Below are 114,440 nucleotides of genomic sequence, written 5' to 3'. Positions count from 1 at the left end.
AGCATGAACACCGGCAAGTCGGCGCAACCCGGCACACCGCGAATCTGGCAGCACAGCGACGCGCCGTTCTGCGCCGGCAACTGGCAATCGAGCAGCACCGCGTCGAAGCGCTCGCGTTCCAATAGCTGCAACGCAGTCGCGGCGCTGTCAGCGGTACGCACGCGAAAGCCGAGTTTCAGCAGCATGCCGCGCATGACCAATTGATTGACGCCGCTGTCATCGACCAGCAACACCGTGCAGTCCTGCGGCAACCGCGAACGCGGCAAATCGCGGCTCATGTACGGTGCCGGCGCGGATTCGACCACGGGCAATTCGACTTCTATATCCAGTTGAAAACGGCTGCCGCTGCCCGGCTCGGAACGATGGGTCAGTCGGCCGCCAAGCAATTCGACCAGTTGCCGACAAATCGCCAGGCCCACGCCGAGGCCGCCATATTCGCGAGTCATCGAACCGTCGAGCTGGAAGAAGCGCTGATACAGGGTGGCCTCGCCCAGATCGGTGAAACCAATGCCGGTGTCGATCACCGCAAAGGACAGCGCCATGCGCCCGGTTTCCAGCGGTTTGCCGCTGACCCGCAGCGCAACGCCGCCGACGCGGGTGAACTTGATTGCGTTGTCGAGCAGGCATTCAAGGCATTGCGCGAGCTTGCTGCTGTCGCCGATCAAACGGTCCGGCAGGCCCGGCGTGACATCGACTTTCAGATCGAGGGATTTGCCCGAGGCATTGCCGTCGAACTGCACGCGCAAGGCTTCGACCACACCGCGCAAACTGAAAGTCGCCGCAGACGCCTTGAGCTTGCCGGCCTGCAATTCGGTGAGCGTGAGAATGCCGTTGACCATGCGCATCATGTCCCGCGCCGAACCGGCGGCGGTTTGCTGGTATTGCTCCAGTTCCGGGTCCATCTCGACGGTTTGCATCAACTCCAGCGAACCGATCACGCCATTCATTGGCGTGCGCAATTCGTGGGTCAGGGTGGCGAGGAATTCGTCTTTGAGCTTGTTGCTGCGCGCCAGTTGCTGGTTGAGCACTTCAAGCTTTTGCCCGGCATCGAACAGCGTTTGCGCCTGTTGCTCGCGCATGGCGTTGATGCGGTCGGCCAGCGCCAGCGACAGCAGCGCCACTTCAATGGCCGAGCCGATCTGGCTGGCGTACATGGTCAGGAACACGTTCGGCAGGTAACCCAGGACCATCAGCGTATTGACGATGCCGCCGAGCAAAAACGCCGACCAGGCAATGATGAAATACCGCGCCACCCGCAAGCCGCGCAGCCAGACCAGAATACCGGCGGCGAAAATCACCACGGTAAACAGCAGCGCCAGGGTCGTCGCCAACCGCAGCGCCAGCGCATAACTGGTCATCAGCGACAACCCGACCACCACCGCGCCAAACGCGATCAGCCCCAGCAACAAGCGATCGAGCCAGCGACTGTGCTGGGCGGTTTGCAGGAAGCTGCGGGCAAACTGGCTGCCGAACAGCCCCGCGCAACCAATGAAAAACGGCGTCGCGGCGTTGGCCCACCACGGGTAGTTCGGCCAGAAATACTCGACCGCCGCGCCGTTCACTGACAGCTGATACAAGCCGAATGAGGCGATATAGAAGATGTAATAGAGGTAACTGGTGTCGCGCACGCTGAGGAAGATGAACAGGTTGTAAACCACCATCCCCAGCAGCACGCCATAGATCAGCCCGAGCACATAGAGGCGCACCGGCTGTTCTTCGAGGTATGCGGTGCTCGACCATAAAGTCACCGGCGCCTGAATCGAACCTTGGCTTTGCAGGCGCAGGTAAACGGTGCGCGCCTGTTCGGGTTTGAAGTTCAGATTGAACAGGTAATTGTTCTGGCGAATTTCGCGGCTGTCGAACGGCAGCGCATCGCCGGTACGACGGCTGAGCTGATAGTCGCCGGCGGCATCGGGCAGGTACAGGTCGAGGTGATCGAGCGGCGGATACGCCAGTTCGAGCAACCAGGTGCGACGCGCTTCGGGGTTGGTCGGACGATAAAGCAGGTCGATTTTCAGCCAGAACACCGAACGCGAATAACCGGCGTTGAGCGTGGCTTTGTCGTGGGGTTTGAAATTTCCAGCAGCATCTTGCGCGCGAATATCGGCAATGGTCGCCTGACCGTCCGCGTCCTCGAACACCTGCATGTCCCGACCCAGGGGCAGGCTCTGGGTGAACTCATCAAATTCAACGGCACTCGCCAGGAGGGGCAAGCACAACAGCAACATCAGCAAATAGCGCATTTAAGCCCCAGCGTGGCCTGTCCGGTCCTGTCAGGAAGCCCCCCATTCCTTTTGAGTAGACGTAAAACCGGTAATACCTGTTATTAGTTTGGATCCACTCTAGCATAGCCGTTGATGGCCATTGAGCACCATTGAAATTTTTCCTACAAGGGCTCTAGCACGGGCGTTCCAGCGCTATGCATTGAGATAGAGCCGTCGGCATGCCGCCGGGAGTTCGCTTGAGTATGTAGCAGCTGCCGAGGTACGAGGCTGCGTTCGGCTGCGAAGCAGTCGTGAAATCAGGCGATGCGGTGTATCAGGAAGACCGCGTACTCAGGTTTGACGACTGCTGCGCAGCCGAACGCAGCCTCGTGCCTCGGCAGCTGCTACGGGGTGCTTTGCCGTTGTACTGGGCGCTCATGACTCGCTGGTCGTCTGGTGGTAAGCTCGCGCACCATGAATATCTACAGCTCTCGCCCCGTTGTCCTCTGTCTCTCCGGCCACGACCCAAGTGGTGGCGCCGGCTTGCAGGCAGATATCGAAGCCCTGCTCGCTCAGGGTTGTCATGCGGCCCCGGCCGTCACTGCGCTGACTGTGCAAGACACGGTCAACGTCACTGACTTCCGCGTCCTCGACCGCGAGTGGGTGTTGGCTCAGGCCAATGCCGTGCTCAACGACTCCGAAGTCGCGGCAGTGAAACTGGGCATGCTCGGTTCGCTGGCCATGGTCGACACCGTGGTCGAGCTGCTCTCGGCGCATCCGCATTTGCCAGTGGTCTGCGACCCGGTGCTGCGGGCCGGTGGCGGCGGACGCCTGGGCAAGGACGAGGTCGGCTACGCCATGCGCGAACGCCTGCTGCCGCTGTCGATCATTGCCACGCCCAACCTGCCCGAAGCGCGGATCCTCGCTGAACTGCCTGAAGGCACCGCCGACGAGTGCGCGGAAAAACTCCTGCCGTTCGTCAAAAACCTGCTGATCACCGGCGGCCATGGCGATGAGCTGGAAATCCACAATCGCCTGTACAGCCGCGACGGTCGCCGCGAAACCTTCACCTGCCAGCGTTTGCCCGGCAGTTATCACGGTTCCGGTTGCACCTTGGCCAGCGCATTGGCCGGTCGTCTGGCCCAGGGCGAAAACCTCGCCAGCGCCGTGCAGACCGCGCTTAACTACACGTGGCGGACCCTGCGCGATGCCGAGCAACTGGGCAAAGGCCAGTTCGTGCCGCGCCGCTTGCCGCTGGATTTCTGTTCATAACGCTGGTTCGCCAATGCGTTCGAAACAGCTTGTTCGACACTTTGATGCGTAAAGCGCAGAGGCTTGCCCGATGAAACTACGTGGCCTGTACGCCATTACCGACAGCCAGCTGCTGGCCGGTAAATTCCTGTCCTACGTCGAGGCGGCGCTGGAAGGTGGCGTCACCCTGCTGCAATACCGCGACAAAAGCAGCGATGACGCCCGCCGCTTGCGTGAGGCCGAAGCGCTGCGCGAGTTGTGTGATCGCTACAAGACAACTTTGATCATCAACGACGACGCCGAACTCGCCGCGCGCCTTAACGTCGGCGTGCACCTGGGCCAGACCGACGGCCCGCTGACGCCGGCACGCGCCTTGCTCGGACGCCAGGCGATCATCGGCTCGACGTGCCACGCGCAACTCGAACTCGCCGAGCAAGCGGCCAAAGAAGGCGCCAGTTATGTCGCGTTCGGGCGCTTTTTCAATTCCAATACCAAACCCGGCGCGCCGACCTGCAGCCTCGACTTGCTCGACCAGGCGCGCAGCAAACTGCACCTGCCGATCTGCGCGATCGGCGGCATCACCCTCGACAACGCCGCGCCGCTGGTGGCCCACGGTGTCGATCTGCTGGCGGTGGTGCATGGCCTGTTTGGCGCCGAGAGCACGGCTGAAGTGACCCGCCGCGCCCGCGCCTTCAACGAACTGCTTTGCATTAAGTAGCTTAAAAATTCTGATTAGAGAGCCCAACATGTCTCGTTCCGAAACGCTGTTTGCCAATGCCCAGAAACACATCCCCGGTGGCGTCAACTCGCCGGTCCGCGCGTTCAAGAGCGTGGGTGGCACGCCGCTGTTTTTCAAACACGCTGAAGGCGCCTACGTCACCGACGAAGACGACAAGCGTTATGTCGATTACGTCGGCTCGTGGGGCCCGATGATCCTCGGCCACAGCCATCCGGACGTGCTGGAAGCGGTGCGCAAACAACTGGAACACGGCTTGTCCTACGGCGCGCCGACGGCGATGGAAACCGAGATGGCCGACCTGGTCTGCTCGATCGTGCCGTCGATGGAAATGGTACGCATGGTCAGCTCCGGCACCGAAGCGACCATGAGCGCGATTCGCCTGGCCCGTGGTTTCACCGGCCGCGACGCCATTATCAAATTCGAAGGCTGCTACCACGGCCACTCCGACAGCCTGTTGGTCAAGGCCGGTTCGGGCCTGCTGACCCAGGGCGTTCCGAGCTCGGCAGGTGTGCCGGCGGACTTCGCCAAACACACGCTGACCCTGCCGTTCAACGACATCGACGCAGTCGAAACCATGCTCGGCGAAGTGGGCCAGGACGTGGCGTGCATCATCGTCGAGCCCGTCGCTGGCAACATGAACTGCGTGCCGCCGGCGCCAGGTTTCCTCGAAGGTTTGCGGACTCTGTGCGACAAGCACGGCGTGGTGCTGATTTTCGACGAAGTGATGACCGGTTTCCGTGTTGCTCTTGGCGGTGCCCAGGCGCACTTCGGCGTGACGCCAGACCTGAGCACGTTCGGCAAGATCATTGGTGGCGGGATGCCGGTCGGCTGTTTCGGCGGCAAACGCGAAATCATGTCGCACATTGCGCCGCTGGGCCCGGTCTATCAGGCCGGCACCTTGTCGGGTAACCCGCTGGCGATGGCCGCTGGCCTGACCACGCTGCGCCTGATCAGCCGTCCGGGTTTCCATGACGAGCTGACCGACTACACCACTCGCCTGCTCGATGGCCTGCAGCAACGCGCCGATGCCGCGGGCATTCCGTTCGTGACCACGCAAGCGGGTGGCATGTTCGGTCTGTACTTCAGCGGCGCCGACGACATCGTGACCTTCGAGGACGTGATGTCCAGCGACGCCAATCTGTTCAAGCGCTTCTTCCACTTGATGCTGGAAGGCGGCGTGTACCTGGCGCCGAGTGCGTTCGAAGCCGGTTTCACCTCGATTGCCCACGGCGAAACCGAGTTGCAACTGACGCTGGACGCTGCCGAACGCGCCTTCGCCGCATTGAAATAAAGCTGTGCCGCTGACGTTGGCGATTGCCAGCGTCAGCATTTACCTACATTTGCCGGTCTTTTCCTGTGCGTGTGCCGATAATCTTCCACAAACTGGACGATATATTCCCCACGCAGCAGAAAAACGAGTAAAGACTTTGTAAGGTTGGCCCTGCTTATTTCATAATGCGCGCTTATTGGATCCCTCGATGGGTCCGCGCGCCCTTCAGAGGTAAGTCGATTCCCATGAACCGCACCGGCCGCACCCTTGCATTGGGCTGCCTGTTGCTCCTTCAGCCCCTGCTCGCGCACGCACAAGCAGGCGGCAACTCGTTGTTGATCCCAGCGATGGGTCGCTGCACCCTCAATACTCAGCCGCAAGACCTGACGCAAGCGCTTGCCGCCTGCCAGAAAGCGGCGGATGAAGGGGATGCGCAAGCGCAATACGAGTTGGGTGAGTTCTACTACGACGGCCAAAATGCGCCGCGTGACCTCGATAAAGCGCTGAAATTTTTCGAAAAGGCCTCGCTGCAAGGTCACGCCCAGGCGCAATACAAACTCGGCAGCATGTTTTTCCACGGCGAAGGCGTACCGGCCAATAACGTTCAGGCGTATATCGTGCTGAAAATGGCGGCGGTCAATGGCGCCGAAGATGCGCTGGACACGGCTGACGAAGTCGCCGAGAAAATGCCCCGCGAAGATCTGGAAGTTGCCACGCAAGTGCTGGGGCAAATCTTCCGTAAATACCTGATGGAATTGCAAAGCGCGGATGGGCGAACGCCGTTTTCGCCATTGCCTTAAATCTTCTTCGCCTCTTCAGACGCTTTCGCGGGCAAGCCTCGCTCCTACAGGTTTGATGTGCGCCGTGAAAACGATGCGTATCTGTAGGAGCGAGGCTTGCCCGCGAAAGGAGCGACGCGGTCTTATTTCTCAGGCATCGGCATCGGGAACGGCATGACGTTGCCGACTGCACCGCGGGCTTCGCTGATTTTCGGCGTGCCGAGGCGCTCGACTTCATCGATGCGCACAATCGAATGCATCGGTACAAAACTGCGCACCACGCCTTCGAACTGAGCCTTGAGTTTTTCTTCGCTCGGGTCGACGACCACTTGTGTGCGCTCGCCAAAGACGAACTCTTCCACTTCCAGAAAACCCCACAGATCACTTTGATAGATCTGCTTGGCATACATTTCGTACACCTGGCCCTGGTTGAGGAAAATCACCTTATAGATTGGGGCTTCACGTTTGGTCATGGTGGGCGGGCAACACATCGGGGATAAAAATGAGGGCGCGAACTATAGCATAGCCACCGGACGCACAGCGGTAGGAACCTTGGGACATGTTCCCTATAATGCGCGGTTCTTTGAATCACGTGATGACTCTTTCCATGGCCAAGAAGCTTTACATCGAAACCCACGGTTGCCAGATGAACGAGTACGACAGCTCGCGTATGGTCGATCTGCTGGGCGAACATCAGGCCCTGGAAGTCACCGCTCGCGCTGAAGATGCCGACGTGATCCTGCTCAATACCTGCTCCATCCGCGAGCGCGCCCAGGATCGGGTGTACTCGCAGCTAGGCCGCTGGCGCGAACTGAAACTGGCCAACCCGGACATGGTGATCGCCGTCGGCGGTTGCGTGGCCAGCCAGGAAGGCGCGGCGATCCGCGACCGCGCACCGTACGTCGACGTGGTCTTCGGCCCGCAAACCCTGCATCGCCTGCCGGAAATGATCGACGCCGCGCGCGCCACCAAGCTGCCGCAAGTCGACGTCTCGTTCCCGGAAATCGAAAAATTCGACCACTTGCCCGAGCCGCGTATCGACGGCCCGAGCGCTTATGTGTCGGTGATGGAAGGCTGCAGCAAATACTGCACGTTCTGCGTAGTGCCTTACACGCGTGGCGAAGAAGTCAGCCGGCCATTCGACGACGTGATTGCCGAGATCATTCACCTCGCCGAAAACGGCGTGCGCGAAGTGACCCTGCTCGGGCAGAACGTCAACGGCTATCGCGGGACCACCCACGACGGGCGTCTGGCGGACCTTGCCGAGCTGATCCGCGTCGTCGCCGCCGTCGATGGCATCGACCGGATTCGCTACACCACCTCGCACCCGCTGGAGTTTTCCGACAGCCTGATTCAGGCGCACGCCGACGTTCCGGAACTGGTGAAACACCTGCATTTGCCGGTGCAATCGGGTTCGGACCGCATTCTATCGGCAATGAAGCGCAACCACACTGCGCTCGAATACAAGTCGAAACTGCGCAAACTGCGCGCCGCCGTGCCGGGGATTTGCATCAGTTCGGACTTCATCGTCGGGTTCCCCGGCGAAACCGAGAAAGACTTTGAGCAGACCATGAAGCTGATCGAAGACGTCGGTTTCGACTTCTCCTATTCCTTCGTTTATAGCCAGCGCCCGGGCACACCCGCAGCTGACCTGGCCGACGAAACGCCGGAAGCGCTGAAAAAGGAACGCTTGAACGCGCTGCAACATCGCTTGAACCAGCAGGGTTTCGAGATCAGCCGACAAATGGTCGGGTCGACTCAGCGCATTCTGGTCACCGATTATTCGAAAAAAGACCCGGGCGAGCTGCAGGGGCGGACCGAGAATAACCGCATCGTCAACTTCCGCTGCGACAACCCGACGTTGATCGGCCAGTTCGCCGATGTGCACATCGACGCCGCGCAACCGCACTCGCTGCGGGGCTCATTGATCCAATAATCACCACCATTACCTGTGGGCGCGGGCCACTGTGGCGAGGGGGCTTGCCCCCGTTCGGCTGCGAAGCAGTCGCAAATTATTTGGGACCGCTTCGCGATCCAACGGGGGCAAGCCCCCTCGCCACAGGTTGAGGGCAAAAATCAGCATCTTATTTAAGAGCTTTCGCACCCAGCCCTCTGGCGTTATCCTTGATTTCATCTTAATTGCCCCAGGGCGGCTAAATACGACCTTGAACGCACCCATCGAACCACATCGTTTTATTCTCGAGCCCTTTGAGGCTCGCCGCTTCGCCAATCTGTGCGGGCAATTCGACGAGCATTTGCGCTTGATCGAACAGCGCCTGACCATCGAGATCCGCAATCGCGGAAACCAGTTCGAGCTGATCGGCGACCCCAAGCACACCACTTCCGCGGAAAATCTGATTCGCCGCTTGTACCGGGAAACCAAAGGTACCGAGCTGTCGCCGGATATGGTTCACCTGTTCCTGCAGGAATCGGCCGTCGAGGAAATGGACAACGTCTCCCCCGCCGAACCGTCCGTCGCGCTGCGCACCAAAAAAGGCATGATTCGCCCTCGCGGCTTGAATCAGCTGCGCTACGTGAAGGAAATCCTCGGTAACGACATCAATTTCGGCATCGGCCCCGCCGGTACCGGCAAGACCTATCTGGCCGTTGCCTGTGCGGTGGATGCGCTGGAACGCGAGCAGATCCGCCGCATCCTGCTGGTGCGTCCGGCGGTTGAGGCCGGCGAAAAGCTCGGTTTCCTGCCCGGCGATCTGTCGCAGAAGATCGACCCGTACCTGCGCCCGCTCTACGACGCACTCTACGAAATGCTCGGCTTCGAATACGTGGCCAAGCTGATCGAGCGTCAGGTCATCGAAGTCGCGCCGCTGGCCTACATGCGCGGTCGCACGCTGAACAACAGCTTCATCATTCTCGACGAGAGCCAGAACACCACCGTCGAGCAAATGAAAATGTTCCTGACCCGGATCGGCTTCGGCTCCACAGCCGTGATCACCGGTGACATCACCCAGGTCGACCTGCCGAAAGGCACCAAGTCCGGGCTGCACCATGTGATCGAAGTGCTCAAAGACGTGCCGGGGATCAGCTTCACCCACTTCATGCCTAAAGACGTCGTGCGCCATCCACTGGTGCAGCGCATCGTCGAAGCCTACGAGCGCTTCGAGAATCGTATCGACGATCAAGCGCCGAAGGACAAACGCCACGATGCTTGAGCTTGATCTGCAACTGGCCACCGAAGCGCCTGCGCCCAGCGAAGCCGAGTTCCGCCAATGGTGCGAACTGGCGCTGCGCCAGCGCACGGCGGATTCGGAAATGACCATTCGTTTGGTCGATGAAGAAGAGGCGCGCGAGCTCAATTCGACGTGGCGGCAGAAAGACTACGCGACCAATGTGTTGTCGTTCCCGGCCGATGTGCCCGATGAGTTTCTCGACATTCCACTGCTCGGCGATCTGGTGATCTGCGTGGCAGTGGTCGAGCGCGAAGCGGCGGAACAAGGCAAGGAACTAAAAGCGCACTGGGCGCATCTGGTCATTCACGGCTGCTTGCATCTGCTTGGTTACGACCATATAGATGACGAGGAAGCCGAGGAAATGGAAGCACTGGAACGAACGTTGCTTGCCGAGTTGGGCTATCCCGACCCTTACGCCGACGACGAAACCGACACCCCCCCTATCGTTACAACAAAGGATTCAGAGTAATCGCTATGAGCGAAGATCGATCGAGCAACGGGCAGAAGTCATGGCTGGGTAAGCTCACCCAGGCTTTTGCCCACGAGCCGAAGAACCGCCAGGAGCTGCTGGAGCTGCTGCGCGACGCACACCAGAACAAACTGTTGGACAGCGAAGCGCTGGCCATCGTCGAAGGCGCCATCCAGGTCGCTGACCTGCAAGTACGGGACATCATGGTCCCGCGCTCGCAGATGATCAGCATCAAGGCGACCCAGACACCTCGCGAGTTCCTGCCCGCCGTGGTCGATTCGGCCCACTCCCGGTACCCGGTGATCGGCGAAAGCCACGATGACGTGATGGGCGTGTTGCTGGCCAAGGACTTGCTGCCGTTGATCCTCAAGGAAAACGGCGACAGCTTCAACATCAAGGATCTGCTGCGCCCGGCCACTTTCGTGCCGGAGTCCAAGCGCCTGAATGTGCTGCTGCGTGAATTCCGCGCCAACCACAATCACATGGCCATCGTCATCGACGAATACGGCGGCGTGGCCGGCCTGGTGACGATTGAAGACGTGCTGGAACAGATCGTCGGCGACATCGAAGACGAACACGACGTCGAAGAAGACAGCTACATCAAGCCACTGCCCAGCGGTGATTTCCTGATCAAGGCACTGACGCCGATCGAGAACTTCAACGAGTTCTTCGACAGCGAATTCTCCGACGACGAGTTCGACACGGTGGGCGGCCTGGTGATGAGCGCGTTCGGGCACTTGCCGAAACGCAACGAAATCACAGAAATCGGGCCGTACCGTTTTCGCATCCTGAACGCCGACAGCCGTCGGATTCACCTGCTGCGCCTGACTCCAATTGCCCGGTAACTCCTAAGGATTGAAATGCACCGTCTGACCCGTCCCGGCTGGCCCGGTAATCTGCTGGCCGTGGTGGCCGGTGCACTCACTACCCTGGCGTTGGCGCCTTACGATATCTGGCCGTTGGCATTGCTTGCGGTCGGCTTCTTCTATGCCGGTTTGCGTGAACTGAGCCCGCGTCAGGCCTTGGGCCGTGGCTGGTGTTTCGGTTTCGGTCTGTTCGGTGCCGGCACCAGTTGGATCTATTACAGCATTCACCACTTCGGCGGCGCCTCGGTGCTGCTGGCCGGTTTGCTGATGCTGATCTTCACCGCCGCGATTGCCTGGTTCTTCGCCCTGCCCGCCTGGCTCTGGGCGCGCTGGTTGCGCCGTAACGAAGCGCCGCTGGCGGATGCCTTGGCGTTTGCCGCGTTGTGGGTCGGCCAGGAAGCGTTTCGCGGCTGGTTCCTCACCGGTTTCCCGTGGCTCTATTCCGGTTACAGCCAACTCGACGGCCCGTTGTCCGGGCTGGCGCCGCTGGGTGGCATGTGGCTGATTTCCTTTGCGCTGGCGCTGACGGCTGCGCTGCTCTGGAATGCTCCGCGCCTGCTCCGCACAGGGCGCAAAGGCTTTATGGCTGCTGGCGTATTGCTGCTGGTCGGGCCGTGGGCCGCCGGTATCGCGCTCAAAGAACACGCCTGGACCAGCCCGGCCGGTGCGCCTCTGAGTGTCGCGGCGATTCAGGGCAATATCGAACAAAGCATGAAGTGGGACCCGGCGCAGCTCAATTCGCAGTTGGCGCTGTACCGCGACATGAGTTTCAGCGCCAAACGCGTCGACCTGCTGATCTGGCCGGAAACCGCGGTGCCGGTGCTCAAGGAGTCCGCCGAGGCTTACCTGAGCATGATGGGCACCTTCGCCGCAGAGCGTAAAACGGCGCTGATTACCGGTGTGCCGATTCGTCAGGAAGTGCGCCACGAGCGGCGCTTCTTCAACGGTATTACCGTGGTCGGCGAAGGCGATGGCACGTACCTGAAGCAGAAACTGGTGCCGTTCGGCGAATACGTGCCGTTGCAGGATGTGTTGCGCGGCTTGATCGCGTTCTTCGATCTGCCGATGTCGGACTTCGCGCGCGGCCCGGCCGATCAGGCGATGCTGCAAGCCAAGGGTTATCAGATCGCCCCGTTCATTTGTTACGAAGTGGTTTACCCGGAGTTTGCCGCAAGCCTCGCCGCTCGCAGCGATTTGCTCCTGACGATCAGCAACGACACGTGGTTCGGCCGCTCGATCGGGCCGTTGCAGCATTTGCAGATGGCGCAGATGCGTGCGCTGGAAGCAGGTCGCTGGATGATCCGCGCGACCAATAATGGCGTGACGGCGCTGATCAACCCGTTCGGCCAGATCACCACGCAAATTCCGCAGTTCGAACGCGGGATCTTGTACGGCGAAGTGGTGCCGATGCACAACCTCACGCCTTATCTGCAATGGCGCTCGTGGCCGCTGATCATCGTTTCTGTGCTGCTGTTTGGCTGGGCGCTGGTGGCAAACCGGATGGCCAAAACTGTCTAAGTGATCGCACAACTGTGGCGAGGGGGCTTGCCCCCGTTCGGCTGCGAAGCAGTCGTTCTTGAGCAATGTCACTGAAAGAATGCCGGGGCCGCTTCGCGCCCCTACGGGGGCAAGCCCCCTCGCCACGAGTGTTCAGCGATAAAACACTGAATACCCGACCTGCCCCACCGCTTCATTGAGCAGTTGCCCGCTCTGCCAGATCGATTTGAATTCCGGCATCCAGCCGCCCAGCGGCCGGGCGTTGTCCGTTCCGAGGAATCCGACTGGCGCCGCCACCACCTCAAAACCCGCCGCCTCAAAACTCCAGACCGCGCGCGGCATGTGCCAGGCCTGCGTCACCACCACCACACGCTTGACCCCTGCCGGCAACAACATCTGTGCGCTGAACTGCGCGTTTTCCCAGGTCGTGCGGCTGCGTTCTTCCTGCCAACGCACGCTCACGCCGAAATCATCGAGCAGCGAATCCGCCATCAATTTCGCCTCACTCGGCGGCGTGCCGTAATGCAGGCCGCCGGTGGTCAGGATTGGCAAACCGGAAGCTTTCGCCAGCCGCGCTGCGTATCGCTCGCGCTCCAGGCCAACGCCGGTCGGTTGATCCGCGCCCCACGCGAGGTCGCCGCGCTCGCGCCCCGAACCCAACACCACGATCGCGTCCGCACGCTGCGCCAGCGTCGCCCACGCCTCACGCGCCAGCGGCGGCTCGCGCTCCAGCAGTTTGGCGCTCCACTGCACCACCACCGGCAAACTCATCAGCAAAAAACCGCCAAAACCCAAGGTAAAGCACACCGCCGCCAAGCGCGGGCGCGAGCGGCGAAACCACCACGCAAGCGCCAGCAACAGCAGAAGAATGCCGGGCGGCAATAGAAGTTGTTTAACGAAATAACGAAAAGGCATCGAGCATCTCCAAAAGATGCCCGAAGCCTAAGTGGGTTGATGCAACGCGACAACTGATGTGCAGAACTAAACTGCAAAAAACCCTACGTCACGGTTTCAAGTGCCCTTGCTTGAATGGCAGCGACCGGACCTTTACCGCGTCCCTGCCGGGTGCCTTGTCTTTTAGCCAGATGATCTTGGCCGAACGTGGGGCGTCGAGCTGCTTCACTGCTTCAGACAAGCATCCGTGTGTCTCACGTTCACTGCGGTCCAGATACGCTTTGACCAGTGCAAACTCTGCGGGGCTCAGGCCACGCAACTCCAGCTCCAATGGACGTTCATCACGCAACCGATCAGCAGTTTTCGCCGCGTCCAGGGCCATCCCCAGACGGTCGATCAATCTTTCGTACAGCTCCGGTTTTGTAACTTTACGTTGTGACTCAACCATCCCTCACCTCATTGAAGATATGACTCACTCCCCAATTAGGAGCTTAGCTTCCATCAACAAACCGGCTGAACGCTGCGACCAACGGCCCTCGCGGCGTGATTTGCGCGAGCGCGTGCCTGTAATCAGGGTTTCCCTCGATAGAGTGCGGTCATGTATGCTACGGCGCTTCCTGTAACTCCACTTCCAGCTCGCCTGGACAGCGAAACGCCGATTTGGCGTGATCAGCGTCCGGCATTGCATCGAAGAGGATTAGGCCACCCCTATTCAGTTCAAAAGTAGCCATGCACGAACAATATCAGCCCCGTGAAATCGAAGCCGCCGCCCAGTCGTTCTGGGACGAGCAAAAGTCCTTTGAAGTCAGTGAACAGCCAGGCAAGGAGACTTTCTACTGCCTGTCGATGTTCCCTTACCCCAGCGGCAAGCTACACATGGGGCACGTGCGCAACTACACCATCGGCGACGTGATCTCCCGCTATCAGCGCATGCTCGGCAAAAACGTCCTGCAACCGATGGGTTGGGACGCGTTCGGCATGCCGGCGGAAAACGCCGCGATGAAAAACAACGTAGCGCCCGCCAAGTGGACCTACGAAAACATCGCCTACATGAAAACCCAGCTGCGCAGCCTGGGCCTGGCGGTGGACTGGTCGCGTGAAGTGACCACCTGCAAGCCGGATTACTATCGCTGGGAACAATGGCTGTTCACTCGCCTGTTCGAAAAAGGCGTGATCTACAAGAAGAGCGGCACCGTGAACTGGGACCCGGTCGACCAGACCGTCCTGGCCAACGAACAAGTGATTGACGGTCGCGGCTGGCGTTCCGGCGCGCTGATCGAAAAGCGCGAAATCCCGATGTACTACTTCAAGATCACCGCGTACGCGGATGAGCTGCTGTCGAGCCTCGACGATCTGCCGGGTTGGCCTGAACAGGTCAAGACCATGCAGCGCAACTGGATCGGCAAGTCGCGCGGGATGGAAGTGCAGTTCCCGTACAACGTCGATTCGATCGGCGAAAGCGGCGTTCTCAAAGTCTTCACTACCCGCCCGGACACATTGATGGGCGCGACTTACGTCGCCGTCGCCGCCGAGCACCCGCTGGCCACTCTGGCCGCGCAGAACAATCCTGAGCTGCAAGCGTTCATCGCTGAATGCAAGGGCGGCAGCGTCGCTGAAGCCGACGTCGCCACTCAAGAGAAAAAAGGCCTGCCGACCTCGCTGTTCGTCGAGCACCCGCTGACCGGTGAGAAGCTGCCGGTGTGGGTCGCCAACTACGTGCTGATGCATTACGGCGACGGCGCAGTGATGGCAGTCCCGGCGCACGACGAACGTGATTTCGAGTTCGCCACCAAGTACAGCCTGCCGATCAAGTCGGTGGTGCGCACCAGCTCCGGCGACAGCAACCCTGCCCCGTGGCAAGACGCCTACGGCGAGCACGGCACGCTGATCAATTCCGGCGAGTTCGACGGCCTCGACTTCGAAGGCGCTTTCGACGCGATGGAAGTCGCGCTGATCAAGAAAAACCTCGGCGCCTCGCGCACGCAGTTCCGCTTGCGCGACTGGGGCATCAGCCGCCAGCGCTATTGGGGCTGCCCGATCCCGATCATCCACTGCGAAACCTGCGGTGATGTGCCGGTCCCGGAAGATCAACTGCCCGTCGTACTGCCGGAAGACGTGGTGCCGGATGGCGCCGGTTCGCCACTGGCGCGCATGCCCGAGTTCTACGAGTGCAGCTGCCCGAAATGCGGCCAGCCTGCCAAACGTGAGACCGACACGATGGACACCTTCGTCGAGTCCTCGTGGTACTACGCTCGCTACGCCTCGCCGCACTATGAAGGCGGGCTGGTGGAAAAATCCGCAGCCGATCACTGGTTGCCGGTCGATCAATACATCGGCGGCATCGAACACGCGATTTTGCACCTGTTGTACGCGCGCTTCTTCCACAAGCTGATGCGTGACGAAGGCCTGGTGAGCTCGGACGAACCGTTCAAGAACCTGCTGACCCAAGGCATGGTGATCGCCGACACTTATTACCGTCGCGAAGCCAATGGTGCCTACACCTGGTTCAACCCGGCGGACGTCGAACTCGAACGCGACAGCAAAGCCAAGGTTGTCAGCGCCAAGCTGATCGCCGACGGTCTGCCGGTGGAAATCGGTGGCACCGAGAAGATGGCCAAGTCGAAGAACAACGGCGTTGACCCGCAGTCGATGATTGACCAGTTCGGCGCGGACACCTGCCGACTGTTCATGATGTTTGCCTCGCCGCCCGACATGAGCGCTGAATGGTCTGACTCCGGCGTCGAAGGCTCGCACCGCTTCCTCAAGCGCGTCTGGCGTCTGGCGCAAGCGCACGTGACTCAAGGCCTGCCGGGCAAACTCGACGTCGCTTCGCTGAACGATGCGCAGAAAGTCATTCGCCGCTCGATCCACCAAGCGATCAAGCAAGCGAGCCATGACGTTGGCCAGAACCATAAATTCAACACCGCCATCGCCCAGGTGATGACGCTGATGAACGTGCTGGAAAAAGCCCCGCAAGGCACCGAACAGGATCGCGCGCTGATTCACCACGGCCTCGAAACCGTGGTCCTGCTGCTGGCGCCAATCACTCCGCACATCAGCCATGAACTGTGGAATCAACTGGGTCACGCCGACCCGGTGATCGACGCAGGCTGGCCGGTGCTGGACGAGAGCGCGCTGGTGCAGGACAGCCTGCAACTGGTTATTCAAGTCAACGGCAAGCTGCGCGGCCAGATCGAAATGCCCGCCAGCGCCAGCCGTGAAGAAGTCGAAGCCGCCGCACGGGCCAATGAAAACGTGCTGCGTTTTGTCGATGGCCTGACTATTCGTAAAGTGATCGTAGTGCCCGGGAAACTGGTCAATATCGTCGCCAGCTAATTGGATCAGGCGCCAGGTGAGCCTGGCGCCGAGTTAAACCTTTCGGGCCGCACGGTCGGCCCACCTGGTTTCAAGGGGAGCAACAAGATGATCAAACGCAATCTGCTGGTGATGGGCCTCGCAGTCCTGTTGAGCGCCTGCGGCTTCCAGCTGCGCGGTACCGGCACCAATGAACTGGCGATCAAGGAACTCGACGTCAGCGCGCGCAATGCCTACGGCGAAACCGTGACCCAACTGCGCCAGGTGCTGCAGAGCAGCGGCGTCAACGTCTACACCGGTGCGCCGTACAAACTGGTGCTGACCGACGAGCAGGAAGGCCAGCGCATCCTCAGCTACGCCGGCGCCGGTCGGACTGGCGAGTACCAGGTGACCACCGTTCTGAGCTACGACATCCGTGGCGAGAACAACCTCAGCCTGATGAGCGACAAGCTTGAAGTGCAGAAGGTGTTCATCCACGACGGCAACAACCTGGTGGGTTCCGATCAGGAAGCCAATACCGCCAAGACTGAAATCCGTCGCGAACTGGTTCAGCGCATGATGCTGCGCCTGCAACAGATCACGCCAACCCAGCTGGATCAGTTGCAACAGACCGCCAACGCACGGGCCAAGGCTGAAGCCGACGCCCTCGAAGCGGCGCAGAAGGCTGAAGCGGAAACGCCACGCCAGTCGCCGATCGAAGTCCCGCAGCAATAAGACTTACGGGGCGCTCAGGCGCCCCGTTTGCACTCTCTTATGAAACTCGCCCCCGCCCAACTCGCCAAACACCTGCAAGGTGCCCTCGCGCCGGTCTACATCATCAGCGGCGATGACCCGTTGCTGTGTCAGGAAGCGGCGGACGCCATTCGCGCCGCTGCCCGTCAGCAGGGTTTCGATGAGCGCCAAGTGTTTGCCGCCGACGCCAGTTTCGACTGGGGAACGCTGCTGCAGGCCGGCGCGAGCATGTCGCTGTTCGCTGAAAAGCGTCTGCTGGAATTGCGTTTGCCTTCCGGCAAGCCCGGTGACAAAGGCGCGGCAGCGTTTATCGAATACTGCTCGCGCCCGGCTGAAGACACCATATTGCTGATCAGCCTGCCGAAACTCGACGGCGCCGCGCAGAAAACCAAGTGGGGCAAGGCGCTGGTCGAAGGCGCGCAAACCCAGTTCGTGCAGATCTGGCCGGTGGATGCCAACCAGTTGCCGAGCTGGATTCGTCAGCGTTTATCGCAGGCCGGTTTGTCGGCGACGCAGGACGCGGTGGAGCTGATCGCGGCGCGGGTCGAGGGCAACTTGTTGGCCGCCGCGCAGGAAATCGAAAAGCTCAAGCTGATGGCCGAGGGCGGGCAGATTACCGTCGAAACCGTGCAGGCGGCCGTCGCCGACAGTGCGCGTTTTGATGTGTTTGGCCTCACCGACGCGATTCTCAATGGCGAAGCCGCCCACGCCTTGCGCATGCTCGAAGGGCTGCGTGGCGAAGGCGTCGAGCCGCCGGTGATTCTCTGGGCGCTGGCCCGCGAGTTGCGGCTGCTGGCCAATCTGTCGCTGCAATACAGCCAGGGTGTGCCTCTCGACAAAGCGTTCAGCTCGGCCCGGCCACCGGTCTGGGACAAACGCAAACCGCTGATGAGCAAAGCCCTGCAACGCTACTCGGCGCAACGCTGGGCGCAGTTGTTGCTGGAAGCGCAGCGCATCGACGCGCAGATCAAGGGGCAAGCGCCAGGTTCGCCATGGATGAGCTTGAGCCGGTTGTCGTTGTTGATGGCCGGACAACGGCTGTCATTGCCCGCCGAGTAAGGCCTTTTGTGGCGAGGGGGCTTGCCCCCGCTGGGGCGCGAAGCGGCCCTCAAATATGCAACCGAGTTTTTCCAGGCACTAAGTGGACGCAGGTTTTGCGACTGCTTCGCAGCCGAACGGGGGCAAGCCCCCTCGCCACAAGGGACTGGACAGACCTTCAACTTCGGCAGATTATTCGCAGCGCAAACCCACTCCGTCGAGAGAATCATCATGAGCAAAAAGCCATCTGAAAATGGCCCGAACAAGGCCAAATCCATCATCGCCCAGCCACTGTTCCGCAGCCGTCAGGAACGAGCCGGCAAGGGCAAAGGCAGCTACCGCCGCGAAGCCTTCCAGTCTAATAGCTGGGAGGCTTCTTACTTTCTGGCTGCTTGAAGCCGAACCCCCCTTCTCCATGTTAAGGTCTGCACCTGATTCGTATTCCCTGGACCTGTGCATGCCCCTTCGTCTTTCCCGTCGTTGGCCCCTTCGCCAATTGATTGCCGCCTCCAGCCTCATTCTGCTTGTCGCCTGCGCCGAAAAACCGACCGCCGCCGACGCCCAACCGCTCAAGACTGTTCCCGTCGCAACCGCGCCTGCGGTGATCCCGCCCGTGGTGCCGACCGGCGACAACCTCGACCTGCAACCGACACAGACCTTCGCTGAATGGCAGGCCGGTTTCCGCAAGGACGCCCTGGCCGCCGGCATCCGCGCCGACCTGTTCGACCGCTCGTTCGCCAATATCAGCTTCGACGACAGCGTGATCCGCGCCGACCGCAGCCAACCTGAGTTCTCCCGCCCAGTGTGGGAATACCTTGATGGCGCCCTGTCGCCACTGCGTGTGCGCAAAGGTCAGGCGCTGGTCAACCAGTACGCCGAGATCTTGCAAAGCATCGAACAGCGTTACGGCGTCGACCGCCAGGCACTGGTCTCGGTGTGGGGCATGGAAAGTAATTTCGGGCAGTTTCAGGGCAGCAAGTCGGTGATCAATTCCCTGGCGACGCTGGCCTATGAAGGCCGCCGCCCCGCGTTCGCTCACGCGCAATTGATCGCCGCCCTGCAGATCTTGCAACAGGGCGACATCACTCCGGAGAAGATGCTCGGCTCCTGGGCCGGCGCCATGGGTCAGACCCAGTTCATCCCGACCACCTACAACACCCACGCCGTGGATTTCGATGGCGACGGTCGCCGCGACATCTGGGGCAGCCCGGCCGATGCCTTGGCCTCGACCGCGCATTATCTGCAAAGCTCCGGTTGGCAGCGTGGCCAGCCGTGGGGTTACGAAGTGCAGCTGCCGAGCAGCTTCGATTACGTGCTGGCTGACGGCACGATTCGCAAGAGCGTCGCCGAATGGCGGCAACTGGGTGTGAACATGCCGAATGGCCGCCAGGTTCCGCCCGGCACCGAGAACCTGTCCGCCGCCCTGCTGTTGCCGGCCGGTTATCGCGGCCCGGCGTTTCTGGTGTTCGATAACTTCCGCGCGATCCTCAAGTACAACAATTCGTCGTCCTATGCGTTGGCGGTGAGTCTGTTGTCCGAGCGTTTCAGCGGTGGTGGCCTGATCAACGGCAGCTGGCCGAAGGATGATTTGCCGCTAAGCCGCAGCGAGCGGATCGAGCTGCAAAACCTGCTGAGCGCGCAGAACTACGACGCCGGCACGGCTGACGGCATTATCGGCGCCAATACGCGCAAAGCGATCCGCAGCGCGCAGCAGTCGTTTGGCTGGCCGGCGGATGGCTATCCGACGCATAAGTTGCTGGAAGGACTGCGTAGCCGTTAAAAGCTTCGCGGGCAAGCCTCGTTCCTACAGGACTGTGTGATCCGTGGGAGTGAGCTTGCTCGCGATGACTGACTGACTGGCGACTACGCTCTAACGCTTGACCACCACATCCTGCTCCAACACCAACACTTTATTCCCCGCATCCAGCTTGACCAGCGCGCCCATCGGCAAGGTCAGGTTCGGATCACAATGCCCGCTGCGCCACCCCGCCAGCACCGGAATCCGCAAGGGTTCGAAGGTCTGCTTGAGCAGTCGTGCCAGCGCCGCGCTTTCCACGCCCGCCACATCCCCGACCAGAACCCCGCGCAGCTTGCCCAGCGTGCCTGCCAGGCGCAGATGCGTGAGCAGCCGGTCGATGCGGTACAGCGGCTCGTTGATGTCTTCGATAAACAGAATCGCGCCTTCGGCCTCGATTTGGTAAGGCGTGCCCATCACCGCGGCGATCATCGACAGATTGCCGCCCAGCAAACGCCCATGCGCGATGCCCGGCTCGATCGTCGTCAACGGATAGGCCACCGGGTGCGCCAGCACGCTGCCAGCCTTCACCTGCCCGCGCAGCATGTTGAAGAATGACGACTCGGTAGGTTTCTGTTTATCGCCCAGCAGATCGGCGTTGAGCAGCGGCCCATGAAAGGTCACGAACCCCGCATACCGGCTGATCGCCAAATGGAGCGCGGTGATGTCGCTGTAGCCAATGAACGGCTTGGGATTGGCGCGCAGCACGTCGAAGTCGATGCCATCCAGCAGGCGCGGCGTGCCGTAACCGCCGCGCAGGCAAATGATCGCGTCGACGTCGCTGTCGGCGAATGCTGCGTGCAGATCATTCAGCCGCGTCTGGTCGCTGCCGGCCAGGTAACCGTCAGATTGGTAAACACCGGGAAATACACGCAGGGAATAACCACGGGCGCGCATCCATTGCACGGCTTTGTCGGTGTCCAGCGGCGCAGGCCCGGCGGGCGCGATAACGCCAATCAGGCCTTCCGACGGCAGCGCCGGGACAGGCGCGTGGGGGAACAGCGTGTGGGTCGGTCGAACGGTCATCCTTGAATCTCCCAGCGTAAAAACTTCTGCACACAGTAGTCAGGAATGCACATAAACAGAAGGCTTGAAATGCGCCACGGCCTGCGGGGAAAACCGGCAATGCTTGCAGGCAAGGCAAAAAAACGCCCGCGTGGCGGTAAAGCCATGCGGGCGATTGTGCACGTCAGCGGCGAATTACAACGCCGAGATCAGCTCGGCTTTAACCAGCTTCGCTTGCTCGTCGGCGTGGTACGAGGAACGTACCAACGGGCCAGACGCGACGTTCTTGAAGCCCATCTTGTAGCCTTCCTCGGCGAACCAGGCAAACACGTCCGGGTGCACGAAACGCTGCACCGGCAAGTGGCTGCGCGACGGTTGCAGGTACTGGCCGAGGGTCAGCATGTCGATGTCGTGTTCGCGCATGCGCTTCATGACTTCGATGACTTCTTCGTCGGTTTCGCCCAGGCCGAGCATCAGGCCGGACTTGGTCGGAATGTGCGGCATCATTTGCTTGAAGCGTTGCAGCAGGGTCAGCGACCACTGGTAATCGGAGCCCGGACGCGCAGCCTTGTACAGACGCGGCACGGTTTCGAGGTTGTGGTTGAACACATCCGGCGGCTCGGCGGCGGTGATTTCCAGCGCCACGTCCATGCGTCCACGGTAATCCGGGACCAGGGTTTCGAGCTGCACGTTCGGCGACAGTTTGCGGATCTCGCGGATGCAATCGGCAAAGTGCTGGGCACCGCCGTCACGCAGGTCGTCGCGGTCAACCGAGGTGATTACCACGTACTTGAGTTTCAGGTCGGCGATGGCAATCGCCAGGCTTTCCGGCTCGTTGACGTCCAGTGGTTTCGGACGACCGTGGCCGACGTCGCAGAACGGGCAGCGACGGGTGCAGATGTCGCCCATGATCATGAACGTCGCGGTGCCGCCGGAGAAGCACTCGCCCAGGTTCGGGCAGGACGCTTCCTCACAAACGCTGTGCAGCTTGTGTTTGCGCAGCAGGGCCTTGATGCGGTCGACTTCCGGCGACACCGGGATGCGCACGCGAATCCAGTCGGGTTTCTTCGGCAGTTCGGTGGTCGGAATGATCTTTACCGGGATGCGTGCAACCTTCTCGGCGCCGCGCAGCTTGACGCCGGCTTCAACCTTGGCACGTGGGGCCGGGCGCTCGGTAACATCCAGCGTCGGGATCATGGTTTGCACTGCATCAGTAGTCATATCAGTCGATTCCGCCCGTAAGGGTCGTCTGCTCAGCATAGTCGAGGTGTTTGACGAGCTGCGCGCGCAGCCGGGCACTTACCTCGGCAAATACAATCGATCCTGCGTGATCACTCAGCTGGGTCATCGCCAGCCCGGCGTAGCCGCAGGGATTAATTCGTCGAAACGGTTCCAGGTCCATGTCCACGTTCAGGGCCAAGCCGTGAAAGGAACAACCATGGCGGATCCGCAGCCCCAGGGAAGCGATTTTCGCCCCGTCGACGTAGACACCCGGCGCGTCTGGCTTGGCAGCGGCAGTAACGCCGTAGCTGGCCAGCAACTCGATCAGGCAGTGTTCCATGCGGGTGACCAGGTCACGCACGCCGAAACCCAACTTGCGTACATCCAGCAACAGGTAGGCCACCAACTGGCCCGGACCGTGGTAGGTCACCTGACCACCGCGATCGACCTGCACCACCGGAATATCTCCCGGCAATAACAAGTGCTCAGCCTTGCCGGCCTGGCCCTGGGTGAACACCGGTGGGTGTTCGACCAGCCAGATTTCGTCCGCGGCGTCAGTGCCGCGTTCGTTGGTAAAACGTTGCATGGCATGCCAGACCGGCTCGTAAGCCATCTGGCCAAGCTCGCGAAAGCCCACCGCGCCAGGCATCACAACACCATGTGCACGAAACCGGTAGCCCGCAACTCGCTGTTGATGTCGTACAGCTGTTCTTGACCGGTGGCGACGATGTGCAACTGGATAGTGGTGTACTTGCCGTTGGTGCTTTGACGCTCGTCGATGCGTTCATCGTTGATGGTCGCGTGTTTCTTGACGATGTCGATGATCTGGTCTTTGTTACCCGCGCCGGTATCGCTGATCACTTTGACCGGATAATCCTTCACCGGGAATTCGATCTTTGGCGCCTTTACTTCGGTATCTGTCATGGCGTAACGGCCTCGTAAGCCGTGGCAACGGACATGGCCGCGTCCCGGATCGGAACGCGGCCATGCAAGTCCACACTAAATCAGTTGAACAAGCCGTAGAAGAATAGACGGATGCTATCCCACATGCGGCGGAAGATACCACCCTCCTCGACGCCATCCAGAGCGATCAGGTCAGCGCTGTGCACAACCTTGTCGTCCAGTTTGACTTCGACTTTACCAATCACGTCGCCCTTGGCGATTGGCGCGATCAGTTGCGGGTTCATGGTCATGCTGGCGGCGAGCTCCTTCAGCTGGCCTTTTGGCAGGGTCATGGTCAGGTCTTGGGCCAGGCCGGCCTTGACTTGATTGGTGGTGCCTTTCCAGACAGGTGCCTGAGCCAGCTCGGCGCCTTTCTGATAGAAGGTCTGGGTTTCGAAGAAGCGGAAACCGTAAGTCAGCAGTTTTTGCGTTTCGGAGGCGCGAGCCACTTCGCTGTTGGTGCCGAACACCACGGCGATCAGGCGCATGCCATCACGTACAGCCGAAGACACCATGCAGTAGCCGGCTTCGTCGGTGTGACCGGTTTTCAGACCGTCAACGGTCTTGTCGCGCCATAGCAGCAGGTTGCGGTTAGGCTGCTTGATGCCGTTCCAGAAGAACTCTTTCTGCGAGTAGATCGCATAGTGAGCCGGGTCTTCGTGGATGATCGCGCGAGCCAGCACGGCCATGTCGTGAGCCGACGAGTAGTGCTCAGGGTTTGGCAGACCGGTCGGGTTCATGAAGTGGCTGTTGGTCATGCCCAGGTCGGCCACGGTTTTGTTCATCATGTCGGCGAACGCGTCTTCGCTGCCGGCGATGTGCTCGGAGAGCGCAACACTGGCGTCGTTGCCCGACTGAATGATGATGCCGTGCAGCAAGTCGCTGACGGTTACCTGCGAGCCGACCTTGATGAACATCCGCGAACCGCCGGTGCGCCAGGCGTTTTCGCTGACCGTCACCGGGTCGTTTTCGCCGATCTGGCCACGACGGATTTCCAGCGTCGCAATGTACGCGGTCATCAGTTTGGTCAGGCTGGCTGGCGGCAGGCGCTGGTCACCGTTGTTCTCGACCAGCACGTTGCCGCTGCTGGCGTCCATGAGCACGTAGGATTTGGCGGCCAGTTGAGGTGGCGACGGCATCATTTCTACCGCAAAAGCGGCAGGCGTGATGAACAGCGGGACTAACAGGCACAGGCGTTTGGCAAAGGTGGTGATGTTCATCCGTCTCTCGAAATCGCTAATGGAAACTGCCCTAGGGCAAAACTAATCAGACGGCTTCTAACAGGCCGTCGCGTGTTCAGTCGTTCACTCACAACCCTTGCCGGGCTTTTGTTCTTGACGAGCCAACAACCAGGTTCTCCCCCCAAACCGCAAGCGAACCTTAAATCTAGTGAACCTTAAATCTAGTGAACCTTGAATCAAGCAAACCTTGAAACAAGCGAACCATGAAACAAATAACGCGTATTACTCGGCGGTGACCAGGCTCGGCGAACCGAGATTGGCCAATCGCACGCTGTTCTGCACTTGCTGGATTTCACCCGGTGAGCCCATCGGCCCCAGGCGCACCCGATGCAGTGTCTGTTGGTTGCGCACTATCGAGCTGATGAACACCGGAGCGCTCACCATCCCGCTGAGCTTCGATCTCAGCAGTTCTGCAGCGTCCGGGTTGGCGAACGCGCCCACCTGCAGATACTGGCCAGACGCTGGTACAGAAGCGTTTTTTTTTGCATCAATCTGCACGGGCACTACGGCGGCGGCGTGTTGCTGCGGCGGTGGTGTCCATTGTTCGACCTTGCCGGTCGACGCGGTAATGGTCGGCGCGGCATTTTGCGCCACTTGCGGCTCGTTGAGCATCAACGGCGCCGGACGGCCCTTCTGTGCCCACCACTGCTGCGGATCGATGCCTTCAACCTTGACCCGCGCGGTGCCGGTTTCGGCATAACCGAGCTTCTTTGCTGCCGCGTAGGACAAATCGATGATGCGGTCGGAGTAGAACGGCCCACGGTCGTTGACCCGCAGAACCACAGTCTTGTGGTTGTCCAGGTTGGTCACCCGGACGTAACTCGGCAGCGGCAAGGTCTTGTGCGCAGCACTCATGCCGTACAAGTCATAGACTTCGCCGTTGGCGGTGTTCTGGCCATGAAACTTGGTGCCGTACCACGACGCCGTGCCCGAGGCCACGTAGGTCTTGGATTCCTGCAACGGGAAATAGGTCTTGCCCAACACCGTGTACGGGTTGGCTTTATAAGGACCGCTGTGCAGGGTCGGCGTCGCGTCCGGGATGCGCGAAACATCGACGTCCCACCACGGCGCGCCATCTTTGTGGGCGCGGTTGATGTCCAGCCCCGGCGTCGCGCGCACGGCGGTGGAAGTGGATTTCTGCGCCGGTGCGCGAGTGGTGGTGGTCGAACAACTGGCGACCAGCACCGCCAACCCGGCGAATGCCATCAGCTTCAGGGGTTTATTCATAGGCAATGCCCGCATTACTTGACGCCCCGTGCTTGGACCAGCTGTTCAGACAGTTGATGTACGGCCATGGCGTACATCACGCTGCGGTTATAACGCGTAATTGCGTAAAAATTCTTCAGGCCCATCCAGTACTCGGGGCCCTTGTCACCTTCCAGGCGGAAAGCGGTGACCGGCATATCATCGCGCAGCGCATCATGACTCGACCACCCCAACGCTCGCAACTCCCCGACGGTTTTAGTCGGTTCGATGCCCGTGGTCAAACCCTCGTCAATCTGCTCGCCACGCACATCGGCGCGGCTGACTACCGGTTCGCCGGCGACCCAGCCGTGATGCTTGAAATAACTGGCAACGCTGCCAATGGCATCGTCCGGATTGGTCCAGATATTAATGTGGCCGTCGCCGTCGAAGTCCACGGCGTAGGCGCGAAAGCTGCTCGGCATGAATTGCGGCAGGCCCATCGCGCCGGCATACGAGCCTTTCAACGTCAGCGGGTCGACTTGCTCTTCGCGGGCCAGCAGCAGGAATTCACGCAATTCCTTGCGGAAGAATTCGGCACGCGGCGGATAGTCGAAACCCAGGGTCGACAAGGCGTCGATCACTCGGAAGTTGCCGGTGTTGCGCCCGAAGAACGTCTCGACGCCGATGATTGAAACGATCACCTGGGCCGGCACGCCGTATTCCTGCTCGGCACGCGCCAGAACGGCTTCGTGCTGACGCCAGAAGTCCACACCACGGGCGATGCGCGCGTCGGTGATGAACATCGGGCGATATTCGTTCCACTGCTTGACCCGCTCGGCAGGTTTCGAGATCGCGTCCAGAATCGACTGCTTGCGCTCGGCCTCGCGGAACACGCCCATCAACTGTTCACCGGCGAAACCGTAGTCGCGGGTCATTTCACCGACGAATTCGGCCACCTGAGGTGAACCTTCGTAATCGCCGGCCCGCGTTTCCGCAGTACCAAGGATGCCTACCAGGCTGACCCACGGAGCGTATCGAGTCGCCCAGCCACGCATTGCTTGCATTGAAATCTTCACCTTATTCAAACCTGCGCGATCCACTTACGATGGGTATGGATCGACATCAAAACCCCAAACGCTGACAGCAGCGTCACCAACGAAGTTCCTCCGTAGCTAATGAACGGCAACGGCACCCCCACAACCGGCAACAGGCCACTGACCATACCGATGTTGACGAAAACGTAAACAAAAAACGTCATGGTCAGGCTGCCCGCGAGCAATTTGCCGAACAATGTCTGGGCCTGAGCGGTAATTACCAGCCCGCGACCGATCAACAGAAGGTAAATCAGCAGCAGCGCGCAAATCCCCACCAGGCCGAATTCTTCGCCGAGCACCGCAATAATGAAGTCGGTGTGGCTTTCCGGCAGGAAGTCCAGGTGCGACTGGGTGCCGAGCAGCCAGCCCTTGCCGAATACCCCGCCGGAACCGATCGCAGCCTTGGACTGAATGATGTTCCAGCCAGTGCCCAGCGGATCGCTTTCCGGGTCGAGGAAGGTCAGGATTCGCTGCTTCTGGTAGTCGTGCATGATGAAAAACCACATCGCCACCGCCACCGGCACTGCGGCGGCCAGCACGCTGATGATCCAGCGCCAGCGCAGCCCGCCCATGAACAGCACGAACGCGCCGCCGGCGAGGATCAGCAACGAGGTGCCGAGGTCGGGCTGGCGGACGATCAGGATAAATGGCAAACCGATCAGGAACAGGCTGATCCCGACGTGCTTGAGCTGCGGCGGCAAGGTGCGCTTGGACAAGTACCAGGCGATGGTCGCCGGCATCAGGATCTTCATGAATTCCGAAGGCTGGAAGCGAATCACCCCGGGAATGTTGATCCAGCGCGTGGCGCCCATGGCGTTGTGGCCCATGACGTCCACCACCACCAGCAACAGCACGCCGATCACATAACCGACCGGCACCCAGCGGGCCATGAAACGCGGTTCGAACTGGGCGATGACAATCATCGACACCAGGCCGATGCCAAAGGACGTCGCTTGTTTGGCCAGCAGATCCCAACTCTTGCCGCTCGCCGAATACAGCACGAACAGGCTGCCAGCCGCGAGGGTCAGCAGCAGGATCAACAACGGGCCGTCGATGTGCAAACGTTGCAGCAGCGTCGCGCGGCGACGCATCACATCCTCGCTGGAGAGCATGCGATCAAAATTATTCATCACGGGCCGTAGCCTCCGCACTGATAGGGCTGGCGTATTCGGCTTTGAGATGGCCTTCCTGATTGAGCAGCCAGGCGTCCATGATTTGACGTACCACTGGCGCGGCGACCCCGGAACCGGATTCGCCGTTCTCGACCATCACCGACACCACGATTTTCGGGTTATCGGCCGGCGCGAAGCCGACAAACAAGGCGTGGTCGCGGTGGCGTTCCTGAACCTTGGAGCGGTCGTACTTCTCGCCCTGCTTGATCGCGACCACCTGGGCCGTACCACTTTTGCCGGCAATCCGGTATTGCGCACCGGCCGCCGCTTTGCGCGCCGTACCACGCGCACCGTGCATCACCTGCTGCATGCCGTGGTTGACCTTGGCCCAGTCGGACGGGTCGCGCAGGACGATGTCCGGCATGGGGTTGTCATCCTTGGGTTTTTCGCCTTCGACGGTTTTTGCCAGGTGCGGACGGTTCCACACACCTTTGTTGGCCACCAGCGCCGTGGCCTGGGCCAATTGCAGCGGGGTCGATTGCATGTAGCCCTGGCCGATCCCGAGAATCAGCGTTTCGCCCGGGAACCAGGCCTGGCGCCGCGTGGCGCGCTTCCATTCACGCGAAGGCATCAGCCCCGGCGACTCTTCGAACATGTCCAGCGAGACTTTCTCGCCGATGCCGAACTTGCCCATGTACGCCGACAACCGATCAATCCCCAGCTTGTGCGCGAGGTCATAGAAGTAGGTGTCGTTGGACCGCATGATCGCTGTGTCGAGATCGACGTAGCCGTCGCCGGAACGGTTCCAGTTGCGGTACTTGTGATCGTAATTGGGCAGTTGGTAATAACCGGGGTCGTAAACCCGCGTTGACGCGGTGACCACGCCGGAATCGAGGCCGGCAATCGCCACCGCCGGTTTGATCGTCGAGCCCGGCGGGTACAGACCGCGCAGCACGCGGTTGAACAGCGGCCGGTCAATGGAATCGCGCAGCTCGGCGTAAGCCTTGAAGCTGATGCCGGTGACGAACAGGTTAGGGTCGAAACTCGGCTGGCTGACCATCGCCAGCACTTCGCCGGTCGCCGGGTCCAGCGCGACCACGGCACCGCGACGCCCGCCGAGTGCGGCTTCGGCGGCTTCCTGCAATTTGATGTCCAGGCTCAGGACGATGTCCTTGCCGGGAATCGGATCGGTACGCTTGAGCACGCGCAAGACGCGGCCCCGAGCGTTGGTCTCGACTTCTTCGTAACCCACCTGGCCGTGCAGCTCGGGCTCATAGAAACGCTCGATGCCGGTCTTGCCGATGTGGTGGGTGCCGCTGTAGTTAACCGGGTCCAGCGACTTCAGCTCTTTCTCGTTGATCCGGCCCATGTAACCCACCGAGTGCGCAAAGTGCGCGCCCTGCGGGTAATGGCGCACCAACTGCGCGACCACTTCCACGCCAGGCAGGCGGAACTGGTTCACCGCGATCCGCGCGATCTGCTCTTCGGTCAGCTCGAACAGGATCGGCACTGGCTCGAATGGCCGGCGCCCCTGTTTCATGCGTTTCTCGAAGATCACCCGGTCCTCGGGCGTCAGTTCCAGCACCTCGACGATCACGTCGAGCACTTGCTGCCAGTCGCCGGAGCGCTCGCGGGTCATGCTCAGGCTGAAGCTGGGCCGGTTATCGGCCACCACCACGCCATTACGGTCGAAGATCAGCCCACGGGTGGGCGGAATCGGCTGCACGTGCACGCGATTGTTTTCCGACAGGGTCGAGTGGTACTCGTACTGGATGACCTGAAGGAAATACAGCCGCGCGATCAGCACACAAATCAGCGCCACCACCGCAATTGCCCCGAACACGACGCGGCCACGCACCAGACGGGCGTCTTTTTCGTGGTCCTTGATGCGGATCGGCTGAGGCATGAGGGCAGAGCTACTTGTGGTAAGGGTGGCCGGACAGGACTGTCCAGGCACGATACAACTGTTCGCCGATGAGAATCCGCACCAGCGGATGCGGCAACGTCAGCGGCGACAACGACCAGCGCTGGTCAGCCCGCGCACAGACTTCCGGCGCCAGCCCTTCGGGGCCACCAACCATGAAGTTGACCGTGCGCGAATCCAGCCGCCAGCGATCGAGTTCGACCGCCAGTTGCTCGGTGCTCCAGGGCTTGCCGTGGACTTCGAGGGTGACAATCCGCTCGTTCGGCCCGACTTTCGCCAGCATGGCTTCGCCCTCCTGACGGATGAAGCGCGCCACGTCGGCGTTTTTGCCACGGGTGTTGAGCGGAATTTCCACCAGTTCCAGCGCCAGCTCGGACGGAAGACGCTTGGCATATTCATGCCAGCCTTCTTCCACCCATTTCGGCATGCGTGAACCGACGGCGATCAGTCGCAGTCGCACAGCGGTCCCTTACAACTGGTCTTTGTTGAGCTTGGTGAAATGCTCGTGGGTGTTTTCCGGGCTGTGGTGAGCAGCGCTGGCAGAACGGCTCTGCTCGGCACCGGCCCACAGACGCTCGAGGTCGTAGAACTGACGGGCCGAGGCGGTCATCATGTGCACGATCACGTCGTCCATATCAAGCAGGACCCAGTCGCTGTCGCCCTTGCCTTCTTCACCCAGTGGCTTGACGCCCAGGGCTTTGACGGCTTCGCGAACCTTGTCGAGCATCGCGCCGATCTGGCGGTTGGACGTACCGGTGGCGATGATCATGTAGTCAGTGATGCTCTGCTTTTCGCGAACGTCGATGACCTGGATGTCCTGGCCCTTGACGTCTTCCAGAGCTGCAACGGCAACCTGGACCAGCGCGTCACCCTTCAGCGGCTCGGTAGTCAATACCGGCTCAGGCAGCGGAGCGCTCTTGAACGTGCCTTTGCGTTTTACTTTAGTTACGTCTTTGTTCGTCATATAAAACTCGTTTTGCTCGTATGTTCGGGCGCTTCGGTTCACGCGTTCACGTGGGTTGAAGCGCGCCCTTTTTCAGTTCGACGCACGGTACAGACCGTGCGCATCGATGTAGGCCAGGACCGCGTCAGGCACCAGGAAACGTACCGACTTACCGCTGGCCAGCAGTTGACGGATCTGGGTGGCGGATACCGCGAGCGGCGTCTGCCAGACGAATGCAATCTGTCCGCTCGGCCCTTTGAGGGCCAGCGGGTCGCTCACCGAGCGCGCCGCCAACAGATTGCGCAAGGCATCCGGCGGTTCGCTGTCGGCATCCGGGCGTTGCAGCACCAGGATGTGGCAATGCTGGAGCAACTCTTCCCAGCGATGCCAAGTGGGCAGGCCGCAAAATGCGTCCCAGCCCAAAAGTAGAAAAACCTGGGTGTCTGCGGCCATCTCGGCACGCATCAGCTCCAGGGTATCGATAGTGTAGGACGGTTTGTCCCGCTGCAATTCGCGGGCGTCCACCACCAACGGCGCCACACCGGCCACCGCGCACTCGACCATCGCCAGCCGGTCCTGCGCCGACACTTGCGGCGTGCTCCGATGAGGCGGCCTGGCACTGGGTGTCAGTCGCAGCTCATCGAGGCCCAGGTATTCGGCGACTTCCAGCGCACCGCGCAAATGGCCGATGTGCACCGGGTCGAACGTTCCGCCCAGCACGCCAATGCGCCGAGGCCCAGCCTCACCGGGAATGTCCGGGGCTGACGGGTCGAGGTCGGCCAAGTCAGACCGACTCCTGTCCGCGCAACTGGCCGTCACCGACCACGATGTACTTCTCGCAGGTCAACCCTTCGAGGCCGACCGGGCCGCGGGCGTGCAGCTTATCAGTAGAAATGCCAATCTCGGCACCCAATCCGTATTCAAAGCCATCGGCGAAGCAGGTCGGCGTGTTGATCATCACCGACGAGGAGTCCACTTCAGCGACAAAACGCCGGGTCTCGGCGAGGTTTTCGCTGACGATCGAATCGGTGTGATGCGAGCCATGCCGGTTAATGTGCTCGATCGCCTGGTCGAGCCCGTTGACTACGCGGATCGACAGGATCGGCGCGAGGTATTCGGTGTTCCAGTCTTCTTCGGTCGCGGCCAGCACATCAACGATTGCCCGCGTGCGCTCGCAACCGCGCAGCTCGACGCCTTTTTCGCGGAACTGGGCAGCCATCAACGGCAGTAAATCTTTGGCAACGATTTGATCCACGAGCAATGTCTCCATCGCGCCGCAAATGCCATAACGGTAGGTTTTGGCATTAAAAGCGATGCGCTGGGCTTTCGGCAGATCGGCGTGGGCACTCACGTAAACGTGGCAAATGCCGTCCAGATGCTTGATCACCGGCACACGCGCGTCGCGGCTGACCCGTTCGATCAAGCCTTTGCCACCGCGCGGGACGATGACGTCGACGTACTCGGGCATGGTGATCAGCGCGCCGACGGCGGCACGGTCGGTGGTTTCGACCACTTGCACCACGGCGGCCGGCAGCTCGGCTGCGGCAAGACCGCGCTGGATGCACGCGGCGATGGCGCGGTTGGAGTTGATCGCTTCGGAGCCGCCGCGCAGGATCGTCGCGTTACCCGACTTCAGGCACAGGCTGGCGGCGTCGATGGTCACGTTCGGCCGCGATTCGTAGATGATCCCGATCACGCCCAGCGGCACGCGCATTTTGCCGACCTGAATCCCCGACGGACGAAAGCTCATGTCGCGGATCGCACCGACCGGGTCCGGCAGCGCCGCAACCTGGCGCAAACCGACGATCATGCTGTCGATGCGCGCCGGGGTCAGCGCCAGACGTTCGAGCAATGCTGCTTCCAGACCATTGGCGCGACCGGCGGCCAGGTCCAGCTCATTGGCCGTCGTCAGCTCGTCGCGCGCAGCGTCCAGCGCATTGGCAGCAGCCTGCAACGCGCGGTTTTTCTGCGCGGTGCTGGCACGGCCGATGATGCGCGACGCTTCGCGGGCAGCGCGACCCAGGCGGGTCATGTAGTCGAGGACGGACTCAGTCATTGTCGGATGGGGTCTTGGCAAAGATGAAAGCGGCAGATTATAGCTGTCGTGTCCCCTGACTAACAGCGGTGACGGGCGGATGGTCGAAATGGAGCGCAAATTGCCGACGTTCAGCCGTGATTAAGCTGCAAATTGTTATCATCGCCGCTCAATCAGCCTTGATAAACGCCGTTCATCATGTCCAACCTGACTGTTCGCGCTTCTGCATCCCCCCTGCCTACGGGGTTGCCGGACGCTTTTTTCGACCGCGACGCGCAAACGCTGGCCCGGGATTTACTCGGCAAAGTCATCCGCCATCGGGTCGGTGATCTGTGGCTGAGCGCGCGAATTATTGAAACCGAAGCGTATTACTTCGACGAAAAAGGCAGCCATGCCTCGCTGGGCTACACAGAAAAGCGTAAGGCTTTGTTTCTGGATGGCGGGCACATCTATATGTATTACGCGCGTGGCGGCGATTCGCTGAACTTCAGCGCGCAAGGCCCGGGCAACGCCGTGCTGATCAAATCCGCGTACCCATGGGTCGATGAATTGAGCGGCCCGGCGGCGCTCGCGCAAATGCTCTTGAACAACCCCGATGCCAGCGGCCGCCCGCGCCCGTCGCAGAAGCTCTGCGCCGGCCAGACGTTGCTGTGCAAGGCACTGGGATTGAAAGTGCCAATGTGGGACGCCAAGCGTTTTGATCATGAAATGTTGCTGGTGGAGGACGTTGGGGCGACGCCGGCAAACATTATCCAAACCACGCGATTGGGCATTCCCCTGGGGCGGGATGAGCATTTGATGTACCGCTTCGTGGACGCGGCGTATGCGCCGTACTGCACGCGGAACCCGCTGCGACGGGGGCAGGTCGAAGGTCGCGATTATTTTTTATTGTCTTGAATCACAGCTAATCCCTGTGGGAGCGAGCTTGCTCGCGATGGCGGACTAATAGACGAAATGAAGTCGTCTGACACGCCGCTATCGCGAGCAAGCTCGCTCCCACAGGGGTCGGTGGTGTTTTGTAGATCGCATGAATTGAACATTCAATGGAGTGGCAGGTATGGGCCCATGGCTCGATAGCATCACCGGCTGGTTGACAGTCAATCCGCAGTGGCTGGCCGCTGCCGTGTTTATCGTGGCCTGCGTGGAATGCCTGGCGATTGCCGGACTCATCGTACCGGGCACGGTTTTGCTGTTTGCCGTGGCCGTGCTGGCCGGCAGCGGTGCGCTGTCGTTGGGGGAAACGCTGTTGCTGGGCTTCCTCGGCGGGATCCTCGGCGACGTCGTGTCGTACTTCCTCGGCCGCCACTTCCACCAGAACATCAGGCGCCTGCCGGGTTTGCGCCATCACCCGGAATGGATCGCCGGCGCCGAGGCGTACTTTCAGCGCTACGGCATCGCCAGCCTGCTGGTCGGCCGGTTCATCGGCCCGCTGCGGCCCATGCTGCCGATGGTCGCCGGGATGTTCGACATGCCCTTCCCGCGCTTCGCCGCCGTCAGCCTGCTGGCCGCCGCCGGTTGGAGCATCGCCTATCTGCTGCCCGGCTGGGCCACCGGGGCGGCGCTGCGCTTGCCGTTGCCGGAAGGTTTCTGGCCGCAGGCAGGAATTGTCGCCGGCAGCATCGCGGTGATGATCGGCATCAGCGTCACCAGCAGCCTGCGCCGGCATCGTCACGCCAGCGCTTATATTGCCAGCCTCGGCGTGGCGATTTTGTTCGGCTTGTTCATCGGTTATCCGTACCTGACCGCGCTCGACCAAGGCCTGATGGCGCTGGTGCAGGAACATCGCAACCCGATGATCGATGAAATCGCGGTGACGTTCACGCTGATCGGTGAGTTCCGCAACATGCTGATGTTCAGCGCCCTGCTGACCATTTTGCTGGTGCTGACGCGGCAATGGCGCCAGGCGATTTTCGCCGGCGGTGCGCTGTTATCCACGGCGCTGGCCAACACCGGGAGCAAGCTGTTTTTCGCCCGCGTGCGCCCGGAAGTGTTGAGCGATCCGTTGACCAGCTACAGCATGCCCAGCGGCCACGCCTCGGGGGCTTTTGCGCTGTTTCTGGTGCTCGCGGTGCTCGCCGGTCGCGGCCAACCACCGCGAATGCGCCTGACCTGGCTGTTCATTGCTTGCCTGCCGGCGCTGTCGATTGCCTTGTCGCGCGTTTATCTGGGCGCGCATTGGCCGACCGATGTACTGGCCGGCGCGATGCTCGCCGCGTGCGTGTGCGCCGCCAGTCTGTGGCTGAGCCAACGGCGCACCTCGCTGAACGCCATGCCTTTCAGGGTCTGGTGGCTGATATTGCCGTCGATGCTGGCGCTGTTCGCCTTCTTCGCCCTGCGCCATTTGCCGCACGCGATGCTGCGCTACGCGTACTAGACGCTGCGCGACGTGTATCAGCGGTCCACGCAAAAGCGCCATCGGCAGATTCAACCGATGGCGCTTTTTTCATTGGTCGGCGGGCGCGGATTGATCGACCAGTTTTAAAACAAACGACACCGGCGCGTGGTTGAAGGCGTCGTGACCGGTAGGATTGGGATCAACATCCATGAAATATTTCTTCCCGCCGTTATTTGCCATGTAGACAGCTTCGCCATTGCGCTTGCTGACCAACTGCACATAAGCCGGACCTGCTTGAAGGTCGTCGAATTTCGCATTTTCCACCGCATGTTTGCTGATTGAAAAATAGCTGGCCCCGGCAGTATCACTTACCGACAAGTGATGCGTGCCACCCTCGATCGTTATATAAAACCCGTCGTAAGCCCCGCGCAGAACCGTCCTCAGCACATACCCTCGGCCTTGCAACGCAAACTTCAGCAGCAACGGAGTTTCATCTTCATGATCGGCCACGGTCAGATAACTTGTTGCGTTTCTGTCCACCAGCGCAACTTCAACATCCAGACGTTCACGCCGGGTAATGCGCGGATCTTGCAACCGCTGCTCCAGCCGCTGCTGGTTCAGCACCACCGGCAATCCATTGACATAGAGATTTGCCATAAACGCACTATTATTATTTTCAATCGACATATAACCATCCAACTCATATTAAATTCAGCAACCCGCTGTGTGCGCCATCGCGCACTTGGAAAACTGGCCGCCTGTGCAGACAAAACAGCAAGCCTTTACGCGCCCGACGCGGCTGCATCTCTAGCGACAGCAACCTCGGCAACGGGCAACTTGCTGCGCTTGCGCTTGCGGCGCTCAAGCACCATCGAGTCGGCATAGAAACCGGCGCCTTCAATAATATGAGTCAGGTTGTGATCGGTGGACGCAACTTTCAACAAGTAGCGACCTACAATGTCATCCCAGAAAGCATATTCATCTTCATACAGCGTCATGATAACGTCCTTGTAGTTTTTGATTGACTCGCCCTCCGCGAGCAACTGGAAAACTAAAGACCTGACGCCCCAGTGACAATACTGGCAAAGTAGACCAGTTAATTCAAAATACAACTAACTCAAATAAAAAGCCCCGGACAATTAATCATCCGGGGCTTTTTCATAAACGCGCCAACAGGTAGCGCTGATAAAAATCTCATTGCGATTCAGGCAAACAACTCGCCTTGCAACTCATCCAGCAACGCTTGAATCGCATCCAGCCTTTGCTGCGGATCGTCGAGTTGCAGCAGGTTGATCTTGTCGACTTCGGCGAATGGCAGCAGATAAGCCAGCTGGTTGGCCAAAGACTGTTGCCCGGTGGCCTCGGTGCCCATGTTCAGCGCCTCGACCATCGGATGCTCGGCGAGCGCTTTGAGCAGCGCCACCAGATCGGCGTCTTCGTCCTGCAACGGTTGCTCCGGCTCATCTTCCAGCCATTCGACGTCGGCCAGGGTCAGGTTGTCGCGCTGCACTTCGGCGCGCAATACCTGGAAACGCCGCCCGCCCTGCACGCGAATCCCCAGCAGGCCGTTGTCCTGTTGCTTGAAATCGGTGATCAGCGCTTCACAGCCGACCAGCGCATAACCGGTCGGGGCGATTCCGACTTCCTCGCCATCGAGGAGGCAGACCACGCCGAAGCCGCTGCCCTGTTTCATGCAGCGGCCGATCATGTCCAGGTAGCGCGCCTCGAAAATCTGCAGATCGAGGATACAACCCGGAAACAACACCGTGTTCAGCGGAAAAAGCGGCAAACTCATAGACATTTCCTTACACCACCATCGACACCGCCAACGGCAGGAAAACCGCCGTGGCCACGCCCATCAGACTCATCGCCAGCGCCGCGAAGGCGCCGCATTCTTCACTTTCCTGCAGGGCCACCGAAGTGCCGACGGCGTGGGCGGTCATGCCCAGCGCCATACCGCGCGCCTCTGGGCTATGGACACCAAGGCGAGTCAAAAGACTCGGTCCAAAAATCGCCCCGATTACCCCGGTGATCAGCACAAACACCGCTGCCAGCGCCGCGACGCCACCGATCTGCTCGGCGACCAGCATGGCAATCGGCGAAGTCACCGATTTTGGCGCCATGGTCATCAGGATCATGTGCTCGGCGCCAAAGCTCCAGCCGAGCAACACACCCATGCCCGTGGCCACCACTCCGCCTATCACCAGCGTAGTAAATATCGGCCAGAACAACTGCCGAATGCGCCGCAGGTTCAGATACAGCGGCACCGCCAGCGCCACCGTGGCCGGCCCGAGCAGAATACTGAGGATCTCGGTGCTCTTGCGGTACTCGGCGTAGGTCACGCCGCAAAGCAGCAGCACGCCGATCACCAACAACATCGAGACCAGCACCGGTTGCAGGAACATCCAGCGGGTTTTCTCGAACGCCGCGAGCACCAGTTGATAAGCGCCGAGCGTGATACCGATGCCGAACAACGGATGATGAATCACCGAATCCACGGCGCCCTGCCAATCGACAATCATGGACGCTCCTCGTGGTGCGCGCGGCGCTTGACCATGCGCTGCATCAGCACGCCGACGAAGGCCATCGACAACACCAGCGACAACACCAGGGCACCGGTAATCGCCCAGAAATCCGCGGCAATGTCCTTGGCGTAGACCATCACCCCGACCGCTGGCGGCACCAGCAGCAATGGCAGATAGCGCAGCAGACTGCTGGCGGCGAGGTTCAGCGGCTCACCGACTTCGCCACGGCAAATCAGGAACACCAGCAACAGCAGCAGGCCGATAATCGGCCCCGGCAGCACCGGCAAAAACAGGTGGTTGATGGCTGTGCCCAGCAATTGGAACAGCACCAGCCAGGTCAGGCCACGTAGCAACATCCGGCATCTCCCGCAACTCGCCCCTCCCAGCAGGGGCCCGGCATTATAAGCACGCCGGGGCTATAGACCGGCATTCGCCAAAAGCATGGTCAGTTGACCGGAGCAAAATGCCATGTTGATCTAAAGTGGTTCACAGGGAGGCCCGAGCCGCCCACCTCAAAACTATAAAATCGATGAACCCAAGGAGAGTCTCAATGCCCTATGTTCCCGTTGCAGAGCTCAAAGATTATGTCGGCAAGGAACTCGGATGTTCCGAATGGCTCACCATCGATCAGGAGCGGATCAACCTGTTCGCCGAAGCCACCGGGGATTATCAGTTCATTCACGTCGACCCGGTCAAAGCCGCGCAAACGCCATTTGGCAGCACCATCGCCCACGGTTTCCTGTCGCTGTCGCTGATCCCCAAACTGATGGAAGACATCCTGATCCTGCCGGAAGGTTTGAAGATGGTCGTCAACTATGGCTTGGACAGCGTGCGGTTCATCCAGCCGGTCAAGGTCAATTCGAAGGTGCGACTGAAGGTCGAACTGACGGATGTCACCGAGAAAAAACCCGGCCAATGGCTGCTCAAAGCCACGGCGACCCTTGAGATAGAAGGCTCGGATAAACCGGCCTATATCGCCGAACCGCTGTCGCTGTGTTTCGTCTGACGCATCCAGATGCGAAGCAGCTCACGCTGTTTCGCGACTCTGTCGTTTCCCTCGCTATATAAGGACGCATAGCTGCGGCATACTCAGTCGCCTAATTGCCCGGATCCCGCTATGCGCTCACTTGCACTCCTCGCCTTGACCCTGTTGCTCACCGCTTGCGGCGATGGCGAATCGCTGTTGGCGCCCGACGCCCGCCTGCCGGACGGCGGACGCTATCGCGGCGATTTGGTCGACGGGTTGTTGCAGGGCCAGGGCCGCATCGACTACCCGAACGGCAGTTGGTACGCCGGCGAGTTCGACAAGGGCCAGTGGCACGGTCAGGGCGAATGGCACGGCAGCAACGGCGAGGTCTATCGCGGGCAATTCCAGCAAGGTTTATTCAATGGCCAGGGCGCGCTGACCACCAATGGCAGCAGCTACACCGGCGGTTTCAAACTCGGCCGGCGCGAGGGCGAAGGCACCCTCAAAGAAAACGGCATGACCTATCGCGGCGAGTTCAAGGCCGATCAATATTCCGGGCTCGGGCGTCTCGAACTCGAGGACGGCAGCTCGTACCAAGGCCAATTCGCCCACGGCAAACCCAACGGCGAAGGCCAGCGCGGCGATGCCAGCGGCAACCAGTTCAGCGGCCATTTCGTCAACGGCCAACTGGAAGGCAACGGCACCTTTAACAGCGCCGATGGCGATATCTACGTCGGCGGTTTCAAGGAAAACCAGCTCAGCGGCAAGGGTCGCTACGAAAACGCCGATGGCGATGTCTGGATCGGCCAGTTCAAGGAAGGCGCGCTCAGCGGAAAAGGCGAGTTGATCGGCGCCGATGGCAGCCATTACGTCGGCCAGTTCAACGACTGGCGCTTCACCGGGCCGGGCCGCTTGAACCTCGCTGATGGCAGTTTCTACGTCGGCGGTTTCGACGCCGACGCCTATTCCGGCCGTGGCACTTTGGTGCTGACCGATGGCACGGTGCTCAGCGGCACGTGGATCAACGGCCAGCGCGTGCGCGACGCCGATGGCAAGTTATTGCCCGACACCCTTGAGCTCGGCTTGCTGGCCCAGGGCCGCTTGCTCGATGAAGCGCTGGCCAACGTGCCCGCCTCGACGTCGGCGGTCGAGCTGTACACCCTGACACTCGGTGGCGACGGCAAGCAAAGCGTGTTCCTGCGCGAATCCGACTACGTCGCCAACATGCTCGCCAGCCGCTTCGGCGCGCGCGGGCAGATTCGTCTGGTCAACCACCGCGAACACCTCAGCGACCGGCCGATGGCCACCCGCGAAAACCTGCGCCGCGCCGCGCAGACGCTGGCCGAACGCACTGGCCCGGAAGACTTGCTGTTCATCTACCTGACCAGCCACGGCACCAGCGAACACGAACTGGTGCTCGACCAGCCGCGCATGGAGCTGGCCGACCTGCCCGCCGACGAATTGGCCGCGGTGCTCGCGCCGCTGAAAAATCGCGACAAGATTATCGTCATCTCTGCGTGTTATTCCGGTGGCTTCATTCCGGCACTCAAAGATGAACGAACGCTGATCATGACTGCCTCAAGAGCTGACAGAGTGTCTTTCGGCTGTTCGGAAGAGGCCAACTTCACCTATTTCGGCGACGCCCTGTTCGCGCAGGCCTTGAACCAGACCGATGATCTGGAGCAGGCCTTCAAACTGGCCAAGGCCACCGTTGCCGAGCGTGAGCTGGCGGACAACTTCGAAGCCTCGGAACCACAGATCTGGGCGCCGAAAACCGTGCTCTCGCACTGGCAACTCTTGCGCAAGCAACAGGCACGAAAGGCATTACAAAGTGCTGCTATCAGCAGCAAGGATGCGAAGAGCAACTAAGCTGAACAGTATCAAGGGGGAAACACTATGTACTTGACGCCTCAGCATGTATTGCTTGCCGGAGCTACCGGATTAACTGGCGAACATTTGCTTGATCGCCTGCTCAACGAGCCAACGATTACACGGGTATTGGCACCTTCACGCCGGCCATTGGCCGAGCACCCTCACCTGGAAAATCCGGTCGGCGACCCAGCGGTGTTCTTGCCGCAACTCAATGGTCGCGTCGACATCGCCTATTGCTGCCTCGGCACGACGATCAAACAGGCAGGCTCGGAACAAGCGTTTCGCGCGGTCGATCTGGACATGGTCGTGGCGTTCGCCAAACGTGCGCGGGACATGGGTGCGCGGCATCTGATCGTGATCAGTGCGTTGGGGGCTGATCCGAAATCGTCGATCTTCTACAACCGGGTCAAAGGCGAAATGGAACAGGCCTTGCGCGCGCAGGACTGGCCGCAACTGACCATTTGCCGACCTTCGCTGCTGCTCGGTGACCGGGTCGAGCCGCGTCTGGCCGAGCAATTCGCCGGCCCGTTGTCGCGGTTGATCCCCGGCAAATATCACGGCATCGAAGCCTGCCAACTGGCCCGCGCGATGTGGCGCCTGGCGCTGGAAGAACAGGATGGCGTGCGAGTGGTCGAGTCGGATGAATTGCGCAAGTTAGGCAAGTAATTCTGCGGCGTCTGGCGGGACGCCATCGCGAGCAAGCTCGCTCCCACAGGGATTCTGTGTAGCTCACACATCCACTGTGGGAGCGAGCTTGCTCGCGATAGAGCGCGAAGCGCTCTGTTACAACCCGCCAGTCGCCTGAAAACTCACGCCAATCACGGTGAGTAACGACAACGGCAACAACAGCGTATCGAGCAACGCACTGCCCGGCAGGTCCAGACCCGGATAGCTCGGCGCTTCAGCGCCAAACCGATCCATCTCACAACACCCGCCGTTCATCGCATACAAATCCAGCCGCGTTCCCGAATACACCACTGGCGCCCCCGGTTTGGCAGCATCGAGCGTGCGCGCCGTGGCGCAACCGGACAATTGCAACGCCAGCAGCACCGCCATCACCGCAGCCAGCAGCTTACTCATCATTGCTCAAGTGATGCTCGCCCCAGCGCGGCAGCATGTCTTGAGGGATGTTCAGCAGGTTGAGAATCCGCGCGACGACGAAGTCGATCAGGTCGTCGATGGTTTGCGGCTGGTGATAAAACCCCGGCGACGCCGGCAGGATCGTCACGCCCATGTTCGACAACTTGAGCATGTGCTCCAGATGAATGCTCGAATACGGCGCCTCGCGCGGCACCAGAATCAACTGGCGGCGTTCCTTCAAGGTGACGTCGGCGGCGCGTTCGATCAGGTTGTTGCAGGCGCCGGTAGCGATCGCCGACAAAGTCCCGGTCGAACACGGCACCACCACCATCGCCGCCGGCGCGCCGGAGCCCGAGGCCACCGGCGACATCCAGTCTTCCTTGCCGTACACCTTGATCTGCCCGGCAGCGGCGCCGGTGTATTCGGTGAGGAAGGCCTGCATCATTTGCGGTTTCGGCGGCAGCGTGACGTCGGTTTCGGTGGCCATGACCAACTGTGCAGCCTTGGAAATCAGGAAATGCACCTCGCGATCTTCACGCACCAGGCAATCGAGCAGGCGCAAACCGTACTGCGCGCCGGACGCGCCGGTCATCGCCAGGGTGATGCGTTCCGGGCCATGGCTCATCACGGCGCCGCTCATTGCAGCGCCTCGGCGAGTTTGCCGTGCAGGCCGCCGAAGCCGCCGTTGCTCATGATCACCACGTGAGTGCCGGGCTGCGCCTGGCTTTTCACCCGTTCGATGATGCCTTCCAGCGAATCGCTGACAATCGACGGCACCGTGCACAGCGCCGCAGTGCCCGCCAGATCCCAGCCGAGGTTGGCCGGCGCGTACCAGATCACTTGATCGGCATCGACCACGCTTTCCGGCAAACCGTCACGGTGCGCGCCGAGCTTCATCGAGTTGGAACGCGGCTCGATGATCGCAATCAGCGGCGCATCGCCGATTTTCTTGCGCAAGCCATCCAGCGTGGTGGCAATGGCGGTCGGGTGGTGGGCGAAGTCGTCGTAAATGGTGATGCCGCGCACTTCGGCGACTTTTTCCATCCGCCGCTTCACGCTTTTGAACGCGCTCAACGCGGCGATGCCCATCGACGGCACAACGCCGACATGCCGCGCCGCCGCCAATGTCGCCAAGGCATTGGCAACGTTGTGCTGGCCGGTCATGTCCCACTCGACCACGCCTTGCGCGACGCCTTCGAACATCACTTCAAACTTCGAACCGTCTTCGCTGAGCAACTTGACCTGCCACTGACCGCCGGCGCCGGTGGTTTGCACCGGGGTCCAGCAGCCCATTTCGATCACGCGTTGCAGCGCCGGCTCGGTGGTCGGATGGATCACCAGGCCTTCGCTCGGAATGGTACGCACCAAGTGGTGGAATTGCCGCTCGATGGCCGGCAGATCGGGGAAGATGTCGGCGTGATCGAACTCAAGGTTGTTGAGGATCGCGGTGCGCGGGCGGTAGTGAACAAACTTCGAGCGCTTGTCGAAGAACGCGCTGTCGTACTCGTCGGCTTCGATGACGAAGAACGGCGTGTCACCCAAACGCGCGGACACCGAGAAATTCTGCGGCACGCCGCCGATCAGGAAACCCGGGCTCATGCCGGCGTGTTCCAGCACCCAGGCGAGCATGCTGCTGGTGGTGGTCTTGCCGTGCGTGCCGGCGACGGCCAACACCCAGCGATTCTGCAGGACGTGATCGGCCAGCCATTGCGGGCCGGAAACGTAGGGCAGGCCTTTGTTCAGCACGTATTCGACGGCCGGGTTGCCGCGCGACATGGCGTTGCCGATGACCACCAGATCCGGCGCCGGATCAAGCTGCGCCGGGTCGTAACCCTGGGTCAGCTCAATGCCTTGCGCCTGGAGTTGAGTGCTCATCGGCGGATAGACGTTGGCATCGGAGCCGGTGACGTGGTGGCCCAGCTCTTTGGCCAGAACCGCCATCGAACCCATGAAAGTGCCGCAGATACCAAGAATATGAATGTGCATAGTCGACCTCGTAAAACATCGCCGCAGGTTAGCGTAGGGTGGCGAAATTCGCACTCTTTAGCTGAGACCGGCTTAGCTGAGATCGGCGCACCCCTCTGTGGCGAGGGGGTTCACCCCCGTTGGGCTGCGCAGCGGCCCCCCGAACCTGCAGCTGCAGTTTGCCAGGCACAGTGCGAATCGAGATTTACGACTGCTGCGCAGCCGAACGGGGGTAAACCCCCTCGCCACAAAAGCCGCTAGCAGACGATGTGGGGTTGAGATCATCACGCGGAACGGGCGATGTTGTGTTTGCGCAGCTTTCTATAGAGGGTATTGCGGCTGACGCCGAGTTGTTCGGCGGTGTGGGTCATGTGCCAGCGCTGCTGCTCCAGCGCATTCAGCAACGCCAGACGCTCGGCATCTTCCAGCGGATGCTCCGAAGACGTGTCCACCAACACTTCAACCGCCGGCCGTGCCTGACGAATCATCGTCGGTAGATCTTCCAGCCCGACTCGCCCGCCATCGCACAGCGCCGCCAAGGTGCGCAGCACATTGCGCAACTGCCGCACGTTCCCCGGCCAGGCAAAAGCAAGCAACGCCTGACGCGCCGGTTCGTCGATCAGCACGGTTTCGCCGCCCGCCTCTTCCGCCAGCAGAAAATCCAGCAACTGCGATTTATCGCTGCGTTCACGCAGGGCCGGCAGCGCCACTTCCAAACCATTCAAGCGGTAATACAAATCCTCGCGGAAGCTGCCGTCGTTCACCCGGTCAAGCAAATTGCGGTGGGTCGCGCTGATTATTCTGACGTTGACCGACTCCGGTTCGCCGCCAATCGGCACCACTTGCCGATCCTCCAAAACGCGCAGCAAGCGCGTCTGCAACGCCAGCGGCATGTCGCCGATTTCATCGAGAAACAACGTGCCGCCATCCGCCTGCTGCAACTTGCCGCGCATGCCTTCCTTGCGCGCGCCGGTAAAACTGCCGCCGCGATAACCGAACAATTCGCTTTCGATTAGGCTTTCGGGGATGGCCGCGCAGTTCAGCGCGACGAAGGATTTCGGCGCGCGCTGGCTGGCCTGATGCACGGCTTTGGCGAAAGCCTCCTTGCCGGAACCGGTTTCGCCATTGATCAGCAACGGCACGTCGCGCTCGAATACGCGCAAGGCTTTGCGGAAGTTCTCTTGCAACGCCGCATCGCCGAGACAGATGCCTGACAAGCGTGGACGCTCGGCCAGCAGCGGTTGCCCCGGCGCTGGCGCGGGGATACTGCGTGGCTGGCCGCGCAGCACCGCGAACAGATTGCGCCCATCGCGCGTGCGCAACGGCCAACTGGCGCTGGCATTGGCGCTGGCGCGGCCGAGCAATTGGTCCAGCGAGCAATCGAAAAACGCTTCCACCGGTTTGCCGAGCAGCCCGCCGCGAATATGCCCGAGCAGGTTCAGCGCACTTTGATTGACCGCGCTGATCCGCCCTTCGCCGTCAAACGCCAGCAGCCCTTCGCTGAACAGCCCGACCGATTCGGCCTGCAAGTGAAAACGCAGCAGCCATTGATTGTCGAAGTAGCGCAGGAAATAACAGCTCTCGATCATCTTCGCCGACAGATTGACCAGCGCCATGGTGTGAAACTGGCTCTGGCGCGAAACGTCGTGGCGCGCCGACGACACGTCGAGCACGGCGAGCAATTCGCCATGCGGGTCGAACACCGGGCTCGCCGAGCAGGTCAGGCCGGTGTGGCGGCCGCGAAAGTGTTCGTCCTGGTGGATGGTCAGCGCCTGACGCTCTACCAGGCAGGTGCCGATGCCGTTGGTGCCTTCGCAGGCTTCGCTCCAGTCGGCGCCGAGCCAGAGCCCCGCGCGCTCGAAAATCTGCCGCTCGGCAGGGGCGGTGACGCAATTGAGGATGACCCCGCGCGCATCGGTCAGCAGCACGGCGTGGCCGGCGCCGGAAAGTTGCTGGTGCAGGCTGGTCATTTCGCTGCCGGCAATCTGCAGCACTTGCTGCAAACGTTCACGGCTTTCGAGCACGCGGCCATGTTCGAGCACGGTGGGCGCCATGGTCAGGGCCGGGTCGAGGTGATAATCCTCAAGGCAGCGCAGCCACGAACGGGCAATCGACGGATCACTGCCGGGACCGTGCAGATGCGATTTGCCCTGGGTGACGGTCAAGACTTGTCGGGCATGGCGACTTAAATGGTTGTCGTGCATTTCTTATTGTTCTCCGAGCAGATACACATCCTGTGGGAGCTGAGCTTGCTCGCGATGGCGTCCTGACATTCAACATTAATGTTGGCTGTACAGACGTCATCGCGAGCAAGCTCAGCTCCCACAGGTTATGCAGCAGCCATCAAAGTTGCTTTCATTGCAATGACTGGGTTCCGAGCATCCTCCACGTCAGCGAGCATTGCAATGCTGGCAAGACTCATCAGTCACGCGCTGTGCCACAAGCGGTACAAACTGTCACCCACGCTGTACCAGACCCGCTACAGCGCCCCTCCGCCCGTCCGACAAAACCCGGCCAACCCCTTGGTTTCATTGCCCCGCAAGGCAGTGGCCCGACCTTTGCTCTACGCTTATAGCAGGCGCACATGCGCTCTCCCTTATAAGCACAAAAGCCAAGGAGAACTTCACCATGCGTTACGCTCACCCCGGTACTGAAGGCGCTATCGTTTCGTTCAAGAGCAAATACGGTAACTACATCGGCGGCGAGTTCGTCGCGCCTGTCAAAGGTCAGTACTTCACCACCACTTCGCCAGTCAATGGCCAACCGATTGCCGAATTCCCGCGCTCCACGGCTGAAGATATCGACAAAGCCCTCGACGCCGCCCACGCCGCAGCCGATGCCTGGGGCGCGACATCCGTCCAGGCGCGCTCGCTGGTGCTGCTGAAAATCGCTGATCGTATCGAAGCGAATCTGGAAGTCCTGGCGATCACCGAATCCTGGGACAACGGCAAAGCCGTGCGCGAAACCCTCAATGCCGACATCCCGCTGGCGGCAGATCACTTCCGCTACTTCGCCGGTTGCCTGCGTGCGCAGGAAGGCAGCGCTGCCGAAATCGACGGCAACACCGTGGCGTATCACATTCACGAACCGCTGGGCGTGGTCGGGCAGATCATCCCGTGGAACTTCCCGATCCTGATGGCCGCGTGGAAACTCGCCCCGGCCCTCGCCGCCGGTAACTGCGTGGTGCTCAAACCTGCCGAGCAAACGCCGCTGGGCATCACCGTGCTGATGGAACTGATCGGCGACCTGCTGCCGGCCGGCGTGCTCAACGTCGTGCAAGGGTTCGGCAAAGAAGCCGGCGAAGCCCTCGCCACCAGCAAACGCATCGCCAAAATTGCCTTCACCGGTTCGACGCCGGTCGGCTCGCACATCATGAAATGCGCCGCCGAAAACATTATCCCGTCCACCGTGGAGCTGGGTGGCAAGTCGCCGAACATCTTCTTCGAAGACATCATGCAAGCCGAGCCGACCTTTATCGAAAAGGCTGCCGAAGGTCTGGTGCTGGCGTTTTTCAACCAGGGCGAAGTCTGCACCTGCCCTTCCCGCGCGCTGGTTCAGGAATCGATTTACGACGAGTTCATGAAAGTCGTGATGAAAAAAGTCCTGCAAATCAAACGCGGCGACCCGCTGGACACCGACACCATGGTCGGCGCGCAGGCGTCCGAGCAGCAATTCGACAAAATCCTTTCGTACCTGGAAATTGCCAAGGGCGAAGGCGCCGAGCTGCTGACGGGCGGCAAAGTGGAAAAACTCGAGGGCAATCTGGCGACCGGGTATTACATCCAGCCGACCCTGCTCAAGGGCACCAACAAAATGCGCGTGTTCCAGGAAGAAATCTTTGGCCCGGTGGTGAGCATCACCACGTTCAAGGATGAAGCCGAAGCGCTGGCCATCGCCAACGACACCGAGTTCGGCCTCGGCGCCGGGCTGTGGACTCGCGACATCAACCGCGCCTACCGCATGGGGCGCGCGATCAAGGCTGGTCGGGTCTGGACCAACTGCTATCACCTGTACCCGGCGCACGCGGCGTTTGGCGGTTACAAAAAGTCCGGCGTCGGCCGTGAGACGCACAAAATGATGCTCGATCACTATCAGCAGACGAAAAACCTGCTGGTGAGTTACGACATCAATCCGCTGGGCTTCTTCTGATTCGGCGCGCAGCCGCGTAACGGCAATCGCGGGCAAGCCTCGCTCCCACAGGATTGGGTTGCTCCTGTGGGAGCACGGCTTGCCGGCGATGGCGGTTGTCCAGTTGCCGACGTTGTGAGCGTGAACTCTCCCGCCATCACCACTGCGGGTCAAAAACAATAAGAACAGGTGAACTCTTATGCCTAGCGATCAAACGGGAGTTCCGGCTACCGGCTCCTCCGTCGACTTCGAAAAAGTCGGCTCCGAATACTTCCAGCAACGCGAACTTAAAAAGGGTGCCGCCGGTTGGGTTCTGCTGGTCGGGCTCGGCGTTGCTTACGTCATCTCCGGCGACTACGCCGGTTGGAATTTCGGCCTCGCCCAAGGTGGTTGGGGCGGCATGTTTCTGGCCACGTTGCTGATGGCCACCATGTACCTGTGCATGTGCTTTTCCCTCGCTGAACTGTCCTCGATGATTCCTACCGCCGGCGGTGGCTACGGTTTCGCCCGCAGCGCATTCGGGCCGTGGGGCGGATTTCTCACCGGCACCGCGATCCTCATCGAATACGCCATCGCGCCAGCGGCAATTGCCGTGTTCATCGGCGCCTATTGCGAGTCGTTATTCGGCATCGGCGGCTGGATGATCTATTTGGCGTTCTACATCATCTTCATCGCCATCCACATATTCGGCGTCGGCGAAGCGTTGAAACTGATGTTCGTGATCACCGCCGTCGCCGCACTGGCACTGGGTGTGTTTCTGGTGGCGATGGTGCCGCACTTCAACGTGGCCAATCTGCTCGACATTCCAGTGACCGACGCCAAGGGCGCCAGCACTTTCCTGCCCTTCGGTTACGTTGGCGTCTGGGCGGCGATCCCCTACGCGATCTGGTTTTTCCTTGCGGTCGAAGGCGTGCCGTTGGCCGCCGAAGAAACCAAAAACCCCAAGCGCGACCTGCCCCGTGGCCTGATCGGCGCGATGCTGGTGCTGGTGAGTTTTGCCCTGTTGATCCTGGTCATCGGCCCCGGCGGCGCGGGCGCCAATGCCTTGTTGACCTCGGGTAATCCGCTGGTCGAAGCGTTGAGCAAAGCCTACGGCGGTTCAACGTGGATGGGCTCTTTCGTCAACCTCGTCGGTCTGGCCGGGCTGATCGCCAGTTTCTTCTCGATCATCTACGCCTACTCGCGGCAGATCTTTGCCCTGTCCCGCGCCGGTTACCTGCCGCGCAAACTGTCGGAAACCAATAAAAGCAAAGCGCCGGTGCTGGCGTTGATCATCCCCGGCATCATCGGTTTTGGCCTGTCGTTGACCGGCCAAGGCGATCTGCTGATTCTGGTGGCGGTGTTCGGCGCGACGATTTCCTACGTGCTGATGATGGCGGCGCAAATCACCCTGCGCATCCGTCGCCCCAAAATGGACCGTCCGTACCGTACGCCGGGCGGCATTTTCACTTCCGGCGTTGCACTGGTTCTGGCGTGCATCGCTGTGGTGGCGGGGTTTCTGGTGGATCCACGGGTGGTCATCGGCGCGGCGATCATCTATGGAGTGTTAATTGCTTACTTTGCTTTCTACAGTCGGCATCACTTGGTAGCAGGCACGCCCGAAGAGGAATTCGCGGCGATTCAGCAAGCAGAAGAAGCCTTGCACTGACCGCCGCACCTCTCGGCGCAAACTTCGGCGCAGCCCTGCAAACATAGGGGCTGCGTCGTCACGGAGAATCTGTATGGCTAGTTTTGCTCACACGGTCGGCGCCCAGACTTATCGCTTCGACAGCCTCAAAGACGTCATGGCCAAGGCCAGCCCGGCGCGTTCCGGGGACTTTCTGGCGGGCGTGGCCGCGCTCAACGACGGCGAGCGAGTGGCCGCACAAATGGCCTTGGCCGACATCGCGCTGACCCATTTTCTGCAGGAAGCGGTGATCCCTTACGAGGCCGATGAAGTCACCCGGCTGATCATCGACACCCACGATAAACAGGCTTTCGCCGTGGTCAGCCACCTGACCGTCGGCGGTTTTCGCGACTGGCTGCTCAGCGATGCCGCCGACGAACAGAGCCTGCGCGCCCTCGCCCCCGGCCTGACCCCGGAAATGGTCGCCGCCGTGTCGAAAATCATGCGCGTGCAGGACCTGGTGCTGGTGGCGCAGAAGATCCGCGTGGTCACCCAATTTCGCGGCACCATGGGCCTGCGCGGCCGCTTGTCCACGCGCCTGCAGCCCAACCATCCGACCGACGAACCGGCCGGCATCGCTGCGAGCATTCTCGACGGCCTGCTCTACGGCAACGGCGACGCGATGATCGGCATCAACCCGGCCACCGACAGCATCGCCTCAATCTGCGCGATGCTGGAAATGCTCGACGCGATCATCCAGCGCTACGACATTCCGACCCAGGCCTGCGTGCTGACTCACGTCACCACCTCGATCGAAGCGGTGAACCGTGGCGTGCCGCTGGACCTGGTGTTCCAGTCGATTGCCGGCACCGAAGCGGCCAACGCCAGTTTCGGCATCAACCTCAATCTGTTGCAGGAAGGTTACGACGCGGGGCTCAGCCTCAATCGCGGCACCCTCGGGCAAAACCTGATGTATTTCGAAACCGGCCAGGGCAGCGCCTTGTCGGCCAACGCCCACCATGGCGTCGATCAACAGACCTGCGAGACGCGCGCCTACGCCGTGGCGCGCCATTTCAAACCGTTTCTGGTGAACACCGTCGTCGGATTTATCGGCCCGGAATACCTCTACAACGGCAAACAGATCATCCGCGCCGGCCTCGAAGATCACTTCTGCGGCAAGTTGCTCGGTGTGCCGATGGGCTGCGACATCTGCTACACCAACCACGCCGAAGCCGATCAGGACGACATGGACACCCTGCTGACCCTGCTCGGCGTGGCTGGCATCAACTTCATCATGGGCATCCCCGGCTCCGACGACATCATGCTCAACTACCAGACCACCTCGTTCCACGACGCGCTCTACGCGCGCCAAACGCTTGGTTTAAAACCGGCACCGGAGTTTGAGCAGTGGCTGGAGAAAATGGGCATCTTCACCCAGGCTGACGGCAAGATTCAGTTCGGCAACAGCCTGCCGCCGGCCTTCCGCCACGCCTTGGCGCAACTGGGATGAGTGTTGAAATGGATAAACCACCTGTTGATCCGCAGAACCCGTGGCTGCAATTGCGCAACCTGACACCGGCGCGGATTGCCCTCGGTCGCACCGGCACCAGCATGCCCACCGGCGCGCAACTGGATTTCCAATACGCCCACGCGCAGGCCCGCGACGCGGTGCATTTGCCGTTTGACCACGGCGCAATCAGCGCCCAACTGGCCGAACGTGGACGCGAGAGTTTGTTGCTGCACAGCGCCGCCACCGACCGAAACAGCTATCTGCAGCGCCCGGACCTCGGGCGCAAGTTGGATGATCAATCGGCGCAAACCCTGCGTGATTACGCGGCGGCGCATCCCGGCGGGGTCGATCTGGTGATCGTGGTCGCCGATGGTTTGTCGGCGCTGGCCGTGCACCGGCACACCTTGCCGTTTCTGACGCGCATGGAAGAACAGGCTGGCGCCGACGGTTGGTCGTTGGCGCCGGTGATGTTGGTCGAACAGGGCCGAGTGGCCGTGGCTGACGAGATCGGTGAACTGCTCGGCGCAAAAATGGCGGTGATCCTGATTGGCGAACGCCCCGGCCTCAGCTCGCCGGACAGCCTGGGGTTGTACTTCACCTACAACCCGAAGGTCGGCCTCACCGATGCCTATCGCAATTGCATTTCCAACGTCCGATTGGAAGGCCTCAGCTACGGCATGGCGGCGCACCGTTTGCTGTATCTGATGCGCGAAGCCTGCCGGCGTCAGTTGTCGGGGGTCAATCTGAAGGACGAAGCGCAACTTCAGACGCTGGACTCGGAAAACGCCGCCGACATGAAAGGAAATTTCCTGCTCAGTCCGCCGCAGGCCTGAACCGTTTCCGCATTGCGTTTCTGCTCCGGTTTCAGGCAGGATCGACGCACGGCTGCCCGGGTAGATCGCCGTCAGCGCACGTGAAGACAGCCACTTGAAGACGAGAACAATCAATGCGGATTATTCAAGCGACCCTCGAACATCTGGACCTCCTGACCCCGTTGTTCGTCAAATATCGTGAGTTTTACGGCTCCCTGCCCTATCCGGACTCGTCCCGGGCGTTTCTCGAAAAACGCCTGCGCCGCAAGGAATCGGTGATTTACCTGGCGTTGTCCGATGACGACAACAAGCTGATGGGTTTTTGTCAGCTGTACCCGAGCTTTTCCTCGTTGTCGCTGAAACGTGTGTGGATCCTCAACGACATCTACGTCGCCGAAGACGCGCGCCGACAACTGGTCGCCGACAACCTGATCCGCACCGCGAAGAAAATGGCCAAGGAAACCAACGCCGTGCGCATGCGTGTGTCGACCAGCAGCGACAACGAAGTGGCGCAGAAAACCTACGAGTCGATCGGGTTCAAGGAAGACACCGAATTCAAGAATTACGTGCTGCCAATCAGCGACGAGCTGTAACACTTTCAGCGCGGCGAGCGACTTGTAGCGAGAGCGCTTTTGTGGCGAGGGGGCTTGCCCCCGTTCGGCTGCGAAGCAGTCGTAAACCAAGACAACACCCTGTAACTGCAGGGGTCGCTTCGCGCCCAACGGGGGCAAGCCCCCTCGCCACAAGGGCTCACACCCACGAAGATCGGCGTGAGCCATGGGTCGCACCGTGACATCCCCCGCTACAAACTCGGCACGCTTTTGAGTGTTCCGGCCGTATAATCCCGAGCTTCCCGTCTTGTAAGAAAAACTACACCTGCTTGTAGCCTTACATGAAGTCATACGCACAGGTCTGCCGAGTCGGACCGCCTCAACAGGTGCCCCTCCATGGATTTCAACCCGATCGACCTTATCCTGCATCTCGATGTGTATCTCGACATGCTGGTGACCAATTACGGGCCATGGATCTACGCCATCCTGTTTCTGGTGATCTTCTGCGAGACCGGGCTGGTGGTAATGCCGTTCCTGCCGGGTGATTCCCTGCTGTTTATTGCCGGCGCGGTAGCGGCTGGTGGCGGCATGGACCCGGTGCTGCTGGGCGGCCTGCTGATGTTGGCGGCGATCCTCGGCGACAGCACCAATTACGTGATCGGCCGAACCACCGGGGAGAAGCTCTTCAGCAACCCCAACTCGAAAATCTTCCGCCGCGATTACCTGCAAAAAACCCACGATTTCTACGATAAGCACGGCGGCAAAACCGTCACGCTCGCGCGGTTCCTGCCGATCATCCGTACGTTTGCGCCGTTCGTCGCCGGTGTCGCGAAGATGCCTTATCCACGCTTTTTCGGCTTCAGCGTCCTCGGCACGATTCTTTGGGTCGGTGGCCTGGTGACCTTGGGTTACTTCTTCGGCAACGTACCGTTCATCAAGAAAAACCTGTCGCTGCTGGTCGTCGCCATCATCCTGCTATCGCTGGTGCCGATGATCATCGGCCTGGTCCGCAGCCGTTTCGGCGGTTCGAGCTCCAAAGCCGAAACCCGCTAAGCATCTATGTGGTCCCTGAGCGCCTGGCGTCGCCGGCGCATTCTGGCCAGACACCCGATTGCCGACGACGCATGGCAGCGGGTGCGCCAGCACTTGAGTTTCCTCGACGGCCTCAGCGCCGCCGAAGACCAATGGCTGCGTGAAGCCTGCGTGCTGTTCCTCGACGCCAAACACCTGACCGCGCTGCCCGGCGTCGAACTGCATCAGGAGCAACGCCTGTTGCTCGCCGCGCAAGCGCAATTGCCGCTGCTCAATCTTGGCGAGCTGAACTGGTATCAGGGTTTCCACGAAATCGTGTTGTATCCCGACGACTTCCTCAGCCCGCAGCGCCATCGGGACGCCAGCGGCGTCGAACACGAATGGGACGGCGAGCACAGCGGCGAAGCCTGGCAGCAAGGCCCGGTGATTCTCGCCTGGCCGGGCGTGATGGCCAGCGGCGGCTGGGAAGGCTATAACCTGGTGATCCACGAACTGGCGCACAAACTCGACATGCTCAACGGCGACGCCAACGGCCTGCCGCCGCTGCACCCGAGCATGCGCGTCAGCGACTGGGCAAGCGTGATGCAACAGGCCTTCGACGACCTGAACCGGCAACTGGACCACGACCCCGACGCCGAAACCGCGATCGACCCGTACGCCGCCGAGAACCCGGCCGAATTCTTCGCCGTCACCAGCGAATACTTCTTCAGCGCCCCGGATTTGCTCCACGAGGCTTATCCGCAAGTCTACGAGCAGCTAATGCTTTTCTATCGCCAGGATCCGCTGGCCCGGCTGCGGCAACTTCTCGCCGAGAACCCGGTCTATCAGGCACACGACTAAGGTCTCTACGACCTCTGGTACGTGGCGTCGCCGGCAGAATATGCCTATAATCGCCGCCACTTTTTGGTCAATCCGGCCAAGTGTTTTTGGTCAACTAACGGGGGCACCGCCCAATGAGCTACAGCAAGATTCCGGCTGGCAAAGACCTGCCGAACGACATCTACGTCGCGATCGAGATCCCGGCCAACCACGCGCCGATCAAATACGAAATCGACAAAGACAGCGATTGCCTGTTCGTTGACCGTTTCATGGCCACCCCGATGTTCTACCCGGCCAACTACGGTTTCATCCCTAACACTCTGGCAGACGACGGTGATCCCCTCGACGTGCTGGTCGTGACCCCTTACCCGGTTGCTCCAGGCTCGGTGATCCGCGCGCGTCCAGTCGGCATCCTGCACATGACCGACGACGGCGGCGGCGATGCCAAAGTCATCGCAGTGCCACACGACAAGCTGTCCCAGCTGTACGTCGACGTGAAGGAATACACCGATCTGCCAGCCCTGCTGCTGGAACAGATCAAGCACTTCTTCGAGAACTACAAAGACCTCGAAAAAGGCAAATGGGTGAAGATCGAAGGTTGGGGCGACGCAGAAGCCGCTCGCACCGAGATCATGAAGTCGGTTGCTGCTTACAAAGGCTGAACACAGCTGTGAGCCTTGAGCTTCACGCTGCAAGAAAAACCCCGGTGCTCCGGGGTTTTTTGTGGGCGCTGACAACAGCGCTGGCAAACAGAGCGTTTAAGGATTTTCTTGTACGGTTTTTGGCTGTGTAGCGTTCCTTAAAACCGGCTTACATCCAGTCGTAAAATTCCCGCGCAATTTGAACAGTTCGTTTATTCAAAGCCCTCGCCAGCGCCCGTAGACTCGCGCTCATGAAAAAAAACACTAGCGGTCCACGGTTTAAAGCGCTGCTCAAAGCAGCGAACATCACGACGACAGGATTCGCCGATTTCCTGGACACGCCTCCGCAAAATGTACACAACTGGTACACCCGCGGAGTGCCCGCTTACTGCATGGAAGAAGTCGCGCGCAAACTCTCAGTTCACAGCACCTGGCTGAAAACCGCCGAAGGGCCGAAAGACCTGTGCCTGATCGACGAGACCGGCAACCTCTACGACGCCCAGGCGATTCGCGGTTCCTACAGCGTGCTCGAACCGACCGACGTCGAGCTGCCCTTCTATAAAGAAGTGGCCATTGCCCCCGGTTCCAACAAGACTCACGTGATCGAAGACGACAGCCAACCCATGCGCCTGTCCCGCAGCGATCTCGACTCACTGGACATCAACTATAAGGACGCCATCTGCGCCCACATGATCGGCAACAGCATGGCCGAGAAAATCGAAGACGGCTCGATCATCGCGATTGATCGCGGCTTGACCCAGATCGTCGACGGCGAAATCTACGCGATCGAGCACGACGGCATGTTGCGGATCAAATACCTGCACCGGATGCCCGGCAACGGCCTGCGATTACGCAGCCACAACAGCGCGCAATACCCGGACGAAGTGTTCCGGGCGGCACAGATCGAAGAGCAAAACATCCACGTGCTGGGCTGGGTGTTCTGGTGGTCGACACTGCACAAACGACGGCCGCCATTGCCATTCCTGTAACGCATTCCTCTGTAGCAGCTGGCGAAGCCTGCGTCCGGCCGCGCAGCAGTCGTAAATCCGGTAATCGCGGTCATTCAGTCACACCGGGGGCCATGACCTTACGACTGCTACGCAGCCGGACGCAGCCTTCGGCAGCGGCTACACATCAGTGCAATCGCTCTACCCGGCACTTCCCACTGGGAATCCGCAAAAAAAATCAGTATGCTGCGCCCCACATTTGCGCTCACCCCGCCCCGCGGCGCTGAGCGCACCCGACCCGGCAGATGACTTTCTCGCCGAGTCCCACAGCCGGACGCAAGATCCGGGTGTACGTTTTGAAGGCTGGCGCGGTTTACCAAAAATAAACCAAGCCAGTCCCCGAGAAGCCGGCCACAAGCCGGCTTTTTAATGTCTGAAATAATCCTATCCCGTCCGAAAATCCTCCTGATAGCCAGGTTACTCCGGGCGTTTCAGGCATCCCCCTGCACAAGACGCAAGAGATAGGTGACCTTTGGAAGCAGATCACCGGAGGGCACGGCAGGTACTGTAGTTGCAACGCCGCTAAGAACGGTTACCGTAATCTCGGCATCGGGATGATCAACTGTAACGATACTCATGCCTCCGCAAACGTAGTTAGTGCCATGACCTACCTTGGCAAGGAAAGACAACATTTGCGCCGCAAGCCGGCACGCATGAGAAGCCTTGGTATCGGCCTCTTGAGTAGTTAGAGACCGAAGAACAACTTAGCTATCCAAAGTGGGCAGTGATGCCTCATCGCCATGATGCGCAAGTAGTTGCGCACTTATTCTTCAACAAAGCCCTTAAATATCGCTAAGCGCTAAGTGCGCCGTGGCCTGTAGCCGAGTGGGCAAGAAGTTGCGCAGTACTGCGCAAGAAGTTGCGCACTTTGTGGGGTGTTGTCCCTTGAAAATCACCCAGCGATTGAAAAACCTCGGCCATCTCCCGGTTTACATAGCCCTCAACATTTATGGCACGGACCTTGATAACAGTCAGGCACCCACCGGGCGATATCGCCTCCCGGGCACCCTAAATTTTTAGCAAGGAGCACCTCCATGGCTACACCAGCGTACATGTCCGTCACTGGCGAAAAACAAGGTCTGATCACCGCCGGCGCTTTCACTGCCGATTCGGTTGGCAACACCTACCAGGAAGGTCACGAAGACCAGGTCATGGTTCAGGCTTTCAGCCACGACGTCATCATCCCGCGTGACCCGCAGTCCGGCCAACCTACTGGTCAGCGTGTGCACAAGCCAGTTGTGATCACCAAGGTCTACGACAAGGCTTCGCCATTGCTGCAAGCCGCTCTGACTTCCGGCGAGCGCATGAGCGAAATCGTTATCCAGTGGTATCGCACTTCGGCCCAAGGGACCCAAGAGCACTACTACACCACCAAACTGGAAGACGCGATCATCGTCGCCATCAACAACAAAATGCACAACTGCCAGGACCCGTCGAACTCGCACTTCACGCACCTGGAAGAAGTACAGTTCACCTACCGCAAAATCACCTGGACCCACGAAGTATCCGGTACTTCGGGTTCCGATGACTGGCGTCAGCCAGTCGCTTAATCGCGGCTGATCGTTACAAACGTCGGCCAGCTCTGCTGGTCGATGTGATTTATGCCTTGCAGCGTTGATGTGCGGACTCTCTTTCACCTGAACAAGGAAAAGTTAAATGCGTCAAAGGGATTTGAAGTTCACGTTTTCCGTGTTGTCAGGGCAGATGGAGTTCGAGGTCGTAGAGTTCACACTGGAGGAGGCCATCTGTGAGCCTTTTCGACTCACGATCGAGTTGGCCAGTCGCAACCCGAACATTGATTTCGGCAAGGTGCTCGATCAGCCCTCATTGCTCACGATCTGGCAAGGCGGCACGGCTGTGCGTCATGTCCACGGGCTGGTGTCCAGTTTCACTCAACGTAAAACCGGCTTCCGCCGGACACGTTATCGGGCGGTGGTCGAACCGCAACTCGCCCGACTGGCCTTGAGTTCCAACTGGCGCATTTTTCAGCAGAAAAACGTGCCGGACATCATCAAGTCCGTGTTGAGCGAACACGGCATCCTCGACTATCAGCAACACATCAACAGCGAACATTTGCCGCGCGAATACTGTACGCAGGTCGGCGACACTGACTTGTACCTGTTCGACCGGCTGTCCAGTGAAGAAGGCTTGTTCTATTTCTTCAAATGCAACGAAAGCACTCACACGCTGATCCAGGGCGACAAACTCTATGTGCAGCAGCGTATTCAAGGCGCTCCGGTGCTCTACACCACTGAACCGGCTGCGGATGCCACGCAGCCTGTGCTCTATGCGTTCAGTTACACCGAGAACGTCCGCACGGCCGAGCAGACGCAACGCGATTACACCTTCAAGCGACCGACCTTCGACCAGCAGCAGAACTTCGCCGGCGATGACTTGCAACATCAGACGCCGAACTACGAACGCTACGACTATCCGGGCCGCTACAAGGCCACCGCTGCCGGTAAACCCTTCACCCAGAATCGCTTGCTGGGGCACCGTGGCGACGCGCGAATTGCCGTTGTCGAAGGCGACGATCCGCGCCTGATCCCGGGTTTCTCTTTCCAGCTCACCGGCCACCCCCGGGATGATTTCAATCGCTGGTGGCGCTCGCTGAGGATCACTCACAAGGGCATCCAGCACGCCAGTCAGGAAGAAGAGTCCGCCGGTGCCGATGTCGGCGTGAGTTATGACTTTGTCGCCGAGATCGTTTCCGAGGAAACCGAGTGGCGTACCCCGCCACGCCCCAAACCGATTGTTGACGGACCACAGATTGCGACGGTGACCGGGCCGGACGGGGAAGAAATTTACACGGATGAATTTGGCCGGGTAAAGGTCCAGTTCCCATGGGACAGAGAAGGGAAGAATAACGAATTCAGTTCCTGCTGGGTGCGCGTGGCGCAGAACTGGGCGGGCGCGGACTGGGGCCATATGGCGATCCCGCGCATTGGTCAGGACGTCATCGTCGATTACCTCGACGGCGATTGCGATCAGCCGATCATCACCGGCCGCACGTACCGGGCGACGAACATGCCGCCTTACCAACTGCCCAATCACAAGATTCTCAGCACCATAAAAAGCAAGGAATACAAGGGCACTCGGGCCAACGAACTGCGCATTGATGACACCACCAAGCAGATCAGTGCCGCGTTGATGAGTGATCACGGCAGCACCGCATTGCATCTGGGTTACCTGACGCATCCACGGCCGAGCGGCGGTGATCCGCGCGGCGAAGGTTTTGAGTTGCGCACCGATGAACACGGCGCGTTGCGAGCAGCCAAAGGCCTGTTGCTGAGTACCGAGGAGCAAATGAACGCCAGCGGCGGTCACCTCAATCGCGCCTCTGTCGTACAGGTACTGGAAGCGGCGTTGAAGCTAGCCAAGGACTTGGGCGATTACGCCCACGACAACCAGGGCGTAGGCCATGATAAGACGCCGCAGAAGACGCTCAGCGATGCGGTTCGCGACCTGGGCAACGGCGCGAATGACGAATCGGGCAAGGGCAATGGTGGCAATCCGGCAATTGCCGTGAGCGGTGAAGCCGGTATCGCCGCGGCGTCCCCCAAGAGCATCACGGTGGCGGCGGGTGAACACATCGACACCGTTGCCCAGCAGAATCAGCAACAGACCTCGGGGCAGAAGTTTGTGCTCAATGCCGGGACCGACTTGGGGATGTTTGCCCACAGCGGCGAAATGCGTCAGATCACCCACCAGGGTCCGATGCTGTTGCAGGCGCAAAAAAACAACATCCGCCTGGAGGCGGATCAGAGTGTGGAAGTCAGCGCGAGCAACCAGCATGTGCTGGTGTCGGCCAAAGAGCACATCACCCTGATGTGTGGCGGGGCCTACATCACTATCAAGGGCGGCAATATCGAACTGGGCATGCCCGGCAACCTGATCGTCAAAGCGGCCAAACACAGCCTGCTCGGCGCCACCAGCCTGGAAGCGGAACTGCCCAAATTCAAAGTCGGCGATACCCAGCGACGCTTTATGCTCAAGCAGATTGACGGGACGTCGGCGATGCCCAACATGCCGTACAAAATCACCTTATCCAATGGCGAAGTGGTCGAAGGAGTGACCGATGCTCAAGGCGCCACGCAGTTGTTGCAGAAAGATGTGATGAGCATTGCCAATGTGGCCATGCTCAAGCCGCCCTCCCCCGCAGCCGCGGGGGCCGCGGCAGGCGGTGCGGGGGCTGCTGCCAGCGTTGCCAGTGCCGATGATGAGGCGGAGGAAATTGTGCAGTTCTTCGAATTCAAGGATGACAAAGGTGGACCCGCGCCGCACCACTTCAAGGTGATGTCCGCCGGGGAAGTCGTGGCCGAGGGTTCCGGTGAGCGCACGCCGGAATTCCCTTCCGACATGGAGCTGGAATTGGAGTCGTGGCCGGTAAAGGAGAAACAGAATGCCTGATCTCATCACGCCACAGGTGCGCAAGCTCGCGGCCATCGGATACGGCGAAGCCTCGACGGACAACAATCCGCAGGAAGTCCGCGCCATTTGTTTTACGTTGACTAATCGTATGCGCGCGTGGGGGCTGGCCGACGTCACTAGCCTGCTCAAGGAGGCTGGGGACAGTTACGTTGTTGCAATGCAGGGCAACAATGTCCGTTACAACCAACTGATGGCGGCTTCGGAAGCGACCATCAATGCCGATTTGAACATGCGCTCGGCAGTGGAGAGTGCGCGGGATGCTCTCGCCCAGCGCGGCAATGATCCCTCCAATGGCGCTTACTGGTGGGATGGCATCGATATCAAGAAGTCGACAAATCCCCGACACTCATCCGGGTTCCACTACGGCTCTCCTTCGCACAACATCTTCGGTGTTGCGCAAGTCTCGAAGCCGGAGAAAGTTACCTATTGGACGCAGTTCAACAAAAAGACCAACACAATGGTAAATACCCGCGAGCGGGGTCGTTATGACCACATATACCGATCCACCGCGGCCATTGGCAAAACGATCTTCTGGACCACCAATCCGGAATACATCAAGGCAACCGGCGCCAAGGAATATCGATGAGCAAACTCACCCGTTGTCTGAGCTTGGTTCTCGGCGCGAGCCTGCCCTTTCTGGCGCAGGCAGCCCCGGTACAGTTCACCGATTACCGTGCGTTTTATCAGTCGCTGGGCGACAACCTGTTTGCCGGACCCGGCAGCGAGCTGGCCAGGCCCTGCGCGGAATCGCCACGGCATTGCCTGTGGGTCAACGCCATGCGCCCGGCGTTTGAACGTTTTGAGGATGCGCAGTGGAGCGCGCCCGACGAACTGAAGCTCGACCCGCCCAAAGGCACGCCCGAGATTGTCTTCGATGGCGAAGCCCTGACGATTGGCAAACAACGTTGGCCACTGCGCGATGCGGTCAACTTCGCCTTGCCGCAGTGGCCCGTCGGTGATCCCATCGACCCGGAAAACGTGGCGACCGCCACGACCTGGCGCCAAGGCGCCTCAACGTGCCTGGAGTTGCAGTACGTCAGCAGTGGCTACGGTGATCGCTACCCCCTGGTGTTGCTGGTACACGGCCAGCATCTATACGCGTTACCGCGACTGTTCTCCTCTTGCTCGGCCATTCGCAAGGCGCCCGGCAATCAGTTCAGCTATCCGGAAAACGCCTACCTGGGGGCGGAGCTGGAAAACAATCCGACCGGGCTGAAAGTGGATTACCGGGTACCCAATGCTAAAAACCCGGTGGCGCAGTACCTGTTGCACTTCCCGAATCAGGGGGACCCCTTCGTATTTGAGGCGCAGCGCCAATAGGCATCAGCGGGCGAATCCGTCATGACCGCGCCACGTGCAAGGGGCATCACCTGAGGGAAAAAAAATGAAGATCCGAGACTCACTACGGCTGCTCATCACGACACCAACCGACCTGCGTCGGGCAGCAGCTGTCAACCCGGACAGGCGCTCGACCCCATGCGTCGAGACCACTGGGGTAATTTTCAAGGAGGAAATGCGCGATGACTGACGCTGCCCAGCCAAAAAAAATCTGTTCCAGCCAATCGATCACCATGCCCAGCGGTGGCGACATCCACCTGATTCCACCTCCACCGAAGCCCTGTGTGACGATCCTCGTGCACGGCGTCAACGACCTGGCGGGTTGCTATGCACGTATTGAGCAGGGTCTGTGCGAGGGGCTGAACGAACGCCTCGATATGCCACGTACCTTCCCCAACGGCGCGAACAACCCGGGATACCTGTTACCGGCCAGCTACACCGCTCCTACTGATGATGACGGCGAAGCCAAGAATCCTGATGCCGTGTACTTCCGCCGCAAGGCCGGGGCATCCAGCAACGGCTGCCAGCCACGCAGCGTGGTGGTGCCGTTCTATTGGGGGTTTCGCGAGGAAGAAGCGTTCATTCAGAAAACCGAAGCGCACGGTCAGTGGCTGGACCGAGACGGCAACCGCCTGGACAAGGCCGGCACCAAGGAAGGCGGCCAGTTCGCCAACGCCACCACCAACCTGCCGGATATGTGGGGCAACGGTTTCAACGGCATGCTGCTCGGCTTCATCTCGCTGAACAAAATCGGCGGCACCATGACCCACCCGTTGTTTTCAGCCGCCGGTCGGCGCTACATGGTGCTGGCTGCCATGCGCCTGGCCATGTTGATCAAGATTATTCACAAACGTCATCCGAACGATACGATCAACGTGGTTGGCCACAGTCAGGGCACGCTGCTCACGCTGCTGGCCCATGCATTCCTCAAAGAGGACGGTGCCAAACCCGCCGATGGCGTGGTCATGTTCAACTCACCCTACAGCCTGTTTCAGCCCAATATGGATAAAGTCCAGAAATTGGGCGGTCAGCAAACGACCGGCGCGCGCATCGCTACGCTCAACGGCATTTTGCAATTCATCGCGGGCAGCCCTAATCCGGTGCCGGCTCTGTCGGGCGTCGCCCTGAAAAACAAGCAGGGTTACGGCGCAATTGGCGGGTCTGGCTGGACGGGCACGGCAGCGTGTCAAACCACGATCCGCGGAGAAAAGATCACCTTCAACGAGCGTGACAACCGCGGCTGCACCTTTCTCTATTTCACCCCTCAGGATCAGACGGTTGGCCTCAAGAACGTCCAGGGGATCGGCTGGCAGGGGATCGGCGAAGAGGTGGATGGTCAGCCTGCGCGCAAACTTCTTCCACAACGTTTCCACCAGCGCGTATTTACCGTGCGCAAGCGTAACGGCGAGAAGGAACCCGTCGGCAAACACGTTCCTCCCTACGTCTACCTGTTGCGTCAGGACAGCGAGCAACCCTGGGAAGACACCGGCCTGGGCTTCATGGATCGGATACCCAATGGCAGCTTGGACAAGGGCGCCAGCGTGGTCTTGACCGCGCCTCAATTGCCGGTGCCGGGCGACGTGAACTTTTCCAACGATGGCGTTATCACCGCCCCCGGAGAAGCCTCCAAAAGCGGGGTGTACCAGATGAAGGACAAACTGGACCCTGTCGATGCTTCGATCGGCGTGGCCAATGGCGGCTGGGAGCCGAAAAACCCACGCTACGCCCGACAAGAGACCATGGAAGAAGCCCTGGCGTTCAAATATGGGCAAGACATCCAGAGCGTCGAAAAGGCTCGCAATGAAGGCAAGGAGGCCTCGGAGTGCGCCCATGTGTTTGCCGCTCGGGCTCAAGGCAATGGCAAGGTCCTCATCACTCGCGGGGAAACGCCTTATCAGGCGCGTATACGTCTGCAAGGCGAGGAATACTCGGAGGCTCTGTCCTTCCACTCATCCATTCCCAACAACCCTGAACACAGCCGACAAGTGCTGGCCTATGACGTGGCGATCGGTGCCGGCGAATGCGTTGATGAGGGGTCGTTCTATGCATATCTGTGTCGAGTGGCAGATTGGCGCCTGGACTGGAAAAAGACCGATGGCGGCGCCAATGCGCAATTCCAGGCGGAGAATGAAGATCCGGACGATTCCGTGGATCAGCACTATCAGCAAGAGGACGGTAAGAACCGCGAGCTGATTGACTCCACAGTGGCGTATCGCAAGACCGGCACGTTACCGGCCATCAGCGACAACATGCCGAGCCTGGTAGCGACCCAGACCCGCACGGAGCTTAGAAAAGGCGAGCCTGTCCGTTTTGGTGGTACCCCCTGATGCGCCTCGAATTTGCTTGCCTGTTTTTTACCGGCCTGCTCCTGACCAGCCCTCTGGTTCAAGCGGCTGAACATCCATCGACGGTCAGCCGTTGCTTTGCCAGCGCGGCTTCACCCGTGAATGCCTATACCTCGGCCAAGGAGGCCGCCACCATGCCTGTTGATGCTCGTTACCGCGCCCCTGCCACCTCGCCCCATCTCGACACTCTGGATGTGCTCGCCATTGGCCTGAGCCTCGACGTATTCCGTCAGGGCCAGGCCTGGAAAGCCCTGCAGGAGCAGAATGCAAAACAGACCGAAGCCCTCCACGTGGGCAGCATCCTGCCCACGGATCCGAAAAAGTATCCGGTGGATGGCGACGACAAAGACCTGGCCTATGACAAGCGCAAGGCGGATGCTCTGGAACTGGGCTTGCGCGACTTCATGGAGAAGTGGCCGATCCCGACCATCACGGTCGTTCGTGGCTGGAATCCCGATACACCGAACCTGCGTTATTCCCCGGAAAGAACCCGGGAAATGCTCTCGGGCATGGTCAACAGTTACCGCACGGAAGCGGGCCTGCACTGGCATCGCGTGCGCAATCTGCAAGATGGCGTGGTCTGCAGTGACACCCCCGAAGGCCTGGTGGAAAACCTGTTCAACCTGTTCGAACAGAACCCTGACCTCCCCGCTGTACTGGTCTACAACGTAGAAGGGTTCAGCATGTCGTTTGCCTTGTCGGCTAAAAAGGCTCCGCTGATTGGTGGGCCTGGCCCGCGCAAGCCGGGCGAACTCACCGACGCCATGGTCGCCATGGTTGTCGGTCGCCCCGAGCGCGTCGAATGGCTGCGTTACTACGCGCAGTTTGCCAAGGTCAACGAGAACAAAATCGACCCGGAGTTCACCGGTTGGGGCGCGAGGAAACCCGCCGTGGAGTTCCTGCCATCGACGTTCATTCCTCAACCCTGGACCCAGCGCGCGTTCGAGCAATGGGATGCGCAGCCAGTGCTGGCCAAGCTGCATCGGCCGGTCACCGTGTCACTGTTGCGGCCAGACAATGGCGAACGACTCAAGCGCGACGCCCTGACCGTCAAACTGGCCGCCGGCTGGAAAGAGGCCACCGACGGCCTAGCGCAGAAACCGGTTCGAGTGTTCTTTGATGGTGGCTCGAACACCACACCTCTGGCGGAACTGCTGCCGGCGCTCACCGCCGCGCACAGTCCGCTAGACCTGCTCGATTCGCGCGAGAGCTACGATTTGACGCAGCGCTTGGGTGACACCGGCTCGGCGTCTCCATTCGTTGGCCTCACCCTGGCGACGATGGCCAGTTACCTGAACGCGGACACCAGCGTGGTCATGCCGATGCGCCGCCCGGAGCAGGCGACGATCATTGCCGTGACCTCGCCAACGCCCGGCAAAAAACCTTCAGGCAATGATCATTTCGGCGTGAACTTGATGCCTCAAACCGCCAGTACCGAGGAGCCTCCAGCCGTGCCTTCATCGCCTTCGGCGCTTAAAATGCCGGACATCGAGCAGGATCACACCCTAGAAGAGTTCCTCGCCGACCAGAAACCGAAATCCAACTGGATGGACGATCTCTAAGAGGCCCACTGACATGGACATCATTCGGCTCGGCGATTCCACCAGTCACGGTGGCACCGTTCTTGAAGCTTTCAACCAGACGGACCTGAACGGCAAACCCATGTCCGGTGTTGGCCATAAGGTGGTTTGCCCACTGTGCAAAGGGGTTTTCCCTATTACGCAGGGCAGCGCCCTGCTGGATGTCGGCGGCATCGCGGTGGCGCTTCACGGGATGAAAACCGCGTGCGGCGCCAGCCTGATTGCCAGCAATCCCAAGGGTGAAGCTGCAAGTTAAAAACGTGGGGCGTTCTTTGCGCCAGCGCTGCTGCCCGGGAAGCAGTCTGGATCAACGGTTCTTCTTCATCCCCGACCAGAGCAGCGAGGGCAGCGTCCGTGAGTCCAGCAACGCGTCATCCGCCGTCACCAGACGCGGGAGAACATGCCAGGGATGGTTGGCACTGCGGTGATGATGCAGGTGCAGATTGATGTGATAAGGCCAAATGAAAAACCGCCCTGCGCACCCTACTTTCCAGGCATATGTCCATTCCCGCCAACCGGGGGTGACGTCAGGTCCGCCACTGTGCTCGGCGATGCTGCGGATTTTCTGCAGCAGGGTGCCCAGCGTGGCCAGCGGCACAAACCAGAAAAACACCATCAGCAAGAGCGTCTGGGCGGACGCTTGCCAAGCGATGAAAGATAAAAGGACCAGCCAGATCACACCGGCAGCCAATGCCGGCCGAGTCATCTTCGGTGATGCTCCGCCCGCCGCCTTATAGGCGCGCAAGTTGCGCAGCGTGTTGATCAAGAACAGATCCCCGAGCAATTGTCGCAGCAACAACTTCCCGCTCAGCGGGCGGAAATCCCAAGGCTGCCGGTGATACAGAAAACGCCGCTCCGGGTCGTTCGCGGTTCCGGTCTGTTGATGATGTTCGAGGTGCAAGGGCCGATAGAATTCCACCGGGACCATTCCTGGCACCCCGATCGCCAGGTTGATCAGAAAGTCGTTGAGCGTGCGATGACGGGTCAGGTGATAGTGCGTCGCGTCGTGGTACAGAATGAACAGCGCATGTTGGCGCGCGGCAATCACCACGAAGGCCACGCCATACAGTCGCCAGTCCCCCACATACAGCGCGATGCGCAACGTCACGATGATGCACAGCCATTCCAGCAGGATCGCTGCCATGGTGCGCAGATCCACTTTCAGGCGCTTGAGCATGACGGTGAACAGGCCCGCCGCGCCGCCGATCGCGGCTCCATACACCACGTCAAGCACCACGTGCTGACCCGTCGTCAGCACGGTGACCCCCAGCATCACGCTCCACAGACTGAAGAGCCATGCCGCACGGACGCGCAGGCAAGTAAGGACAACGCTGATCGCCACCGGCAAAGCCACATGCCCACTGGGCGAGGCGGCCAACGGTGAGTCGACCTGGTAGAACCATGTGAGCCACTGCGACGTGCTGTCCGGACGCTCGATCATGGTTGGCCAGAACAAATGGCTCAGCAGGCAGGTACCGGAAGCCACGGCCGCCGCAAAAAAGGCCGGCAACAGCCATTCGCGGCGCCGCCCCAGCAGCACCAGCGCCGGCATGATCAGTAAATAGCTCATGTACAGCGGCAGAGTGAAAGGCAATCGAGCAATGTGCGCGTCAAAACCTGTCGGTTGAATCACCCGCACCGCGCCCATCGGGTAGTGCGTGACGAGAAAATACAGCGCGCCCGTCACGACGGTGTAGACCACCAGCCAACGCAAGGGTCGTGTCACGATCGAGGTATCAAGGTGATGACTGGCAAACGTGGATGACATGAATAAGGCGCCTGATGGGTCGAAACAAGTGCAACGTTTCCATACCGCCAAGAGCGGCGGTTTCTGCTTGGTTATTTCAGGTTTGCACCGTCAGAAAATGACGGCGACGAAAGGAAGTCTACGTTGCATTGACCCTTTCAACTCGCCAAACTCCAAACATCTTGCTTGCGATGCCGAGGATCTCCATGCGTTTGAGCGCAACGTCCGTTGAATGCTGCGATCTGCATCCACATGAAATCGATCGGATGTTCGAGATTTATTCCGCATCCTACTGCGATACCTCCCGCCCGCGATTCGATCAGGATTTTCAGGACAAGACGCACTGCATCGTATTGCGTTGCGCAGATGAAACCATCGTCGGTTTCACCACCCTCAAACGGTATGAGCGCACGTGGTCAGGCCAACCGATCAGGGTGATTTTTTCCGGCGACACCATCATTGACCGCGGACACTGGGGCAGCCAGCAACTGGCATTCGCGTGGATGCGCCTGGCCGGTGAGATCTGGCAGGAGCAGCCGGACGTGCCTCTGTACTGGTTTCTGATCTGCAAGGGTCACCGCACCTACCGTTATCTGGGCGCCATGGCGTTGAATTACGCCCCCTGCGCCGGCGTGGTGACGGATCCTACGGTGCAGGCGTTGGCGGATCATCTTGCAGTGGATCGTTTCGGCGAGGCCTATGATCCGGCAACGGGCGTGCTGTCTTTCAAAGTGCCTCAAGGTCGATTGACGACGGAACTGGCACAAGTCCCTGCCCCTCACCTGCGCCTGGAAAACGTCGCCTATTTTCTGCAGAAAAATCCTCATTACGCGTCGGGCGATGAGCTGGTCTGTCTGTGTGAATTGCACCCCGACAACCTGCGGCCGATGGCGCTGCGTCTGTTTGCCGCCACACAACCATGCTGATCCGCCAGGCCAGCGCTGCGGACAATCGGCAACTGCTCGACTTCCAGGCGCAGCGGGCCATGCAGGGCGGCTTGCCAATGCGTTTTGATCGCGGGCCTGACTATTTTGCGCTGCACCATTGTCATGCCTTGGACCATCGCACTTGGCTCGCCGAGAACGAGGTCGGTGATCTGAAGGGCATTGCCAGCCTGGTGGTGCGCGAGGGTTATCTTCAGGGTGACATTCAGCCCGTGGCCTATTTGGGGGATCTGCGGCTGGTACCTGATAGGCGTCTGTCGGTGTCGTGGATGACCGAGGTCAAAGTCAGGCTCGAAGCGCTGGCCGATGAAATAGGTGTCCAGCACGCCTATTGCTGTGTCATCCGTGACAACCGTCTCGCGACGCAGTCGCTGCTGGGCGGACGGCGCGCCAATCCACTCAGGCTTGCGCACTGGCGGGGCTACAGTAACGTAGCCGTGTATGCCCAGCGCGGATGGCGAAGCACTCCGCGAAAGCTGGACAACGTGCGTATCGTACAAGCGCAGCCGTGCCACGCTGATGCGCTGCGCGCGTTTCTCGACCGCGAATCGGCAGGTCAGCCCTTCGGCAGCGTTTTCAGTGAAGCGCAGTTTGCACGGCGCCTGGACACCTGGCCGGACTTCGGCCTCTCGTCATTTCTGCTGGCACTGGACGCCCAAGACAATCTGCTGGGCTGTGTCGCGCCTTGGGATGCCGGGCGGATCAAACGGGTGGTGCTTGAAACATTGCCCTTGGCGCACCAGACCCTTCGCCTCGCGTTCAACACCTGTGCGCCGCTGTTGGGGCGCCCTGCCATTGCCGCGCCCGGCGAGGCATTGCGCGACGTTTACCTGACCCACTTGCACGTACGACAGCGCGACCCGCAGATCTTTGCGGCGCTGCTGGATGCTGCGTGGATGCGCGTTCGCGGTCAGTACGCGTTGATGCAATTGTGTCTGTATGACCATGACCCGCTCTGGATGGCCATGACGCGCTATCGCGCCGTGTCCATTCCAATGGACCTGTACACGGCGCCCTGTGTGGGGAATGCCGCGGCTTTGACGGCCCAGGACGCCGAGCGCATCCCGGGCTTCGAAATCTATCTCGTCTGAGCGCGTCCGTGCACGACAGCCAATAGCGTCAGCCAGAAACGTGTGGCGTCAAAGCCACCGCCGCCCAGCACCGGTTGACCATGATCGAGCCGGGGCAGACAGATCTGCGGCATACCCTCGATGCGTTGATGCTCGAGGTAAAACTGCCCGTCATGAGCCCAACCGGGTCGCCGGGCATTGAGGCGGGCGTGATGGGTATCGAGGCGCGAACTGGGGACAGCGCTCCAACTGACGACGTGCACGCACTGCACGGCGGCGGGCAGGTGTTTGAGCAGGTGGGTAATGTGCGGGTCGCGCAGACTGCTGATATCCCGCGCGCCATCGGCCACCCAGGGGGTTTTCGCCAGCACGCGGCGAACGCGATCGAACGGGTAGTTGATGCTCGACTGCCCTGCGCTGCCAGCCAACACGTCATCCATGACCGTCGACGGACCTGTCGGCGGTTGCACCAGCGCCACGCCATTACATGCCTCGCTCAATGCCTTGTTCTGTGCCAATGCCGCGAGCGCGTCGAGGCCACCTTTGCTGTGCGCCAACACGACAAATCGTTGCCCCTGCCTGAGTTCGGCCGTCAGCACCTTGCTGATATGCCGCCCCTGCGCCATGACGCCCCGAGATGAACGCACGGGCATCCGCAGAACCGGATAGCCCAGGCGCCGCAACGTCCGCGCACAATCCTGAAAACAGCCGTGCAACCATTCGGAAAACAGTCCGGCAACCAGTACCACCAGTGTGCCTGGGAGAAGGCTGGGCATGGGCTTGTGCCAAGACGCTATAAATTGTTCCGTCCAGTCCAGCCGTGCCTCGGGCGCTGCGAATTCGGTTGCCGGAAAATGCAGTGGCCAGTCGTCAAACCCCTCAGGCATCCAGACTTCTGTTATCGCCGAAAGTCGCCTCATGGTGTGCTCCCAGCGTATTCGTCCAGTGTTTGCCGCGCCGCTTCCAGCGCTTCGCGGGTGTCGAGGTGGTTGGGATGAAACCCCGGAATGAACCAGGCCAGCCATCTCGGAAACACACGGGTCAGAGGACCGGGACTTACGAATAGCCAGCCGAGTAAACGCAGCCACTCGCGCCCGTTGCGGCGTTGCCCGTCATTGCCGGCAAGTCGATAAATGAAGTACATGACATCGACTGCAAAGTAGCCGGTCATGATCAGCATGACCCCGCATCGCATCAGGTATCGCCAGAGCGGATTGCTAACCACCACGCCAAGCACATCGTAGGCGACGGCCTTGTGTTCGGTTTCTTCGATCGCATGCCAGCGCCATAGCATGGCCATCTTCGCATCGGCACCTTTGAGGACCGCGGGATTGCGCAGGAGTTGATCGGAGAGAATCGCGGTGAAATGTTCCAGGCTGGCCGTCATGGCCAGACGCATCGCCGGCGAAAACTTGTTGCCCACCTCCTGACGGCGCAACAGCAGTTGTTCGAGGGCATCGATAGGTGCGCCTTGTGCCGCGAGTTGCTGGTTATACGAACGATGTTCGCGAATATGCGACGCTTCCTGATAAACGAACGCGTCAACGGCTTCGGCCAGCGCCGAATCGTTTTCGATCGCTTTTCGAAAGTGCACGACACTGTCGATGAAGAGTTTTTCGCCGAGTGGAAACATGATCGACAGGCCATCGAAAAAGCGCGTTACGTGCGGCCAGCCACGATACCAATAGCGAGGAGTCTGCTCATCGAGTGAAAAACGCACATTGCGCCGGGGGATATCTGCGCAAACAGGTTTCGCGGGCGAGCGTCTGGTTAAGAGACGTTTTAAATACGACATAAAGTTTTCTGCGGTTCCTCGTTGCCCCGACACGCCAGCAATTGATCGTTAGTGAAGCGGTCAGGGCGGTATACTTTTTGACTCGACCTTTCTCAAGGAGCCCATATGCGCAGTTCCAGTGACATTTCGCAAACGCGTCGTTTCGACGTGAGCAATCTGTGTGTTCTGGCGCTGCAGACGCTGTTTTGGGGCGCGACCCTGACCTGGCTTTCCCACACTGATGCGGGTTGGCTCAAATGGCTGGTGCTCGTTCCTTTCTGTCTGGTCATGCAAGGTGTCTTCTCGATGATGCACGAGTCCTTCCATGGCTTGGCGCACAGTCGCAAATCACTCAACTACTTCGTCATGTGGTGGGCTTCTACCCTTTTTGGCGCCTCGGCCACGCTGATCCATATCAACCATCTGGGGCATCATGTGCGCAATCGCACACGCGCAGAGCTGGCCGACTTCGCGGTCGCGGATGAGTCGCTGTGGCGCAAGCGTATCGAGTACTACTTTGCGGTGCTCGGCGGTATCTGGCTGGCGGCGTTTGTCGGCAGCCTTTTATTGCCGGTGCTGCCGGCCCGCATCACGGACAAGTGGTCGCAAACCGCAGAGGTCAATACTTATGCCGCGGCTTTCAAGGATTTCTCCAGCGCCGACTTCAAACGCATCCGCCGGGAAGTCATTGCCGGCGTCGCCGCGTGGTTATCGATCGGACTCTTGCTGGGATGGACGTGGCACGTTGTGCTCATCGCCTATCTCGCTTTTGCATTTTCCTGGTCGTCGCTGCAGTGGGTGTACCACATGCGCACGCCGCTGGATGTCGTAGAGGGCGCCTATAACATGCGGGCCCCGCATCTGGTGCGCTGGGCGTTTTTGAACTTCAACTACAACCTGACCCATCATCGGCACTCGGCCATGCATTGGCAGCAGATGCATGAAGCCTCTAACCTGAAAGAAACGCGGCCGCTCTGGTATGGCTGGCTGCAGGTTTTTCTGCCGCCCCAGCGGTTACCCGATGACTTGAAGCAACTGGACAAGACTTACTTCTGATGAGCGCCCACATGGATGTCAAACGCGCGCTGTGGCAGACCTTTCTGGAACGCGCCAAGCCCACGCTCGATCAATGGCACGCGCAACTCGAGCAACCGCAATCGACGCAAGAGCGGGCATTGCTGCGACTGCTCGAAGCCAATCGTGATTGCGCATTCGGCCGCGCCCACCACTTTGCTCGGCTGCATGACTCGACGCAGTTTCGCGATAACGTACCGATCCACAATTACGCGCAACTGCAGCCGTGGATCGAGCGCGCGCAAAATGAATCCGAAGCGATTCTGACCTCCTCCCCTCCGCTGTTCTTCGAGCGTACGAGCGGAAACAGCGCGCTGCAGAAAGCGATTCCCTATACGCGCGCCTTCCTCGCAGAAATGCACAGCGCGCTGACCGTGTGGCTAGCCGACATGCATCGTCAGGTGCCCGGAATAAGCCACGGATCAAGCTACTGGTCGATGTCGCCGCCCTTGCAAACGCCAGTGGCGGGACCCAATGGCATTTGCATCGGGTCGGCCAGTGATCTGGCGTATTTGCACGGCAGTCATCTGGCCGGTCTGGCAGGGACTTTGTTGATTCCCGAGTTCAGCGGTGAGTTGTCGCAATGGCGCCGGCAGACCCTCCTCGCCTTGCTGGCCGATGCCGATCTGAGCTTTATCAGTGTGTGGAGCCCGACCTTCCTGACCAGCCTGTTGCAGCCACTGTTCGACGGCGAAACGCCCGAACATGTGCAGACGTTTGCATGGCTGGAAGCCGCGCTTCCAGCGTCGCGCCAGTCAGCATTGCGCCGAGCGAGATCCCAAGGAGTATGCACCGAATTATGGCCACGACTGGCCGCCGTCAGTTGCTGGATGGAGGGCCCCAGCCTTCACTACTTCACGCAACTGGCCGTGCGTTTTCCGCAAACGCAGTGGCTGCCGAAAAGTCTTTTTGCCACCGAAGGCGTCGTGAGCGTTCCATTCGGCGACGGGCCTGGATGCCCGTTGGCGATCGGCAGCCATTATCTGGAGTTTCTCTGCGAAGACGGCGCCCTGCGCCATGCTCATTCGTTACGCCTGGGAGAAACGGCGCAGGTCCTGCTGACCACCGGTGGCGGCTTGTACCGCTATGCATTGGGCGATCGGGTCCGCGTCGTCGGCATGTCGGGGGCCACGCCACGGGTCGAGTTCGTGGGACGTGCCACGGGAACCAGTGATCTGGTCGGAGAAAAACTCGATGAGCAAATCGTGCAGAACCTGTTCGACCGTTGCCTGGCCACAAAAGGCGCCGCCTGCCTGATCCCCAATGCCTACGCGTCGCCACCGCATTACACGGCGCTGGTTGCGACATCCCGCCACCTTGATGCCAGTGCCTTGGCGCTGACGATCGAGACGGCACTGTCCGACGCCTTTCATTACTGCCAGGCACGCCGACTCGGGCAACTGGGACCTGTGCAGATGCGCCTGCTCGACGGCGGTGCTGATCAGCTCGCGCACGTATTGCAGCAGGCGGCGGAGTTGAGCGGCATCCGTGCGGGCGACTTCAAGCCGCGTTCACTTATCAATCGGCTGGAGACAGCCGAAGCCCTTCTCGCTCTAACGGAAAGCTCATGTCGGCACCTTTGAATAATCTTCTTGAGACGCCGGACGATGGCACCCTCGAACAATGGTATGTGGCGTGCGCACAGAAAGAACTGCGCAAAAACAAACCTTACCGCGCGAAGATTCTGGGCCTGAACCTGGTGCTATTTCGCCAGCGTGACGGACGGGCAGCAGCGTTGCTCGACCAGTGCGTGCACCGCGGAACGCGCTTATCGGCGGGCAAGATTGCCGACGATTGCCTGGTGTGCCCTTACCACGGCTGGCGCTACGACGCTCAGGGGCAGGTGGTGCATATCCCCAGCGTCGGCGATATGCCGTGTACATCGACTTCGCCCGCGTATCGATACCGCCAGCGTCACTTTGCGGTGCAAGAACAGGACGGACTCGTCTGGGTCTACACCGGCACGGGCAACCCGCAGCAAAAACCTGTGTTCAAGCTACCGGTCTACGGCGAAAAACCCTGGCAGTCCTATTTCATGATCAACACGTTCGAGGCAGATGTCGGTAGCCTCGTGCAGAACTTCATGGACGTACCCCACACTGTGTTTGTGCACGAAGGCATCTTCAGATCCAGCACGGGGCGAACAATGGAGGCCACGCTCGCGTGTAAAGCGCAGAGCGTTGAAGTGACCTATCACGATGACGGAGACAAGATCGGTTTCCTGAACTGGCTCAGTAACCCCGACGGCGAGCCATTGGTGCACACGGATCGTTTTTTTGCGCCCAACGTTACGCGCTGCGACTACCGCTGGGGCGACTGTTCGGCGTTCTTCATCATCAGCCAGATCACACCCATCGATTCACGACAGTCGCGCGTCTATACCTACATCGCCTACCGCTTCCGGCTACCCCGCTGGGTACTGCGCCTGTTGCGTCCGTTCATTCATCTGTACACCCGTATCGTTATTCGTCAGGACGTGAAAATCATTCAGGCGCACCGGCAAGGTCTCGATAACGTAGCGAACTTCAAGCCGTCCAACGTGCAAGCCGATGCCGTGCACATCGGGGTCGATCAGCTACTGGCCGCCGTGAGACGGGGAGAAGCGTTACCTCCGGCACAACGCCGTGAATCCCGGATACGATTTGCGCTCTGAGGGAACCTGGTCTGCTGGCGCTGATGAGGAATTGACCCAGCTTCCGAGAAGTCGTTGACCCAGGTAGTCTTCAAGGTTGTGGCCCTCTGTGCTGGGTATTTACGTATCTGTGTCGGGTCAGTCCTCCATTGCTCAAATTTGGGCAAGCCTGCTGCCCAATGGACCCTCACGGATAACTAAACCCCTTAACCAACGTCAACTCCCCCACCGCCCGCATCGGCACCAAGAAAGCCTCCATCTTCTCGTTCGGCGTCCCTTCTTCGGTAATCACCGTCACCTGCGCAGTCGTCAGCGCTTGCACTGCGTCTTCCTGCCCTTCTTCATCATTCCTATACCCGCCACCAAAATAATTCACGTACACCAAATACTGGCCTTTGAGCGGTGCCGGCATGGCGAAGATTTCCGGGCCGTAGCCGGTGGTGACGTCGACGTCCAGTGCGGCGCCGTTGGGGGCGGCGCGTTCGCCGTACCAGATGTGTGCGCCGTCCGGGGTGATCAGGTGCAGGTCGAGGTCGGTGCCGTCGCTGTCCCATGCCAGCAACACGCGCAATTTGGCTGGAGTGGCGCCGCCGCTGGTGTTGAGGAATTGGGTGCGATGGCGCTGCTGGCCGTCAGGGCTGCGGACTTCGACGCTGTTGCTGCCGTTCGGAAAGGAGAACGGGCGATCAAAACCGCCAGCCGCATCGATCTTCAGCGGCATGCTCACGCCGTTGACGATTAATCGGCCCGGCTCGCTGGATTTCGGCGTGGCGTTGATTTGGCCGGTGATGCGCGCGGTGTTGGCTTGGCCGACCGGGGTGTTCACCGAGGAGGCCGGGTAATTGACCGGCTGACGAAAGTTTTCACCTTCGCCTTCAGCGGCGCCGGTGCGCCAGCCGCCGACCGGGGTGTCGAGGGTGACGGCGGCGGCGAGGGTCGTCGGCAGTACGGCGAAAGTACAGAGGAACAGGAGGACCTGTGGATAACGGAGTTTCATGGCCTATTCCAGCAAGAGGTGGCGGGCGAGCCCTTCGATGTAGTTTTCATCCTGGCCGTTGGGGTGTGCTTCGAAGGCCAGGTGCAGGTATTCGTGGGTCAGGTCGAGGCGGTCTTGCAGCGACAGCACGCCGCGCACGTAAATGCGCTGGCGTTCGCGGTCGACATAGGGGCGGCCGAAGGCGAGGCGGCAAACGGCAAAACTGCTGATTTCGTTGTAGCCGACCTCGCCCTCCAACCGCGCACGCCAGCCACGCCGCTGTTTCTGCAGCCAGTCTTGCGCGGCGGGCAATGCTTCGCAGGAGGCCACGGGATTGTCCCAGCGGCTGAGGCTGGCGCGCGGGTAGGCGTGCAGCAGGATGGCGTCGTATCGTTGACCGGCGTTGGCTTGTTCGACGGCTTGCTGCCAAGACAGTTTGTCCGGGCCGGGCTGGTCGGAGTGATAGGTGACCGTGCTGCCGGCCAGGACCAGGTCGCTGGTCCATGCGGCGATGTTGCGCGATTGCGTGGTCGCCGGGCGTGGCGCAACGCGTTGGCGGCTGCTGCTGTCGTCGATGCTCAGGCAGTCGCCGTTGCGCGTGGCGTTTTGCAGCAAGTAAGTGCGGATCGCGATGGCCAGCGCTTTGGCAGCCTCTGCGGGCTCGGACTTGGCCTCGCGCTGCAGCACACGGGCGACGTATTCCTCGCGATCCAAGCGGGCGACAAGTTTGTCACCGAGCAAAAACAGCTCGCCATCGCTGTGAATATCCAGCTGATTGCCGTTGGCGAATTCAACTCGATAGTCGCCCTGCAACGGCCCGCCAGACACCACCCGATCACCCGCCAACACCCGGCCAATCGGATAGCGGGAAAACAACCCGACTTCCACACAGCGCCCGGCATCCAGCGGCCAAGCGACCGGCAGCACCGCCGCCAGTGCTTCGCCGTAATGGCGCAGGACCATTTGACTGGTGCCGCGACCACCGGCCCAGATCGGTGTGCCATCCGCCAGCCACCCGGCAAAACCACCTTGGCGCGACGCCGGGTCCTGATCGCCCAGCCAGCTCCAGGTTTTCACCCGCAAGCGGCCGCCGAGTTCACCGACGACATTGCCGTCCGCCGCGCTCAACACCACGTCCAGCAACACGCGCCGCGCTTGATCCTGCGCCGGCATCAGCGCCAGCACTTTCAACAATTCAGCCACGGAAACCCGTGTCGCCGGTTGCAACGACGGCAAGCTGAGCAACCACTCCGGCGCCTGGCGCGACTGCCAATACGTGCGCCAATCCGCAGCATTAATGCCCAACCGCGCGGGCTCAAAATACAACCCACAGGATTTGACCAACGCCTGATCGCGCGAAATCTTGCCGCCAGCCGTGCAGCAATAAACTTCTTCCTTCGACTGGCCGCGACATGCATAAGCGGGTTCATCAGCGCCGGTATCGACCAGCCACGCGTAGACAAACAGCTTCCACAGACTGCCCAACGGCGTTTGCAGATCCGCTGGCAGCGGTTCGCGCGAGATCAATTGCGTGCGGTTCAGCGATAGCAATTCACCGTTGAAGCCCAGTCGCAAGGGTTCGTCCTGCGCTGTCGCCAGCGCAGGGAGCAAACACAGCAGCCACCAGACCAGCCGCCGGGTCATGTCAGTTGACCGTGACCTGGCCGAGCGCCGGTTTCTGTTCCTGGGCCTGATGCTGTGGCGCGTAGACCTGGGTGAAACGCACTGGTGGCAGGTTGAACTGGCCTTTTTGCGAGAAGCGCACCAAGTGCCGCACGCGCAATTCGCCGCTCAGCGCGTCCACCGGAATCGCATACGCCAACTGGCCCGGCTCGAAGCGCGCCTTCTCCAGCGCCGTCGGTTCGGTGCCGGCCTTGCCCGACAGTTTGATGCCCCACGTGGTGCGCTCGACATCGGCGCCCGGTGGCAGCGGCACTTCGATCATGCCGTAGCGCAGCGGTTTCGCGGCTTTGCTGGTGATGATCACTTCGTCGAGGTACAGGCTGTCGCTGGACAACGGCTTAGTGCCGACCGCTTCAAGTTTGAATTCGAACTCTTCGTCACCCGGCACCAGACGCGACAGGCGTCGGGTGATGGTCACGGCCATCGGATCAACCGGCGGTTGCTGACTCTGGAAGCTCAACGCCGCGCGCAATGGACGTTCCTGCGTCCCGGCCAGCGACAACACGGTTGGCACCGGCGTAGCGCCCTGCCATGTCCAATACATCTCGCCGGTCGCGCCGTAGTTTTTCTTCCAGCCGTCACCGGGTGCCAGAGCAATGGTCGGCGACGCCTGCTCGATGCTGCGTTGCAACCAGCTCAGGGCCAAGGCGCGTTCGAGGGTCGATTGCTGCGGCAACAGACGCTGCAACAACTGCTGCGCTTGCGCTTGATCGAACGGTTGCAGCGACAGGTTGAGGGCCTCGGCGAACGGCTGCGAACTCACGGCCAGACGCTGTTGCGCATCAGCGACTTGACGGCTGAAAGCCTCAGGCATCGTCACTTTCGACTGCTTCGCCAACGAAGCGGTCAACGCCCGCGCCGCTGCCAGGCCAAGCGCTGAATCCGGATCGCTCATCACCAGGCTGTCTTGACCATCGTCCATCAGGGTGGCGCCGTTGCCGTCGCCAGCCTTCGCCAAATCATCCATCAAGCCGCTGAGCAGCGTGTTCACCGGCAATTGCATTTGTTTGGCGAACGACAGGATCAGCGCCCGTTGCAGCAACGGCGTGTTCGGCGCTTGCTTGGCGTACACCTCCAACACCCGCTGCCAATGCTCCGGCGGCAGGCTCAGTTCCAGGGCTCTGCTGGCGTACCAGTCGGCGTAATAGGCGTAAGCGGTGAGGAACGCGTCCGGCTCGCCGTCCTGGCCCCACCAAGTGAAACTCGCCGATGGCCCGGCCATTTGCACCAGGCGCAGACGGCTGTTTTGCATGATCAGGCGCAAGCGATCGCGAATCTGCGGGTTGCTCGACAACGCCGGATAAGCGATGCCCAGCGGCAACAAACGACTGGCCGTCTGTTCGACGCCGCCATACGGATAGCTGAGCAAATCATCCAGCGCCGAGCGGAACAGCGCTTGCGGACTGTCATCCAGACGCAGGCGAATGTCGGTAGCGTCGGCCGGCAAGGTCAGCGGCGTATCACCGCTGGCCACGTCCAGACTTTGGCTCTGCGTCACCTGCCAGCCTTCACCGGTGGCGGTCAGGCGCACGGCCAGCGCATCTGCGGTTTTGCCGTCCTGCAGCAGCTCTGCGGACCAGTCGCCGGAAGCCAGCGCAAACGCCGGCAGCGCGATGTAATTGATGCCGTTGTTGAGGTTTACCGGCACCCGTTGTTCGGTGCCGGCGTAATGAATCACCAGCTCGGCTTTGACCGGCTTTTCCGCCTGACTGAAGGCGAATACACCCAGTGCCGGTTTGTCGCCATTGCGGAATTTGCTCGGGCCGCTCCACTTCAGGTACAGCGGTTTTTCCGAACGGACGAATTGCTTTTTCTGCCCGACCTGGCCGTCATCGGCGATGGCGCGGGCGGTGATGCGCCAGCGGGTCAGCGAGTCCGGCATCTTGAAAGTGAAACGGGTTTTGCCGTTGGCATCGGTGATCAATTCCGGCTGCCATGCGGCGGTGTCGACGTCTTCACGACGCGGCCGCTCCAGCACTTTCACCCCGCGCTCGCTGCGATTGGCTTTGCCCGGCGCGCCGGGGCTGCCCGGCAACGCGACGTCGTAACTGATGAACGACAGGCTGGCGCTGGTGCGCACGTTATTGCGGCGCGGGTGGTAGAAGAATTGGTCGATGGTCGGCGCGACTTCCGGTTGCAGCGCGTAAACCATTTCGTCGACGACGCTGACCGTCAGGTGCGCCGGAATCGGCTTGCCGGCGAACTGCGTTGTCAGGTCAACCGAAACGGTATCGCCCGGCTGATAAGCCTCTTTATCGGTGGCGATCGCCACGTCGATTTGCGGCGCAATCACCTTGATGCCGGCGTTCTGGAAGCTGTATTGACCGCCCTTGGTGTACAGGACCGAGAACGTCAGGTTCGGCGCAAAATTGTCCTTCACCGCAATGCGGGCGCGGTATTGGGTTTCGCTGAGTTTTTCCATTTTCAGCCAGTCGCCGCCCTTGGACAGCAGCGCCGTGGCCTCGACTTTGTCGCGCTCCAGCGACAACAGCGCGTCGCTGATCGGCTCGGGAAAAGTGATCAAGGCGAGGGCTTCGTCGCCAGCCTTGTACTCGGCTTTGTCGAAGACAATTTCGACGGTGCCCGGCACGGCTTTGACGCCGTCGCCGGTGACCGAATGCCCGGTCGCGCCGATCACGCGGCCGTGTTCATCCTTCAACGTCAGGTTGTAGGTGCCCGGCCGCTCGAACGCGAGGCTGAAGCCTTTGTCCTTGGCCGCGAGTTTGCCTTCGCCAGTGCTCTGGTCTTCCAGACGCACCCAGCTGTAGCTGCTCGGCGTGACCGCTTTGGTTTGCTCGCTGCCGCCCTCGTTGGCGTATTTGAACGCAACCTTGTCGCCCACCGCGCTGAACCGTTGCGGCGCGCGCAGGCTGAAGTTGGCGGCGCCGCGGTCGATGAGGATTTCCTTGGTGGTCTTGACCCGATACGCCGCGCCATCGCTGGCGAACACGCTGAGCATGTAGCGGCTCGGTTTGTCGGTGGCCGGCAGGTCGAGGGTCGCGTTACCCTTGGCGTCGGTGGTCAGTTCGGTGCTGGTCAGCTCGATCGGGAATTGCCCGAGGTATTGCAGCTCGTTATCGACCATCGACAGTTGCTGGGCGCGCAGGCTCAGGGTCAATTTGGCCCCGACCACCGGTTTGCCGTCCGGGTACAGCAGCACCAGATTGCCCTTCACCGGTTCGCCGGTGCGGTAATCCTGTTTGGCCAGGTTCAGCGAAATCTCGAAGTGCGGCTTGATGTATTCAGCCACGCGGAAGGCACTGCTGTAGGCCTGATCCTTGTAGCTGAAACGCAGTTCATAACCGCCCGCCACCGCGTTGTCCGGCAACTGGAAACGCCCTTGCGTGCCGGATTTGGAATCAAGTTTCAGCGCCAGCGTTTGCAGGGCTGTGCCGGTGGCATCAAGCACGGTCACGTTGACGTCGGCAGCGCTCGGCGCCACCGAATCGCGGGCGTTCTTGAACTCGCGACCGACGATTTTCAGCGACACCCAGTCGCCCGGCCGGTACAGCGGCCGGTCGGTGAAGGCGTAGAGTTTGGTGTCGTAGATTTCGCTGTCGTAATAGAAGTTTTCCGAGACGAACACCCCGCCCTCTTCGTCTTCACCGATCACGAACGAACGCTCCGGGCTGACGTGTTTGAGACGCAGCAAACCATCGGCGTCAGTCGCGCCGCTGCTCATCACACCGAGGCCGTCGGTCCACAGCACATTGACCTTCGGCACCGAACTGCCTTCGTGTTTGCGCGCGGCCCAGACCAGCAGTTCATCGCCGGCAATTTTGCTCACGGCGACGGTGTTGGACACGAAGACCATGGTGGTCGCGCGGTACTTGCCGATCAGCGCTTCGACCAGGTACAGGCCCGGCTTCAGATGACCCAACGGAATGTAGACGTTGCCCGGCGAGACGCTGACGAATTCGCTGGAAGAACCGTCCAGATTGACCCCGGTCGGCGGCTGGATCGGTTTGGCCTCCCACAGCGGATAACGGAATTGGCTGACCACCGGCAGGCCCGGGATCAGCGCGAATTGCGGCTGAGCGTCGTAGGGCGTTGGCGCGGCAATCGCGTTGCCCATCTTCAGTTCGGGCACTTCCTCGGTGACTTGTTTACGCGACTCGTAAGAAAACGCCCGTTGCATCACGCGACGAGACTTGCGGTACCAGTTGTCCCACAGGTACGCGAGGGTGTTCGACAGCCCTTCACCCTTGAACTGGCCGTCGCTGACCACGCGATGCAGGTTCTTCTGGCGCTTGAGGAAATCCAGCGGTTTGTCGATGCGATACACGCGAATGTCGGCGCCGCCGTAAGGCTCCATGCGGAAGCGGCGATAATCGCGGCCCGGCGCTTCGAGGCGCACCATCGCTTGTTCGTCGGCGGCGAAACTGCTGTCCGCCAACAGGAAAAAGCTTTCACCGGAGACCGGCGTGTAGCCGCTCGGCTCGACGGTGTCTTCGGCATTCACCGCCGAAAACGGCAGCGCTAAAACCAACAGCAGAGGCAGTAAACGCAACATGCGGGCACCGATCATTGGGAGAGAAAGTTCAGTCGATAGACGCCGATGAAGTTGGGGTTGGCTGCGTCGGGTATCCATCGGGTGTCCTTCCATGTCATGAGTTGCTGCAGGCTCGCGGATCGCATGCCGTTGTCAGTGGGGGTGGTGGTGCCGGTGTGATAGGCGATGAAGCGGCCCATCCAGATCATCAGGTGCTGGTCGTCGCCCTGATCGAAAAACATCAGGTCGCCGGGCCGGGCCTGGGCCACGTCGCGGCCCACCAGATGGCTGTTGAACTGAATCAGTTTGATCGCGTTGACGTAGGGCCCGACCTTGCCGCCGCCCTGCTGCCATTGCTGGGCGAGGCTGCGTTGCGCGTCGCTCAGTTGCAGCTCCGGCGGCAGGTAGCGATTGGACAGACCATTGCTGCGCAGCCATTTGTCGTCATGCACTTTCAGCGCTTCGTTGGCGGCAAACCGCACCAGCCCCGCGCAATCCTGCTGGAACCAGCGCGGGCTCGGGCCTTGGGTCAATTGCTCTTGGGCAATGCGCACAAACCAGGCGCGGAACACCTGCGATTGCTGCACATCCAGCGGCGGCGCCTCAGTGGCAAACGCGCGACTGCCGAGCAACATCGCCAGCAGCCCGAGGCCTCGGATAAGGGTGGTCACAGGGCTTTCCACTCCAGCGGCAACCATTGCCAATGGCCGTCCGGCTCGCTGCCTTCGGGCAGGGTCAGCGCGTACTTGCCGTAACCGCCGAGCTTGCGCAGTTTCGGCATCAGGTAAGTTTGCGCGGCGTTGTAGAACACCGGCTCCATGTCCTGCGGCAGGCTGTCGAGGGTTTCCTGTTGCATCAGTTGCGCCATCGAATCCGGGCCGAAATACACCGGCATCAGCAGGTCTTTCGGCACCACGTCGGCCATCGGCGGGAAGCGTTTGTCGAGCGTGCCGAGGGCCTTGTCGACCAGTTTGTCGTCGAGGGAAAACAGCAGCGTCGAGCCGTGACGAGCGAGGCTGACTTTCATGAAAGCCTTGCCGGTGATCGCGTCCGGGTTCTCGGCGTCCTTGGCTTTATACGGGCCGAAATTGGAGCTGACCTGACGCAGCCACTGGCGCGTTTCACCTTGCTGTTTCTCGACCACCGGGAACGCGTGTTCCTCGACGTTGCCTTCGTAGGCGCCGACCATCGAGCCGAACAGCTTGCCCAAGTCGCCATCGAGTTTGGCGCTGTCGCTGTCGTTGAGGCTGGCCACCAGCAACGGCGTGTATAGCCGCGAATCGGCGTACCAGCACAGGCCCGCGGCGCCGGCCATGTGTTCGGTCAGGGCTTGCGCTACTTGTTCTTCGGCGCCGAGTTTTATCAGCAGCGGTTTCTGTTGTTCGGCGGCGAGCGGCAAGGCTACGCAGGCGCTGGCGCCCATCGGCATGGCTTGCCAGATCGGTTTGAAATCGAAGTCCGGCTGGTTCTCCAATTCGTCCATCGCCAAAAAGCTGTGCCAGCCTTTGTCGTCCATGTCGAAACGCAGACCGGCGAAGTTCGGGATGAAGCGCTGATAACCCATGGCCAATACGCTGGAATTCACCGACAAACGTTGTTTCACTTCCGGCGCACGCGGCGGCAGACCGAAGGCTTCGGGGAACAGTTTGTCGCCGTTGAGCAGCGCGGCGATGGACTTGGTGGACACCGCGCCCGACTCTTCAGAAACACCACTTTCGGCGTCATAGAGTTTGGCCGGGTTCGACAGCACCACCAATTTGTCGCCATGCGAAGCGAACAGCAGCGCTCGCCTGGCGTTGTAGGTCAGTTGATAAAGCGCCACGTCATCGGCGCCGACTTTCACCGTGCCGACCTGGGTCAGTTGCGTGTCATCCAGCGCAACTTTGGCCAGCGGCTCCAGCACTTTCGCCAGACCACCGCGATCCATCACCAGCAAAAAGTCTTTCAGGCGACCATCCGCCCCACGCCACAGCGCTACGTCTGCCGGTTGATCGAAGAGTTGCTCGATCAGGCTGTCCTGCAGCTTCAGGTCATGTTCGTAAATGATCCGCCGCAAGCTGCCGATCAAACCGAGGCGATCGGCGTGCGCTTCGTAATAGAAGACGAAATCTTCGGTGAGGGTTTCCTTGAGGAACGGCACCGCCAGCAGGTCTTTGGGCAACTGGCTCAGGGAATGGGTTTCGAGCAGGCCGTCCGGGCGGCTCATGCCCAGTTTGTCACTGGCCAGTTCCACCGGCGGCGCTTTGGGTTTTTGCATGAACCAGCCCAACCCCGCCGCCACCCCGGCGACCAGGCACAGCCCGATCAGCACGGCTGGCCAGCGCCGGGAAGGTTTGCCGGCAGGCGTTTCGGCGGCCGGGGCAACTGCTGGTGAAGTAGTGTTATCGCTCATGTTCACGCTCATGTTCCCAAAGCTCAGCAATTCATCCGTGGAGCGGGATGCTTAATAGTTGAAAGTCTTGACCAGCAACAGATCACCGATGGCCCGCAGGGGCACGATGAATGTTTCGCGTTTTTCGTCGACGGTGTTTTCGTTGAGCACCAGGTTGATCTGCGAGGTAATCACCTCGTTCTGGTTGCTGGTCTCGTCAAAGTTATAGCCGCCGTTGCCGAAGTTGCCCCAATAGTTCACGTAAACCAGATAGGTGCCATGCATCGGCGCGGTCATGGTGAACATTTCCGGGCCGGGGCCATCGACGCCATCGGGGTCGAGGCCGCCGCCATTGCTCATCGCCGGGCGCGCCCAGAACGCGTGCTGACCGTCGGGCGTGACGATGTGCAAGTCGAGTTCAGCTTTCGGATCGTCCCAACCCAGCACCACGCGAATCCGCGCCGGGGTGCGCAGATTGTTGGCTTCGTAGAATTGAACGCGTTTCAGCGATTTGCCTTCGGCGCTGCGCACTTCGACGCTGTTGGAACCGGCGCCGAACGCATACGGCCGGGCGAAACGGCCGGCGTCGTCGGTGTAGAGATTCAAGGGATTGCCGTTGACCGCCAGGGTGTGCGGCCCGCGCTGGGTGCCGATGGCCTTGAGCTGGCCTTCGATCATCGTGCGGTTACGCTGCACGCCGCGATCGATCGGCGGCGTCGGGTAGGCCACCCGCGGGTTTTCACTGCGATCGAGCAAGCCGTTGAAACGCCAGCCGCCGACCGGCTCCGACAGCTCGGCCGTCGGCTCGGCCCAAGCCGCGCTGGCCCAGACCGTGATCATCAGCAGTGAAAGAAAACCACGCATGCAACGCCTCCTGCCATGCACAACGAAACCCTGCGCCCGATCCTCGGCGCGTCACAGATACCAAAACTGTGTTTCGTCAAAATGACCCGTGACTATCGGGTCGTAGAAGCCGCGAAGATTAGCCATTCGGCAGTTTTTTAACAATCGGATACATCGCTATTTGCGGCAGGAATCACGGCAACTGACGGGCGTGAGCCGAATAGCTGGGTTATTCGGCTCACTAGATGAGCCGAATAGGACTATTATTCGGCTCATCACCCCTTCGAGCCCGCGCATTCATGGCACCTCACTGGATCTGGCAACAACCTGACTGGCCGACTTTCAACTGGCAGGCCGACCGCTTGGCGCCGTTGCTGCGCGAGTGCGTGCAGGCGCAAGGTCAATTGATTGGCATGGCCAGTTCTGTCGACGCCTCGCTGAATGCGCAAAACGAGCTGGATGCGTTGTTACAGAACATCGTCACGTCATCGGCGATCGAGGGTGAGCAACTGAACGTCGGTTCGGTGCGCTCTTCGCTCGCGCGGCGCCTGGGTTTGCAATTGACTGAAGGCGATCACGTCAGCCAACGCAGTGAAGGGTTGGCGCAATTGCTGCTGGATGCCACGCAGCATTTTGCGCAGCCGCTGACGGTGCCGCGATTGCTGGAATGGCATCAATGGCTGTTTCCCGATCAAGGCACAGACTTCGCCGCCCGTGCGATCCGCGTCGGCGCATTGCGCGGCGATGAGCCGATGCAGGTGGTTTCCGGTCGACTCGACCGGCCAACGGTGCACTTCGAGGCGCCGCCGCGCGCAGGGCTTGAGCAGCAACTGGAGACATTTCTTGTCTGGTTTGACAGCACTCGCCATCAGCCTGACCTCGACCCATTGCTGCGGGCCGGCATTGCGCACTTCTGGTTCGTCACGCTGCACCCGTTCGACGACGGTAACGGGCGGCTGACACGGACCATTACCGACTTCGCACTGGCGCAGGGCGAGGCGCAAGCGATTCGTTTTTATGCAATGTCGGCGAGCATTCTTGAGGATCGTTCGGGCTATTACCGGGTGCTGGAAAACAGCCAGAAAGGCACATCGGATATCACCCAATGGCTGGAGTGGTTTCTGCAAACTCTGCTGCGCAGTTTGCAGCAAGCGATGGCGCGGATTGAGTCGGTGCTGGGCAAGGCGCGTTTCTGGCAGGCACATCGCGCGTCTGCGCTGTCGGTGGAGCAGACCAAAGTACTGAATCGCTTGCTGGATGGCGGCGAACGCGGTTTCGAGAACGGTATCAGCGCGGCGCAGTATCAGGCAGTGGCCAAGGTCTCGAAGGCGACGGCGACACGTCATCTGAGTGAATTGCTGGAGAAGGGCTGCCTCAAACGCCTTCCTGGCGGTGGACGCAGTACTCGCTACCAAATCCGCTATCCCGATGCCTCCACCGAATAATCAGGATTAAACCTGACCCTGTGGCGAGGGGGCTTGCCCCCGTTCGGCTGCAAAGCAGTCGCCAGCTAAATGCGATACGTCTGACAAAACGCGGCGCCTGGTTTTAGGGCCGCTTTGCGACCCAACGGGGGCAAGCCCCCTCGCCACAATGATAGCGTTCACTCCCCATGATTTCGTGGCAGAACACCCCGCTCATTTGCCCATAACCCCCATGTCTGCTAGTGTCGCGCCGGTTTAACGTCAACCGGAAATAGCCGCCCATGGCCCGCAAAAAAGCTGCACTGGATTTCGAACAATCCCTCGCTGACCTGCAAACGCTGGTCGAGCGGCTGGAGAATGGCGAGTTGTCGCTGGAAGATTCGCTGACGGCTTTCGAGCAAGGCATCGGTCTGACCCGCGATTGCCAGGCAGCGCTGGCTCAGGCCGAGCAAAAAGTCCAGGTGCTGCTCGAGCGTGATGGCGAGCTGGCCGAGGAACCCTTCGAAGCGGATCAGCCAGAATGATCGCAGCGTATTCGGCGACCAGCCAGGCTCGCGTCAACGCAGCGCTGGAAACCCTGTTCAACCCGCCGAGCGCTGAACTCGCGCGCCTCTATGAAGCCATGCGTTACAGCGTGATGAATGGCGGCAAACGCGTGCGTCCGCTGCTGGCATACGCCGCATGCGAAGCGCTTGGCGGCAAGGCTGAACAGGCGAACGGCGCGGCGTGTGCGGTGGAGTTGATCCACGCGTATTCGCTGGTGCACGACGACTTGCCGGCGATGGACGACGACGATTTGCGTCGCGGCCAGCCGACTACGCACAAGAAATTCGATGAAGCCTGCGCCATTCTCGCCGGTGACGGTTTGCAGAGCCTGGCGTTCAGCGCCCTGCTCGACCCGCGCCTGAGCGCCCCGGATGCGCAAACTTCGCTGCAAATGGTCGGCGCTCTCGCGGTGGCTGCAGGCCCGGCGGGCATGGTCGGCGGGCAAGCCATCGACCTCGGTTCGGTCGGCTTGAAGCTCGATCAGAAAGCCCTCGAATACATGCACCGGCACAAGACCGGCGCGCTGATCGAGGTCAGCGTCAAGCTTGGCGCGCTGGCCAGTGGCCGCGCCGAGAAGGACGAACTGAAGTCGTTGCAGACTTACGCACAGGCGATCGGCCTGGCGTTTCAGGTGCAGGACGACATTCTCGACGTCGAAAGCGATACCGAAACCCTCGGCAAACGCCAGGGCGCCGATATTGCCCGGGACAAGCCGACTTACCCGGCGTTGCTCGGTCTCGATGCGGCCAAGGCTTATGCCCTGGAACTGCGCGATCAGGCCCTGCATGCGCTGCGACCGTTTGACGCGGCCGCCGAGCCTTTGCGCGATCTGGCCCGTTACATTGTCGAGCGCCGCAGCTGACAGCGCATCCGCCAAAAAAACGCAACGCGTGGGCAGGGGCCGATGCATCAGGTAAACTGCCGCCTCTTCTATACCTATAACGATTCGCCTGATGCCCACGACGTTTCATGAGATTCCCCGCACGCGCCCGACCACGCCCTTGCTCGACCGCGCGAATACGCCGGACGGCCTGCGCCGGTTAGGCGAAGCCGAGCTGGAAACCCTGGCCGATGAATTGCGCCTGGAATTGCTCTACACGGTCGGCCAGACCGGTGGGCATTTCGGCGCCGGCCTGGGCGTCATCGAGCTGACCATCGCGCTGCATTACGTCTTCGACACCCCGGACGACCGGCTGGTGTGGGACGTTGGTCATCAGGCGTATCCGCACAAAATCCTCACTGGCCGTCGCGAGCGCATGGCCACGCTGCGCCAGAAGGACGGCGTTGCAGCCTTCCCGCGGCGCTCCGAGAGCGAGTACGACACCTTTGGCGTCGGCCACTCCAGCACCTCGATCAGCGCTGCGCTGGGCATGGCCATCGCCGCCCGCCTGCAAAACAGTGATCGCAAAGCCATCGCCGTGATCGGCGACGGCGCGTTGACCGCCGGCATGGCGTTCGAAGCGCTGAACCACGCGCCGGAAGTGAACGCCAACATGTTGGTGATCCTCAACGACAACGACATGTCGATTTCGCGCAACGTCGGTGGCCTGTCGAATTATCTTGCAAAGATTCTCTCCAGCCGCACTTACGCGAGCATGCGTGAGGGCAGCAAAAAGGTCCTGTCGCGCCTGCCCGGCGCCTGGGAAATTGCCCGGCGTACCGAAGAATACGCCAAGGGCATGCTGGTCCCCGGCACGCTGTTCGAAGAGCTTGGCTGGAACTACATCGGCCCGATCGACGGCCACGACCTGCCGACGCTGATCGCCACGTTGCGCAACATGCGCGACCTCAAAGGCCCGCAATTCCTGCACATCGTCACCAAGAAAGGCAAAGGCTTCGCCCCGGCGGAAGTCGACCCGATCGGTTATCACGCGATCACCAAACTGGAACCCGTGGACGCCCCGGCCGCCGCGCCGAAAAAGGCCAGCGGGCCGAAGTATTCCGGTGTGTTCGGCGAATGGCTGTGCGACATGGCCGAAGCCGATCCGCGCCTGGTCGGGGTTACTCCGGCAATGAAGGAAGGCTCGGACCTGGTGGCGTTCAGCGAGCGCTTCCCGCTGCGCTATTTCGACGTGGCGATTGCCGAGCAGCACGCAGTGACGTTCGCTGCCGGCATGGCCTGCGAAGGCGCGAAACCGGTGGTGGCGATTTATTCGACGTTCCTCCAGCGCGGCTATGACCAATTGGTGCACGACGTGGCGGTGCAAAACCTCGACGTCTTGTTCGCCATCGACCGCGCAGGTTTAGTGGGCGAAGACGGCCCGACGCACGCCGGCAGTTTTGACCTGTCGTACCTGCGCTGCATCCCCGGCATGCTGGTGATGACCCCGAGCGATGAAAACGAATTACGCAAAATGCTCACCACCGGCCACCTGTACAACGGCCCGGCGGCGGTACGCTACCCGCGCGGCAACGGCCCGAATGCAGTGATCGAAAAAGACCTGCAACCGATTGAAATCGGCAAAGGTGTAGTGCGCCGCCAAGGCAAAAACGTCGCCCTGCTGGTGTTCGGCGTGCAATTGACCGAAGCGCTGAGAGTCGCGGAGACGCTGGATGCGACCGTGGTCGACATGCGTTTCGTCAAACCGCTGGACGAAGCACTGGTCCGCGAAATCGCCGGCAGTCACACGTTGCTGGTGACCCTCGAAGAGAACGCGATCATGGGCGGCGCCGGTGGCGCAGTCAGCGAGTTTCTGGCGCGGGAAAACATCCTCAAGTCGATGCTGCACCTCGGCTTGCCGGACACCTACGTCGAACATGCCAAACCTGCGCAAATGCTCGCCGAGTGCGGGTTGGATGAAGCCGGGATCGAAGCGTCGGTGCGTGAGCGTTTACAACTGCTTGCCAAGTAATTCCCCCGCCCCTGTAGGAGCGAGGCTTGCCCGCGAAGGCGTTTTAACAGGCAACGCAAATGTTGGATGTTAGGGCCTCTTCGCGGGCAAGCCTCGCTCCTACAAGTACCGTGTTTGCTACGGATATCTATGAAACTCTCTCCTCTCGCCCTGACGCTGACACTCTTGCCGGCCGGCCAACTCCTGGCCGACACCTTCGAGCGTGATCAGGCGCTGAAGCTGCCCGACGTGTTGATCAGCGCCAACCGCCAGGTCGAAGCGCGCAACGACAGCAGCGCGGCCAACACCGTGTTCACCCGCGACGACATTGATCGCCTGCAACCGAGCAGCGTCACCGACCTGTTGCGCCGCGTGCCGGGCGTGCAAGTCGGGCAAACCGGGGGTCGCGGCAGTTTGCCGGGGATTTACATTCGCGGGACCAAATCGGCGCAGAGCCTGGTGTTGGTTGACGGCCAGCGCATCGGCAACTCGACGTCCGGCGACAGCAACCTGCAACACATCAACATCGAACAGGTCGAGCGCGTGGAAGTATTACGCGGCTCGCGCTCGGTGATTTATGGCAGCGATGCGATTGGCGGGGTAGTCCAGATCTTCACCCGACGCGGCGCCGAACCGGGCTTGCAGCCGCGCCTGCACGTCGGTTTCGGCAGCAATCAAACGTGGGAACGCAGCCTCGGCGTGTCCGGCGGCGACGACAAAACCCGCTTCAACCTCGGCACCAGCCTCGATGAAACAGCCGGGATCGACCGCACGACCAAATCGTATCCAAGCGACGGCGATCACGATGAATACCGCAACAAATCGGTCAGCCTGAGCCTCAGTCATGCGCTGACCGACAACGTCGAAATCGGCGCCAACCTGCTGGATAACCGCGGCAGAAGCGAATTCGACAACCCGTTCGGGCGCTTCGACCTGAACACCTTCGAATCGCTGCAGCAGCAGCCGTACAGCGATTTCAACGTCAGCAGCCTCAGCAGTTACGTCGATGCGCGCATCAATGACGTGTGGAAAACCCGCCTCGAATTCGGTCACAGCGAAAACCGCGAAAAAACTTTCGACAAACTCAGCGATGAGCGCAGCGTGTTCAACACCTACCGCGACTCGGTGAACTGGCAGAACGACCTGACGCTCGACGCGCGTAACAGTTTGATCGTCGGCGGCGACTGGTACGAAGACCGGGTCAACAGCAGCACGCCGTTCGACGAGGACAGCCGCTGGAACCGCGCCGCGTTTGTCCAGCATCGCTACAAGGCCGACAGCTTCTCCACGGAGCTGGGTTTGCGCCGCGACCAGAACCAGCAGTTCGGCGGCCAGAACAGTTGGAGCGGCACCTTCACCCTGCCGCTGAACCCGAACAACGACGTGCTGCTGACCTACAGCGAAGGCTTCCGCGCGCCGACCTTCAATGACTTGTATTACCCGGATTTCAGCAACCCGGACCTCAAGCCCGAGCGTTCGAAAAGCTACGAATTGCAGTGGCGCAGTCAGTTGAGCGAGAGCAGCCGACTGGAAGCCTCGCTGTACCGCACCGACCTTGAAGACGCGATTATCTTCGGCGGCAACGGCCCGCAGAACGTCGCTTCAGCGCGGATCAACGGTTTCGAAGCGGCGCTCAAACAGGAATTGTTCGGCTGGCAGAGCAACCTCGGCGTGGCGATCATCGACCCGCGTGATCGCGACAGCGGCCACACCCTGGCCCGGCGTGCGCGGCGCACATTGAGCCTGGATCTGGATCGACAATTTGATCGACTGGGTCTGGGCGCCAGTTGGCAAGCAGTCAGCAGCAGTTACGACGACGAGAACAACGGGCAAGCCTTGGGCGGTTACGCGCTGCTCGGTTTGCGCAGCAGTTGGGCGCTGAACCGCGAAGTGAAGCTTGAGCTGAAGGTCGACAACTTGCTCGACAAGGGTTACAGCCGCGCGTTGTACAGCTATGGCAGCAGCCAATACGGCTATCGCGAAGAAGGTCGGGCCTGGATGTTCGGGGTGACCTGGACGCCTGAGCTGTAAAGTCCGGCGCGATCAATTGTGGCGAGGGGGCTTGCCCCCGTTGGGCTGCGCAGCAGCCCCAATGCAGCCACCGCGTTTTGGCAGGCCGACCGCGGTGACTGGAATGCGGTCGCTGCGCAACCGAACGGGGGCAAGCCCCCTCGCCACAGGGTTTTCTAACGCTCTGGCGCGATGATCTGGCAGAGCTTCGCGGTCGCTTCGATCATCTGCCCGCTCGGCCGCTCCAGGCCTTTGTCGGTCACCAACAACAATTGTCCGCGAGCCACTGCCGTCACTTGCGGCCAGGCTTTCCACGCATCCAACTGCGCCTGATCACTGGCCAGAATCACTTCGGGGTTGCGCTGCAACACCGCCTCGACGCTGATTTGCGGCGCCGGCAACGTCAGGTCGGCAAACACATTGCGCGCCCCGCATACCTGCAATGCGTCGCTGATGATTTGCCCGCCACCGACGGTGTACAGCGGCCGATCCCAGACTTGATAGAACACCTGCAACGGCGTGTCCCGACGATAGCGCTGGCGCAGGTTATGCAGTTTCTGCCGCAGCTGCGCCGCCAACACCACGCCCCGCTGAGGTCGTCCCAGCTGATCGGCGATCGCAGCAATTTGTGTGGTGAGTTGTTCGAGGTTGTGCGGTTCGGCGACGTAAGTGGGAATGTTCAAGCGCTTGAGTTGCTCACGCTGCGCCGGGCCGACGCTGCCAGGCCAGAGCAACAGCAAATCGGGTTTGAGGCTGAGCAGCCGCTCCATGTCCAACTGGCCATAGCGGCCAACCGACGGCAGGTCTTTGATCGCGGCAGGACGCTCGCCGGCATCCAGCACCCCGACCAGCAAGTCAGCTGAATCCAGCTCGACGACGATTTCCGTCAGGGACGGCGCGAGGCTGACGACCCGCGCAACCACGCGCTCCACCGCAAACACCGAACCGCTGACGGCCAACAGCAAAACCGCCAGCCAGACGCGAAGCATCAGCCGAGTTGACGCGGGATACGGTAGAGGTAAAACAGCACGGCGGTGGACAGCGCCAGCAACATCAGCGGCACCGCTTCGAGGCCGACGAACACTGCCAATGCACCAATCCACGCCGGCAGGCTGGCGGCCAGAAACGCGGTACGACGCTTGGCCGCGAGGGCGATCCAGGCGGCCGGCTCTTCAGGTGTGTCGAGGGCTTTTTGCGTGGCGATCAGCGCGTGTTTGTAGCCGCCGAAAAACTTCAGGCTGACAAACATCGAGGCCACGCCAGCAATGAACAACGGCATCGCCAGCACCGGCAGAATCGCCTCGGTCTGGCCAAACACGCCGTTGATCACGAACAACGGCACCAACGCCAGCGCCAGGTATTGCCACCAGTTAAAGGACAGTCGCCGCCGCACCTGACCGCGCGTCACGCCCGGTCTACCTCGCCCTGATGCTCGTTGCCCATCATGTGGTCGAGCTTTTTGGCCTTGGTCGCCAGATACAGTTTGTTATGCGGGTTATGCCCGGTGTGCAGCGGCACGCGCTCGGCGACGACGATGCCCATGTCGGTCATGGCTTTGACCTTGCGCGGGTTGTTGGTCATCAATCGCAGGGATTTCACGCCCAGATGCTCAAGCATCGGCAGGCACATGGCGTAATCGCGCTGATCGGCGGCGAAGCCCAGACGCTCGTTGGCTTCAACGGTGTCGGCGCCGCCATCCTGCAATTCATACGCGCGGATCTTGTTCAGCAGGCCAATGCCGCGACCTTCCTGACGCAAGTACAGCAACACGCCACGACCTTCTCGGGCGATGGCTTGCAGCGCCGCTTCAAGTTGCGAGCCGCAGTCGCAACGCTGGCTGAACAAGGCATCGCCGGTCAGGCATTCGGAGTGCAACCGACCGAGTACCGGGGCACCGTCGGCGAACTCACCCAGGCTCAGCACGACGTGCTCGCGCCCGTTCTCTTCATCGAGAAAGCCGTGCATGGTGAATTGCGCAAAAGGCGTTGGCAGCTTCGAAGCGGCGACAAAAACGACAGGCACCGTTGTGCTCCTGATCAATAAGTACTGGAGATTCGCAGAGGCGGCATTGTAACAGCAGGTTCCAACGGACGCTTAGGCTGAATTATGGGGCATAACAATCAAAAAGTTTGATCAACCAGACAACTCATAGTCCCTGTAGGAGTGAGCCTGCTCGCGATAGCGTTGGCACATTCGACATAAGTGTGACTGACCCACCGCCATCGCGAGCAGGCTCACTCCTACAAGATTTGGTGTCGGCAGGGTGATCGGCGTCAATCCGGGTCAAACGGGTACGGCTGTTTCCACTTGGCGAAGATCGGCTTCAGCTCGCCGCTTTTCACCAGCAGGGCCATGCGCTGGTCGAACAACGCCATCAACGTGCGGGCCTTGGGGTTGTCGGCGAAGCACAGGTACAGCGGCAATTCAGCGATGTGCGTGCGGCGAAATTGCGCAGGATCTCTGGCGCGGGCGAGCAAGTAATCGATTTCGGTCAGGGCATCAATGTAATAGTCGGCGCGGTTGTGGGTCAGCATCGAGAGGATTCCAGTGCGCCGCACCACTTCATTGAAGCGTTTCACGTTGGGCAGGTAATCCTGATATTTGTAGCCCCGCACCCAAGCCAGCCGATAGCTGCCGAGAGTGTCCAGGGTCGGTGGCGGGTTGCTCGCCAGGCCCAGGGCGTAGATGTGATCGGTGTCGAAGCTCCAATGCGGGTACAGCAGGTCGCTGGTTTCATCGCGATAAGCGCCGACACACGCGTCCACTTCGCCACGCTGGGCCAGGCCAAGGGCGCGGGTGTAGGGCTCGGTGCGAATATCCAGTTTGACCCCGGCCGGCTCGAACACGGCGCGCAGTACGTCCCAACCGAGACCGTGGCCGTCAGCAGCGGTGTATTCTTCCCAGTCTTCGCTGGCCAGATGAATCACCGACGGCATTGGCGCGGCATCCCCCGCTTGAGCGAGCGAGCAGCACAGCGCGAAACTGAGCAATAACCAGCGCATCAAGCAGCGCATCAACCAGCGTCGAGCCATCCCCAGTCCCCTGTTTCACTCAGGCGAAAATTCGCAGAAGCTCCTGCATCCCCGGCCGGCAATCTCTGCAACACCGCAGAAAGGGTAGCGCAACTAACCGACCCCAGTTGCCGCCAGCCTTGGGCAAGGCAGCGGAACCGCAGCCGAACGTGATGAATTGCCAGGATTTACGCCAAACCGCAGCGGCGCCAGCATCTGCCGAAGTGTGTTGGCGCGGAGCGCTCACCGGGTTTCGCGGAAATGTTGATAGCCCCGGGTTTGCGGCGTGATGTCCTGTCCATCGGCGTCCAGCAACACCACGCCCTGCCCGCTTACAACGTGGCCGACCACATGGACCGGCCAGCCATCGGCCAGCAGTTGCGCCAATTCGACGGGTGGCAAAGTAAACGCTAGAACGTAATCATCGCCACCGCTGAGGGCCGCGTCCTGCGCGCCGGTTTGCCCGAGAAACGCCACCAGCGCCTCGGACAGCGGCAAGCGGTTCAGCTCGATCCGCAGGCCAACCTTCGACGCCAGCGCGATGTGCCCGCAATCGGCGAGCAGCCCATCAGAGATATCCAGCGCCGACGTGGCTTTGCCGCGCAATGCCTGACCGAGGGCCAGTTGCGGTTGGGGCGACCAGTAATGGCGCAGCAATGGATCGGCGATCGCATCGGCGGCGCTGCGCTGGCCAAGCACCAGCGGCAAGGCGCCAGCGGCATTGCCCAACTCGCCGCCGACACACAGCAAATCGCCGGGCTGCGCGCCGCTGCGGGTCAGCGCCAGCGCGGCGGGCACGCGGCCGAATACGGTCAGGGTCAGGCTCAATGGGCCACGGGTGGTGTCGCCGCCGACCAACGCCACGCCACAGCTCTGCGCCATGACGTTCAAGCCACGGGCGAAAGCGTCCAGCCACTCGGCGGTCACCGTCGGCAAGGTCAGGGCAAGGGTAAAGGCAACGGGGGTGGCGCCCATGGCGGCCAGGTCGCTGACCGCTACAGCCAGCGAGCGCTGACCGAGCAAAAACGGGTCGCAGGGATCTGCGAAATGCACGCCGGCAACCAGCGTGTCGGTGGAAATGGCCAGCTGTTCCCCGAGAGGAACAGCGAGCAAGGCGCAATCGTCGCCGATCCCCAGTGCAACGCCCTCGCCGCCCTGCGCACAAGGCGCGGCGGCGAAGAAATGGCGGATCAGCTCAAACTCGCCCATCGCAGTTTCAAGCGCTGGTTAGCGCTTGAACGCCTTCACTTCAGCTTCACGCAGACGCGGGGCGAGCTTGTCGAGGACACCGTTGACGAACTTGTGGCCATCGGTGGAACCGAAGACTTTCGCCAGCTCGATACCTTCGTTGATCACAACGCGGTACGGCACGTCGACGCGCTCCAGCAGTTCCCAGGTCGACAGACGCAGGACGGCCAGTTCAACCGGGTCCAGCTCTTCGATGGTGATGTCCAGGCATGGCGCCAGCGCAGCATCGATCTTGTCAACGCCTGCCGGGACCCCGTGAAGGATTTCGCGGAAGTAGGCGCTGTCGACATCGCTGAAATCGTTATCGACCCGGAACTGCGCTTCGATCTCGTTCAGCGATTGCTTGGCCATGTGCCATTGGTACAGCGCCTGAGTCGCGAGCTGACGGGCTTCGCGACGCTTGACGCTTTTCGATGGCTTGCCGGCATCCGCAGGCTTCGGATCGCGCGGGTTGAACTGATCGCTGTCGTCGCTAATCACTTGGCCTCCAACTGTGCCAGCAGGCTGACCATTTCCAGAGCGGACAGGGCAGCTTCGGCACCTTTGTTACCGGCCTTGGTGCCGGAACGTTCGATGGCTTGCTCGATGGAATCAACGGTCAGCACGCCGAAAGCGACTGGAACGCCGAACTCCATGGACACCTGGGCCAGGCCCTTGGTGCATTCGCCGGCCACGTATTCGAAGTGCGGAGTACCGCCACGAATGACCGCGCCCAGGGCGATGATTGCCGCGTATTCGCCTTTCTGGGCTACTTTTTGCGCAACCAGCGGGATTTCGAAGGCGCCAGGCGCGCGGATGATGGTGATGTCGCTTTCGCTCACGCCGTGGCGAACCAGGGCATCAACTGCACCGCTGACCAGACTTTCAACAACGAAGCTGTTGAAACGGCCCACTACCAAAGCGTAGCGGCCTTTAGGGGCGATGAAGGTACCTTCGATGGTCTTCAGGGTCATTCGTTAGATCTCTTAAAGAGCCGGGACGCGTTTTCTACGCATCCCTCAGTGATGTGTTAACCGCGAATCAAGGACTGGAAACAACCGGTCATTATTCGGAGGGCACGTATTCTACAACTTCCAGATCGAAACCGGATATCGCATTAAATTTCATTGGCGCACTCATCAGGCGCATTTTGCGCACACCGAGGTCGCGCAGGATCTGCGAACCGGCACCGACGATGCTGTAGGTGGTCGGTTTTTTCGGCGGCGCCTGCTCGGCGGTTTCGCGGATATGCGCCAGCAAAACGTCGCCATCGAGCGGGTGACCGAGCAACAGCACCACGCCGCTGCCGGCGTCGGCGACCGCGGTCATGGCGGCGCGCAGGCTCCAGCGGCCGGGCTGCTTGACCATCAGCAAGTCGCGCAGCGGGTCCATGTTGTGCACGCGCACCAGCGTCGGTTCGTCGGCGCACACGGTGCCCAGGGTCAGCGCCATGTGCACGTCGCCTTCCACCGAATCACGATAGGTCACCAGGTTGAATTGGCCCAGTTCGCTGTCCAGCGGCTGCTCGGCAATCCGCTGAACGGTACGTTCGTGGATCATCCGGTAGTGGATCAGGTCGGCGATGGTGCCGATCTTGATGTTGTGTTCGGCGGCGAAGGTTTCCAGTTCGGCGCGACGCGACATGGTGCCGTCGTCGTTCATCACTTCGCAGATCACCCCGCTCGGCTCGAAACCGGCCATGCGCGCCAAGTCGCAAGCAGCTTCGGTGTGGCCGGCGCGAGCGAGGGTGCCGCCCGGTTGTGCCATCAGCGGGAAGATGTGGCCGGGGCTGACGATGTCCTCAGCCTTGGCGTCCTTGGCGGCAGCAGCCTGCACGGTGCGCGCGCGGTCGGCGGCGGAGATGCCGGTGGTCACGCCGGTGCTGGCTTCGATCGAAACGGTGAACTTGGTGCCGAACCCGGAACCGTTGCGCGGCGCCATCAGCGGCAGCTTCAACAGTTCGCAGCGTTCGCGGCTCATCGGCATGCAAATCAGGCCACGGGCGTGCTTGGCCATGAAGTTGATGTGTTCAGGCTGGCAGCACTCGGCGGCCATGATCAGGTCGCCTTCGTTCTCGCGGTCTTCGTCATCCATGAGGATGACCATCTTGCCTTGGCGGATGTCTTCGACCAGTTCTTCGATGCTATTGAGCGCCACAAGGCACCCCCTTTTTCGCAATTAAAAGCTTCAGGATTTGAGGTAGCCGTTGGCGGCCAGAAAGCTTTCGGTAATGGTGCCACCGGACGTCGACTCGGCAGCCTTGTCGCCCAACAACAGGCGCTCCAGATAACGCGCCAGCAAGTCCACTTCAAGATTCACCCGGCGACCTGGCTGGTAAGACGCCATGATGGTTTCGCTCAAGGTGTGCGGAATGATCGTCAGCAGGAATTCGGCGCCATCAACGGCGTTCACGGTCAGGCTGGTGCCGTCGACGGTGATCGAGCCTTTATGGGCGATGTATTTGGCGAGGTCTTTCGGCGCGCGAATGCGGAACTCCACGGCACGCGCATTCTCGGTGCGGCTGACGACTTCGCCGACGCCATCGACGTGACCGCTGACCAAGTGCCCGCCAAGGCGAGTGGTCGGGGTCAGGGCTTTTTCGAGGTTGACCGGGCTGCCGCTTTTCAGGTCATTCATCGCGGTGCAGTCGAGGGTTTCGCGGCTGACGTCGGCGGCAAAGCCGTTGCCTGGCAGTTCCACCGCGGTCAGGCAGACGCCGTTGACCGCGATGCTGTCGCCGAGTTTGACGTCGCTCAAGTCGAGCTTGCCGGTTTCTACGTGAACCCGCACATCGCCGCCCTTTGGGGTCAATGCACGAATACTGCCGATGGATTCGATGATGCCGGTAAACATGGAGTCCTCCTCGAGAACAGGGCCGTCGCTGGGCTGCGGCCGGGAATTATACGCTCGCCGCTGGAGAAGGAATGGCAGTGACTCGCCAGTCATCGCCAACCGCGCGGATTTCGGTGATTTTCAGCTCGGGCGCGTCTTTCATCAGCGCCAGTGGCCAGTCGAGCAATGGCCGGGCGGAGGAGCCGAGAAACTTGCCGGCAATGAAGATCGTGAACTCGTCGACCAGCCCCTGTTGGGCAAATGCCCCGGCCAGACGCGGACCGGCCTCGACCAACACTTCGTTGACCCCGCGATTCGCCAGTTCGACCAGCAACTTGCGCAGGTCCACCAAACCATCGTCGCCCGCGACAATGAGGCATTCCGGGCCGTTGGCGTATTGTTCTTCAATCGCCATGCAGGTCGCGACCAACGCCGGGCCAGCCTTGAAAAACGGCGCATCCAGCGGCACGCGCAGGCGGCCGTCGATCAACACGCGCAGCGGCGGTCGGCTCATGGCCAGCGCAGTCTGCTCGGCGTCGAGGCCTAATTCTTCGGCGCGTACGGTCAGCCGTGCGTTGTCCGCCAGCACGGTGTCGGCGCCGGTCAGCACCACGCTGGCCTGGGCGCGCAGGCGTTGCACCGCCGAACGCGCGGCCGGGCCGGTGATCCATTGGCTTTCGCCGCTTTCCATCGCCGTGCGCCCGTCGAGGCTCATGGCCAACTTCACCCGCACGAACGGCAAGCCGTGTTCCATGCGCTTGAGGAAACCTTCATTAAGCTTGCGCGCCTCGCCTTCGAGCACGCCGCTTGCAATGGCAATCCCGGCTTGCGCCAAGCGCTGCATGCCGCGACCGGCGACCGACGGGTTCGGGTCCTGCATCGCCGCGACTACCCGCGCGAGGCCTGCGTTCACCAGCGCATCGGCGCACGGCGGCGTGCGGCCATGGTGGCTGCACGGTTCGAGGGTCACGTAAGCGGTAGCGCCGCGAGCCTTGTCACCGGCGGCGCGCAAGGCGTGGACCTCGGCATGCGGTTCGCCGGTGCGTACGTGCCAGCCTTCGCCGACAATCTGCCCGTCCCGCACGATCACACAACCAACGCGCGGATTCGGGTGCGTCGTGTAGTGACCTTTGCGCGCCAGTTCCAGCGCGCGGGCCATGTAATGGGCGTCGAGGACGGCTTGCTCTGGGGAGGTGGTCATTCTTTCACCGGCTCACGGGCCAGGCGATCGATCTCTTCGCGGAACTCGTTGAGGTCCTGGAAGCGCCGATACACGGAGGCGAAACGAATGTAGGCGACTTCGTCGAGCTTTTGCAGCTCGGCCATCACCAGTTCACCGACCACGAGGGACTTGACCTCGCGTTCGCCGGTGGCGCGCAGTTTGTGTTTGATGTGCACCAGCGACGATTCAAGACGCTCGACACTCACCGGGCGCTTCTCGAGCGCACGATGCATGCCGGCGCGCAGTTTTTCTTCGTCGAACGGCTGACGGCTGCCGTCGGTTTTGATCAGGCGCGGCAACACCAGTTCGGCGGTCTCGAACGTCGTGAAACGTTCGCCGCAGGCCAGGCATTCACGCCGGCGGCGCACCTGTTCGCCCTCGGCGACCAGACGCGAGTCGATGACCTTGGTGTCGTTGGCACCGCAGAAGGGACAGTGCATGGTGGCAGGCAACAAAAAAAGGGAGGGCCATGGTAGCGCATCCCCGTGGCAAGACAAGCCATGGGGTTTGCGGTATACAGACGAGCTATAAGCTTGATCCATGGATTTGACCCCTGCCGGAGCCCCAAATGTCGCTACGACCGCTCGTCCTGCTCAGTATTTTCAGCCTGCTGGTGGCCTGCAGCAGCGATGCGCCCAAGCCCCAGCCGCCGAAACCCGGCCCGGCGCCGCAGCAAGCACAGAAAAAAGCCAAGGAAGCCGCCAATCTCGGCCCGCTGCCGGCTTATCAACGTGAATTGAGCGGCACCCTGCAAGGCGTGCCGGCCGGCGCCGAGGTTGAACTGGCGTTGCTGGTGATTGATGCCCAGGACCGCCCGCAACAATTGCTCGCCAGTTCGAGCCTGATCGGTACCAATCAGATCCTGCCGTTTCACCTGCGCTTCAACCCGGAATCGTTCCCGGCCGGCGCGCGTGTTGAACTGCGTGGCCGCGCCAGCCAGTCCGGCCAGTTGATTTTGCATCTGCCATCGCAAGTCATCAGCCAGCCGACCACTCAGGCGATGGGCCAGCTGCAATTCGTCAAAGCCCCATGATTGCACCGCTCGACCTGCAACAGGCGTTGGCTGAACTGCTCGGTGATGCGCAACTGGTGCCAGTGCCGTTGCCCGACACCGAGCTGAAACTCTGGCTGATCGACGGCGACAACATGGACCGCGCCTTCAGCCCGGAAGAAACCCGGCGGATTCTCCACGAACCGCCGTACTGGAGTTTTTGCTGGGCCAGCGGCTTGGCGGTGGCGCGATACCTCGCTGAGTTTCCCGACTGGGTCAAAGGCAAACGAGTGCTGGATTTTGGCGCGGGCTCGGGTGTGGCGGGGATTGCTGCGGTCAAGGCTGGCGCGCTGGAAGTGGTGGCGTGTGATCTGGATCCGCTGGCGATTGCGGCGTGTCGGGCGAACGCCCAGCTTAATGACGTAGAACTCAATTACTCGACGGACTTCTTTGCCGAGGCGGACCGCTTTGATCTGATCCTGGTTGCCGACGTGCTGTACGACCGGGCGAATCTGCCGTTGCTCGATGAGTTCTTGAGTCGCGGCCAGGAGGCCTTGGTCGCAGATTCGCGGGTCCGCGATTTTCGCCATCCGTTGTACCGGCGCATCGAAATGCTCGAAGCCATGACCTTGCCCGATCTGGCCGAGCCGGAAGAGTTTCGGCATGTGAGCCTTTACCATGCTCGGCGCGGCTAACAGCATCGCGAGCAAGCTTCGCTCCTACAGGTCCGGCGTCGGTCTTCAAATCGGCGCGGACCTGTAGGAGCGAGGCTTGCCCGCGAAGGCGACCTGTCAGACTGCCCACACTTTCAGCGACACCCTGCCAAGCCGTATAGTTGACCCATTCACGCTTTTACGAGATCCCCCATGAGTCAGGAAACGCCGTACATCTTCGACGCCACGACTGCTGATTTCGACCAGTCGGTGATCGAGAACTCTTTCCACAAACCGGTGCTGGTGGATTTCTGGGCCGAATGGTGTGCGCCGTGCAAAGCCATGATGCCGATGCTGCAAACCGTCGCCGAGAGCTATCAGGGCGAGTTGTTGCTGGCCAAGGTCAATTGCGACGCCGAGCCGGACATCGTCGCGCGTTTCGGCATTCGCAGCCTGCCGACCGTGGTGCTGTTTAAGGACGGGCAACCGGTCGACGGTTTTGCCGGCGCGCAACCGGAATCCGCCGTGCGCACGATGCTCGAACCGCATGTGCAAATGCCGCCGCCGGCCGCTGCCGATCCGTTCGAACAGGCCCAGGCGTTGTTCGACGATGGCCGTTTTGCTGACGCCGAAGCCGTGCTCGCAGTGCTGCTGGGCGAAGACAATACCAACGCCAAAGCGCTGATCCTCTACGCCCGCTGCCTCACCGAACGCGGCGAACTGGGCGAAGCGCAAACCGTGCTCGACGCGGTCAAGACCGATGAGCACAAAGCCGCCCTCGCCGGCGCCAAGGCGCAAATTCAGTTTCTCGGCCAGGCCAAGGACTTGCCCGACGCCGCAGATTTGAAAGCACGCCTGGCGAAAAACCCGCAGGACGACGAAGCGGTGTATCAACTGGCGATCCAGCAACTCGCGCGCCAGCAATACGAACCGGCGCTCGACTCGCTGCTGAAACTGTTCATCCGCAACCGCAGCTACAGCGAAGGCCTGCCGCACAAAACCTTACTGCAAGTGTTCGAACTGCTTGGCAACGATCATCCGCTGGTGACCACGTACCGCCGCAAACTGTTCGCCGCGCTGTACTGATCCGCCGAAACACCCCTGCTCCAATGCCCCTGTAGGAGCAGAGCTTGCTCGCGATGGCCGTGCTTCCGATCTTGTGGGAGCAGAGCTTGCTCGCGATGGCAGTGCTTCTGATCTTGTAGGAGCAGAGCTTGCTCGCGATGGCGGTGCTTTTGATCTTGTGGGAGCAGAGCTTGCTCGCGATGGCGTCCTTGAGATCGCCATCGCGAGCAAGCTTTGCTCCCACAGGTTCCAGCGCTCTTACGCAGGCCCGACCCAACTGTAAATCGGCGTATCCGCCCCGCTCACCACCTTCACTTCGGCGCAATGGCGCAAGCGCACCAACAGGCGTTTGCCCGACCCGGCATTACCGGTCAGCCCTTCCAGTTGCTCAAGCAAATCCGGCCCGCTCAACTGCCCGGCCTTGCGCAGCAAATCCTTGGCGATCTGCCAGGACGTATCGTCCTGAGTCGACGCCTTGGCCACCGGCGCACTGACCTCCTCGGTGTTACTCACCTGCAACTGCGCGCCAAGCCTTGCCCAATCGCCGTCATCCATCTCCAGCGTCAAATCCACCGGCCAGTCGCCGATGCTTCCGCGTATACGCAACATGAGTCCGCTCCTGCACATTTCTGACGTGCATGCTCCCATGGCTCTTGTGCAACGCCAAGCAGCCGGGCAAACTCTGCGCACTTTCGTTATAAGATTACATAACAGACCTTTTCTTCACTTCCCCGGAGACTCGCCATGCGTCGTCTGCTTCTTGCTTTGCCGTTTGCCCTGTTGCCGCTGGCCGCCGCCCATGCTGTGGATGAACATGATCACGACCATGAGCATGGCAGCCTCAGCGCTCACGAACATGGGGTCGGTCGCTTGAACGCGGCGCTGGATGGCCAGACGCTGGAGTTGGAGCTGGAAAGCCCGGCGATGAATCTGGTGGGTTTTGAACACGCGGCCACTACTGATGCCGACAAGGCCAAAGTCGCCGCCGCGCGCGCGAAACTGGAAAATCCGTTGGCGCTGTTCAATCTGCCGAAAGCCGCCGGTTGCAAAGTCGCGACTCAGGAACTGGAAAGTCCGCTGTTCGGCGACAAGCCGGATGCCGATGATGACCACGACGAGGCGGACAAGGACGGTCACGAGCATCATCACGAGCACAGCGAAATTCAAGCGCATTACCAATTCAGTTGCTCGGCGCCGGGTGCGCTGAAAACCCTGGATCTGGCGAACATTTTTAACACCTTCCCGGCGACGCAGAAGATTCAGGTACAACTGATCAGCCCGAGCGGCCAGCAAGGCGTCGAAGTGACGGCCAAGGCTGCTGCGCTGAAATTCTGAATTCACCGAAAATCTCCTGTGGGAGCAAGGCTTGCCCGCGATACAGACGCCTCGGTTTTGGATAAAACCGCGTCATCGTTAATCGCGGGCAAGCCTTGCTCCCACAGGTCATCAATACCCATGAAATCGGCGCCATGACCCAAGCACTCATCGAACTGTCCGACCTGGGCTTCAGTTGGCCCGGTCACCCGCCGCTGCTGGACATTCCGGCGTTTCGCCTCGAACCCGGTGAAACCCTGTTCCTCAAAGGCCCCAGCGGCAGCGGCAAAACCACCTTGCTGGGCTTGCTCGGCGGCGTGCAGAAGCCTGATCGCGGGAGCATTCGTCTGCTCGGCCAGGAGCTCACCGAACTCGGCGCCGGTGCGCGCGATCGCTTTCGCGTCGATCACACCGGCTACATCTTTCAGCAGTTCAACTTGCTGCCCTTTCTGTCGGTGCGCGAGAACGTCGAGCTGCCTTGCCACTTCTCCAAATTGCGCGCCGAGCGGGCGAAACAGCGCCACGGCAGCGTCGATCAAGCCGCCGCGACGCTGCTCGCGCATTTGGGTTTGAAGGATGAAAGCATCCTCGGCCGCCGCGCCGATTCGTTGTCCATCGGCCAGCAACAACGGGTCGCCGCCGCGCGCGCGTTGATCGGTCAGCCAGAACTGGTGATCGCCGACGAACCGACCTCGGCGCTGGATTACGACGCACGGGAAAACTTCATTCGCCTGTTGTTCGCCGAATGCCGCGAGGCGGGTTCGAGCCTGTTGTTCGTCAGCCATGACCAGAGCCTCGCGCCGCTGTTCGACCGCAACCTGTCGCTGGCCGAGCTCAATCGCGCCGCCACCCCGTTCGAGGTCTGAGATGTATTTGTTTCGTCTAGCCCTGGCCAGCCTGGCTAACCGCCGCTTTACCGCGATTCTCACCGCGTTCGCCATCGCCTTGTCGGTGTGCCTGTTGCTGGCCGTGGAACGCGTGCGCACCGAGGCCAAAGCCAGTTTTGCCAGCACCATCAGCGGCACCGACTTGATCGTCGGCGCCCGTTCCGGTTCGGTGAATCTGCTGCTGTATTCGGTGTTCCGCATCGGCAACGCCACCAACAACATTCGCTGGGACAGCTTCGAACACTTCGCCAATAACCCGAAAGTGAAGTGGGCGATCCCGATGTCGCTCGGCGATTCACATCGCGGTTATCGAGTGATGGGCACCACCGAGGCCTACTTCGAGCATTACCAGTACGGCCGCCAACAACACCTGGCGATCGCCGATGGCCGCGCATTTGCCAGCGATCCGTTTGAAGTGGTGCTCGGCGCCGAAGTCGCCGATGCGCTGCATTACAAACTCGGCGACAAACTGGTGCTGGCCCACGGCGTGGCGGTGATCAGCCTGGTCAAGCACGATGACAAACCGTTCACCGTGGTCGGCATTCTCAAGCGCACCGGCACCCCGGTGGACCGCACGTTGCACATCAGTCTCGGTGGCATGGAAGCGATTCACGTTGACTGGCATAACGGTGTGCCCGCGCAGGGCAAGGGCCGGATCAGCGCCGATCAGGCGCGCAACATGGACCTCACGCCGCAAGCGATTACCGCGTTCATGCTCGGACTCAACAGCAAGATCTCGACCTTCGCGGTGCAACGCGAGATCAACGAATTCCGTGGCGAACCGATGCTCGCGATCCTGCCGGGCGTGGCGTTGCAAGAGCTGTGGAGCCTGATGAGCACGGCGGAAAAAGCCTTGTTAGTGGTGTCGTTGTTTGTGGTGTTGACCGGGTTGATCGGCATGCTCACGGCGATTCTCACCAGCCTCAATGAGCGTCGTCGCGAGATGGCGATCCTGCGTTCGGTGGGCGCGCGACCGTGGCACATCGCAACGTTGCTGGTGCTGGAAGCCTTTGCCCTGGCGTTGTCCGGGGTGATTGCCGGCGTCGCGTTGCTGTACGTCGGCATCGCCGCCGCGCAAGGTTACGTGCAAGCCAATTACGGTTTGTATCTGCCGCTGGCGTGGCCGAGCGAATATGAATGGACGCTGCTCGGTGGCATCCTGCTCGCTGCGCTGCTGATGGGCAGCGTGCCGGCCTGGCGCGCGTATCGCCAATCGTTGGCCGATGGCCTGTCGATCCGACTTTAGATGAGGACGTTGAATATGCCCCGCGCTCTACTCGCGCTGTTGATGCTGGTAGCCCTGCCGCTGTGGGCGGCCGAGCCGAAGGATTTGACCTGGTCGGAAATGATCCCGCCGGACGCTGCGCCGGAAGTGCCGAACATGACCCCGCTGCATGACTTGTCGCAGATGAGCAGCACGCTGGAATCGGCGCCCGCCGCCAAGCAGGATTTGCCGAATGCGCCGGTGGTGAAGGGCCTCGACGGCCAGAACATTCGCCTGCCGGGTTACATCGTGCCGCTGGAGGTGAGTGAGGAAGGTCGCACCACCGAGTTTTTGCTGGTGCCGTATTTCGGCGCCTGCATCCACGTGCCGCCACCGCCGTCGAACCAGATTGTGCATGTCAGAAGCGAAGTCGGCGTGAAGCTCGATGAGCTGTATCAGCCGTACTGGATCGAGGGCGCGTTGCAGGTGAAAGCGTCGAGCAGCGAGTTGGCGGATGCCGGGTATCAGATGGAGGCGGACAAGATTTATGTGTATGAGCTGCAGGAGTGAATCCGCAGTTCTGTGCTGTTTGTGAGGACGCCTTCGCGGGCAAGCCCCGCTCCTACTAGGTCATCACCAACCCTGTAGGAGCGAGGCTTGCCCGCGAAGAGGCCATCAAAGGTTCCACTAAAACAGGCCCGATCACTGTTTCATTGAGCTGAGTCAAAAGACCGGATCAGAGCGCTCCGTACCATTGGACATCAAACATTTTTAACGTCCTTTGGAGCCCCCATGAACAAGTCCTTGCTCAGCGCTTCGCTGTTTGCTCTCGCGCTCGCAGCCCCGCTCGCCCACGCCCACGATGCCGGCGACATCATCGTTCGGGCCGGTGCAATCACCGTCAACCCGAAAGCCGACAGCTCCAGCGTCAAGGTCGATCAGGGGCCGTTGTCGGGTGCCGATCTGGGTGGCAAGGCGACCATGAGCAGCGACACGCAGCTGGGTTTGAACTTCGCTTACATGATCGACAGCCACTGGGGAATCGAGCTGCTCGCCGCCTCGCCGTTCGAGCATGACGTGAAAATCAAAGGCACCGCACTCGGCGCGGCCAACGGCAAACTCGGCACGCTGAAACACCTGCCGCCAACCCTCAGCGTTGTCTACTACCCGCTCGACGGCAAATCGGCGTTCCAGCCGTATGTCGGCGCTGGCATCAACTACACCTGGATCTATGACGAGCACGTCGGCAGCCAGGCTCAGGCCAACGGTTTCAGCAACTTCAAGGCAAAAAACTCGTGGGGCATGGCGTTCCAGGTCGGCGCGGATTACATGATCACCGACAACATCATGATCAACGGCCAAGTGCGCTACATCGACATCGACACCCAGGCCACCGTCGAAAACAACGCCGTGGCACCGGGCACCCGGGCCAAGGTCAATGTCGAAGTCGACCCGTTCATCTACATGGTTGGCCTCGGTTACAAGTTCTAACACCGCAACCGTAAGATTGAAGAAGATCCTGTGGCGAGGGGGCTTGCCCCCGTTGGGCTGCGAAGCGGCCCCAAAACTGATGGTGACTGCTGCGCAGTCAAACGGGGGCAAGCCTCCTCGCCACAAGTTCATCACTTGCCATAACGGTGATGTCCGAGCAATAAAAAAGGCGCCTCGAAAGGCGCCTTTTTCATGACTGAGAAAAACTCAGCGACCCAGCAACCGCGCCAACCCAACGTTCATGGGCGTTTGCTCAGGGTAGGTAAACCGCTCGAGCAGGCGCCGGTTGTTGGCGCGCGAATGGCGGATGTCGCCGGAGCGCGCCGGGCCGTAGGTAATCGGTGGCAATTCACCGACCACCTGCGCCAGTGCTTCGAGCATTTGCTTGAGCGTAGTCGCCTGGTTCCAGCCGACATTCACCGCGCCCACTTCAACCTGCGGTTTCTCGATCGCCTGCACCAGCAGATCGACCAGATCTTCAACGTAAACAAAATCGCGCGTCTGCTCGCCGTCACCAAACACGGTGATTGGCAGGCCTTTCTGCGCGCGTTCGCTGAAAATGCTGATCACGCCGGAGTACGGCGAGGACGGATCCTGGCGCGGGCCGAAGATGTTGAAGAAGCGGAACACCACCGGCTCCAGTCCATGCTGGCGACGGTAGAAATCCAGGTAATACTCGCCAGCCAGTTTGTCCGACGCGTAGGGCGTCAGCGGTGCCTTGGCGGTTTCTTCGTCGATCGATTCGCCTTCGCCATTGTTGCCATACACCGCCGCGCTGGAAGCGAACAACACGCGTTTGACCCCGGCCTGGCGCATTGCCTCGCAGACATTCAAGGTGCCGATGAAATTGCTCTGATGGGTTTTCACCGGGTCGTCCACCGAGGCCTGCACCGAAGCCACGGCGGCCAAGTGGGCGACGGCGCTGCAGCCGAGCATCGAGCGCGCAACCAGTGCGGCGTCGGCGACGTCGCCGACAATCAGCTCGACCTTGGGATTGTCCATCGGCAGGTTGCTGCGTTTGCCGGTCGACAGGTCATCGAGGATGCGCACCGAATGGCCCTTGGCGAGCAAGGCGTCGGTCAGGTGCGAGCCGATGAAACCGGCGCCGCCGGTGATGAAAACAGGGCCGTCAGCCATGGCGATAAAACCTATCCAGTAAGCCCGGGAGAGCCGCGCGCCAGGCGCGTGGCTTGATCCCGAAGGTGTGCAGAATTTTCTTGCAGGCGAGCACCGCGTGTTGCGGCTCTTCGGCGGCGTCGGGCCGCGCGGCGTGAGCCTGGGCGGTCGGCGCTTCGATGGCCAGCGCGTGCAGGTTGCGTGCTTCGGTGATGATCGCCTGACCCAATGCCAGCGGCGTGGTCGCCTCATGCCCGGCGTAATGATAGGTGCCCCACAGTGGCGCCGCACAATCGAGTTGCTTGAGCACCGAAATAATCACCCGGGCCGCGTCGTCGACCGGCGTCGGATTGCCCCGACGGTCGTCGGCCAGAAGCAATTCTTCCGGGGTTTCGGCGCGCGCGAGGAAACGCCCGAGCGTGCCCTCGGCGCTGTCATCGAGCAGCCAGCCGAAACGCAACAACACATGTTGCGGGCACGTGGCGCGCACGCTTTGTTCGATTCGCCACAAGGCTTGACCGCGCAGGCCCAGCGGCACCGGTTCGTCTTTTTCGCTGTAGGCGGTGGCGCGCGAGCCGTCGAACACGCGATAGCTCGAAGGTTGCAGCAGGACGATGTTGTGGTGCTGGCACAATTCGGCCAGGCGTTCGATGGCGCGTTCCTGGCTGGCGAGGCGCTGCTCGCTGACCGTCTCTGCCTGGAACCAGTCGAAGTAATAGGCGAGGTTGATCAGCGCGTCCGGGCGCGTGTCGTCGAGCAGTTGCGTCAGGCTTGCGGCGTCCCAGCCGTCTTGGGGTGGGCGGGGGGCGAGGAAACCGATGTCTTCCTCCGCACCGAGGCGAATCAGCGCCTGCCCAAGGGCATTTCCGCCGCCCAGTAACATAAGGCGCATTCGCATAAAGTCAGCAGGCCCAGTCTGATTGAATCAATGGCTTTATCGACAGCGCACACAGGCGTTGTCGTCGATAGATGCCGGAATCGTTGCATTTTGCGGGTTTAGTGCGCAACCGTCATCCGTAAAGTGTAGATCCCCGGATTTAGTCGCCGCCCCTGTGGCGAGGGGGCTTGCCCCCGTTCGGCTGCGCAGCAGTCGTAAAACCGCCAAACGCGGTAATCCTGAAGCATGGCGGCGGATGTTTTGGGGCCGCTTCGCAGCCCAACGGGGGCAAGCCCCCTCGCCACAGGGACACCGGTCGGCTTCCAGGGCTTGCAACTTCCCCACCCCGCCCGCATAAATTAGCCCATGAACCTGCCCATCCCCGCCGACACTGCGCTGGCCGGCTTTCATCCGGCTGTCAGTGCCTGGTTCCGCAACACCTTCCCGACGGTCACCGCCGCCCAGGCGCGGGCGTGGCCGTTGATTCGCCAGCACCGCAGCGTCTTGATCGCGGCGCCCACCGGCTCCGGCAAAACCCTCACCGCGTTCCTCGCCGTGCTTGACGATCTGGTCCACCGAGGCCTGGACAACGGCGGCCAATTGCCCGACGAAACCCTGGTGGTCTACGTTTCGCCGCTCAAGGCGTTGTCCAACGACATCCAGATCAACCTGCAAAACCCGCTGGCCGGGATCACCGAACAACTGCGGCGGATGGGCCTGCCCGAATTGCAGATCAGCACCGCCGTACGCACCGGCGACACGCCGCAAAAAGAACGCTCGGCGATGCGCCGCAAGCCGCCGCACATTCTCGTGACCACCCCGGAATCGCTCTACGTGCTGCTCGGCTCCGACTCCGGGCGAACAATGCTCGGCAGCACACGCACGGTGATCGTCGATGAAATCCACGCCATCGCCGCCAGCAAACGCGGCAGCCATCTGGCGCTGAGCCTGGAACGCTTGCAGGCGCTCTGCCCGCAAACGCTGATGCGCATCGGTTTGTCGGCCACGCAGAAACCCATCGAAGCGGTTTCACGTTTTCTCGTCGGCCGCGACCGCGACTGCGAGATTATCGACATCGGCCACGCGCGGCCGCGGGATCTGGGCATTGAAGTGCCGCCGGTGCCGCTGACAGCAGTGATGGCCAACGACGTTTGGCAACTGGTCTACGACCGCCTCGCCGCCCTCGCCCGCGAACACCGCACCACGCTGATTTTCGTCAACACCCGACGCCTCGCCGAACGCTTGAGCCGACATCTGAGCGACCGTCTCGGCAAGGATGCGGTCGCCGCGCACCACGGCAGCCTGGCCAAGGAATTTCGCCTCGACGCCGAGCAACGGCTCAAGCGCGGCGAGTTGCAAGTGCTGATCGCCACTGCTTCGCTGGAATTGGGCATCGACATCGGCGACGTCGACCTCGTGTGCCAGATCTCCTCGCCGCGCTCGATTGCCGGGTTTCTGCAACGGGTCGGCCGCTCGGGGCACCAGGTCGGCGGCACGCCCAAGGGCCGCTTGTTCGCCACCACCCGCGACGATTTGATCGAATGCACCGCGCTGCTCGATTGCGTGCGCCGTGGCGAACTCGACACGTTATTGATCCCCGAAGCGCCGCTGGACGTGCTCGCCCAGCAAATCATCGCCGAAGTCAGTTGCCAGGAATGGCACGAAGACGCCCTGCTGGCGCTGTTCCGTCAAGCGTCGCCGTACGCCAGCCTCGACGAAAAACACTATCAGGCCCTGCTGCACATGCTCGCCGAAGGCTACAACGGTCGCGAAGGCATGCGCAGCGCTTACCTGCATCGCGACGCCGTGACCCGCACCTTGCGCGGGCGCCGTGGCGCCAAACTGACCGCCGTCACCAGCGGTGGGACGATCCCGGACAACGCCGATTACAGCGTGCTGCTCGAGCCGCAAGGGCTGAACATCGGCAGCGTCAACGAAGACTTCGCGGTGGAAAGCATTGCCGGCGATATCTTCCAGTTGGGCAATACCTCGTATCGAATCCTGCGCATCGACGCCGGCAAGGTCCGGGTCGAGGACGCCCAAGGCCAGCCGCCGACCATTCCGTTCTGGCTCGGCGAGGCGCCGGGGCGCAGCGCCGAACTGTCGTTTGCGGTCGCGCGCCTGCAAGCGCAACTCGATGAACTGCTCGGCGCCACGCCGGGCAACCTGCAACCGGCGCTCGACTGGCTGACCGAAACCCTCGGCCTCAACCTCGCCAGCGCCGAACAACTGGTCGATTACCTCGCCCGCGCGCGCCTCACACTCGGCGCCCTGCCGTCGCAGGACACGCTGCTGATGGAGCGTTTTTTCGACGAGTCCGGCGGCACCCAACTGATCATCCACACACCGTTCGGCAGCCGCATCAACCGCGCCTGGGGCCTGGCGTTGCGCAAGCGCTTCTGCCGCACGTTCAACTTCGAGTTGCAGGCCGCCGCCAGCGAGGACGCGATTGTCTTGTCGCTGTCCACTGCGCACAGTTTTGAACTGGATGACGTCTGGCGTTATTTGCACAGCAGCAGCGCCGAACATTTGCTGATTCAAGCGGTGCTCGAAGCGCCACTGTTTGGTGTGCGCTGGCGCTGGAATGCCGGGGTCGCGCTGGCATTGCCGCGTTACACCGGCGGGCGCAAAGTCGCGCCGCAGATCCAGCGAATGAAAAGCGAAGATTTGATCGCCAACGTGTTCCCCGATCAGATCGCCTGCGTGGAAAACCTCGCCGGCGAGCGCGAAGTGCCGGAGCATCCGCTGGTCGAGCAAACCCTCGACGATTGCCTGCACGAAGCGATGGACGCCGAAGGTTGGCTGACCTTGCTGCGGCGCATGGAGCGCGGCGAAGTGCGGTTGATCAGCCGCGACTTGCCGGCGCCCTCGCCGCTCGCCGCCGAAATTCTCAGCGCGCGGCCCTACACTTTTCTCGACGACGCCCCGCTGGAAGAACGCCGCACGCAAGCGGTGCTCAACCGGCGCTGGACCGATCCGCAGTCCACCGATGACCTCGGCGCACTCGATGGCGAAGCGATTCAAGCGGTGCGCGACGAGGCCTGGCCGGCGCCGACCCGCGTCGATGAAATGCACGAGGCGTTGATGAGCCTCGCGTGCATCACCGAGGCCGAAGCGCAGGTCAATCCACAGTGGCGCGAATGGCTCGATGCCTTGGCCAAGAGTGGCCGCGCCAGCCGTTTGCAGATCAATCAGGAACAATCCGTTTGGCTGGCGCTGGAACGCCTGACGCTGCTGCAGGCGGTTTATCCACAGGCAAAATTGGCTCCGCCGCTGCAAGCGCTGCACGGTTTTGATGAAGTGTGGGAGGCCGATGAAGCGTTGCTGGAAGTGATCCGCGCGCGCCTCAGTGCTTTCGGCCCGCTGCCGCTGCCGGCGATTGCCGAACCGTTGGGTCTGGCGAGCAACGACGTCAGCCAGGCCCTCGCGCGCCTGGAAAGTGAAGGCTATGTGCTGCGCGGGCACTTCACCCCCGGCGCCGAGCAGGACGAATGGTGCGAGCGGCATTTGCTCGCACGCATTCATCGCTACACGGTCAAGCGTCTGCGCCGGGAAATCGAGCCGGTGGCGTTGCAGGATTTCATGCGGTTTCTGTTCGACTGGCAGCATCTGTCGAGCACCACGCAGGGCCAGGGCAGCGCGGTGTTGCCGTCGATCATCAGCCAGTTTGAAGGCTACCCCGCTGCCGCTTCGGCGTGGGACAGCGACATTCTGCCGGCGCGGCTCAAGGACTATTCGGCGAGTTGGCTGGATGACTTGTGCCGCAGCGGCAAACTGGTGTGGACGCGCCTGACCACGCGCAGCAAAAGCGCGAGCACGGCATTGCGCAGCACGCCGATTCTGTTGTTGCCGCGCAGTCAGGTCGGGTTGTGGAGTGGTTTGACTGAACAGACGCCGGTCAGCGAACTGTCGCCGAAAACCCGGAAAGTCTTCGAGGCGCTGAGCCAGCACGGCGCGTTGTTTTTCGACGAGTTGATTCACGAAGCGCACTTGTTGCGCGCGGAACTGGAAATCGCCTTGCAGGAACTGGTCGGCGCCGGGCTGGTGAACGCTGACAGTTTTGCCGGGCTGCGCGCATTGATTACTCCCGCGAGCAAACGCCAGCAGCGCAGCAGTCGTCGAGGGCGCGGCGCGTTTGTCGGCGGCATGGACGACGCCGGGCGCTGGGCCTTGCTGCGCCGTGGCGCGCCGGCGCCGATTATCGACAACCAACGCCCGGCACCGATGCCGCACGAGACGCTGGAACACATCGCCATGACATTGCTGCGCCGCTATGGCGTGGTGTTCTGGCGTTTGCTTGAGCGCGAAGCGGATTGGCTGCCGAGTTGGCGGGAATTGCTGCGTACTTTTCATCGACTGGAGGCGCGCGGCGAGATTCGTGGCGGGCGTTTTGTCAGTGGTTTGGCCGGCGAACAATTTGCGCTGCCGGAAGCCATTCCGCTGCTGCGCGACGTGCGCCGCCGCCCGCATGACGGCAGCCTGGTGGCGGTGTGTGGAGTCGATCCGCTGAACCTCGCCGGCACGTTACTGCCCGGCGCGAAAGTCCCGGCGCTGGCGAGCAATCGGCTGGTGTACCGCGACGGCTTGCCAGCGGCGGCGGTGATTGCCGGCAAGCAAATCAATTGGCTGGAACTTGACCTGCCGGCAGCGGCGCAGGTGCACAGCAAACTGACCCGTCATTGATGTTGGCGGGGCTGGCCCTATCGCGAGCAAGCTCGCTCCCACAGGTTTGGTGATCGCCAGCGAATCAATGTGGGAGCGAGCTCGCTCGCGATGAGGCCGGCAGCGTCAACGCAACTCATTGCGGGCGCGGTTGTTCTGGCAGCAGCACCGCGGAGTTTTCCGTCGCC

The 114,440-nt window shown here is 61.0% G+C and carries 103 protein-coding genes and 1 pseudogene (2 of these 104 running past the window's edge); 54 read left to right on the top strand and 50 right to left on the bottom strand.

Annotation, left to right across the window (positions count from 1 at the left end; all coding sequences use genetic code 11):
* A pseudogene (locus BLU01_RS16805) lies at window positions 1-2,243 on the bottom strand (hybrid sensor histidine kinase/response regulator) (it extends 161 nt beyond the left edge of the window).
* A 435-nt stretch (window positions 2,244-2,678) separates the two neighbouring features.
* Here BLU01_RS16805 and BLU01_RS16800 point away from each other — a divergent pair.
* The 4 genes from BLU01_RS16800 (at window position 2,679) to BLU01_RS16785 (ending at window position 6,264) form a co-directional block, all read left to right on the top strand.
* A complete protein-coding gene (locus tag BLU01_RS16800; protein WP_092277669.1) occupies window positions 2,679-3,476 on the top strand; it encodes a hydroxymethylpyrimidine/phosphomethylpyrimidine kinase in 798 nt (265 codons plus the stop codon).
* A gap of 70 nt (window positions 3,477-3,546) precedes the next feature.
* On the top strand, window positions 3,547-4,173 hold the full coding sequence (gene thiE / locus BLU01_RS16795) for a thiamine phosphate synthase (RefSeq protein WP_092277667.1): 627 nt from the start codon (window positions 3,547-3,549) through the stop codon (window positions 4,171-4,173).
* Window positions 4,174-4,201: 28 nt separating this feature from the next.
* Window positions 4,202-5,485, top strand: a complete 1,284-nt coding sequence (gene hemL / locus BLU01_RS16790) for a glutamate-1-semialdehyde 2,1-aminomutase (RefSeq protein WP_092277665.1) — start codon at window positions 4,202-4,204, stop codon at window positions 5,483-5,485.
* 224 nt (window positions 5,486-5,709) lie between these two features.
* Window positions 5,710-6,264, top strand: a complete 555-nt coding sequence (locus BLU01_RS16785; protein ID WP_092277663.1) for a tetratricopeptide repeat protein — start codon at window positions 5,710-5,712, stop codon at window positions 6,262-6,264.
* Window positions 6,265-6,386: 122 nt separating this feature from the next.
* Here the strand turns inward: BLU01_RS16785 and BLU01_RS16780 are convergent, their stop codons facing one another.
* Entirely contained in the window at window positions 6,387-6,716 is a 330-nt protein-coding gene (locus BLU01_RS16780) for a DUF1820 family protein (protein ID WP_007894425.1), read from the bottom strand.
* 134 nt (window positions 6,717-6,850) lie between these two features.
* Between BLU01_RS16780 and miaB the strand changes: the two genes are divergently transcribed.
* The 5 genes from miaB (at window position 6,851) to lnt (ending at window position 12,284) form a co-directional block, all read left to right on the top strand.
* The gene (gene miaB, locus BLU01_RS16775) at window positions 6,851-8,179 is read left to right on the top strand and encodes a tRNA (N6-isopentenyl adenosine(37)-C2)-methylthiotransferase MiaB (protein WP_167370432.1); all 1,329 of its coding nucleotides are present in this window, start codon (window positions 6,851-6,853) and stop codon (window positions 8,177-8,179) included.
* A 229-nt stretch (window positions 8,180-8,408) separates the two neighbouring features.
* Window positions 8,409-9,413 carry a PhoH family protein gene (locus BLU01_RS16770; protein ID WP_092277659.1) on the top strand — a complete coding sequence of 335 codons (1,005 nt, stop codon included), beginning with the start codon at window positions 8,409-8,411 and terminating at the stop codon, window positions 9,411-9,413.
* Entirely contained in the window at window positions 9,406-9,900 is a 495-nt protein-coding gene (gene ybeY, locus BLU01_RS16765) for an rRNA maturation RNase YbeY (protein WP_092277657.1), read from the top strand. Before BLU01_RS16770 ends, ybeY begins: the two co-directional genes overlap by 8 nt.
* A 5-nt stretch (window positions 9,901-9,905) precedes the next feature.
* Window positions 9,906-10,745, top strand: coding sequence for an HlyC/CorC family transporter (locus tag BLU01_RS16760; RefSeq protein ID WP_045062079.1), 840 nt, complete (start codon window positions 9,906-9,908; stop codon window positions 10,743-10,745).
* 15 nt (window positions 10,746-10,760) lie between these two features.
* Window positions 10,761-12,284 carry an apolipoprotein N-acyltransferase gene (gene lnt / locus BLU01_RS16755; protein ID WP_092277655.1) on the top strand — a complete coding sequence of 508 codons (1,524 nt, stop codon included), beginning with the start codon at window positions 10,761-10,763 and terminating at the stop codon, window positions 12,282-12,284.
* 132 nt (window positions 12,285-12,416) lie between these two features.
* Here lnt and BLU01_RS16750 read toward each other — a convergent pair whose 3' ends face one another.
* Window positions 12,417-13,178 carry a YdcF family protein gene (locus BLU01_RS16750; protein ID WP_092277653.1) on the bottom strand — a complete coding sequence of 254 codons (762 nt, stop codon included), beginning with the start codon at window positions 13,176-13,178 and terminating at the stop codon, window positions 12,417-12,419.
* Between the two features lie 88 nt (window positions 13,179-13,266).
* Window positions 13,267-13,605, bottom strand: a complete 339-nt coding sequence (locus tag BLU01_RS16745) for a hypothetical protein (RefSeq protein WP_092277651.1) — start codon at window positions 13,603-13,605, stop codon at window positions 13,267-13,269.
* Between the two features lie 281 nt (window positions 13,606-13,886).
* Between BLU01_RS16745 and leuS the strand changes: the two genes are divergently transcribed.
* The 5 genes from leuS (at window position 13,887) to BLU01_RS16720 (ending at window position 20,022) form a co-directional block, all read left to right on the top strand.
* Window positions 13,887-16,493 carry a leucine--tRNA ligase gene (leuS, locus tag BLU01_RS16740; protein WP_092277649.1) on the top strand — a complete coding sequence of 869 codons (2,607 nt, stop codon included), beginning with the start codon at window positions 13,887-13,889 and terminating at the stop codon, window positions 16,491-16,493.
* Window positions 16,494-16,580: 87 nt separating this feature from the next.
* Entirely contained in the window at window positions 16,581-17,186 is a 606-nt protein-coding gene (locus tag BLU01_RS16735; RefSeq protein WP_092277647.1) for an LPS-assembly lipoprotein LptE, read from the top strand.
* Between the two features lie 39 nt (window positions 17,187-17,225).
* Entirely contained in the window at window positions 17,226-18,263 is a 1,038-nt protein-coding gene (holA, locus tag BLU01_RS16730) for a DNA polymerase III subunit delta (protein WP_092277645.1), read from the top strand.
* A 210-nt stretch (window positions 18,264-18,473) separates the two neighbouring features.
* Window positions 18,474-18,638, top strand: coding sequence for an alternative ribosome rescue factor ArfA (gene arfA / locus BLU01_RS16725; RefSeq protein WP_092277643.1), 165 nt, complete (start codon window positions 18,474-18,476; stop codon window positions 18,636-18,638).
* A gap of 61 nt (window positions 18,639-18,699) precedes the next feature.
* A complete protein-coding gene (locus BLU01_RS16720; protein ID WP_092277641.1) occupies window positions 18,700-20,022 on the top strand; it encodes a lytic murein transglycosylase in 1,323 nt (440 codons plus the stop codon).
* A gap of 90 nt (window positions 20,023-20,112) precedes the next feature.
* Here BLU01_RS16720 and BLU01_RS16715 read toward each other — a convergent pair whose 3' ends face one another.
* The 13 genes from BLU01_RS16715 to BLU01_RS16655 form a co-directional block, all read right to left on the bottom strand.
* A complete protein-coding gene (locus tag BLU01_RS16715) occupies window positions 20,113-21,063 on the bottom strand; it encodes a S66 peptidase family protein (protein ID WP_092277639.1) in 951 nt (316 codons plus the stop codon).
* Window positions 21,064-21,237: 174 nt separating this feature from the next.
* Entirely contained in the window at window positions 21,238-22,263 is a 1,026-nt protein-coding gene (gene lipA, locus BLU01_RS16710; RefSeq protein WP_054052430.1) for a lipoyl synthase, read from the bottom strand.
* Window position 22,264: 1 nt separating this feature from the next.
* The gene (gene lipB, locus BLU01_RS16705; RefSeq protein ID WP_092277637.1) at window positions 22,265-22,912 is read right to left on the bottom strand and encodes a lipoyl(octanoyl) transferase LipB; all 648 of its coding nucleotides are present in this window, start codon (window positions 22,910-22,912) and stop codon (window positions 22,265-22,267) included.
* Window positions 22,912-23,187, bottom strand: coding sequence for a DUF493 domain-containing protein (locus tag BLU01_RS16700; protein WP_092277635.1), 276 nt, complete (start codon window positions 23,185-23,187; stop codon window positions 22,912-22,914). Before BLU01_RS16700 ends, lipB begins: the two co-directional genes overlap by 1 nt.
* A gap of 80 nt (window positions 23,188-23,267) precedes the next feature.
* Window positions 23,268-24,425 carry a D-alanyl-D-alanine carboxypeptidase family protein gene (locus BLU01_RS16695; protein WP_092277633.1) on the bottom strand — a complete coding sequence of 386 codons (1,158 nt, stop codon included), beginning with the start codon at window positions 24,423-24,425 and terminating at the stop codon, window positions 23,268-23,270.
* Window positions 24,426-24,668: 243 nt separating this feature from the next.
* Window positions 24,669-25,688 (bottom strand): septal ring lytic transglycosylase RlpA family protein, encoded by a 1,020-nt coding sequence (locus BLU01_RS16690; RefSeq protein WP_092277631.1) that lies wholly within the window; start codon window positions 25,686-25,688, stop codon window positions 24,669-24,671.
* Window positions 25,688-26,695 carry a lytic murein transglycosylase B gene (gene mltB, locus BLU01_RS16685; RefSeq protein WP_092277629.1) on the bottom strand — a complete coding sequence of 336 codons (1,008 nt, stop codon included), beginning with the start codon at window positions 26,693-26,695 and terminating at the stop codon, window positions 25,688-25,690. Before mltB ends, BLU01_RS16690 begins: the two co-directional genes overlap by 1 nt.
* A gap of 17 nt (window positions 26,696-26,712) precedes the next feature.
* Window positions 26,713-27,816: a rod shape-determining protein RodA gene (gene rodA, locus BLU01_RS16680; RefSeq protein WP_167370477.1), complete on the bottom strand. Its 1,104-nt coding sequence runs from the start codon at window positions 27,814-27,816 to the stop codon at window positions 26,713-26,715.
* 31 nt (window positions 27,817-27,847) lie between these two features.
* Window positions 27,848-29,743: a penicillin-binding protein 2 gene (gene mrdA, locus BLU01_RS16675; protein ID WP_092277625.1), complete on the bottom strand. Its 1,896-nt coding sequence runs from the start codon at window positions 29,741-29,743 to the stop codon at window positions 27,848-27,850.
* A 10-nt stretch (window positions 29,744-29,753) separates the two neighbouring features.
* On the bottom strand, window positions 29,754-30,221 hold the full coding sequence (gene rlmH, locus BLU01_RS16670) for a 23S rRNA (pseudouridine(1915)-N(3))-methyltransferase RlmH (RefSeq protein ID WP_003185785.1): 468 nt from the start codon (window positions 30,219-30,221) through the stop codon (window positions 29,754-29,756).
* A 9-nt stretch (window positions 30,222-30,230) separates the two neighbouring features.
* Window positions 30,231-30,725 (bottom strand): ribosome silencing factor, encoded by a 495-nt coding sequence (gene rsfS / locus BLU01_RS16665; RefSeq protein ID WP_092277623.1) that lies wholly within the window; start codon window positions 30,723-30,725, stop codon window positions 30,231-30,233.
* A gap of 72 nt (window positions 30,726-30,797) precedes the next feature.
* Window positions 30,798-31,487 (bottom strand): nicotinate-nucleotide adenylyltransferase, encoded by a 690-nt coding sequence (gene nadD, locus BLU01_RS16660; protein WP_092277621.1) that lies wholly within the window; start codon window positions 31,485-31,487, stop codon window positions 30,798-30,800.
* 1 nt (window position 31,488) lies between these two features.
* Window positions 31,489-32,760, bottom strand: coding sequence for a glutamate-5-semialdehyde dehydrogenase (locus BLU01_RS16655; RefSeq protein WP_092277619.1), 1,272 nt, complete (start codon window positions 32,758-32,760; stop codon window positions 31,489-31,491).
* 177 nt (window positions 32,761-32,937) lie between these two features.
* Between BLU01_RS16655 and BLU01_RS16650 the strand changes: the two genes are divergently transcribed.
* Together BLU01_RS16650 and BLU01_RS16645 are read left to right on the top strand one after the other, a co-directional pair.
* Window positions 32,938-33,636: a DNA-3-methyladenine glycosylase gene (locus BLU01_RS16650; RefSeq protein ID WP_092277617.1), complete on the top strand. Its 699-nt coding sequence runs from the start codon at window positions 32,938-32,940 to the stop codon at window positions 33,634-33,636.
* A 160-nt stretch (window positions 33,637-33,796) separates the two neighbouring features.
* Window positions 33,797-35,113, top strand: coding sequence for a bifunctional DedA family/phosphatase PAP2 family protein (locus BLU01_RS16645; protein ID WP_092277615.1), 1,317 nt, complete (start codon window positions 33,797-33,799; stop codon window positions 35,111-35,113).
* A gap of 69 nt (window positions 35,114-35,182) precedes the next feature.
* Here BLU01_RS16645 and BLU01_RS16640 read toward each other — a convergent pair whose 3' ends face one another.
* The 5 genes from BLU01_RS16640 to BLU01_RS16620 form a co-directional block, all read right to left on the bottom strand.
* Window positions 35,183-35,761 (bottom strand): hypothetical protein, encoded by a 579-nt coding sequence (locus tag BLU01_RS16640; RefSeq protein WP_092277613.1) that lies wholly within the window; start codon window positions 35,759-35,761, stop codon window positions 35,183-35,185.
* Between the two features lie 95 nt (window positions 35,762-35,856).
* A complete protein-coding gene (locus tag BLU01_RS16635; RefSeq protein ID WP_092277611.1) occupies window positions 35,857-36,072 on the bottom strand; it encodes a hypothetical protein in 216 nt (71 codons plus the stop codon).
* Window positions 36,073-36,278: 206 nt separating this feature from the next.
* Window positions 36,279-36,869 (bottom strand): LON peptidase substrate-binding domain-containing protein, encoded by a 591-nt coding sequence (locus BLU01_RS16630; protein ID WP_092277609.1) that lies wholly within the window; start codon window positions 36,867-36,869, stop codon window positions 36,279-36,281.
* A gap of 10 nt (window positions 36,870-36,879) precedes the next feature.
* Window positions 36,880-37,596 (bottom strand): LrgB family protein, encoded by a 717-nt coding sequence (locus BLU01_RS16625; RefSeq protein WP_092277607.1) that lies wholly within the window; start codon window positions 37,594-37,596, stop codon window positions 36,880-36,882.
* Window positions 37,593-37,955, bottom strand: coding sequence for a CidA/LrgA family protein (locus tag BLU01_RS16620; protein WP_092277605.1), 363 nt, complete (start codon window positions 37,953-37,955; stop codon window positions 37,593-37,595). Before BLU01_RS16620 ends, BLU01_RS16625 begins: the two co-directional genes overlap by 4 nt.
* A gap of 194 nt (window positions 37,956-38,149) precedes the next feature.
* Between BLU01_RS16620 and BLU01_RS16615 the strand changes: the two genes are divergently transcribed.
* The 3 genes from BLU01_RS16615 (at window position 38,150) to BLU01_RS16605 (ending at window position 41,104) form a co-directional block, all read left to right on the top strand.
* A complete protein-coding gene (locus tag BLU01_RS16615) occupies window positions 38,150-38,605 on the top strand; it encodes a MaoC family dehydratase (RefSeq protein ID WP_092277603.1) in 456 nt (151 codons plus the stop codon).
* A 111-nt stretch (window positions 38,606-38,716) separates the two neighbouring features.
* Window positions 38,717-40,435 carry a C13 family peptidase gene (locus tag BLU01_RS16610; RefSeq protein ID WP_092277601.1) on the top strand — a complete coding sequence of 573 codons (1,719 nt, stop codon included), beginning with the start codon at window positions 38,717-38,719 and terminating at the stop codon, window positions 40,433-40,435.
* A 27-nt stretch (window positions 40,436-40,462) separates the two neighbouring features.
* Window positions 40,463-41,104: an oxidoreductase gene (locus tag BLU01_RS16605; RefSeq protein WP_092277599.1), complete on the top strand. Its 642-nt coding sequence runs from the start codon at window positions 40,463-40,465 to the stop codon at window positions 41,102-41,104.
* Window positions 41,105-41,221: 117 nt separating this feature from the next.
* Here the strand turns inward: BLU01_RS16605 and BLU01_RS16600 are convergent, their stop codons facing one another.
* The 4 genes from BLU01_RS16600 to BLU01_RS16585 all read right to left on the bottom strand — a co-directional run bounded on the left by BLU01_RS16600 (window position 41,222) and on the right by BLU01_RS16585 (window position 45,687).
* The gene (locus BLU01_RS16600) at window positions 41,222-41,518 is read right to left on the bottom strand and encodes a YceK/YidQ family lipoprotein (protein ID WP_092277597.1); all 297 of its coding nucleotides are present in this window, start codon (window positions 41,516-41,518) and stop codon (window positions 41,222-41,224) included.
* Window positions 41,511-42,143 carry a flavin prenyltransferase UbiX gene (gene ubiX, locus BLU01_RS16595; protein WP_092281636.1) on the bottom strand — a complete coding sequence of 211 codons (633 nt, stop codon included), beginning with the start codon at window positions 42,141-42,143 and terminating at the stop codon, window positions 41,511-41,513. The genes BLU01_RS16600 and ubiX overlap by 8 nt, the downstream gene beginning before the upstream one ends.
* 11 nt (window positions 42,144-42,154) lie before the next feature.
* The gene (gene mpl / locus BLU01_RS16590; protein ID WP_092277595.1) at window positions 42,155-43,504 is read right to left on the bottom strand and encodes a UDP-N-acetylmuramate:L-alanyl-gamma-D-glutamyl-meso-diaminopimelate ligase; all 1,350 of its coding nucleotides are present in this window, start codon (window positions 43,502-43,504) and stop codon (window positions 42,155-42,157) included.
* 263 nt (window positions 43,505-43,767) lie between these two features.
* Window positions 43,768-45,687 carry a sigma-54-dependent Fis family transcriptional regulator gene (locus tag BLU01_RS16585; protein ID WP_092277593.1) on the bottom strand — a complete coding sequence of 640 codons (1,920 nt, stop codon included), beginning with the start codon at window positions 45,685-45,687 and terminating at the stop codon, window positions 43,768-43,770.
* A gap of 424 nt (window positions 45,688-46,111) precedes the next feature.
* On the opposite strand from BLU01_RS16585, the gene exaC reads away from it, so the two are divergent.
* The 16 genes from exaC to BLU01_RS16505 all read left to right on the top strand — a co-directional run bounded on the left by exaC (window position 46,112) and on the right by BLU01_RS16505 (window position 65,539).
* Window positions 46,112-47,632 (top strand): acetaldehyde dehydrogenase ExaC, encoded by a 1,521-nt coding sequence (gene exaC, locus BLU01_RS16580; RefSeq protein WP_092277591.1) that lies wholly within the window; start codon window positions 46,112-46,114, stop codon window positions 47,630-47,632.
* 178 nt (window positions 47,633-47,810) lie between these two features.
* On the top strand, window positions 47,811-49,259 hold the full coding sequence (eat, locus tag BLU01_RS16575; RefSeq protein WP_092277589.1) for an ethanolamine permease: 1,449 nt from the start codon (window positions 47,811-47,813) through the stop codon (window positions 49,257-49,259).
* A gap of 73 nt (window positions 49,260-49,332) precedes the next feature.
* Window positions 49,333-50,727, top strand: a complete 1,395-nt coding sequence (locus BLU01_RS16570; protein ID WP_092277587.1) for an ethanolamine ammonia-lyase subunit EutB — start codon at window positions 49,333-49,335, stop codon at window positions 50,725-50,727.
* Between the two features lie 8 nt (window positions 50,728-50,735).
* Window positions 50,736-51,560 (top strand): ethanolamine ammonia-lyase subunit EutC, encoded by an 825-nt coding sequence (gene eutC, locus BLU01_RS16565; protein WP_092277585.1) that lies wholly within the window; start codon window positions 50,736-50,738, stop codon window positions 51,558-51,560.
* 113 nt (window positions 51,561-51,673) lie between these two features.
* Window positions 51,674-52,132: a GNAT family N-acetyltransferase gene (locus BLU01_RS16560; RefSeq protein ID WP_092277583.1), complete on the top strand. Its 459-nt coding sequence runs from the start codon at window positions 51,674-51,676 to the stop codon at window positions 52,130-52,132.
* 354 nt (window positions 52,133-52,486) lie between these two features.
* Window positions 52,487-53,143, top strand: a complete 657-nt coding sequence (locus tag BLU01_RS16555) for a DedA family protein (protein WP_092277581.1) — start codon at window positions 52,487-52,489, stop codon at window positions 53,141-53,143.
* Window positions 53,144-53,149: 6 nt separating this feature from the next.
* Window positions 53,150-53,962 (top strand): M90 family metallopeptidase, encoded by an 813-nt coding sequence (locus BLU01_RS16550; RefSeq protein WP_092277579.1) that lies wholly within the window; start codon window positions 53,150-53,152, stop codon window positions 53,960-53,962.
* A gap of 113 nt (window positions 53,963-54,075) precedes the next feature.
* Window positions 54,076-54,603, top strand: coding sequence for an inorganic diphosphatase (ppa, locus tag BLU01_RS16545; RefSeq protein ID WP_045061525.1), 528 nt, complete (start codon window positions 54,076-54,078; stop codon window positions 54,601-54,603).
* A gap of 230 nt (window positions 54,604-54,833) precedes the next feature.
* Entirely contained in the window at window positions 54,834-55,571 is a 738-nt protein-coding gene (locus tag BLU01_RS16540) for a S24 family peptidase (protein WP_092277577.1), read from the top strand.
* A gap of 1,052 nt (window positions 55,572-56,623) precedes the next feature.
* Window positions 56,624-57,139: an Hcp family type VI secretion system effector gene (locus BLU01_RS16535; RefSeq protein WP_054051032.1), complete on the top strand. Its 516-nt coding sequence runs from the start codon at window positions 56,624-56,626 to the stop codon at window positions 57,137-57,139.
* Between the two features lie 106 nt (window positions 57,140-57,245).
* Entirely contained in the window at window positions 57,246-59,999 is a 2,754-nt protein-coding gene (locus BLU01_RS16530; RefSeq protein ID WP_092277575.1) for a type VI secretion system Vgr family protein, read from the top strand.
* On the top strand, window positions 59,992-60,606 hold the full coding sequence (locus BLU01_RS16525; RefSeq protein WP_092277573.1) for a hypothetical protein: 615 nt from the start codon (window positions 59,992-59,994) through the stop codon (window positions 60,604-60,606). Before BLU01_RS16530 ends, BLU01_RS16525 begins: the two co-directional genes overlap by 8 nt.
* Window positions 60,603-61,340, top strand: a complete 738-nt coding sequence (locus BLU01_RS16520; protein ID WP_092277571.1) for a hypothetical protein — start codon at window positions 60,603-60,605, stop codon at window positions 61,338-61,340. Before BLU01_RS16525 ends, BLU01_RS16520 begins: the two co-directional genes overlap by 4 nt.
* A 200-nt stretch (window positions 61,341-61,540) precedes the next feature.
* On the top strand, window positions 61,541-63,685 hold the full coding sequence (locus BLU01_RS16515) for a T6SS effector phospholipase Tle3 domain-containing protein (RefSeq protein ID WP_092277569.1): 2,145 nt from the start codon (window positions 61,541-61,543) through the stop codon (window positions 63,683-63,685).
* Window positions 63,685-65,265, top strand: coding sequence for a type VI lipase adapter Tla3 domain-containing protein (locus tag BLU01_RS16510; protein WP_331716104.1), 1,581 nt, complete (start codon window positions 63,685-63,687; stop codon window positions 65,263-65,265). Before BLU01_RS16515 ends, BLU01_RS16510 begins: the two co-directional genes overlap by 1 nt.
* Window positions 65,266-65,278: 13 nt before the next feature.
* Window positions 65,279-65,539: a PAAR domain-containing protein gene (locus BLU01_RS16505; protein WP_054048120.1), complete on the top strand. Its 261-nt coding sequence runs from the start codon at window positions 65,279-65,281 to the stop codon at window positions 65,537-65,539.
* A gap of 51 nt (window positions 65,540-65,590) precedes the next feature.
* Here BLU01_RS16505 and BLU01_RS16500 read toward each other — a convergent pair whose 3' ends face one another.
* Entirely contained in the window at window positions 65,591-67,051 is a 1,461-nt protein-coding gene (locus BLU01_RS16500) for a fatty acid desaturase (RefSeq protein WP_092277567.1), read from the bottom strand.
* A 245-nt stretch (window positions 67,052-67,296) separates the two neighbouring features.
* On the opposite strand from BLU01_RS16500, the gene BLU01_RS16495 reads away from it, so the two are divergent.
* Together BLU01_RS16495 and BLU01_RS16490 are read left to right on the top strand one after the other, a co-directional pair.
* Entirely contained in the window at window positions 67,297-67,956 is a 660-nt protein-coding gene (locus tag BLU01_RS16495; protein WP_197675594.1) for a hypothetical protein, read from the top strand.
* On the top strand, window positions 67,950-69,065 hold the full coding sequence (locus BLU01_RS16490) for a hypothetical protein (protein WP_092277563.1): 1,116 nt from the start codon (window positions 67,950-67,952) through the stop codon (window positions 69,063-69,065). Before BLU01_RS16495 ends, BLU01_RS16490 begins: the two co-directional genes overlap by 7 nt.
* On the opposite strand, the gene BLU01_RS16485 is transcribed toward BLU01_RS16490, so the two are convergent.
* Together BLU01_RS16485 and BLU01_RS16480 are read right to left on the bottom strand one after the other, a co-directional pair.
* Window positions 69,053-69,946 carry a lipase family protein gene (locus BLU01_RS16485; RefSeq protein ID WP_092281632.1) on the bottom strand — a complete coding sequence of 298 codons (894 nt, stop codon included), beginning with the start codon at window positions 69,944-69,946 and terminating at the stop codon, window positions 69,053-69,055. The two genes, BLU01_RS16490 and BLU01_RS16485, sit on opposite strands and share 13 nt — an antisense overlap.
* Window positions 69,947-69,960: 14 nt before the next feature.
* The gene (locus BLU01_RS16480; protein ID WP_167370476.1) at window positions 69,961-70,839 is read right to left on the bottom strand and encodes a metal-dependent hydrolase; all 879 of its coding nucleotides are present in this window, start codon (window positions 70,837-70,839) and stop codon (window positions 69,961-69,963) included.
* A gap of 105 nt (window positions 70,840-70,944) precedes the next feature.
* Between BLU01_RS16480 and BLU01_RS16475 the strand changes: the two genes are divergently transcribed.
* From BLU01_RS16475 to BLU01_RS16465, 3 genes are read left to right on the top strand one after another with little or no spacing between them, the layout of a single operon-like run.
* Window positions 70,945-71,874 carry a fatty acid desaturase family protein gene (locus BLU01_RS16475; RefSeq protein ID WP_092277558.1) on the top strand — a complete coding sequence of 310 codons (930 nt, stop codon included), beginning with the start codon at window positions 70,945-70,947 and terminating at the stop codon, window positions 71,872-71,874.
* Complete coding sequence (locus BLU01_RS16470) at window positions 71,874-73,475, top strand: GH3 family domain-containing protein (RefSeq protein ID WP_092277555.1); 1,602 nt, start codon at window positions 71,874-71,876, stop codon at window positions 73,473-73,475. The genes BLU01_RS16475 and BLU01_RS16470 overlap by 1 nt, the downstream gene beginning before the upstream one ends.
* The gene (locus BLU01_RS16465; RefSeq protein ID WP_092277552.1) at window positions 73,460-74,545 is read left to right on the top strand and encodes an aromatic ring-hydroxylating oxygenase subunit alpha; all 1,086 of its coding nucleotides are present in this window, start codon (window positions 73,460-73,462) and stop codon (window positions 74,543-74,545) included. The genes BLU01_RS16470 and BLU01_RS16465 overlap by 16 nt, the downstream gene beginning before the upstream one ends.
* Before the next feature lie 166 nt (window positions 74,546-74,711).
* Here the strand turns inward: BLU01_RS16465 and BLU01_RS16460 are convergent, their stop codons facing one another.
* The 6 genes from BLU01_RS16460 to BLU01_RS16435 are packed head-to-tail and all read right to left on the bottom strand — an operon-like array spanning window position 74,712 to window position 84,910.
* Complete coding sequence (locus BLU01_RS16460) at window positions 74,712-75,521, bottom strand: YfaP family protein (RefSeq protein WP_092277549.1); 810 nt, start codon at window positions 75,519-75,521, stop codon at window positions 74,712-74,714.
* A 3-nt stretch (window positions 75,522-75,524) separates the two neighbouring features.
* Window positions 75,525-77,144, bottom strand: a complete 1,620-nt coding sequence (locus BLU01_RS16455) for a DUF2300 domain-containing protein (protein WP_092277546.1) — start codon at window positions 77,142-77,144, stop codon at window positions 75,525-75,527.
* A gap of 1 nt (window position 77,145) precedes the next feature.
* Window positions 77,146-81,711, bottom strand: a complete 4,566-nt coding sequence (locus tag BLU01_RS16450) for an alpha-2-macroglobulin family protein (RefSeq protein WP_092277542.1) — start codon at window positions 81,709-81,711, stop codon at window positions 77,146-77,148.
* Entirely contained in the window at window positions 81,708-82,373 is a 666-nt protein-coding gene (locus tag BLU01_RS16445) for a DUF1175 domain-containing protein (protein ID WP_371918742.1), read from the bottom strand. Before BLU01_RS16445 ends, BLU01_RS16450 begins: the two co-directional genes overlap by 4 nt.
* Window positions 82,343-84,067, bottom strand: coding sequence for a DUF2138 domain-containing protein (locus BLU01_RS16440; RefSeq protein ID WP_092277536.1), 1,725 nt, complete (start codon window positions 84,065-84,067; stop codon window positions 82,343-82,345). Before BLU01_RS16440 ends, BLU01_RS16445 begins: the two co-directional genes overlap by 31 nt.
* A gap of 51 nt (window positions 84,068-84,118) precedes the next feature.
* Window positions 84,119-84,910, bottom strand: a complete 792-nt coding sequence (locus BLU01_RS16435; protein WP_092277533.1) for a YfaP family protein — start codon at window positions 84,908-84,910, stop codon at window positions 84,119-84,121.
* A 278-nt stretch (window positions 84,911-85,188) separates the two neighbouring features.
* Between BLU01_RS16435 and BLU01_RS16430 the strand changes: the two genes are divergently transcribed.
* From BLU01_RS16430 to BLU01_RS16410, 5 genes are all read left to right on the top strand, one after another.
* Entirely contained in the window at window positions 85,189-86,334 is a 1,146-nt protein-coding gene (locus tag BLU01_RS16430) for a Fic family protein (protein WP_092277530.1), read from the top strand.
* A 260-nt stretch (window positions 86,335-86,594) separates the two neighbouring features.
* Window positions 86,595-86,837, top strand: coding sequence for an exodeoxyribonuclease VII small subunit (locus tag BLU01_RS16425; protein ID WP_056743654.1), 243 nt, complete (start codon window positions 86,595-86,597; stop codon window positions 86,835-86,837).
* The gene (locus tag BLU01_RS16420; protein WP_092277527.1) at window positions 86,834-87,721 is read left to right on the top strand and encodes a polyprenyl synthetase family protein; all 888 of its coding nucleotides are present in this window, start codon (window positions 86,834-86,836) and stop codon (window positions 87,719-87,721) included. The genes BLU01_RS16425 and BLU01_RS16420 overlap by 4 nt, the downstream gene beginning before the upstream one ends.
* Before the next feature lie 91 nt (window positions 87,722-87,812).
* Window positions 87,813-89,711: a 1-deoxy-D-xylulose-5-phosphate synthase gene (gene dxs / locus BLU01_RS16415; RefSeq protein WP_092277524.1), complete on the top strand. Its 1,899-nt coding sequence runs from the start codon at window positions 87,813-87,815 to the stop codon at window positions 89,709-89,711.
* A 129-nt stretch (window positions 89,712-89,840) separates the two neighbouring features.
* Window positions 89,841-91,721, top strand: coding sequence for a TonB-dependent receptor domain-containing protein (locus BLU01_RS16410; protein ID WP_092277521.1), 1,881 nt, complete (start codon window positions 89,841-89,843; stop codon window positions 91,719-91,721).
* A gap of 155 nt (window positions 91,722-91,876) precedes the next feature.
* Here BLU01_RS16410 and BLU01_RS16405 read toward each other — a convergent pair whose 3' ends face one another.
* From BLU01_RS16405 to nrdR, 11 genes are all read right to left on the bottom strand, one after another.
* Window positions 91,877-92,689, bottom strand: coding sequence for a cobalamin-binding protein (locus BLU01_RS16405; RefSeq protein WP_092277518.1), 813 nt, complete (start codon window positions 92,687-92,689; stop codon window positions 91,877-91,879).
* Window positions 92,689-93,108, bottom strand: a complete 420-nt coding sequence (locus BLU01_RS16400; protein WP_092277515.1) for an MFS transporter — start codon at window positions 93,106-93,108, stop codon at window positions 92,689-92,691. Before BLU01_RS16400 ends, BLU01_RS16405 begins: the two co-directional genes overlap by 1 nt.
* Window positions 93,105-93,722, bottom strand: coding sequence for a GTP cyclohydrolase II (gene ribA / locus BLU01_RS16395; RefSeq protein ID WP_092277512.1), 618 nt, complete (start codon window positions 93,720-93,722; stop codon window positions 93,105-93,107). Before ribA ends, BLU01_RS16400 begins: the two co-directional genes overlap by 4 nt.
* Before the next feature lie 251 nt (window positions 93,723-93,973).
* The gene (locus BLU01_RS16390) at window positions 93,974-94,732 is read right to left on the bottom strand and encodes a substrate-binding periplasmic protein (RefSeq protein ID WP_092277509.1); all 759 of its coding nucleotides are present in this window, start codon (window positions 94,730-94,732) and stop codon (window positions 93,974-93,976) included.
* A 222-nt stretch (window positions 94,733-94,954) separates the two neighbouring features.
* Window positions 94,955-95,920 carry a thiamine-phosphate kinase gene (gene thiL, locus BLU01_RS16385; protein WP_092277506.1) on the bottom strand — a complete coding sequence of 322 codons (966 nt, stop codon included), beginning with the start codon at window positions 95,918-95,920 and terminating at the stop codon, window positions 94,955-94,957.
* An 18-nt stretch (window positions 95,921-95,938) separates the two neighbouring features.
* The gene (nusB, locus tag BLU01_RS16380) at window positions 95,939-96,439 is read right to left on the bottom strand and encodes a transcription antitermination factor NusB (RefSeq protein WP_092277503.1); all 501 of its coding nucleotides are present in this window, start codon (window positions 96,437-96,439) and stop codon (window positions 95,939-95,941) included.
* Window positions 96,436-96,912 (bottom strand): 6,7-dimethyl-8-ribityllumazine synthase, encoded by a 477-nt coding sequence (gene ribH, locus BLU01_RS16375; RefSeq protein ID WP_003185938.1) that lies wholly within the window; start codon window positions 96,910-96,912, stop codon window positions 96,436-96,438. Before ribH ends, nusB begins: the two co-directional genes overlap by 4 nt.
* 91 nt (window positions 96,913-97,003) lie before the next feature.
* Window positions 97,004-98,095, bottom strand: a complete 1,092-nt coding sequence (gene ribBA / locus BLU01_RS16370) for a bifunctional 3,4-dihydroxy-2-butanone-4-phosphate synthase/GTP cyclohydrolase II (RefSeq protein WP_092277500.1) — start codon at window positions 98,093-98,095, stop codon at window positions 97,004-97,006.
* Window positions 98,096-98,125: 30 nt separating this feature from the next.
* On the bottom strand, window positions 98,126-98,791 hold the full coding sequence (locus tag BLU01_RS16365; protein ID WP_092277497.1) for a riboflavin synthase: 666 nt from the start codon (window positions 98,789-98,791) through the stop codon (window positions 98,126-98,128).
* Between the two features lie 46 nt (window positions 98,792-98,837).
* Complete coding sequence (ribD, locus tag BLU01_RS16360; protein WP_092277495.1) at window positions 98,838-99,971, bottom strand: bifunctional diaminohydroxyphosphoribosylaminopyrimidine deaminase/5-amino-6-(5-phosphoribosylamino)uracil reductase RibD; 1,134 nt, start codon at window positions 99,969-99,971, stop codon at window positions 98,838-98,840.
* Complete coding sequence (gene nrdR / locus BLU01_RS16355) at window positions 99,968-100,432, bottom strand: transcriptional regulator NrdR (protein ID WP_167370431.1); 465 nt, start codon at window positions 100,430-100,432, stop codon at window positions 99,968-99,970. Before nrdR ends, ribD begins: the two co-directional genes overlap by 4 nt.
* Window positions 100,433-100,560: 128 nt before the next feature.
* On the opposite strand from nrdR, the gene BLU01_RS16350 reads away from it, so the two are divergent.
* The 3 genes from BLU01_RS16350 to trxA all read left to right on the top strand — a co-directional run bounded on the left by BLU01_RS16350 (window position 100,561) and on the right by trxA (window position 102,722).
* The gene (locus BLU01_RS16350; RefSeq protein ID WP_092277492.1) at window positions 100,561-101,025 is read left to right on the top strand and encodes a YbaY family lipoprotein; all 465 of its coding nucleotides are present in this window, start codon (window positions 100,561-100,563) and stop codon (window positions 101,023-101,025) included.
* On the top strand, window positions 101,022-101,678 hold the full coding sequence (locus tag BLU01_RS16345) for a class I SAM-dependent methyltransferase (protein ID WP_092277489.1): 657 nt from the start codon (window positions 101,022-101,024) through the stop codon (window positions 101,676-101,678). Before BLU01_RS16350 ends, BLU01_RS16345 begins: the two co-directional genes overlap by 4 nt.
* 171 nt (window positions 101,679-101,849) lie before the next feature.
* Entirely contained in the window at window positions 101,850-102,722 is an 873-nt protein-coding gene (gene trxA, locus BLU01_RS16340; RefSeq protein ID WP_092277486.1) for a thioredoxin, read from the top strand.
* A 237-nt stretch (window positions 102,723-102,959) separates the two neighbouring features.
* Here trxA and BLU01_RS16335 read toward each other — a convergent pair whose 3' ends face one another.
* Window positions 102,960-103,310, bottom strand: coding sequence for a hypothetical protein (locus BLU01_RS16335; RefSeq protein ID WP_092277483.1), 351 nt, complete (start codon window positions 103,308-103,310; stop codon window positions 102,960-102,962).
* A gap of 135 nt (window positions 103,311-103,445) precedes the next feature.
* Between BLU01_RS16335 and BLU01_RS16330 the strand changes: the two genes are divergently transcribed.
* The 5 genes from BLU01_RS16330 to BLU01_RS16310 all read left to right on the top strand — a co-directional run bounded on the left by BLU01_RS16330 (window position 103,446) and on the right by BLU01_RS16310 (window position 107,597).
* Window positions 103,446-104,036 carry a DUF2796 domain-containing protein gene (locus BLU01_RS16330; protein WP_092277480.1) on the top strand — a complete coding sequence of 197 codons (591 nt, stop codon included), beginning with the start codon at window positions 103,446-103,448 and terminating at the stop codon, window positions 104,034-104,036.
* 134 nt (window positions 104,037-104,170) lie between these two features.
* Window positions 104,171-104,881, top strand: coding sequence for an ABC transporter ATP-binding protein (locus BLU01_RS16325; RefSeq protein WP_092277477.1), 711 nt, complete (start codon window positions 104,171-104,173; stop codon window positions 104,879-104,881).
* A gap of 1 nt (window position 104,882) precedes the next feature.
* Window positions 104,883-106,148, top strand: a complete 1,266-nt coding sequence (locus BLU01_RS16320) for an ABC transporter permease (RefSeq protein WP_092277474.1) — start codon at window positions 104,883-104,885, stop codon at window positions 106,146-106,148.
* Window positions 106,149-106,163: 15 nt separating this feature from the next.
* The gene (locus tag BLU01_RS16315) at window positions 106,164-106,676 is read left to right on the top strand and encodes a DUF3299 domain-containing protein (RefSeq protein ID WP_092277470.1); all 513 of its coding nucleotides are present in this window, start codon (window positions 106,164-106,166) and stop codon (window positions 106,674-106,676) included.
* A gap of 222 nt (window positions 106,677-106,898) precedes the next feature.
* A complete protein-coding gene (locus BLU01_RS16310; RefSeq protein ID WP_092277467.1) occupies window positions 106,899-107,597 on the top strand; it encodes an OmpW/AlkL family protein in 699 nt (232 codons plus the stop codon).
* Between the two features lie 207 nt (window positions 107,598-107,804).
* On the opposite strand, the gene BLU01_RS16305 is transcribed toward BLU01_RS16310, so the two are convergent.
* Window positions 107,805-108,734 carry an NAD-dependent epimerase/dehydratase family protein gene (locus BLU01_RS16305; protein WP_092277464.1) on the bottom strand — a complete coding sequence of 310 codons (930 nt, stop codon included), beginning with the start codon at window positions 108,732-108,734 and terminating at the stop codon, window positions 107,805-107,807.
* Window positions 108,727-109,611, bottom strand: a complete 885-nt coding sequence (locus tag BLU01_RS16300) for a sugar nucleotide-binding protein (protein WP_092277461.1) — start codon at window positions 109,609-109,611, stop codon at window positions 108,727-108,729. Before BLU01_RS16300 ends, BLU01_RS16305 begins: the two co-directional genes overlap by 8 nt.
* A 345-nt stretch (window positions 109,612-109,956) precedes the next feature.
* On the opposite strand from BLU01_RS16300, the gene BLU01_RS16295 reads away from it, so the two are divergent.
* Window positions 109,957-114,273, top strand: coding sequence for a DEAD/DEAH box helicase (locus tag BLU01_RS16295; RefSeq protein ID WP_092277458.1), 4,317 nt, complete (start codon window positions 109,957-109,959; stop codon window positions 114,271-114,273).
* Window positions 114,274-114,388: 115 nt separating this feature from the next.
* On the opposite strand, the gene BLU01_RS16290 is transcribed toward BLU01_RS16295, so the two are convergent.
* A protein-coding gene (locus BLU01_RS16290) for a mechanosensitive ion channel family protein (RefSeq protein WP_092277455.1) crosses the window boundary here: on the bottom strand, window positions 114,389-114,440 show its 3' portion. The gene runs 2,063 nt beyond the window's last position; the window shows 52 of its 2,115 coding nt (coding positions 2,064-2,115); its start codon lies beyond the right edge, outside the window; it ends in the stop codon at window positions 114,389-114,391.

The sequence above is a fragment of the Pseudomonas prosekii genome (assembly GCF_900105155.1).
Lineage (GTDB): Bacteria > Pseudomonadota > Gammaproteobacteria > Pseudomonadales > Pseudomonadaceae > Aquipseudomonas > Aquipseudomonas prosekii.
Note: the sequence above shows the minus strand (reverse complement) of the source record. Positions and strands in the feature narration are given on the sequence as shown.

Excerpts from the sequence above, each read along its gene's own strand:
- BLU01_RS16535 (WP_054051032.1), top strand. The coding sequence starts at position 56,624 with ATGGCTACACCAGCGTACATGTCCGTCACTGGCGAAAAACAAGGTCTG.
- mpl (WP_092277595.1), bottom strand. The coding sequence starts at position 43,504 with ATGCACATTCATATTCTTGGTATCTGCGGCACTTTCATGGGTTCGATG.
- BLU01_RS16335 (WP_092277483.1), bottom strand. The coding sequence starts at position 103,310 with ATGTTGCGTATACGCGGAAGCATCGGCGACTGGCCGGTGGATTTGACG.
- rodA (WP_167370477.1), bottom strand. The coding sequence starts at position 27,816 with ATGCGTCGCCGCGCGACGCTGCTGCAACGTTTGCACATCGACGGCCCG.
- rsfS (WP_092277623.1), bottom strand. The coding sequence starts at position 30,725 with ATGACGAACAAAGACGTAACTAAAGTAAAACGCAAAGGCACGTTCAAG.
- ybeY (WP_092277657.1), top strand. The coding sequence starts at position 9,406 with ATGCTTGAGCTTGATCTGCAACTGGCCACCGAAGCGCCTGCGCCCAGC.
- BLU01_RS16435 (WP_092277533.1), bottom strand. The coding sequence starts at position 84,910 with ATGCGTGGTTTTCTTTCACTGCTGATGATCACGGTCTGGGCCAGCGCG.
- BLU01_RS16475 (WP_092277558.1), top strand. The coding sequence starts at position 70,945 with ATGCGCAGTTCCAGTGACATTTCGCAAACGCGTCGTTTCGACGTGAGC.
- BLU01_RS16390 (WP_092277509.1), bottom strand. The coding sequence starts at position 94,732 with ATGGCTCGACGCTGGTTGATGCGCTGCTTGATGCGCTGGTTATTGCTC.
- ribH (WP_003185938.1), bottom strand. The coding sequence starts at position 96,912 with ATGACCCTGAAGACCATCGAAGGTACCTTCATCGCCCCTAAAGGCCGC.
- hemL (WP_092277665.1), top strand. The coding sequence starts at position 4,202 with ATGTCTCGTTCCGAAACGCTGTTTGCCAATGCCCAGAAACACATCCCC.
- BLU01_RS16750 (WP_092277653.1), bottom strand. The coding sequence starts at position 13,178 with ATGCCTTTTCGTTATTTCGTTAAACAACTTCTATTGCCGCCCGGCATT.
- BLU01_RS16785 (WP_092277663.1), top strand. The coding sequence starts at position 5,710 with ATGAACCGCACCGGCCGCACCCTTGCATTGGGCTGCCTGTTGCTCCTT.
- BLU01_RS16720 (WP_092277641.1), top strand. The coding sequence starts at position 18,700 with ATGCCCCTTCGTCTTTCCCGTCGTTGGCCCCTTCGCCAATTGATTGCC.
- BLU01_RS16465 (WP_092277552.1), top strand. The coding sequence starts at position 73,460 with ATGTCGGCACCTTTGAATAATCTTCTTGAGACGCCGGACGATGGCACC.
- BLU01_RS16600 (WP_092277597.1), bottom strand. The coding sequence starts at position 41,518 with ATGAGTAAGCTGCTGGCTGCGGTGATGGCGGTGCTGCTGGCGTTGCAA.
- BLU01_RS16470 (WP_092277555.1), top strand. The coding sequence starts at position 71,874 with ATGAGCGCCCACATGGATGTCAAACGCGCGCTGTGGCAGACCTTTCTG.
- BLU01_RS16635 (WP_092277611.1), bottom strand. The coding sequence starts at position 36,072 with ATGACGCTGTATGAAGATGAATATGCTTTCTGGGATGACATTGTAGGT.
- BLU01_RS16440 (WP_092277536.1), bottom strand. The coding sequence starts at position 84,067 with ATGAGCGATAACACTACTTCACCAGCAGTTGCCCCGGCCGCCGAAACG.
- BLU01_RS16780 (WP_007894425.1), bottom strand. The coding sequence starts at position 6,716 with ATGACCAAACGTGAAGCCCCAATCTATAAGGTGATTTTCCTCAACCAG.
- exaC (WP_092277591.1), top strand. The coding sequence starts at position 46,112 with ATGCGTTACGCTCACCCCGGTACTGAAGGCGCTATCGTTTCGTTCAAG.
- BLU01_RS16800 (WP_092277669.1), top strand. The coding sequence starts at position 2,679 with ATGAATATCTACAGCTCTCGCCCCGTTGTCCTCTGTCTCTCCGGCCAC.
- BLU01_RS16295 (WP_092277458.1), top strand. The coding sequence starts at position 109,957 with ATGAACCTGCCCATCCCCGCCGACACTGCGCTGGCCGGCTTTCATCCG.
- BLU01_RS16505 (WP_054048120.1), top strand. The coding sequence starts at position 65,279 with ATGGACATCATTCGGCTCGGCGATTCCACCAGTCACGGTGGCACCGTT.
- BLU01_RS16350 (WP_092277492.1), top strand. The coding sequence starts at position 100,561 with ATGTCGCTACGACCGCTCGTCCTGCTCAGTATTTTCAGCCTGCTGGTG.
- BLU01_RS16605 (WP_092277599.1), top strand. The coding sequence starts at position 40,463 with ATGTACTTGACGCCTCAGCATGTATTGCTTGCCGGAGCTACCGGATTA.
- BLU01_RS16310 (WP_092277467.1), top strand. The coding sequence starts at position 106,899 with ATGAACAAGTCCTTGCTCAGCGCTTCGCTGTTTGCTCTCGCGCTCGCA.
- lnt (WP_092277655.1), top strand. The coding sequence starts at position 10,761 with ATGCACCGTCTGACCCGTCCCGGCTGGCCCGGTAATCTGCTGGCCGTG.
- BLU01_RS16620 (WP_092277605.1), bottom strand. The coding sequence starts at position 37,955 with ATGTTGCTACGTGGCCTGACCTGGCTGGTGCTGTTCCAATTGCTGGGC.
- BLU01_RS16560 (WP_092277583.1), top strand. The coding sequence starts at position 51,674 with ATGCGGATTATTCAAGCGACCCTCGAACATCTGGACCTCCTGACCCCG.
- BLU01_RS16570 (WP_092277587.1), top strand. The coding sequence starts at position 49,333 with ATGGCTAGTTTTGCTCACACGGTCGGCGCCCAGACTTATCGCTTCGAC.
- BLU01_RS16450 (WP_092277542.1), bottom strand. The coding sequence starts at position 81,711 with ATGATCGGTGCCCGCATGTTGCGTTTACTGCCTCTGCTGTTGGTTTTA.
- holA (WP_092277645.1), top strand. The coding sequence starts at position 17,226 with ATGAAACTCGCCCCCGCCCAACTCGCCAAACACCTGCAAGGTGCCCTC.
- BLU01_RS16425 (WP_056743654.1), top strand. The coding sequence starts at position 86,595 with ATGGCCCGCAAAAAAGCTGCACTGGATTTCGAACAATCCCTCGCTGAC.
- BLU01_RS16715 (WP_092277639.1), bottom strand. The coding sequence starts at position 21,063 with ATGACCGTTCGACCGACCCACACGCTGTTCCCCCACGCGCCTGTCCCG.
- BLU01_RS16735 (WP_092277647.1), top strand. The coding sequence starts at position 16,581 with ATGATCAAACGCAATCTGCTGGTGATGGGCCTCGCAGTCCTGTTGAGC.
- BLU01_RS16520 (WP_092277571.1), top strand. The coding sequence starts at position 60,603 with ATGAGCAAACTCACCCGTTGTCTGAGCTTGGTTCTCGGCGCGAGCCTG.
- BLU01_RS16305 (WP_092277464.1), bottom strand. The coding sequence starts at position 108,734 with ATGGCTGACGGCCCTGTTTTCATCACCGGCGGCGCCGGTTTCATCGGC.
- BLU01_RS16760 (WP_045062079.1), top strand. The coding sequence starts at position 9,906 with ATGAGCGAAGATCGATCGAGCAACGGGCAGAAGTCATGGCTGGGTAAG.
- BLU01_RS16365 (WP_092277497.1), bottom strand. The coding sequence starts at position 98,791 with ATGTTTACCGGCATCATCGAATCCATCGGCAGTATTCGTGCATTGACC.
- leuS (WP_092277649.1), top strand. The coding sequence starts at position 13,887 with ATGCACGAACAATATCAGCCCCGTGAAATCGAAGCCGCCGCCCAGTCG.
- arfA (WP_092277643.1), top strand. The coding sequence starts at position 18,474 with ATGAGCAAAAAGCCATCTGAAAATGGCCCGAACAAGGCCAAATCCATC.
- BLU01_RS16445 (WP_371918742.1), bottom strand. The coding sequence starts at position 82,373 with ATGGTTGCCGCTGGAGTGGAAAGCCCTGTGACCACCCTTATCCGAGGC.
- BLU01_RS16645 (WP_092277615.1), top strand. The coding sequence starts at position 33,797 with ATGGGCCCATGGCTCGATAGCATCACCGGCTGGTTGACAGTCAATCCG.
- BLU01_RS16460 (WP_092277549.1), bottom strand. The coding sequence starts at position 75,521 with ATGAAACTCCGTTATCCACAGGTCCTCCTGTTCCTCTGTACTTTCGCC.
- thiL (WP_092277506.1), bottom strand. The coding sequence starts at position 95,920 with ATGGGCGAGTTTGAGCTGATCCGCCATTTCTTCGCCGCCGCGCCTTGT.
- BLU01_RS16625 (WP_092277607.1), bottom strand. The coding sequence starts at position 37,596 with ATGATTGTCGATTGGCAGGGCGCCGTGGATTCGGTGATTCATCATCCG.
- BLU01_RS16430 (WP_092277530.1), top strand. The coding sequence starts at position 85,189 with ATGGCACCTCACTGGATCTGGCAACAACCTGACTGGCCGACTTTCAAC.
- BLU01_RS16550 (WP_092277579.1), top strand. The coding sequence starts at position 53,150 with ATGTGGTCCCTGAGCGCCTGGCGTCGCCGGCGCATTCTGGCCAGACAC.
- BLU01_RS16420 (WP_092277527.1), top strand. The coding sequence starts at position 86,834 with ATGATCGCAGCGTATTCGGCGACCAGCCAGGCTCGCGTCAACGCAGCG.
- BLU01_RS16315 (WP_092277470.1), top strand. The coding sequence starts at position 106,164 with ATGCCCCGCGCTCTACTCGCGCTGTTGATGCTGGTAGCCCTGCCGCTG.
- BLU01_RS16510 (WP_331716104.1), top strand. The coding sequence starts at position 63,685 with ATGCGCCTCGAATTTGCTTGCCTGTTTTTTACCGGCCTGCTCCTGACC.
- BLU01_RS16690 (WP_092277631.1), bottom strand. The coding sequence starts at position 25,688 with ATGCGGGCATTGCCTATGAATAAACCCCTGAAGCTGATGGCATTCGCC.
- ubiX (WP_092281636.1), bottom strand. The coding sequence starts at position 42,143 with ATGAGCCATGGCCCGGAACGCATCACCCTGGCGATGACCGGCGCGTCC.
- BLU01_RS16345 (WP_092277489.1), top strand. The coding sequence starts at position 101,022 with ATGATTGCACCGCTCGACCTGCAACAGGCGTTGGCTGAACTGCTCGGT.
- BLU01_RS16530 (WP_092277575.1), top strand. The coding sequence starts at position 57,246 with ATGCGTCAAAGGGATTTGAAGTTCACGTTTTCCGTGTTGTCAGGGCAG.
- BLU01_RS16405 (WP_092277518.1), bottom strand. The coding sequence starts at position 92,689 with ATGCTTCGCGTCTGGCTGGCGGTTTTGCTGTTGGCCGTCAGCGGTTCG.
- dxs (WP_092277524.1), top strand. The coding sequence starts at position 87,813 with ATGCCCACGACGTTTCATGAGATTCCCCGCACGCGCCCGACCACGCCC.
- BLU01_RS16300 (WP_092277461.1), bottom strand. The coding sequence starts at position 109,611 with ATGCGAATGCGCCTTATGTTACTGGGCGGCGGAAATGCCCTTGGGCAG.
- BLU01_RS16410 (WP_092277521.1), top strand. The coding sequence starts at position 89,841 with ATGAAACTCTCTCCTCTCGCCCTGACGCTGACACTCTTGCCGGCCGGC.
- BLU01_RS16610 (WP_092277601.1), top strand. The coding sequence starts at position 38,717 with ATGCGCTCACTTGCACTCCTCGCCTTGACCCTGTTGCTCACCGCTTGC.
- lipA (WP_054052430.1), bottom strand. The coding sequence starts at position 22,263 with ATGACTACTGATGCAGTGCAAACCATGATCCCGACGCTGGATGTTACC.
- BLU01_RS16745 (WP_092277651.1), bottom strand. The coding sequence starts at position 13,605 with ATGGTTGAGTCACAACGTAAAGTTACAAAACCGGAGCTGTACGAAAGA.
- BLU01_RS16525 (WP_092277573.1), top strand. The coding sequence starts at position 59,992 with ATGCCTGATCTCATCACGCCACAGGTGCGCAAGCTCGCGGCCATCGGA.
- BLU01_RS16655 (WP_092277619.1), bottom strand. The coding sequence starts at position 32,760 with ATGACTGAGTCCGTCCTCGACTACATGACCCGCCTGGGTCGCGCTGCC.
- eutC (WP_092277585.1), top strand. The coding sequence starts at position 50,736 with ATGGATAAACCACCTGTTGATCCGCAGAACCCGTGGCTGCAATTGCGC.
- BLU01_RS16640 (WP_092277613.1), bottom strand. The coding sequence starts at position 35,761 with ATGTCGATTGAAAATAATAATAGTGCGTTTATGGCAAATCTCTATGTC.
- mltB (WP_092277629.1), bottom strand. The coding sequence starts at position 26,695 with ATGCAAGCAATGCGTGGCTGGGCGACTCGATACGCTCCGTGGGTCAGC.
- lipB (WP_092277637.1), bottom strand. The coding sequence starts at position 22,912 with ATGCCTGGCGCGGTGGGCTTTCGCGAGCTTGGCCAGATGGCTTACGAG.
- BLU01_RS16490 (WP_092277563.1), top strand. The coding sequence starts at position 67,950 with ATGCTGATCCGCCAGGCCAGCGCTGCGGACAATCGGCAACTGCTCGAC.
- BLU01_RS16540 (WP_092277577.1), top strand. The coding sequence starts at position 54,834 with ATGAAAAAAAACACTAGCGGTCCACGGTTTAAAGCGCTGCTCAAAGCA.
- BLU01_RS16480 (WP_167370476.1), bottom strand. The coding sequence starts at position 70,839 with ATGTCGTATTTAAAACGTCTCTTAACCAGACGCTCGCCCGCGAAACCT.
- miaB (WP_167370432.1), top strand. The coding sequence starts at position 6,851 with ATGGCCAAGAAGCTTTACATCGAAACCCACGGTTGCCAGATGAACGAG.
- BLU01_RS16495 (WP_197675594.1), top strand. The coding sequence starts at position 67,297 with ATGTTCGAGATTTATTCCGCATCCTACTGCGATACCTCCCGCCCGCGA.
- BLU01_RS16555 (WP_092277581.1), top strand. The coding sequence starts at position 52,487 with ATGGATTTCAACCCGATCGACCTTATCCTGCATCTCGATGTGTATCTC.
- BLU01_RS16630 (WP_092277609.1), bottom strand. The coding sequence starts at position 36,869 with ATGAGTTTGCCGCTTTTTCCGCTGAACACGGTGTTGTTTCCGGGTTGT.
- BLU01_RS16320 (WP_092277474.1), top strand. The coding sequence starts at position 104,883 with ATGTATTTGTTTCGTCTAGCCCTGGCCAGCCTGGCTAACCGCCGCTTT.
- BLU01_RS16330 (WP_092277480.1), top strand. The coding sequence starts at position 103,446 with ATGCGTCGTCTGCTTCTTGCTTTGCCGTTTGCCCTGTTGCCGCTGGCC.
- BLU01_RS16695 (WP_092277633.1), bottom strand. The coding sequence starts at position 24,425 with ATGAACATCACCACCTTTGCCAAACGCCTGTGCCTGTTAGTCCCGCTG.
- BLU01_RS16325 (WP_092277477.1), top strand. The coding sequence starts at position 104,171 with ATGACCCAAGCACTCATCGAACTGTCCGACCTGGGCTTCAGTTGGCCC.
- BLU01_RS16700 (WP_092277635.1), bottom strand. The coding sequence starts at position 23,187 with ATGACAGATACCGAAGTAAAGGCGCCAAAGATCGAATTCCCGGTGAAG.
- ribD (WP_092277495.1), bottom strand. The coding sequence starts at position 99,971 with ATGACCACCTCCCCAGAGCAAGCCGTCCTCGACGCCCATTACATGGCC.
- thiE (WP_092277667.1), top strand. The coding sequence starts at position 3,547 with ATGAAACTACGTGGCCTGTACGCCATTACCGACAGCCAGCTGCTGGCC.
- BLU01_RS16650 (WP_092277617.1), top strand. The coding sequence starts at position 32,938 with ATGTCCAACCTGACTGTTCGCGCTTCTGCATCCCCCCTGCCTACGGGG.
- BLU01_RS16615 (WP_092277603.1), top strand. The coding sequence starts at position 38,150 with ATGCCCTATGTTCCCGTTGCAGAGCTCAAAGATTATGTCGGCAAGGAA.
- trxA (WP_092277486.1), top strand. The coding sequence starts at position 101,850 with ATGAGTCAGGAAACGCCGTACATCTTCGACGCCACGACTGCTGATTTC.
- BLU01_RS16500 (WP_092277567.1), bottom strand. The coding sequence starts at position 67,051 with ATGTCATCCACGTTTGCCAGTCATCACCTTGATACCTCGATCGTGACA.
- BLU01_RS16515 (WP_092277569.1), top strand. The coding sequence starts at position 61,541 with ATGACTGACGCTGCCCAGCCAAAAAAAATCTGTTCCAGCCAATCGATC.
- ppa (WP_045061525.1), top strand. The coding sequence starts at position 54,076 with ATGAGCTACAGCAAGATTCCGGCTGGCAAAGACCTGCCGAACGACATC.
- BLU01_RS16585 (WP_092277593.1), bottom strand. The coding sequence starts at position 45,687 with ATGCACGACAACCATTTAAGTCGCCATGCCCGACAAGTCTTGACCGTC.
- nrdR (WP_167370431.1), bottom strand. The coding sequence starts at position 100,432 with ATGCACTGTCCCTTCTGCGGTGCCAACGACACCAAGGTCATCGACTCG.
- BLU01_RS16455 (WP_092277546.1), bottom strand. The coding sequence starts at position 77,144 with ATGACCCGGCGGCTGGTCTGGTGGCTGCTGTGTTTGCTCCCTGCGCTG.
- mrdA (WP_092277625.1), bottom strand. The coding sequence starts at position 29,743 with ATGCCTCAGCCGATCCGCATCAAGGACCACGAAAAAGACGCCCGTCTG.
- eat (WP_092277589.1), top strand. The coding sequence starts at position 47,811 with ATGCCTAGCGATCAAACGGGAGTTCCGGCTACCGGCTCCTCCGTCGAC.